Source organism: Streptococcus sp. SCPM-O-B-15304 (M98) (genome assembly GCF_058200215.1).
Genome location: NZ_JBYQGQ010000002.1, coordinates 1 through 115,343, shown reverse-complemented (window position 1 = coordinate 115,343; position 115,343 = coordinate 1). Strand labels below are relative to the sequence as shown.

The 115,343-nt window shown below is 40.6% G+C and carries 95 protein-coding genes and 4 pseudogenes (1 of these 99 running past the window's edge); 15 read left to right on the top strand and 84 right to left on the bottom strand.

What is annotated here, in order from left to right; all coding sequences use genetic code 11:
• The 5 genes from AC3E7H_RS01710 to AC3E7H_RS01690 form a co-directional block, all read right to left on the bottom strand.
• Window positions 1-1,751: the 5' portion of a pilus expression-regulating Snf2 family helicase gene (locus AC3E7H_RS01710; protein ID WP_490675991.1), read on the bottom strand. It extends 1,336 nt beyond the left edge of the window; the window shows 1,751 of its 3,087 coding nt (coding positions 1-1,751); its start codon is at window positions 1,749-1,751; its stop codon lies off the left edge, out of view.
• Between the two features lie 91 nt (window positions 1,752-1,842).
• A complete protein-coding gene (locus AC3E7H_RS01705) occupies window positions 1,843-3,009 on the bottom strand; it encodes a MalY/PatB family protein (RefSeq protein WP_075228236.1) in 1,167 nt (388 codons plus the stop codon).
• A 4-nt stretch (window positions 3,010-3,013) separates the two neighbouring features.
• Window positions 3,014-4,108: a cystathionine gamma-synthase gene (locus tag AC3E7H_RS01700; RefSeq protein ID WP_075228235.1), complete on the bottom strand. Its 1,095-nt coding sequence runs from the start codon at window positions 4,106-4,108 to the stop codon at window positions 3,014-3,016.
• 145 nt (window positions 4,109-4,253) lie between these two features.
• A complete protein-coding gene (locus AC3E7H_RS01695; RefSeq protein ID WP_075228234.1) occupies window positions 4,254-6,212 on the bottom strand; it encodes a peptide ABC transporter substrate-binding protein in 1,959 nt (652 codons plus the stop codon).
• A gap of 200 nt (window positions 6,213-6,412) precedes the next feature.
• The gene (locus AC3E7H_RS01690; RefSeq protein ID WP_075228233.1) at window positions 6,413-8,035 is read right to left on the bottom strand and encodes a putative polysaccharide biosynthesis protein; all 1,623 of its coding nucleotides are present in this window, start codon (window positions 8,033-8,035) and stop codon (window positions 6,413-6,415) included.
• A 105-nt stretch (window positions 8,036-8,140) separates the two neighbouring features.
• On the opposite strand from AC3E7H_RS01690, the gene AC3E7H_RS01685 reads away from it, so the two are divergent.
• Complete coding sequence (locus AC3E7H_RS01685; protein ID WP_070459105.1) at window positions 8,141-9,586, top strand: UDP-N-acetylmuramoyl-L-alanyl-D-glutamate--L-lysine ligase; 1,446 nt, start codon at window positions 8,141-8,143, stop codon at window positions 9,584-9,586.
• Window positions 9,587-9,627: 41 nt separating this feature from the next.
• Here the strand turns inward: AC3E7H_RS01685 and AC3E7H_RS01680 are convergent, their stop codons facing one another.
• The 23 genes and pseudogenes from AC3E7H_RS01680 to AC3E7H_RS01570 all read right to left on the bottom strand — a co-directional run bounded on the left by AC3E7H_RS01680 (window position 9,628) and on the right by AC3E7H_RS01570 (window position 25,860).
• Window positions 9,628-10,275 carry a DUF1803 domain-containing protein gene (locus AC3E7H_RS01680; protein ID WP_490675990.1) on the bottom strand — a complete coding sequence of 216 codons (648 nt, stop codon included), beginning with the start codon at window positions 10,273-10,275 and terminating at the stop codon, window positions 9,628-9,630.
• Complete coding sequence (locus tag AC3E7H_RS01675) at window positions 10,259-10,771, bottom strand: YiiX/YebB-like N1pC/P60 family cysteine hydrolase (RefSeq protein ID WP_070459100.1); 513 nt, start codon at window positions 10,769-10,771, stop codon at window positions 10,259-10,261. The genes AC3E7H_RS01680 and AC3E7H_RS01675 overlap by 17 nt, the downstream gene beginning before the upstream one ends.
• A 122-nt stretch (window positions 10,772-10,893) precedes the next feature.
• Entirely contained in the window at window positions 10,894-11,220 is a 327-nt protein-coding gene (locus AC3E7H_RS01670) for a DUF2568 domain-containing protein (RefSeq protein ID WP_070459097.1), read from the bottom strand.
• 53 nt (window positions 11,221-11,273) lie between these two features.
• On the bottom strand, window positions 11,274-12,209 hold the full coding sequence (locus AC3E7H_RS01665; RefSeq protein WP_490675989.1) for a manganese-dependent inorganic pyrophosphatase: 936 nt from the start codon (window positions 12,207-12,209) through the stop codon (window positions 11,274-11,276).
• A gap of 90 nt (window positions 12,210-12,299) precedes the next feature.
• Window positions 12,300-12,578 (bottom strand): GIY-YIG nuclease family protein, encoded by a 279-nt coding sequence (locus AC3E7H_RS01660; RefSeq protein WP_490675988.1) that lies wholly within the window; start codon window positions 12,576-12,578, stop codon window positions 12,300-12,302.
• The gene (locus tag AC3E7H_RS01655; protein WP_000229054.1) at window positions 12,568-13,314 is read right to left on the bottom strand and encodes a tRNA1(Val) (adenine(37)-N6)-methyltransferase; all 747 of its coding nucleotides are present in this window, start codon (window positions 13,312-13,314) and stop codon (window positions 12,568-12,570) included. The genes AC3E7H_RS01660 and AC3E7H_RS01655 overlap by 11 nt, the downstream gene beginning before the upstream one ends.
• 49 nt (window positions 13,315-13,363) lie before the next feature.
• Window positions 13,364-13,726: a S1 RNA-binding domain-containing protein gene (locus AC3E7H_RS01650; RefSeq protein ID WP_000689622.1), complete on the bottom strand. Its 363-nt coding sequence runs from the start codon at window positions 13,724-13,726 to the stop codon at window positions 13,364-13,366.
• A gap of 1 nt (window position 13,727) precedes the next feature.
• Window positions 13,728-15,128, bottom strand: a complete 1,401-nt coding sequence (locus AC3E7H_RS01645; protein ID WP_075228230.1) for a bifunctional Cof-type HAD-IIB family hydrolase/peptidylprolyl isomerase — start codon at window positions 15,126-15,128, stop codon at window positions 13,728-13,730.
• Window positions 15,129-15,208: 80 nt separating this feature from the next.
• Window positions 15,209-15,712 carry a GNAT family N-acetyltransferase gene (locus AC3E7H_RS01640; protein ID WP_075228261.1) on the bottom strand — a complete coding sequence of 168 codons (504 nt, stop codon included), beginning with the start codon at window positions 15,710-15,712 and terminating at the stop codon, window positions 15,209-15,211.
• A 322-nt stretch (window positions 15,713-16,034) separates the two neighbouring features.
• On the bottom strand, window positions 16,035-16,274 hold the full coding sequence (gene rpsR / locus AC3E7H_RS01635) for a 30S ribosomal protein S18 (RefSeq protein WP_000068664.1): 240 nt from the start codon (window positions 16,272-16,274) through the stop codon (window positions 16,035-16,037).
• A 32-nt stretch (window positions 16,275-16,306) separates the two neighbouring features.
• Complete coding sequence (gene ssbA / locus AC3E7H_RS01630; RefSeq protein ID WP_000609604.1) at window positions 16,307-16,777, bottom strand: single-stranded DNA-binding protein SsbA; 471 nt, start codon at window positions 16,775-16,777, stop codon at window positions 16,307-16,309.
• An 11-nt stretch (window positions 16,778-16,788) separates the two neighbouring features.
• Complete coding sequence (rpsF, locus tag AC3E7H_RS01625) at window positions 16,789-17,079, bottom strand: 30S ribosomal protein S6 (RefSeq protein WP_001151786.1); 291 nt, start codon at window positions 17,077-17,079, stop codon at window positions 16,789-16,791.
• 128 nt (window positions 17,080-17,207) lie between these two features.
• Window positions 17,208-17,864 (bottom strand): CBS domain-containing protein, encoded by a 657-nt coding sequence (locus AC3E7H_RS01620; protein WP_000268637.1) that lies wholly within the window; start codon window positions 17,862-17,864, stop codon window positions 17,208-17,210.
• 459 nt (window positions 17,865-18,323) lie between these two features.
• Complete coding sequence (locus tag AC3E7H_RS01615) at window positions 18,324-19,034, bottom strand: ABC transporter ATP-binding protein (protein ID WP_075228228.1); 711 nt, start codon at window positions 19,032-19,034, stop codon at window positions 18,324-18,326.
• A complete protein-coding gene (locus tag AC3E7H_RS01610; protein ID WP_075228227.1) occupies window positions 19,034-19,798 on the bottom strand; it encodes an ABC transporter ATP-binding protein in 765 nt (254 codons plus the stop codon). The genes AC3E7H_RS01615 and AC3E7H_RS01610 overlap by 1 nt, the downstream gene beginning before the upstream one ends.
• The gene (locus AC3E7H_RS01605) at window positions 19,798-20,754 is read right to left on the bottom strand and encodes a branched-chain amino acid ABC transporter permease (RefSeq protein ID WP_075228226.1); all 957 of its coding nucleotides are present in this window, start codon (window positions 20,752-20,754) and stop codon (window positions 19,798-19,800) included. The genes AC3E7H_RS01610 and AC3E7H_RS01605 overlap by 1 nt, the downstream gene beginning before the upstream one ends.
• A 3-nt stretch (window positions 20,755-20,757) precedes the next feature.
• Window positions 20,758-21,627 carry a branched-chain amino acid ABC transporter permease gene (locus AC3E7H_RS01600; RefSeq protein WP_075228225.1) on the bottom strand — a complete coding sequence of 290 codons (870 nt, stop codon included), beginning with the start codon at window positions 21,625-21,627 and terminating at the stop codon, window positions 20,758-20,760.
• Between the two features lie 113 nt (window positions 21,628-21,740).
• Window positions 21,741-22,901 carry an ABC transporter substrate-binding protein gene (locus tag AC3E7H_RS01595; protein ID WP_000726157.1) on the bottom strand — a complete coding sequence of 387 codons (1,161 nt, stop codon included), beginning with the start codon at window positions 22,899-22,901 and terminating at the stop codon, window positions 21,741-21,743.
• Window positions 22,902-22,989: 88 nt separating this feature from the next.
• The gene (locus AC3E7H_RS01590; RefSeq protein WP_000486587.1) at window positions 22,990-23,259 is read right to left on the bottom strand and encodes a YlbG family protein; all 270 of its coding nucleotides are present in this window, start codon (window positions 23,257-23,259) and stop codon (window positions 22,990-22,992) included.
• 75 nt (window positions 23,260-23,334) lie between these two features.
• Window positions 23,335-23,928, bottom strand: a pseudogene (locus AC3E7H_RS01585) (ATP-dependent Clp protease proteolytic subunit); the annotation flags it as partial.
• 169 nt (window positions 23,929-24,097) lie between these two features.
• The gene (gene upp, locus AC3E7H_RS01580; RefSeq protein WP_006150334.1) at window positions 24,098-24,727 is read right to left on the bottom strand and encodes a uracil phosphoribosyltransferase; all 630 of its coding nucleotides are present in this window, start codon (window positions 24,725-24,727) and stop codon (window positions 24,098-24,100) included.
• A gap of 89 nt (window positions 24,728-24,816) precedes the next feature.
• On the bottom strand, window positions 24,817-25,284 hold the full coding sequence (locus AC3E7H_RS01575; RefSeq protein ID WP_075228224.1) for a deoxycytidylate deaminase: 468 nt from the start codon (window positions 25,282-25,284) through the stop codon (window positions 24,817-24,819).
• Window positions 25,285-25,302: 18 nt separating this feature from the next.
• Window positions 25,303-25,860, bottom strand: coding sequence for a TetR/AcrR family transcriptional regulator (locus tag AC3E7H_RS01570; protein WP_004252362.1), 558 nt, complete (start codon window positions 25,858-25,860; stop codon window positions 25,303-25,305).
• 124 nt (window positions 25,861-25,984) lie between these two features.
• Here AC3E7H_RS01570 and AC3E7H_RS01565 point away from each other — a divergent pair, with 124 nt between their 5' ends.
• From AC3E7H_RS01565 to AC3E7H_RS01550, 4 genes are read left to right on the top strand one after another with little or no spacing between them, the layout of a single operon-like run.
• Window positions 25,985-26,830 carry a DegV family protein gene (locus tag AC3E7H_RS01565; RefSeq protein WP_075228223.1) on the top strand — a complete coding sequence of 282 codons (846 nt, stop codon included), beginning with the start codon at window positions 25,985-25,987 and terminating at the stop codon, window positions 26,828-26,830.
• Between the two features lie 56 nt (window positions 26,831-26,886).
• Window positions 26,887-28,053 carry an aminoacetone oxidase gene (gene aao, locus AC3E7H_RS01560; protein WP_007554923.1) on the top strand — a complete coding sequence of 389 codons (1,167 nt, stop codon included), beginning with the start codon at window positions 26,887-26,889 and terminating at the stop codon, window positions 28,051-28,053.
• 50 nt (window positions 28,054-28,103) lie between these two features.
• Window positions 28,104-28,625, top strand: a complete 522-nt coding sequence (locus AC3E7H_RS01555; RefSeq protein ID WP_000400057.1) for a DUF1697 domain-containing protein — start codon at window positions 28,104-28,106, stop codon at window positions 28,623-28,625.
• A 10-nt stretch (window positions 28,626-28,635) separates the two neighbouring features.
• Window positions 28,636-29,091, top strand: coding sequence for an 8-oxo-dGTP diphosphatase (locus AC3E7H_RS01550; protein WP_001081772.1), 456 nt, complete (start codon window positions 28,636-28,638; stop codon window positions 29,089-29,091).
• A gap of 225 nt (window positions 29,092-29,316) precedes the next feature.
• Here AC3E7H_RS01550 and AC3E7H_RS01545 read toward each other — a convergent pair whose 3' ends face one another.
• Window positions 29,317-30,057, bottom strand: coding sequence for a MerR family transcriptional regulator (locus AC3E7H_RS01545; protein WP_000274759.1), 741 nt, complete (start codon window positions 30,055-30,057; stop codon window positions 29,317-29,319).
• A gap of 228 nt (window positions 30,058-30,285) precedes the next feature.
• Here AC3E7H_RS01545 and AC3E7H_RS01540 point away from each other — a divergent pair, with 228 nt between their 5' ends.
• Entirely contained in the window at window positions 30,286-31,626 is a 1,341-nt protein-coding gene (locus tag AC3E7H_RS01540; protein ID WP_490675987.1) for a sodium-dependent transporter, read from the top strand.
• A gap of 42 nt (window positions 31,627-31,668) precedes the next feature.
• Here AC3E7H_RS01540 and manA read toward each other — a convergent pair whose 3' ends face one another.
• The 7 genes from manA to AC3E7H_RS01505 all read right to left on the bottom strand — a co-directional run bounded on the left by manA (window position 31,669) and on the right by AC3E7H_RS01505 (window position 39,097).
• Window positions 31,669-32,613 carry a mannose-6-phosphate isomerase, class I gene (manA, locus tag AC3E7H_RS01535; RefSeq protein WP_001294271.1) on the bottom strand — a complete coding sequence of 315 codons (945 nt, stop codon included), beginning with the start codon at window positions 32,611-32,613 and terminating at the stop codon, window positions 31,669-31,671.
• A 151-nt stretch (window positions 32,614-32,764) separates the two neighbouring features.
• A complete protein-coding gene (locus AC3E7H_RS01530; RefSeq protein ID WP_231161332.1) occupies window positions 32,765-33,346 on the bottom strand; it encodes a DUF3592 domain-containing protein in 582 nt (193 codons plus the stop codon).
• Between the two features lie 140 nt (window positions 33,347-33,486).
• Window positions 33,487-33,834: a VOC family protein gene (locus AC3E7H_RS01525; protein ID WP_001052659.1), complete on the bottom strand. Its 348-nt coding sequence runs from the start codon at window positions 33,832-33,834 to the stop codon at window positions 33,487-33,489.
• Between the two features lie 154 nt (window positions 33,835-33,988).
• Window positions 33,989-35,764 carry a pyruvate oxidase gene (gene spxB / locus AC3E7H_RS01520; protein WP_490675986.1) on the bottom strand — a complete coding sequence of 592 codons (1,776 nt, stop codon included), beginning with the start codon at window positions 35,762-35,764 and terminating at the stop codon, window positions 33,989-33,991.
• A gap of 323 nt (window positions 35,765-36,087) precedes the next feature.
• Window positions 36,088-38,310 (bottom strand): heavy metal translocating P-type ATPase, encoded by a 2,223-nt coding sequence (locus AC3E7H_RS01515; protein ID WP_490675985.1) that lies wholly within the window; start codon window positions 38,308-38,310, stop codon window positions 36,088-36,090.
• Window positions 38,311-38,319: 9 nt separating this feature from the next.
• Window positions 38,320-38,691, bottom strand: a complete 372-nt coding sequence (locus tag AC3E7H_RS01510; protein WP_049503202.1) for a cupredoxin domain-containing protein — start codon at window positions 38,689-38,691, stop codon at window positions 38,320-38,322.
• Window positions 38,692-38,701: 10 nt separating this feature from the next.
• Window positions 38,702-39,097, bottom strand: a complete 396-nt coding sequence (locus AC3E7H_RS01505; protein ID WP_049503217.1) for a CopY/TcrY family copper transport repressor — start codon at window positions 39,095-39,097, stop codon at window positions 38,702-38,704.
• Between the two features lie 204 nt (window positions 39,098-39,301).
• On the opposite strand from AC3E7H_RS01505, the gene AC3E7H_RS01500 reads away from it, so the two are divergent.
• From AC3E7H_RS01500 to AC3E7H_RS01485, 4 genes are read left to right on the top strand one after another with little or no spacing between them, the layout of a single operon-like run.
• Window positions 39,302-39,982, top strand: a complete 681-nt coding sequence (locus tag AC3E7H_RS01500) for an amino acid ABC transporter permease (RefSeq protein ID WP_301559408.1) — start codon at window positions 39,302-39,304, stop codon at window positions 39,980-39,982.
• A complete protein-coding gene (locus AC3E7H_RS01495; RefSeq protein WP_049509559.1) occupies window positions 39,942-40,619 on the top strand; it encodes an amino acid ABC transporter permease in 678 nt (225 codons plus the stop codon). Before AC3E7H_RS01500 ends, AC3E7H_RS01495 begins: the two co-directional genes overlap by 41 nt.
• A complete protein-coding gene (locus AC3E7H_RS01490) occupies window positions 40,620-41,378 on the top strand; it encodes an amino acid ABC transporter ATP-binding protein (RefSeq protein ID WP_000005002.1) in 759 nt (252 codons plus the stop codon). It begins immediately after the preceding gene.
• Between the two features lie 18 nt (window positions 41,379-41,396).
• Complete coding sequence (locus AC3E7H_RS01485; protein WP_000771284.1) at window positions 41,397-42,263, top strand: cysteine ABC transporter substrate-binding protein; 867 nt, start codon at window positions 41,397-41,399, stop codon at window positions 42,261-42,263.
• A gap of 62 nt (window positions 42,264-42,325) precedes the next feature.
• Here AC3E7H_RS01485 and pyrE read toward each other — a convergent pair whose 3' ends face one another.
• The 23 genes and pseudogenes from pyrE to miaA all read right to left on the bottom strand — a co-directional run bounded on the left by pyrE (window position 42,326) and on the right by miaA (window position 70,893).
• On the bottom strand, window positions 42,326-42,958 hold the full coding sequence (pyrE, locus tag AC3E7H_RS01480) for an orotate phosphoribosyltransferase (protein WP_000170886.1): 633 nt from the start codon (window positions 42,956-42,958) through the stop codon (window positions 42,326-42,328).
• 39 nt (window positions 42,959-42,997) lie between these two features.
• Window positions 42,998-43,693, bottom strand: a complete 696-nt coding sequence (pyrF, locus tag AC3E7H_RS01475; protein WP_001209285.1) for an orotidine-5'-phosphate decarboxylase — start codon at window positions 43,691-43,693, stop codon at window positions 42,998-43,000.
• A gap of 241 nt (window positions 43,694-43,934) precedes the next feature.
• Complete coding sequence (locus AC3E7H_RS01470; protein ID WP_490675984.1) at window positions 43,935-45,245, bottom strand: cell division protein FtsQ/DivIB; 1,311 nt, start codon at window positions 45,243-45,245, stop codon at window positions 43,935-43,937.
• A 9-nt stretch (window positions 45,246-45,254) separates the two neighbouring features.
• Window positions 45,255-46,313, bottom strand: coding sequence for a UDP-N-acetylglucosamine--N-acetylmuramyl-(pentapeptide) pyrophosphoryl-undecaprenol N-acetylglucosamine transferase (locus AC3E7H_RS01465; RefSeq protein ID WP_049503210.1), 1,059 nt, complete (start codon window positions 46,311-46,313; stop codon window positions 45,255-45,257).
• 1 nt (window position 46,314) lies between these two features.
• Window positions 46,315-47,667, bottom strand: a complete 1,353-nt coding sequence (gene murD, locus AC3E7H_RS01460) for a UDP-N-acetylmuramoyl-L-alanine--D-glutamate ligase (RefSeq protein ID WP_000821007.1) — start codon at window positions 47,665-47,667, stop codon at window positions 46,315-46,317.
• Window positions 47,668-47,762: 95 nt separating this feature from the next.
• Window positions 47,763-50,468, bottom strand: a complete 2,706-nt coding sequence (locus tag AC3E7H_RS01455) for an ABC transporter permease (protein ID WP_000824283.1) — start codon at window positions 50,466-50,468, stop codon at window positions 47,763-47,765.
• 1 nt (window position 50,469) lies between these two features.
• Entirely contained in the window at window positions 50,470-51,171 is a 702-nt protein-coding gene (locus tag AC3E7H_RS01450; protein WP_000323392.1) for an ABC transporter ATP-binding protein, read from the bottom strand.
• 349 nt (window positions 51,172-51,520) lie between these two features.
• Window positions 51,521-52,033: pseudogene (locus AC3E7H_RS01445) on the bottom strand (SIALI-17 repeat-containing surface protein); the annotation flags it as partial.
• Window positions 52,034-52,065: 32 nt separating this feature from the next.
• Window positions 52,066-58,180, bottom strand: a pseudogene (gene bgaA / locus AC3E7H_RS01440) (LPXTG-anchored adhesin/beta-galactosidase BgaA); the annotation flags it as partial.
• Between the two features lie 210 nt (window positions 58,181-58,390).
• Window positions 58,391-58,558 (bottom strand): annotated as a pseudogene (locus AC3E7H_RS01435) (YSIRK-type signal peptide-containing protein); the annotation flags it as partial.
• Window positions 58,559-59,072: 514 nt separating this feature from the next.
• Window positions 59,073-59,630: an SMI1/KNR4 family protein gene (locus tag AC3E7H_RS01430; RefSeq protein ID WP_075228212.1), complete on the bottom strand. Its 558-nt coding sequence runs from the start codon at window positions 59,628-59,630 to the stop codon at window positions 59,073-59,075.
• 11 nt (window positions 59,631-59,641) lie between these two features.
• Window positions 59,642-60,364, bottom strand: a complete 723-nt coding sequence (locus AC3E7H_RS01425; protein WP_075228211.1) for a DUF4241 domain-containing protein — start codon at window positions 60,362-60,364, stop codon at window positions 59,642-59,644.
• Between the two features lie 52 nt (window positions 60,365-60,416).
• Window positions 60,417-62,168 (bottom strand): glycoside hydrolase family 13 protein, encoded by a 1,752-nt coding sequence (locus tag AC3E7H_RS01420; protein WP_490675983.1) that lies wholly within the window; start codon window positions 62,166-62,168, stop codon window positions 60,417-60,419.
• Between the two features lie 196 nt (window positions 62,169-62,364).
• The gene (locus tag AC3E7H_RS01415; protein WP_490675982.1) at window positions 62,365-63,321 is read right to left on the bottom strand and encodes a hypothetical protein; all 957 of its coding nucleotides are present in this window, start codon (window positions 63,319-63,321) and stop codon (window positions 62,365-62,367) included.
• A gap of 18 nt (window positions 63,322-63,339) precedes the next feature.
• Window positions 63,340-64,089: a hypothetical protein gene (locus AC3E7H_RS01410; RefSeq protein WP_490675981.1), complete on the bottom strand. Its 750-nt coding sequence runs from the start codon at window positions 64,087-64,089 to the stop codon at window positions 63,340-63,342.
• Entirely contained in the window at window positions 64,086-64,673 is a 588-nt protein-coding gene (locus AC3E7H_RS01405; protein WP_490676030.1) for an SMI1/KNR4 family protein, read from the bottom strand. Before AC3E7H_RS01405 ends, AC3E7H_RS01410 begins: the two co-directional genes overlap by 4 nt.
• 44 nt (window positions 64,674-64,717) lie before the next feature.
• Window positions 64,718-65,782: an ankyrin repeat domain-containing protein gene (locus AC3E7H_RS01400; protein ID WP_490675980.1), complete on the bottom strand. Its 1,065-nt coding sequence runs from the start codon at window positions 65,780-65,782 to the stop codon at window positions 64,718-64,720.
• A 2-nt stretch (window positions 65,783-65,784) separates the two neighbouring features.
• A complete protein-coding gene (locus AC3E7H_RS01395; protein WP_490675979.1) occupies window positions 65,785-66,222 on the bottom strand; it encodes a hypothetical protein in 438 nt (145 codons plus the stop codon).
• A 219-nt stretch (window positions 66,223-66,441) separates the two neighbouring features.
• A complete protein-coding gene (locus AC3E7H_RS01390) occupies window positions 66,442-67,197 on the bottom strand; it encodes an SDR family NAD(P)-dependent oxidoreductase (RefSeq protein WP_490675978.1) in 756 nt (251 codons plus the stop codon).
• A 20-nt stretch (window positions 67,198-67,217) separates the two neighbouring features.
• A complete protein-coding gene (gene rnz, locus AC3E7H_RS01385) occupies window positions 67,218-68,147 on the bottom strand; it encodes a ribonuclease Z (RefSeq protein ID WP_049508584.1) in 930 nt (309 codons plus the stop codon).
• Window positions 68,148-68,161: 14 nt separating this feature from the next.
• Window positions 68,162-68,785 carry a cystathionine beta-lyase gene (locus AC3E7H_RS01380; RefSeq protein WP_049508582.1) on the bottom strand — a complete coding sequence of 208 codons (624 nt, stop codon included), beginning with the start codon at window positions 68,783-68,785 and terminating at the stop codon, window positions 68,162-68,164.
• Window positions 68,778-70,016 (bottom strand): GTPase HflX, encoded by a 1,239-nt coding sequence (gene hflX / locus AC3E7H_RS01375; protein WP_075228199.1) that lies wholly within the window; start codon window positions 70,014-70,016, stop codon window positions 68,778-68,780. Before hflX ends, AC3E7H_RS01380 begins: the two co-directional genes overlap by 8 nt.
• Window positions 70,009-70,893 carry a tRNA (adenosine(37)-N6)-dimethylallyltransferase MiaA gene (miaA, locus tag AC3E7H_RS01370; protein ID WP_075228198.1) on the bottom strand — a complete coding sequence of 295 codons (885 nt, stop codon included), beginning with the start codon at window positions 70,891-70,893 and terminating at the stop codon, window positions 70,009-70,011. The genes hflX and miaA overlap by 8 nt, the downstream gene beginning before the upstream one ends.
• A gap of 120 nt (window positions 70,894-71,013) precedes the next feature.
• On the opposite strand from miaA, the gene AC3E7H_RS01365 reads away from it, so the two are divergent.
• Window positions 71,014-71,184, top strand: coding sequence for a DUF3042 family protein (locus AC3E7H_RS01365; protein WP_001051776.1), 171 nt, complete (start codon window positions 71,014-71,016; stop codon window positions 71,182-71,184).
• Window positions 71,185-71,301: 117 nt separating this feature from the next.
• On the opposite strand, the gene AC3E7H_RS01360 is transcribed toward AC3E7H_RS01365, so the two are convergent.
• The 14 genes from AC3E7H_RS01360 to mecA form a co-directional block, all read right to left on the bottom strand.
• On the bottom strand, window positions 71,302-72,141 hold the full coding sequence (locus AC3E7H_RS01360; protein WP_049502758.1) for a thymidylate synthase: 840 nt from the start codon (window positions 72,139-72,141) through the stop codon (window positions 71,302-71,304).
• Between the two features lie 101 nt (window positions 72,142-72,242).
• Window positions 72,243-73,202, bottom strand: coding sequence for an ROK family glucokinase (locus AC3E7H_RS01355; protein WP_075228197.1), 960 nt, complete (start codon window positions 73,200-73,202; stop codon window positions 72,243-72,245).
• Window positions 73,203-73,306: 104 nt separating this feature from the next.
• Entirely contained in the window at window positions 73,307-74,167 is an 861-nt protein-coding gene (locus AC3E7H_RS01350) for an excalibur calcium-binding domain-containing protein (protein ID WP_490675977.1), read from the bottom strand.
• 43 nt (window positions 74,168-74,210) lie between these two features.
• On the bottom strand, window positions 74,211-74,834 hold the full coding sequence (locus AC3E7H_RS01345) for an alpha/beta fold hydrolase (RefSeq protein ID WP_490675976.1): 624 nt from the start codon (window positions 74,832-74,834) through the stop codon (window positions 74,211-74,213).
• Window positions 74,835-76,556 carry an aminodeoxychorismate synthase component I gene (pabB, locus tag AC3E7H_RS01340; RefSeq protein WP_490675975.1) on the bottom strand — a complete coding sequence of 574 codons (1,722 nt, stop codon included), beginning with the start codon at window positions 76,554-76,556 and terminating at the stop codon, window positions 74,835-74,837.
• 133 nt (window positions 76,557-76,689) lie between these two features.
• On the bottom strand, window positions 76,690-82,005 hold the full coding sequence (locus tag AC3E7H_RS01335; RefSeq protein ID WP_490675974.1) for an SIALI-17 repeat-containing surface protein: 5,316 nt from the start codon (window positions 82,003-82,005) through the stop codon (window positions 76,690-76,692).
• Between the two features lie 150 nt (window positions 82,006-82,155).
• Entirely contained in the window at window positions 82,156-82,359 is a 204-nt protein-coding gene (locus tag AC3E7H_RS01330; protein ID WP_485685107.1) for a helix-turn-helix domain-containing protein, read from the bottom strand.
• Window positions 82,360-82,376: 17 nt separating this feature from the next.
• A complete protein-coding gene (locus AC3E7H_RS01325; protein ID WP_490675973.1) occupies window positions 82,377-82,853 on the bottom strand; it encodes a DUF2975 domain-containing protein in 477 nt (158 codons plus the stop codon).
• A gap of 67 nt (window positions 82,854-82,920) precedes the next feature.
• The gene (locus AC3E7H_RS01320) at window positions 82,921-83,412 is read right to left on the bottom strand and encodes a hypothetical protein (protein ID WP_490675972.1); all 492 of its coding nucleotides are present in this window, start codon (window positions 83,410-83,412) and stop codon (window positions 82,921-82,923) included.
• A gap of 278 nt (window positions 83,413-83,690) precedes the next feature.
• A complete protein-coding gene (gene msrB, locus AC3E7H_RS01315; protein WP_490675971.1) occupies window positions 83,691-84,806 on the bottom strand; it encodes a peptide-methionine (R)-S-oxide reductase MsrB in 1,116 nt (371 codons plus the stop codon).
• 9 nt (window positions 84,807-84,815) lie between these two features.
• Window positions 84,816-85,376 carry a TlpA family protein disulfide reductase gene (locus AC3E7H_RS01310; RefSeq protein ID WP_075228192.1) on the bottom strand — a complete coding sequence of 187 codons (561 nt, stop codon included), beginning with the start codon at window positions 85,374-85,376 and terminating at the stop codon, window positions 84,816-84,818.
• 162 nt (window positions 85,377-85,538) lie between these two features.
• Window positions 85,539-91,652, bottom strand: coding sequence for a ZmpA/ZmpB/ZmpC family metallo-endopeptidase (locus AC3E7H_RS01305; RefSeq protein WP_490676029.1), 6,114 nt, complete (start codon window positions 91,650-91,652; stop codon window positions 85,539-85,541).
• A gap of 16 nt (window positions 91,653-91,668) precedes the next feature.
• The gene (locus tag AC3E7H_RS01300) at window positions 91,669-92,232 is read right to left on the bottom strand and encodes a TIGR01440 family protein (RefSeq protein WP_049526246.1); all 564 of its coding nucleotides are present in this window, start codon (window positions 92,230-92,232) and stop codon (window positions 91,669-91,671) included.
• Between the two features lie 506 nt (window positions 92,233-92,738).
• Complete coding sequence (gene mecA, locus AC3E7H_RS01295) at window positions 92,739-93,476, bottom strand: adaptor protein MecA (RefSeq protein ID WP_000782671.1); 738 nt, start codon at window positions 93,474-93,476, stop codon at window positions 92,739-92,741.
• A 126-nt stretch (window positions 93,477-93,602) separates the two neighbouring features.
• Here mecA and AC3E7H_RS01290 point away from each other — a divergent pair, with 126 nt between their 5' ends.
• Window positions 93,603-95,081, top strand: a complete 1,479-nt coding sequence (locus tag AC3E7H_RS01290; protein WP_000789695.1) for an oligosaccharide flippase family protein — start codon at window positions 93,603-93,605, stop codon at window positions 95,079-95,081.
• Window positions 95,082-95,251: 170 nt separating this feature from the next.
• Here AC3E7H_RS01290 and AC3E7H_RS01285 read toward each other — a convergent pair whose 3' ends face one another.
• The 9 genes from AC3E7H_RS01285 to AC3E7H_RS01245 form a co-directional block, all read right to left on the bottom strand.
• Window positions 95,252-96,511 (bottom strand): TRZ/ATZ family protein, encoded by a 1,260-nt coding sequence (locus AC3E7H_RS01285; RefSeq protein WP_075228191.1) that lies wholly within the window; start codon window positions 96,509-96,511, stop codon window positions 95,252-95,254.
• Window positions 96,512-96,787: 276 nt separating this feature from the next.
• Window positions 96,788-98,536, bottom strand: a complete 1,749-nt coding sequence (locus AC3E7H_RS01280; protein ID WP_075228190.1) for an ABC transporter ATP-binding protein — start codon at window positions 98,534-98,536, stop codon at window positions 96,788-96,790.
• 1 nt (window position 98,537) lies between these two features.
• The gene (locus AC3E7H_RS01275; RefSeq protein ID WP_075228189.1) at window positions 98,538-100,262 is read right to left on the bottom strand and encodes an ABC transporter ATP-binding protein; all 1,725 of its coding nucleotides are present in this window, start codon (window positions 100,260-100,262) and stop codon (window positions 98,538-98,540) included.
• A 50-nt stretch (window positions 100,263-100,312) separates the two neighbouring features.
• Window positions 100,313-101,251: a peptide-methionine (R)-S-oxide reductase MsrB gene (gene msrB, locus AC3E7H_RS01270; protein WP_490675970.1), complete on the bottom strand. Its 939-nt coding sequence runs from the start codon at window positions 101,249-101,251 to the stop codon at window positions 100,313-100,315.
• A gap of 123 nt (window positions 101,252-101,374) precedes the next feature.
• Window positions 101,375-102,244: a homoserine kinase gene (thrB, locus tag AC3E7H_RS01265; RefSeq protein WP_075228187.1), complete on the bottom strand. Its 870-nt coding sequence runs from the start codon at window positions 102,242-102,244 to the stop codon at window positions 101,375-101,377.
• A 1-nt stretch (window position 102,245) separates the two neighbouring features.
• Complete coding sequence (locus AC3E7H_RS01260) at window positions 102,246-103,532, bottom strand: homoserine dehydrogenase (protein WP_490675969.1); 1,287 nt, start codon at window positions 103,530-103,532, stop codon at window positions 102,246-102,248.
• 287 nt (window positions 103,533-103,819) lie between these two features.
• Complete coding sequence (gene yaaA / locus AC3E7H_RS01255) at window positions 103,820-104,542, bottom strand: peroxide stress protein YaaA (RefSeq protein ID WP_490675968.1); 723 nt, start codon at window positions 104,540-104,542, stop codon at window positions 103,820-103,822.
• A 45-nt stretch (window positions 104,543-104,587) separates the two neighbouring features.
• Window positions 104,588-104,998 (bottom strand): peptide deformylase, encoded by a 411-nt coding sequence (locus AC3E7H_RS01250; protein ID WP_490675967.1) that lies wholly within the window; start codon window positions 104,996-104,998, stop codon window positions 104,588-104,590.
• Between the two features lie 214 nt (window positions 104,999-105,212).
• Window positions 105,213-107,897 carry a cation-translocating P-type ATPase gene (locus AC3E7H_RS01245; protein WP_075228184.1) on the bottom strand — a complete coding sequence of 895 codons (2,685 nt, stop codon included), beginning with the start codon at window positions 107,895-107,897 and terminating at the stop codon, window positions 105,213-105,215.
• A gap of 267 nt (window positions 107,898-108,164) precedes the next feature.
• Here AC3E7H_RS01245 and AC3E7H_RS01240 point away from each other — a divergent pair, with 267 nt between their 5' ends.
• A complete protein-coding gene (locus tag AC3E7H_RS01240) occupies window positions 108,165-109,355 on the top strand; it encodes a cation diffusion facilitator family transporter (protein ID WP_075228183.1) in 1,191 nt (396 codons plus the stop codon).
• Between the two features lie 40 nt (window positions 109,356-109,395).
• On the opposite strand, the gene scrK is transcribed toward AC3E7H_RS01240, so the two are convergent.
• Together scrK and AC3E7H_RS01230 are read right to left on the bottom strand one after the other, a co-directional pair.
• Complete coding sequence (gene scrK / locus AC3E7H_RS01235; protein WP_075228182.1) at window positions 109,396-110,283, bottom strand: fructokinase ScrK; 888 nt, start codon at window positions 110,281-110,283, stop codon at window positions 109,396-109,398.
• Between the two features lie 260 nt (window positions 110,284-110,543).
• Window positions 110,544-112,427, bottom strand: coding sequence for a sucrose-specific PTS transporter subunit IIBC (locus AC3E7H_RS01230; RefSeq protein ID WP_075228181.1), 1,884 nt, complete (start codon window positions 112,425-112,427; stop codon window positions 110,544-110,546).
• 364 nt (window positions 112,428-112,791) lie between these two features.
• Here AC3E7H_RS01230 and AC3E7H_RS01225 point away from each other — a divergent pair, with 364 nt between their 5' ends.
• A complete protein-coding gene (locus tag AC3E7H_RS01225; protein ID WP_485736448.1) occupies window positions 112,792-114,246 on the top strand; it encodes a sucrose-6-phosphate hydrolase in 1,455 nt (484 codons plus the stop codon).
• On the top strand, window positions 114,227-115,192 hold the full coding sequence (locus AC3E7H_RS01220; RefSeq protein WP_000225981.1) for a LacI family DNA-binding transcriptional regulator: 966 nt from the start codon (window positions 114,227-114,229) through the stop codon (window positions 115,190-115,192). The genes AC3E7H_RS01225 and AC3E7H_RS01220 overlap by 20 nt, the downstream gene beginning before the upstream one ends.
• The last annotated feature ends 151 nt before the right edge of the window (window positions 115,193-115,343 follow it).

Below are 115,343 nucleotides of genomic sequence, written 5' to 3'. Positions count from 1 at the left end.
CTAAGTTCTGCTTGGATATTCAGCTCTTTCATCGGAAAATCTTCTGGATGCGTCAAATCATGGGCCAGATTGCGAAATTCTTCGGTGAAAGAAATTTGATCCTGATCCTTAAATAGATGAGATAGGGTATAAGCTAGGGATTTACGAGCTCGAAAAGCTCCATCTTGTAGGTCCTCTATCCCTAATTCTTCTAAATCCTGACGGATACGCTTGGTCTGATCATCGAAATAGTAAACCTGATTCGAAGAGCTGATGTAATAATCCTGCTTCTCAACTAGCGCTTTCATCGCTCGATCGATTTCTTCTTGATCTATATTTTGAAAATCAAATTGAATTTCTAATAGGCTTCCCTTGGATGAGATGTGTACTTGAGGCTTCTGAACCTGATAGAGATCTTGCAAGCTCTCAGAAATCTTTAATTCTCCAAGCGCTTCAAAAGCTGGTAAAACCTCCTGAAAGAAGGTATGAACTGCATCAGCTTTCAAACTTTGACGCCATGAACGAAAATCTGCTTCAAATCCAGCAGATAGAGCCAACTGAAAGACTTGCTTCTCCAGTTGAATATCACTAGCAAAAGGAAGACTCTCCAGTTCATTGCGATTTGTTACTAAGCAAGTTTCATACTGAAACTGCATATCCAAACGAATAGAACCATCCTCTTCTCCTTCCATGTAGAAAGAAGGACGGAAAGACTGAATTTGAAGCGCATCAGGGGATTTTACCTCTCCTATGTCTTTAAACTGCGACAAGGTCGAAGCTAAAAGATCTCGATCACTAGTATCAAATTGTAAAATCTTTCTACCACCTTTATCAATAGGGACTTTTTTTAATTTTTCTATAAGTCTAGCTTGTTCTTTAGACAGAAGATAAAATGTACCTTTAGTAAACAAGACTTGTCCCTTATAAAACGAATTAAGTCCTACCTGTTGAAAAATTTCCATCTCAAAATAGTTGGACTTTTCTTCAATTTGAAAGGTAAACAAACCTGCTTGACCATCAAAATCTTGAAATACAAGGTGGTGATAATTCGAAATCTGATGGTCAAATTGAAATGCATCTAAGCCCATCAGCAGACTAACACCCTGCTCAAAAAAAGACAGTGGGAAATAGAGATGACGACCTTGATTCTGGAAAAAGAGAGTATCCCCTGCTTCATCTTCTAGAAGTCCCCGAAGGAAATCCAGAACAAACTGACTACTTTCATCAAAACGACGAATATTCAAGGAAGTTTCATATAACTTCCCAATCATATAGGGTTTGCTAGTTTCTAAAACCTTCAGAAAAAGGGGTATATCTCGGATTACATAGAATTTCTGTGTCTGGATAAGACCGACTCTCAAAGTCCAAATAATGCGATTAGTCCCTGCTTCCACCTGACCTTGAGCAGACAACTGATAGATTTCAGAAAGACTAGGAATTTGGACAGATTCTAAAAACTTTCCTCCAAAAGTAACCTGAGTTTCGACTTTTTCCTTTTTTTCGTGCACATTTTCCAGATTTTCCAAAAGTTCCTTACCAATGTGATCGTTTTTCAGGTAATGCTCTAGTGCTGCCAGATGCACACAAAACCCTCTTTTTTGGAAAAAATCACAAGCACAAAAAACCAAATCATCATCCAGGCTATAGCGAATTTCTTCATCTGCTACACGCGCATAGAGACGATGGTCTTTCTCTTTGATAATTTCAATCTGACTAGTTTCGTAGAGTTGAGCTCCCTCCATTCGAAGCTTCCCTGGAATCAATTTAGCCATATTTTCCCCTTTACTTTATCCCTTAATTATACCACATTTCTTCTTACGAAAATAGCCTTCTCAGAAGAGTTCTCTTCTTGAAGGCTAATGGTTAAAGTTTCGTAAATGTTGAGATGATTCGTTGGCAAACTTCTTCCAAGACAGATGTCGGCATGGCTACATTTAAGCGAGCATGGAGGGCTCCTTCTTCACCAAAGTCCAAGCCCCTATTCAAGATAACCTTGGCTTCATCTCTTAAGAGACTTCTTAGCTCTTCATCGCTAATATCATAGGCTGAAAAATCAAGCCAAATAAGATAGGTTCCTTGAGGTTTCATGACCTTGATTTTCGTTTCTTTACCAAACAAATCCACTACATAATTGATATGCTTCTCAATCAGTTCTTTGAGTTCTGTCAACCAATCCTCCCCATAGCGATAGGCAGTTTCTGTTGCTAAATATCCCAAACCTGAGATTTCATGTTGATTATTGGCTAGCTGACGTTTTTGGAAAGCAAGTCTCAACTTTGGATTCTCGATAATAGCGTAAGAATTTTTCGTTCCAGCAATGTTAAAGGTCTTGGTAGCACTGCTTAAAATCAATGAAAATTCTTTAAAATCTTCATTTACCGTATTGAATGACTGGTGTTGATTTCCAAACAAGGCTAAATCTTGGTGAATCTCATCAGATACTAGCAAAACTCCATGTTTTTGACACAGTTGTCCAATCTTTTCCAAGACTTCTTTCTCCCAAACCCGTCCACCAGGATTATGAGGATTACAGAGAACGTAGAGCTTCACATCCTCTTCGATAAAATCTTTCTCCAATTGATCAAAGTCAATCTCAAAAAGTCCATCTTTTTCTACTAGAGAGTTGGTGATTAATCGACGATTGTTGAGCTTAATGCTCCGAGCAAAAGGAGGATAAACCGGTGTGTTAATCAGAACCGCTTCACCTTCTTTGGTAAAGGCTTGAATGGCTGTTGAAATGGCTGGTACTACTCCTTCGATAAAGACTAGAGCATCCTTATCAAAACGATAACCATGGTGTTTTTCTTCCCAGTCTTGAACGGCTTCAATCAAACCATCACTAGCATAGGTATAGCCATAGACTAATTGCTCCGCATAGTCATGGACAGTCTGACGAATCTCAGGTAAGACTTCAAAGTCCATATCAGCAATCCAGGCCGGCAATACTTGACGGTCAGTCTCTGCTTCTTTCCATTTATAAGTATGATGTCCAAAACGATTGGGCAAAGTCGTAAAATCATATCTTCCCATAGTCTTATCCTTCCAAGGCTTGACGCAAATCTTCAATCAAATCTCTAGCATCCTCAATACCAATAGACAAGCGCAAGAGGTCATCGGTCAGTCCATAAGAATGACGAACCTCTGCAGGAATGTCTGCATGGGTTTGAGTGGTTGGATATGTAATTAGACTTTCTACACCACCCAGACTTTCAGCAAAAGAGAATACTTTCAAAGTATTTAAGATATGAGGGATGCGCTTCTCATCTGCCACTTTAAAGGAAATCATTCCCCCACGACCTGTATACAAAACTTCTTTGACTGCAGGTGATTGTTCCAAAAAGGCTACGATTTCCTGAGCATTAGCTGTTGAGCGCTCCATACGAAGTGACAAGGTCTTGAGACCACGAATCAATTGATAACTATCAAATGGTGACAAGACAGCCCCTGTCGTGTTGAGATTGTAAAAGAGTTTTTCGTACAAATCAGCATTATCTGTCACAACTACACCAGCTAGAACATCATTATGGCCTGCAAGGTATTTTGTCGCCGAATGAAGGACAATATCTGCTCCATCTTCAATTGGACGTTGGTAAATCGGGCTATAGAAGGTATTGTCGACGACAACTTTAGCATCCTTAGCATGAGCTAATTGAGCCAATTTTTCAATATCAAATTCCAACATCAAAGGGTTGGTTGGCGTTTCGATATAGAGTACATCCACATCCTTTTCTAGCTCGGCAATTAGTTCTTCTTCTGTGTTAGCATAGGTAAAGTGGAAACGTCCTTCCTGCTCCACTTGATTGAACCAGCGGAAAGAACCACCGTAAAGGTCACGGACAGCCAAAACCTTGCTTCCTACTGGAAAAACGCTAAAGGCTAACACAATCGCAGACATACCTGAACTAGTCGCCAAAGCATAGTTGGCTGATTCAATAGCTGCCAAAACTTCCTCTGCCTTGCTACGAGTTGGGTTTTTGGTGCGGGTATAGTCAAATCCAGTTGATTGACCAAATTCTGGGTGCTGATAAGTCGTTGAAAAGTGAAGTGGTGTAACCAAAGCACCTGTTGCCTCATCAGACTTGATCCCTGCTTGTGCTAAAATTGTGTTGATGTGAAATGATTTACTCATACAATACCTCCAAATCTATAGTAACTATTGTACCACTTATTTTGTATCCTTCGTTTTCTTGTTTTCAAGAGCTAGTTATAGTTTCAAACTATATAAAAACGATAGCTTCTTAAGAAACTATCGTTTTTCCTGTTGAATAGACTGATTATTTAATGTGTTTAGCTAATTCTTCTTGGGCTTTTTTATTAGATTCTTCTTTTTCTTTCAGCCATTTTTGTCTAGCTTTTTCATACTCATCAGCCGTTACAGTCTTATCTTGCAACTTGAGGTACTTGTATGATTCGACACCCTTATTTCCAGCTTGTGAGAATGGCGATGAGAATGGAACTGTCTTTCTCAAGGTCGGTGTTCCACCCTGAGAAACGTTTGGAATAGCAAGGGCGCTATCAACGAGCCAAGCTTGAACTTCAGCATATTTTTCATAACGTTTTGCTGGTTCTTGCTCCTTGTTCGCTTCTTCTAGCATTTGAGTGTAAGTATCCAGACCAACTGCCTTAGCCTTGTCATTTACCTCACCTGGTTCTAGACCAATGTTTTGCAACATACCACCGTTATTGACATTTAAGATATCAAGATAACTTGATGGATCCAAGTAGTCCGCACTCCAACCGCCATTATAGATATCAAAGTCTTTTTGAGCTGCAGTTTGAGCGAGGTAGCCAGAATTATCGTAATCATCTGTTGATAATTGTTGGATATCGATAACCACATTCTCAGCTCCTAGAACAGATTCGATGGATTGTTTCAAAGAGCTTGCTTCAAGTACGCCTTTTTTAGCTGATTGGTCAACTGTTACATCCAAGTGGATTGGGAATTGCACACCCTTAGCTTCCAATTCTTTCTTGGCTTCCGCAAATTTAGCCTTAGCCTTTTCAGGATTGTAGTATGGGTCTTGCGCATCTGCAAAGTTGATTCCTTGCCATTCTTGGCCATAGTTGACCATCTTTTCTGAAACAACATCACCAAAGTCTTTTCCGTTGATGCTTACAAATGTAGGAGGTACAACTAGGTTACGAATAATCTTCGTTGCTCCGTCTTCCCCTTGAGATTGAGCTCCATAGGCTGTACGGTTATAAGCATAGTTAAAGGCTTGACGGAAGTTTTTATTCAGAACTGCTTCTTGAGTTGATTTCTTTTCGATATCTGAGGACTTAGAAGTGAAGTTATAAGACTTTCTGTCCAAGTTGAAGTTCAAGTAATAAGAAGTTGCATTTTGCATACTATAGATGATGTTATCCTTGTTCTTCTCTTTAATTCCTTCAAAGCTTGAGCTATTTGGATAGAGACGTGCGTAGCTGTAGACTCCTTCTACAAAGTTACGAGCTAGTGCATCTTGGTCACTACCATCATAATAGGCCAATTTCACATCATCTACAAAGACATTTTTTTCATCCCAGTAGTTGGGATTTTTCTTGAACTCGATGACAGATTTTGAAACAAAGGATTTCATCAAGAAAGGTCCATTGTACAAAATACTAGAAGGGTCTACCTTACCAAAGTCGTCCCCTTTTGATTTCAGGAAGTCTGCATTGACAGGGAAGAGAATGGTTGATGTTGTTTTAGAATTCCAATAAGATTCTGGTCGTGTCAAAGTGTACTGAACTGTTTGGTCGTCAATCGCCTTAACACCGACAGTTGAAAAGTCAGTTGTTTTTCCGTTGATATAGTCACCCAAACCAGCAACAGAATCTTGTACGAGGTACAAAGCTTCGGATTTTTTATCAGCTGCATATTTCAAACCAGTTACAAAATCTTGGGCAGTTACTGGAGCATATTCTTCACCTTCAGAGGTATACCACTTAGCATCTTTACGAAGTTTATAAGTGTATGTCAAACCGTCCTGAGAAACACTCCAGTCCTCTGCTAAGGATGGAACGTAGTTACCGTATTGGTCATTTTCCATCAACCCATCTACCAAATTGGTAACGATGTCATTGGTTGTTGCACGATTTTCTGCAAGATAGTTCAAACTAGACGGATCGCTAGAATAGACATAGTTGTATGTCTTTGTAGAACTAGCTGAGTTGCTACAAGCCGCCAAGAGTAGACCGGCACTTAGGGCAAGGCCTGCCAGCGTCAGATATTTTGCCTTAGACTTTTTCATTTCCAGAACCTCCAAATTTAAATATTTGTATCATTATACAGCTATTGTTTTTTTTAGTCAAGTGATTTTATCTATTTTTTACCAAATTATAGATTTTTTTCTACTAATTTTATGTTTTATCCTATTTTTAAATAAAAAAATGAACAATTTGAACTTTTCCGGATAGAAAAGTTCAAACTGTTCGTTTTATTTATAAACTATTATGATAATTTCAAACGTGCTCGCAACTGGTCAGCTTTTGCCTGACCAATAACCTTATCCAAAAGTCGAGTATAGAGAGTCATGAATCCATAGAGCCCGCCACCGATAGTACCGATTATAGCAACATAGATGAAACTCCAGAAACGTCCACTTGGTTGGAATACAAATCCTATCATCCATTGTAAGAAGCCTACCAGGATAAACATGACTAAAGTCAAAATTGTGACTAAAATTGTTCTCTTCAGAATAATCTTTCGACGTGCACCTGTCACCTCACAGATATCTCGGTACATCAAGACATTTGGAATGATGAGACCAATTGTCGTTGAAATGAGGGGACCATAACTATGGAAAATCGCAATTGATGGTAATTGAAGAACAATCTTAGCAATTGAGCCATAAACAAAATACAAGACTGCTTTACGATTACGAAACATAGCTTGAAGCATCGGTGACAAGACCATGTACAAACCAAGAATAGTTGACTGTAAGACTGCAAAAACAAACAAGCCCATCGCCAAACTATCTGGCTTACCATAAAAGACTGTATAGAGAGGTTCACCAACCATGACTACTCCAACAGTTGCTGGAAGTAAGAATAAGAAGAGCATGGTGATACTATCTTGAACGAGACGAGAAGCCGCTGGCAAATCCCCCTTGACATAGTTCTCTGTCAAGAGAGGTAGCCCAACGCTACCAATCGAAACTCCAACCGAAATCAAAATCATGGTGATTTTATTAGGATTGGCGGAGAAATAAGAAAACATGACAACCAAGTCTTCATTACTGTAGTTGGTAAACCACTTCATACTATTGATAAAGGTCATTTGGTCCAAGATTTGGAAAAGCTGAATAGCCGAACCAGTCAAGATAAACGGAATTGCTTCCTTAATCGTATCAACCAAAAGACTCTTACTGTCAATCTTATCTCGTGTTTCAAAAACTTTTTGGAGCAATCCTTCCTTATAAAGGAAATAAAGCAAGACTGCAAAACTAGCTACCATTCCCACAAAAGCTGCAAAGGTAGATTGGGTAACAGCTGATAGATAATCCTTTGAACCGAGCTTCATGATGATAAAGGTTGCTAAGAGCATCCAAATGACACGGATAACCTGCTCAGCAATTTGACTCATGGCATAGGGCTTAAGATTATTCATCCCTTGGAAAAATCCACGGATAACACTCATAGACGGGAATATCAAGACAGCCCACGCTAGACTTTGCATAATGGGGATCAAGTCCTTACCGACTCCAGAAAGGTCCGCCAACCAAGGTGCAAAGAGGTATAAAATCAAGGCAAAGGCAAGTCCTAGCACAGTCATAAAGCCTAAGAAGCTCCGAATCAGGGCAAAACTATGCTCTTCCTCATGCATGGTATTGTATTTAGCGACCTGCTTAGCGACCGCTACCGGGATACCTGCTGTTGAAATCAACAAGAACCAGGCGTAGATATTGTAGCCCATGGTGAAGAGGCCATTAGCCTTAGCTGCATAAGTCCCCATCCAGATATACCAAGGGATGATGTAGATGGCCCCGAGCAGGCGACTGATAAAGTTACTAGCCGTTAGCCAGGCAGTCCCTCGTAACATCTGGGCCTGCTGATGATTATTTTCGTTAGACATAACTTCCTCATTCAATTTTAATAACTAGGAAATGTTCCTTATCTTCCATTATAAACTTTTCCTTGTTACTTGTAAAATTCAGACTTTCGGTTTACAATAGAAAGTATGATAAAGATTGAAAACGTATTAGATATTTTAAAGAAAGATGATCTCTTCCGTGAGATCATCGACCAAGGACATTACCACTACAACTACAGTGATGTCGTTTTTGATAGCATCTGCTACGATAGCCGAAAAGCACAAGAAAATTGCCTCTTTTTTGTCAAAGGAGCAGCCTTCAAAAAAGAATTTCTCCTTTCGGCAATCGCACAAGGGCTTGGTTGGTATGTAGCAGAACAGGACTATGAAGTCGGTATTCCCGTTATTGTCGTTAGCGATATTAAGAAAGCCATGAGTTTGATTGCCATGGAGTTTTATGGCAACCCTCAGGAAAAATTAAAATTACTTGCTTTCACTGGTACTAAAGGAAAAACTACAGCAGCTTACTTCGCCTACAACATCTTAAGTCAACAACATCATCCAGCTATGTTGTCAACCATGAACACGACTTTGGACGGTAAGACTTTCTTTAAATCTGCTCTAACAACTCCTGAAAGCATTGATCTCTTTGATATGATGGCTCAAGCAGTTGATAATGGAAGAACCCACCTTATCATGGAAGTATCCAGCCAAGCTTATTTGGTAAATCGAGTGTATGGTTTAACTTTCGACGTGGGAGTTTTTCTCAACGTCACACCAGACCATATTGGTCCTATTGAACATCCAACCTTTGAAGATTACTTCTACCACAAGCGTCTCTTGATGAAAAATAGCCGAGCAGTTGTCATTAATAGCGATATGGACCACTTCTCTGTTCTAAAAGAACAAGTTGAGAACCAAGAGCATGACTTCTACGGTAGCCAGTCAAATAACCAGATCGAAAACTCCAAAGCCTTTAGCTTCTCAGCTACTGGTAAATTAGCAGGAGACTATGATATCCAGTTGATTGGACATTTCAACCAAGAAAATGCAGTCGCTGCTGGACTTGCCTGCCTTCGTTTAGGTGCTAGTCTGGAAGACATTAAAAAAGGAATCGCGATAACTCGTGTCCCTGGCCGCATGGAAGTCCTCACTCAGAAAAATGGCGCAAAAGTTTTCATTGACTACGCCCACAATGGTGACAGTCTTAAAAAACTAATCTCAGTGGTTGAAACACATCAGACTGGAAAGATTGCTCTAGTACTTGGCTCAACTGGAAACAAGGGAGAAAGCCGTCGTAAGGACTTTGGACTTCTTCTCAATCAGCACCCTGAAATTCAAGTCTTTCTAACGGCTGATGATCCAAACTACGAAGATCCAATGGCTATTGCAGATGAAATCAGTAGCTACATCCATCATCCTGTTGAAAAGATTGCTGACCGTGAACAAGCTATCAAGGCTGCGATGTCTGTTACAGGTCAAGAACTGGATGCTGTCATTATCGCTGGTAAAGGAGCTGACTGCTACCAAATCATCCAAGGTAAGAAAGAAGACTATCCAGGTGATGCAGCCATCGCTGAACGTTATCTATAGTAAATTTAAAGAAGGCTAGGAAATTTCCTAGTCTTCTTCTATTATTTTATAAAGATGAGTCTTTCTTTATCAAATTCTACAGTCAACTCATATTTTCCATCTTCATTTTGAACGATATAACCTAATAAGACTAAACTATCAACAAAGATATCACGTCGTTTCTGCATGAGTTGATCTTTTTTGAGAAATTTAAGCAAAAATGTTGTCATATATTTGAGAGCATACTCAGGATTGACATCCCCCAAAACAGCATAGAGTTTCTGCTGATCTTCTGTCAGCGGATACTGGTGCTTAACCTTATAAAAATAATTAGACAAGGTCATCTTTTCCCTAGTAAAATCCGTATACTCTTCAAGGATAGCTGCATTGGTTTGGTTACGTAATTCAGTCTGAAATTCTTTCTCCAGGATTTCTAGATAGATGGGACTATCATCTCTCACAAAGACTTCTTGGTCCAGTTCAAGAGATTCTGTAGATTCTAGAAAGGGAAGATTGAGATAATAGCGTTTGTTTTCTCTCAAAATCAAACCCGCCTTAATGTATTCCTCCAAGAGCTTGTCAACTGCGACCTCTGGAAACTGAGCCTTGATTTCACGGAGGATAACATCATCATGCTGATCAAGATAGTCTACCAAATCTCTAAAGAATGGTTGTCGCGTCAAACGAGATGGATTAAAAATCTGAATCATGAAGATTCCTTTCTTTACAAACTAAAAGTGGTGATGCTGCTAATTGACTCGGGTTAGTGCCGGACTGATTCAGAGGTACAGGAAGCCCCAAATCTCGATAATATTCTCTCCAGAAATCACCAATCTCCTTCGTCCCATCCCCAAACTTCATGGGAATGGTCTCGAAAATAGGAAGAATTTCTGCTACAAACTGAGAACAGTAAAAACCAGCTCCGTTGGGATAAAAGGAAGCATTGTAGGGAGCCCCTAAAAGGCTCTCTGCCAGCTTCTTGACTCCTTTCCTATCGATTTTCGGATAGCTATAGAGGTCATATACTTTCCCGTCTTCAAAAAAATCTTCAGATAATTGTGCAATGACACCACCTTCAACCGTTGCATGATAAACCTGTCCGTCCAAAAAGATGGCCACATGGCTATAGTGACCAGTAGATTCCTGGATGGCCTGTCCTATATCCGAATCATCTTTCACAAAAATCAAATCGCCATTTTCTAACATACTTCTCTCCTAGCAAAAAAGGAGCCGAAACTCCTTTAGCTATATGGAAAACATCGTTTTCTCGTGTCAATCTCCAGTCAAATAATTACCATTTAAATAATTCATTAACTATATTCCAAGAATCACTCTAGCTGAAAATAATAAAGTAGCACCAAACTTCCAAAAGACAGAGCTAAGTAGAAGATGCCTATTTGCAATCCATACAAATGCCAAAAACTACCACTAACTAAAATAAAAATCGACGTCTCAGCAATGAGGCGATGCCATTTTTTAAAAGCATGTGGAGATTTTGGCGCCATATATCGTGCCCATAATAAGATTAATAGAACTGCTATAAGAAAAAATAGGAATTTTTCCTGCCAAGAAATTTGTATTACAGACACGGAGAAAAGACCAAGGATTGCTACAAACTCAACCAAAAAGCGTAGCCCTTCAATCAATCGCATCATGCTATCACCTTCTATAAATAGTCAAATTAACAGTTCCAAATATTCCTTAAATATTACCCATTAAAGCTTTCTGTCAATTGTGGCACCACTTGTTTCTTACGTGAAACAGCTCCTGGAAGGAAAGCGTGGTTGTTTTCAAGTTTGAAGTTAAAGGCTGCTTCCACCTTGTCCATGTTTGAACCAAGAGCAAGAATTTCAGAGTTTGAGTTGACGATATCTGTAATCATCAAGACAAAGTCAGAGTAGCCATTAGCTGCATTTGCGGCTTGGATAGCTGCTTCGATTTCAGCTTGGCGTTCCAAGACTTCAGCAATATCAACTGTATTCACTTGAGCCACACGGACATTATTTCCGTTGAGTTCAAAAGTTTTGGCATCGATGTCAATCAACTCTTCTGCTGACTTGCTTGCCAAGTTAGTACCAGCTTTGAGCATTGCAAGACCGTATTCTTCCAAGTTCACACCAGCCAATTCAGCCAATTCAGGCGCAATAACCTTATCAGATGGGTGTGTTGTTGGAGATTTCAAAAGAAGGGTATCTGAAATCAAACCTGAAAGCATCAAACCTGCAATTTCTTTTGGAACAGCTACACCGTGTTCTTTGAACATGCGGTAAACGATAGAAGATGCTGATCCAACTGGTTCCAAACGCATGTAAAGTGGGCTTGCGGTTTCAAAGTTAGCCACACGGTGGTGGTCCACAACACCATAAACTTCTACTTCAGCAATATCTGAAACTGATTGTTGGAATTCATTGTGGTCAGTCAAGATAACTTGTTCTGCACCTTCTGCTTTAGCAGATGTGATAACGCGCGGTGCTTCCATACCAAAATAGTTCAATACAAAAGCTGTTTCTTCATTTGGAGTTCCAAGAGCCACCGCTTCTGTATCCAAACCATAAGCTTCTTTTGCAAGATAAGCAAAGGCTACAGATGAACCAATAGCATCTGAATCTGGATTTTGGTGACCAAATACTAGAATCTTAGACATGATAATACCTCGTTTCTTTATTCACTTTATTGTAGCATTTTTTTCAATTTTTGACAAAAGTAAGAGGAGTCAAAGAACTCCCCTCTACTCTTAAAAATGACTGATTAAATTTTTTTCTTGGTTGTCAGATAAAAATCTTTCCTTCTGTGGCCTCTTCTTACGTTTTAGAAGCGCTTCGGCTGACATGGCTTCTTCTTTACTATCGAAACCTTCTACATAGATAAGTTTTACTGGCAACCGAGCTCGTGTGTACTTGGCTCCCTTACCACTATTGTGAACGGCGATTCTTTTTTTGACATCCGTTGTATAGCCAGTATAGTAGGTACCATCACAACACTCTACCACATACATGTAAGCCTTATGATCCATAGTAAATCTCTTGAATTTCTGGAGTATAGGAACCATCATCATTATGAACAATGAGTGGTGGCAGAACCTTAAAACCACTAGTGGAGCCGTCCTTGATGGCTTCAATCAAAAGCATATTGGCTTCTTTCTCCCGTTTAGGGTAAACAAATTGCAGACGCTTTGGAGCTAGATTATGCTGTTGAAGCGTATCTAAGATATCTAACAATCGATCAGGACGATGGACCATGGCCAAACGCCCATTGGATTTGAGAATACTTTGGGCACTACGGCAGATTTCCTTAAGATTGGTCGTAATTTCGTGCCGAGCCAACAAATAGTGCTCACTCTCGTTCAGATTAGAATTTGGGTCCACCTTAAAATAGGGAGGGTTGCATAAAATCAAATCAACCTTACTCCCCTGAATGTAAGCAGGCATATTTTTCAAATCATCACAAATGACCTGCATCTGTTCTTCTAAGCCATTTAATCGGACTGACCGGTCAGCCATATCCGCCAATCGTTCCTGGATTTCAACAGACAGAATTTTCGCCTTAGTACGACTACTGGCAAAAAGTCCAACAGCTCCATTACCCGCACAAAAATCCACTATTAAGCCATTTTTAGGAAAGCGAGGAAAGCGTGACAAAAGTACACTATCCACCGAATAGCTAAAAACCTCTCTATTTTGAATAATCTTGATATCTGTAGAAAAGAGCTGATTGATTCTCTCTCCTGATTTTAATAATTCTTCTACCATACTTCTATTATAACAAACTATATTAACATTTCAAGAGAGAAAAAATCAATTAAGACTTTTTCTTATTTAGATTAGAGATAGCTTCCTTGGTCCAGATAGGCATCATGCGAGCCAAAGGAGCAAATCCGTATTTGACACGGTCACTTGAAAAACGTCTCCGTCTCGGTAACTGATGTTTCTCTTCTTCCAAAGTCCGAATAGAAAGACTTGCTTTACCTGTATATTCGTCCAAATCGACAACCTGAACTTGAACTTCTTCACCGATTTTCAGTACATCATAGATATTCTCAATAAATCCTGTACGAATTTCAGAAATGTGAATCAAACCTGTGATACCAGTTTCTAGCTCCACAAAGGCTCCATAAGACTGAATCCCTGTAATTCGCCCAGTTAGCTTATCACCTATTTTCATACTAGTCCTCGATTTCAATCGTTTCGATGACGACATCTTCAACCGGCTTGTCCATTGCACCTGTTTCTACACCTGCAATTGCATCCAGAACTTCATAAGAGGCTTCATCTGCAAGCTGTCCAAAAACTGTGTGACGACGATCTAGGTGAGGAGTTCCACCTTGTTCCGCATAAATTTCTGCAATTGGTTCTGGCCAACCACCACGAGCAATTTCTTTCTTAGAGTATGGCAAGTGTTGATTTTGCACGATAAAGAACTGGCTACCGTTTGTATTTGGTCCAGCATTAGCCATAGAAAGGGCTCCGCGGATATTGTAAAGTTCCTCTGAAAATTCGTCTTCAAATGACTCACCATAGATTGATTCGCCACCCATACCAGTATCAGTTGGGTCTCCACCTTGAATCATAAAGTCTTTAATAATACGGTGGAAAATGACCCCGTCATAGTAACCATCTTTTGACAGAGCGATAAAGTTGGCTACTGTTTTTGGTGCATGTTCAGGGAAAAGCTTAATACGCATATCTCCATGATTTGTTTTAATAGTCGCAATCGGACCTTCTACTGCTTCAATGTCTACTTGCGGAAACTGTAATTCTTTTTCTACCATACCAAATCCTTCTAAGGCATCAAAGATGCCATCTTCTTCTAGTGTTTTTGTAATATAATCTGCTTTTTCTTTGATTTCATCATGAGAAATCCCCATAGCAACACTAATACCTGCATAATCAAAGAGTTCTAAATCGTTAAGACCGTCTCCAAAGACCATGACGTTCTCAGGTTTAAGACCTAAATGTTCTACAACTTTTGCTACACCAGCTGCTTTTGAACCTGAAATTGGTACAACATCTGACGAATGTTCATGCCAGCGTACCATACGCAAAGTCGATGCTAAACTTTCAGGCAAAGTCAGGTCATCTCCCTGATCCTCAAAAGTCCACATCTGATAGATGTCTTCTTTTTCATAAAAATCAGGATCAACATCCAAGTCAGGATAAATTGGATCAATGGCCTCACTAATCAACTCAGTTCTAGTGGAGAGTTTAGCAGTATGACTACTAACTAAACCATAGTCAATCCCCACTTCCTTAGTCCAAGCAATATAGCTTTCAACCTTATCTTTAGAGATTTTGTTACTATCAATCACATTGCCTTTTTTATCCTCAATATAGGCACCATTCAGAGTAACAAAAAAGTCAGGTTTAAGTTCGCAAATCTCTGGCACGACACCGAAAATCCCACGACCAGTCGCAATCCCAGTTAAAATACCTTTTTCACGTAATTGTTGAAATACTGTTGGAATTGAGGTTGGGATAAAACCAGTCTTTGAGTTTCGCAAAGTATCATCAATATCAAAAAAAACAATCTTTATTTTTTTTGCCTTATATCTTAATTTCGCATCCATCTCATTACCTCCTTCAATTCACTCTTTCCATTATACCATAAAGTAGAGGAATCCCACATCCCCAATAAAGTCCTTGTCTCTTATCCGAATTCCTTTACTAGATACAAAACCAAATCATCATTATTTTGGCTAGTTGCATTCATTTCCAAGGGTTGATTTCGATACCAGACACCTGTCCCATCTGGAATGTAGCCCCGTCTGATATACAATCTCTGGGCAGGGCCATAGCCTAAGTGCAAACCTACGCCAAGAGTGACCTTACTCGAAACAAACTTGACTCGTTTTTCTGCTTCTTCTAGCAGTTGATTCCCAATCCCTTGATTTCGAAAAGGCTCAAACACATTAAAATCTGATAATTCTGGATAGACTTCTGCAAAAGGACCATGTTTAGCAGAGGGCAAAATGGTAACGTAGCCCGCTACAGCACCATCAATCTCTGCAACTAAGACTCCTCTCTCCCCACTTTCCTGTTCCAGAAAATATCTAGCCAAAATTTCCTCTCTACCAGGCCAACCTTGATTCATAAATCCATGAGATAAGGATTCAATATCAGACTTAATCATATTTCTAATCGTAAAATTCATCTTTGACTTACCCACCTTTACTCTTTCTATTACCATTATAGCACGCCAAGGTCAGAAAAAAACTATCTCGTGAAAAAAGACCCAACCGGGTCTGAAAAAGAGGTCCACTGAACCCAAACTCGCTTTCACATTTCTATGCTCGTGAAAAAAGACCCAAACGGGTTTTAATTCGCTTTCTTGTTTTCATGCTCATGAAAAAGAGGTCCACCGGACCTCAACTCGCTTTCACATTTCTATGCTCGTGAAAAAAAGACCCGTCGGGGTCTTAATTCGCTTTCTTGTTTTCATGCTCATGAAAAAGAGGTCCACCCGGACCCCTTTTTTAATCTTCGTTTACGAAAGGCATCAAAGCCATTACGCGAGCGCGTTTGATAGCTGTTGTTACTTTACGTTGGTTTTTAGCTGAAGTTCCTGTTACACGACGAGGAAGGATTTTCCCACGTTCTGAAACGAAACGGCTAAGAAGCTCAGTATCTTTGTAATCAACATATTCAATTTTGTTTGCTGCGATGTAATCAACTTTTTTACGGCGTTTGAATCCGCCACGACGTTGTTGAGCCATGTTTTTTTCTCCTTTATAGTATTAATTGTCCATTAGAATGGTAAATCATCATCTGAAATATCCAAAGGATTCGTTGTTCCGAATGGATTTTCATCACGTGAAAAGTCAGGTACTGATTGAGTAGGTGCTGAATAGTTTGAACTTGGTGCAGAATAAGCTCCACCAGTATGTCCTTCACGCACACTACGGCTTTCCAACATTTGGAAATTCTCAGCCACGACTTCCGTCACGTAGACACGTTGTCCTTGCTGGTTATCGTAACTACGAGTCTGAATACGACCTGTCACCCCGATAAGCGAGCCTTTTTTAGCCCAATTAGCAAGATTCTCAGCCTGTTGGCGCCACATAACGACATTGATAAAATCAGCCTCACGTTCGCCATTTTGACTCTTAAATGTACGGTTTACTGCAAGAGTAAAAGTCGCAACTGCTACATTTGATGGGGTATAACGCAACTCAGCGTCACGAGTCATACGCCCTACAAGTACAACATTGTTAATCATAATCTACCTTCTTACGCGTCAGTTTTGACGATCATGTGACGAAGAATGTCAGCGTTGATTTTTGAAAGACGGTCAAACTCTTTAAGAGCTGCATCATCATTTGCTTCAACGTTAACGATGTGGTAAAGTCCTTCGCGGAAATCTTGGATTTCGTATGCAAGACGACGTTTTTCCCATGTTTTTGATTCAACAACAGTTGCACCGTTGTCAGTCAAGATAGAGTCAAAACGTGCTACCAAAGCGTTTTTCGCTTCTTCTTCAATGTTTGGACGAATGATATAAAGAATTTCGTATTTAGCCATTGATATGTTCCTCCTTTTGGTCTAATGACCCCAAGACTTTGCAAGGGGTAAGTGAGGTTTGCTCACAATAAATTATTATACTAGAAAAAATTTTTTTTAGCAAGTAAAAACTGCTTCTATTTTATTTTTTACAGTTTTTTTGCTAAAGTTTGTGTAATTTCTTCAACTTGAATATTCTCAGATTCAAATTTCTGTTTAAAGGTAGCTAGATCAACCGTTCCCTCAATTTGAACTTCGATAACAATCTTACCATCTTTACGTGGAATATTAACAGTATGAGAAATATTTAGATTTTCCTCAACGATTAAAGAAACAATCTTACCAAGTACCCCAACTTCATTTTCTGTGATAAAACGAACACGGATTCCCTCTTCGCCATAACCAGAAATTTCAAGAAATGCTCTGAACACATCACGGTCAGTAATGACACCATAGACTTGTCCATTATCAATAACTGGTAAGATTCCAATCTTATTTTTCAGCATAAGGTAGGTTGCATCTTCCAAACTTGCATAACCTGAGACAGTTACAACATCACGAATCATGACGTCCTTTACTTTTGTTTTATTGAGCAAGTAATTCATCTCGAAGATTGAAAGACTCGTTGCTTTTGACGGACTGGCTTCAGCAATTGTTCCTTCTGTTACTAGACCAACTAATTTATCATTTTCAATAACAGGAAGACGATGCAAACCTTGTTCGCGCATCAAGTCTGCTGCATGTGCTACAGTCGTATCTGGGCTAATATATACGACCTTTCGTGTCATAAAATCTTTAACTGCCATAGGAACTCTCCTTTATGTTTATAGCTTTATTATACACTTTTTACGAAAATCAATCAAACGCTTTCATCTATTTTTCAAGATTCTGAAAACTCTGAAATACTATAAAAAGAGCCCTATATTAGGACCCTCAATCTTATGATTATGTAATTTATTTGGCAATCTTTCCCGCAGACTAAAACAATCCACTGGATCTGATGATTGTCGAACAATCTCTATCCGCCGGCTAAAAAAGTTCCACGGACTAATGTGGATTGCTTGTTCAATCTTTATCTACCGACTAAAACAATCCACTGGATTTGATGATTGCCAAGCAATCTTTATCTGCCGACTAAAAAGGTCCCACGGACTAATGTGGATTGCTTGCGCAATCCTTATTCGCAACCTAAACTAGTCTCCCAGACTATGCGAAGATTACTACGTAATCCTTATCCGCCGACTAAAAATGTCCCCCGGACCTTTTTAGCCACCTAGATATGCTTTTCTGACTTCGTCTGATGCTGCGAGTTCTTTACCTGTTCCTGAAAGAACGATTTTACCTGTTTCAAGAACATAGCCTCGATCTGCGATGGCTAGTGCTTTATTGGCATTTTGCTCGATCAAAAGAACAGTTGTACCTTGTTTTTGAATATCTTGAATGATATCAAAAATTTCTTGGATGAAAATTGGTGCAAGCCCCATTGATGGTTCATCTAAGAGAAGAAGTTTAGGCGTTGACATAAGCGCACGTCCCATAGCAAGCATCTGTTGCTCACCACCAGAAAGGGTAGCTGCATCTTGGTTTTTACGTTCTTCCAGACGAGGGAAACGTGAAAAGACTTTTTTCAGATTTGCTTGGTTCTCTTCACGATTTTTCTTAAGAAAGGCTCCCATCTCCAAGTTTTCCATAACAGTCAAACCTGAGAAAACATGACGTCCTTCTGGTACTTGAGAAAGTCCTGATGCCACAATCTTCTGTGCAGGCATCTTTTGGATTTCTTGTCCCAAAAATTCAATTTTACCAGAACTTGGGCGCACAAGACCTGATAGGGTACGAAGGATGGTTGTTTTACCAGCACCGTTAGCACCGATAAGTGAAACAACTTCCCCTTCATTAACTTCAAAGCTCACATCACGTACAGCTTGAATCATACCGTAGTGAACTGAGAGGTTTTCAACTTTTAACATAGACATTAGGCTTCACCTCCAAGATAAGCTTCGATAACACGTTTATTGCTCTTGATTTCATCTGGTGTCCCATGAGCAATCAAACGACCGTACTCTAAAACATAGATTCGCTCCGTAACTTCCATAACCAAGTTCATATCATGTTCAATCAGCATGATGGTAATCTTGAATTCATCCTTGATGCGACGGATCAACTCAGTCAATTCTGCAGTTTCTTGTGGGTTCATACCTGCTGCTGGCTCATCCAAGAAGAGAATTTTAGGCTCTGTAGCAAGGGCGCGAACAATTTCCAAACGACGTTGTTGGCCATAGGCTAAGTTTTTAGCTAAGGTTTCAGCATCACCATCCAAATCAAAGATTTTTAGTAATTCTAAGGCTTTAGCCTTTAATTCTTTTTCATTCTTATAAAAAGCAGGTAAGCGCAAGAAGCTTGCAAAAACATGTTGTTTATGATGGTTACTAAATGCAATCAAAACGTTATCCAAAACTGTCAAGTCTTTAAAGAGGCGGATGTTCTGGAAGGTACGCCCTAAACCAAGAGATGCGATTTTATAAGGTTGCTTACCATTTAGTAAGTGGCCATCCAAGGTTACTGTTCCTTCGCTTGGTTCATAAACTCCTGTCAGTAGGTTGAAAAGAGTTGTTTTCCCAGCTCCGTTCGGTCCAATCAAGCCAACAAGTTCACCTTCATTCAATTCAAGAGTTACATCTCCAACAGCTGTCAGACCACCAAAATGCTTGGTTAACTGTTTTACTTCAAGTAATGCCATTAGTTTTGTCCCTCCTTCTTACCTTTTTTAAAGAGTCTTGATAGGCTCAATTCCCATGTTCCAAGTAGACCACCTGGTCTGAAAATCATAACGAGTACCAAGGCCAAAGCATAGATAATCATACGAATGCTAGCTACGTCTTGAAGGAACATATTCAAAATACCAAGAACAATGGCAGCAACAATTGCTCCTGTAATTGATCCCAAGCCACCAAATACAACGATAATTAAAACGTTGATAGAGTTGATAAAGCTATAATCTTTTGGCACAACAGAGCCGATAAATCCTGCTTGAAGCGAACCTGCAATACTTGCAGTCATAGCTCCAAATACAAAAGCAATAATTTTGATCTTAGTTGTATTGACCCCAACTGATTCAGCAGCGATTTCATCTTCACGAACGGATAAAGTTAGACGACCGATTGGACTACGAAGGAAATTTAGTGTTGCAATTGTTGTAATCACAGCAAAGAAATATACCATTTGCCAGGTTGTAAAGTTTGGAATACCAAGGATACCAGCAGCTCCGTTAGTTAGTTCACCGCCATTAATAATAAAGATTCGAATGATCTCAGCAACACCTAATGTCGCAACAGCAAGGTAGTCCCCTTTCAAACGTAGAGTTGGAATACCTACGATTAAGGCAACTAAACCAGCAATAATGGCACCAAGCAACATTGCTCCAAAGAAAGCTCCATAAGTTGGAGATTTAGAACCAATAATAGCTGCAGCATAGGCACCGATAGCCATAAAACCAGCATGTCCTAGTGAAAACTGACCAGAGAAACCAACAATCAGGTTAAGACCCACAGCCAGAATAATGTTAATCCCGATTTGTTCTAGGATTTGAATATGGAAAAGGTTTAGAACTCCTAGTGAAACTAATAAACTAATCAAACCGTATCCAAGCAACAAAAGGAATAACCAGAGAATATTAACTTTTAAATTATCTTTCATTGTTTACACCTTCTCTTTCACATTCTTACCGAGGATACCAGCTGGACGAACAATCAAGATCAAGAGCAAGATTCCATATACGATGGCATCTCGGTAATCTGACATTCCAAAGGCTGTTGCGAAAGTTTCCAATAGTCCAATTACAAAACCTCCAAGAGCAGCACCAGGGATGATTCCGATACCACCAAGAACAGCAGCAACGAAAGACTTAATACCTGGAGTCATACCCATCAATGGTTCAAGAGAGTTATAGTAAAGTGCAATCAAGACACCCGCTGCACCAGCTAGAGCTGAACCCAATGCAAAGGTGAAACTGATTGTACGGTTCACGTTAATCCCCATCAGCTGAGCAGCATCACTATCTACAGAAACGGCACGCATGGCTTTCCCCATCTTGGTTTTTTGTACGATGAGTTGTAGAAGAACCATCAAAACAAGTGAGACAGTCAAAATCAACAATTGAATATTTGTTAGACTGATTGGTCCCAAGTCATAACGAACTGTTTGGATTGCTTGAGGGAAGGCACGTGTGTTGGCGCCTACCAGATAGACCATCCCATACTCCAGTAAGAAGGAAACCCCGATGGCTGTAATCAATACAGAGATACGAGTTGAATGACGTAATGGACGATAAGCTAGGAACTCAATGATAACACCGAGAATTGCCGTTCCAATCATCGATAAGATCAAGGCAACAAAGAAATTTAATTGCAAGGAATTAATCAAGAAATAACCCATGAAAGCACCCATCATATAAATATCACCGTGGGCAAAGTTAATGAGCTTGATAATTCCATAAACCATAGTATAACCTAGGGCTAGCAGCGCATAGACACTCCCCAAGATTAGACCATTGACAAGTTGTTGAAGCATATGGTTCACTCTTTCTAAGTTTTTTTTTAGGATTTTTATAAAAAAATAATCCTTTCATAAACACCGAAACAGGGAGTGAGTAAAAGCTCATTCCCCATTTCCTGTATCTATAATTATGGTTTTACGACTTCTGCCGCTTCTACTTTACCATTATTCATGGTCATCATGAAGGCTGTTTTCACAGTGTTGTGATCTGCATCAAAGCTTGTTTGACCTGTAACACCTTCAAAGTTTTGTGTTTTAGCAAGATTGTTCTTGATATCAACTGAAGTTTTTGCACCTTTTGCTGCATTAGCTACAAGGTAAACTGAGTCATAAGCAAGAGCTGCAAATGTTGAAGGATCTTCGTTGTATTTTGCACGGTAAGCTTCAAGGAAGGCTTTTGCTTTATCTGAAACATCAACAGTAGTTGAAAATCCTGAGATGAAGTAAATGTTTGTTGCTCTTTCAGCAGTTGCTTGTTGAACAAATTCCGCACCGTTGAATCCATCACCACCGATGATTGGTTTATCAATTCCCATTCCACGAGCTTGGTTTACAATCTTACCAGCTTCTGTATAGTAACCTGGCAATACGATTGCATCAAAGTCTTTATCTTTGATTTTTGTCAAAGCTGCTTGGAAGTCAGTGTCACCTGATACAAACGTTTCATCTGCTACGATTTCGCCTGAGAATGAATCACGGAATGATTTTGCAATTCCTTTAGCATAGTCGCTTGAGTTATCAGTATACAAGACAACTTTCTTAGCGTTCAACTTGTTTGTAACATAGTTAGAAATGATTTTCCCTTGGAAGCTATCTTGGAATGTTCCGATGAAAAGGAAATCTTGACCTTTTGTCAAACCATCTTGAGTAGCACTTGGAGAAATCAATGGAACCCCAGCTTGTGTAGCATTTGCTACTGCTGCTGCAGTTGCACCTGAAGTTGCAGGTCCTACGATTGCTGCTACTTTAGATTGAGTAACAAGGTTTGTTGAAACTGAAGCAGCTTCAGCAGTTTCAGATTTGTTATCTTTGTCTACTACTTCGATCTGTTTTCCATCGATACCACCTGCTGCGTTGATTTCATCAACTGCAAGTTGAGCACCCTTTTGCTCAGATGTACCGTAAGATGCTACAGCACCAGTTTCTTCAAAGTTGAAACCAATTTTAACGACTTTCTCATCCACTGGGTTACCAGTTGAATTTGAAGCTCCTGTCTTCACTTCTCCACAAGCTGCTAAAACAGCTACACTTGCAAGAGCTACAAGTGATAAGGCAAATTTTTTCTTCATGTTTATCTCCTTTTAATTTCTTAATTTAAATTACATGTTAAGAATATACCGAATTATCTGAAAATTGTCAACACATTTATCTTAATTTTTACATGATAACGTTTTCGCTATTTCTATAGAGACTACCAACAAAGGGAGTTTCCAATTCTTGGATATGACATCGTCGCACTTTTTTGATAAATCTCTCTTTTCCTAAACGGCTAACCAGTTCTTCCACTTCTTCTGTTGGGACATACAGTTGCAGATAACGGTGTTTTTTAGAGTGGTAACAAATATCACCATAATGATCGAGTTTTTTTGCATCACGATTATAGTATAGGTAGATAATCAGACCAGACCGATTCTCTTTTTGAAACATATTACAACTTCCTTCTAACAATCTTCTTACTATTATATCAAAAAAAGCAAACTCAGTCGAGTTTGCTTCAAAAGATTAATTCAAAGAATTATTAGCCATGATTTCATCAATGAAACCATATTCAAGTGTTTCTTGAGCGCTCATCCAGTAATCACGTTCAGCATCTGCATGGATTTGCTCAACTGATTTACCAGAGTTATCTGCAAGAATTTGCTCCAAAGTCTTACGAGTTTTTAGCAAGTGTTCAGCAGCGATAGCCATATCTGTTTGCTGAGTACCACCACCTGTACCACCCATTGGTTGGTGAATCATGTACTCTGCATTTGGAAGCATGAAACGTTTACCTTTTGCTCCACTTGAAGCAATAATTGTTCCCATTGAAGCTGCCATCCCCATAACGATAGTTTGGACATCTGCCTTGATAAAGTTCATGGTATCAACGATTGCCAAACCAGCTGATACAGAACCACCAGGAGTATTTACATAAAGGTAAATATCTTTTGTACTATCTTGGGCATCCAAGAAAAGCAATTGAGCGATGACTGAGTTCGCCATATTGTCTTCGACTGGTCCAGTCAACATGATGATACGATCTTTTAAAAGACGTGAGTAAATGTCATATGAACGTTCTCCACGACTTGTTTGTTCAATAACTACAGGAATCATTCTTTTCTCCTTCTGATTTCAATATTTCTTAGTCAAACGACTCAATACAGGATTATTATATATTTTTGGTCAAAAAAGGTCAAATTTTTGCTCCATTCTAAAGACAGACACAAAAATTCAACCTCCTTTCGAAACTAAAACCAATGAACAGTTTTAGTCTATGCTTAGAATCTTATTTTGTACCGAACAAGCGGTCTCCTGCGTCTCCAAGACCTGGAACAATATAACCATGTTCGTTCAAACGTTCATCCAAAGCTGCAGTAAAGATTTCTACATCTGGGTGAGCTTCTTGAAGAGCTTTTACTCCTTCAGGAGCAGATACCAAGCAGACAAACTTGATGTTTGAAGCCCCACGTTTTTTAAGGGAATCAACAGCCAAGATTGCTGAACCACCAGTTGCAAGCATAGGGTCAACCACAAAGATTTGACGTTGGTCGATATCTTCAGGTAATTTTACTAAGTATTCTACTGGTTGAAGGGTTTCTTCGTCACGGTACATACCAATATGTCCAACTTTGGCTGCTGGAACCAAGCTCAATAGCCCATCGACCATCCCGATACCTGCACGTAAGATTGGAACAATCGCTAATTTTTTACCAGCCAATTGTTTTTGAACTGTTTTTGTGATAGGTGTTTCGATTTCAACGTCTTCAAGTGGAAGATCACGAAGTACTTCATATCCCATCAACATTGCAATCTCGTTAACTAACTCACGAAAAGCTTTTGTAGAAGTGTCAGTGCGACGCAAGATTGACAATTTGTGTTGAATCAGTGGATGATTAATAACTTCAAGTTTTCCCATTTTCAGAATTCCTTCTTTCAATTTATTCTTCTTATTATATCAAAAAATGGCTTAAAAAGCTTTCTAAACCATTTATTTTTTTATAATTTCTAGATTAGGTGAGCCTCTTGGAGAGCTGCTTGTACTGTTTCAAGTGGTAAATGGGTTAACTCTGTCCCTTTTTCGCGATAAAGATGTTGAGCATAGTCATCCATGCGGTATTGGTTGATATAAACAACACGCTCGCAACCTACTTGAAGGAGTTGCTTGGTACAGTTAAGACATGGGAAATGAGTAACGTAGGCTGTAAAGCCCTTTGGAACGCCACGCTCTGCCCCTTGTAAAATAGCATTTACCTCTGCATGAAGAGTGCGGACACAGTGGCCCTCAATCACCAGACAGTCGTGGTCAATACAATGTTCTGTTCCTGATACAGAGCCATTATAGCCTGTTGAAACAACCTTGTTATCCTTAACTAAAACGGCTCCTACCTTGGCACGTTTACAGGTTGAACGATTGGCAATCAATAGAGCTTGAGCAGCGAAATACTCATCCCAAGCCAGTCTTTTTTCTGTCATAGTTTTTCTCCTCTTAACTTATTTTTTGAAAAATGGCAAACGCAAATCTGCAATTTTCTCAGCAGGAACCTTCATTCCATCCTTGATCCATTTTAGCAAAACGGATACGATGGCAGAACTCCAAAAAGAATGCAGATAACTGCTAACACCCTTTGATTTTCCATAATATTTTTCCAAAAATTCCTGCATAGCTTGCACAAAGATTTTTTCCAAGTGATAGTCCAGGGCAAGCTGAATAACCTTGGCTTCTTTCTTGGCTTCTCGAAAAAGGTGAACCCAAACTAGATAGAGATCCGTCTTGACATCGTAATGACTTAGTTGCTCCATGATGTTATGGACGCTACGTTTAAAGACACTTTCTAAAATCTCTTCTTTGGAATCATAGTTTCGATAAAAAGCTGCACGAGAAACGCCAGCACGCTTGACTAACTCAGAAATGCTAATCTTAGCCAACTCCTTTTTCTCTAAGAGTTGCAAAAGAGCTGTTTCAATCGCTTCTCTGGTTAGCAAATTAGATTCTTGATTGGATTTTCTAAGATTTTCAAGCGATTTTTCAGATATTTTACGTTCAGACATAACAATTTCTTTCTAGTTGTGACAACAGAGAGGTACTACTTTTGTTTCAAGGGCTTTCATGATATAATTGTAAAAAAAGACAGAACCTTTGTCAATGTATAAGTGATAAAGATGGAGAAATTCTATGACTTGGAAGATTGTAGCTGACTCTGGTTGTGATTATCGCCAACTGGCAAACCTTGCTTTTGATACTGAATTTATCAGTGTCCCATTAACGATTCAAGTTGCTGACCAGGTCTTTGTCGATGATGCCAATCTGGATATTGATCAGATGATGGAAACTATGTATGCGACTTCTGAAGCTTCTAAATCAGCTTGCCCTAGTCCTGATGATTATTTACGAGCATTTGAAGGTGCCAAACATATTTTTGTAGTGACCATTACCGGAACTCTTTCTGGTAGTCAAAACAGCGCTCAATTAGCTAAGAATCTCTATCTCGAAGAACATCCTGATACTCAGATTCATGTCATTGATAGTTTGTCTGCTGGTGGGGAAGTTGATCTAATCGTTGAGAAAATCAATGATTTGATTGACCAAGGACTTTCTTTTGAAGAAGTGGTTAATGCTATTACTGCTTACCAAGAAAAAACTAAGTTATTGTTCGTTCTCGCTAAGGTTGATAACCTTGTTAAGAATGGTCGCTTGAGTAAGCTGATCGGTACAGTTGTTGGGCTCCTTAATATTCGTATGGTCGGGGAAGCAAGTGAAACTGGAACCTTGGAACTCCTCCAAAAGGCTCGTGGTGCTAAGAAGTCCCTTCAAGCTGCTTATGAAGAGTTAATCAAGGCTGGCTACGCTGGTGGGCGTATCGTCATGGCTCACCGTAGTAATGATAAATTCTGCCAACAACTCTCAGAACTCTTGCGTGAAAAATTCCCACAAGCTGAAATCAAGATTATCCCAACCTCTGGGCTCTGCAGTTTTTATGCAGAAGAAGGTGGACTCCTCATGGGATATGAAATTGACTAATAAATCAAACAGGAGATGACTTATCATCTCTTGTTTTTTTATGGTACAATACTTTTATGAAACATTTTGACACTATTGTAATCGGGGGAGGACCTGCTGGTATGATGGCTACGATTTCCAGTAGCTTTTATGGACAGAAAACCCTTCTCATCGAAAAAAATCGAAAACTTGGAAAAAAATTAGCTGGTACTGGTGGTGGTCGCTGTAACGTTACCAATAATGGAACTCTAGATGACCTATTAGCTGGCATCCCTGGGAATGGCCGCTTTCTATACAGTGTCTTCTCCCAGTTTGATAACCATGATATTATCAACTTTTTTACTGAAAATGGCGTAAAACTCAAGGTCGAAGACCATGGCCGCGTCTTTCCAGCCAGTGACAAATCTCGAACCATTATCGAAGCTTTGGAAAAGAAAATCATGGAGCTAGGTGGGCAAGTTGCCACTCAAACAGAGATTGTTTCGGTTAAAAAGATTGACGACCAGTTTGTCCTTAAGTCAGCAGACCAAACCTTCACTTGTGATAAACTCATCGTCACAACTGGTGGAAAATCCTATCCTTCTACTGGCTCTACTGGTTTTGGTCATGAAATCGCCCGACATTTCAAACACACCATTACCGAGCTTGAGGCTGCTGAAAGTCCATTGTTGACTGATTTCCCGCATAAGGCCTTGCAGGGAATTTCCCTAGACGATGTGACCCTAAGCTATGGCAAGCATGTCATCACTCATGACCTACTCTTTACCCACTTTGGTTTGTCAGGTCCTGCTGCGCTACGCATGTCTAGCTTTGTCAAGGGTGGGGAAATTCTCTCTCTAGATGTCTTGCCACAACTTTCAGAAGGTGACTTAGTTGACTTTTTAGAAGAGAACCGTGAAAAGTCCTTGAAAAATGCCTTAAAAACTTTACTCCCTGAACGCTTGGCAGAATTTTTTGTCCAAGGATATCCTGAAAAAGTCAAACAACTAACAGAAAAGGAACGCGACCAACTTGTCCAGTCCATCAAGGCTCTTAAAATCCCTGTAACTGGCAAAATGTCATTGGCTAAATCCTTTGTAACTAAAGGTGGCGTTAGTCTCAAGGAAATCAATCCTAAAACGCTGGAAAGTAAGCTAGTACCTGGACTCCACTTTGCTGGCGAAGTACTAGATATCAATGCCCATACGGGGGGATTTAACATCACTTCTGCCCTCTGTACCGGCTGGGTGGCAGGCTCAAACTAGAACTATAAATGATATAGTATCTAAAGATATTGGATAAGAAAGGAGCTATTTTGGAACATATTATTTTACTGAGAGGTGTTACACCGAATGGACAAAATGCTATCCCTAAAATGTCTTATCTGGTAGATATCTTAACAGAGGCTGGTTTTCAACACGTTCGAACTTATATTCAAAGTGGAAATATTATTCTTGAAAGCGACTTAGCCATAGAAGAAATACGAGAACAAGTCCATACTCTAATAAAAGAAAAAATCGGAGCCGACTTGAAAATGGTCATTAAAAATAAGAGTGATTTTACAAAAATTGTCCAAGAAAATCCGTTTGGAGAACACTATCTTTATGACCGTATACATATAATTCTTTTCCAGAATGCTATCCAAAGTCTACCATTAGAAAAATTGAATATTGACTATGGGGAAGAAGAAATTTGTATCGGCAACCATTGTCTTTACCTCTATCTCCCTAGAACTGCAAAACGAAAAAAGCTTAATACCAACTATCTCGAAAAGCTGTTCGGCGTTGATCTGACCATGCGAAAGTTAAACGTGGTAGAAAAATTACTAACAAAATAGGAAAAATAAGATGAACAGAAGAGAATCAGTCGAATTTGTCAACATGTGCTTGATTAAAAATGGGGACAAGGTCCTAGTTCAAGACCGAGTTAGTCCTGACTGGCCTGGCATTACCTTTCCTGGTGGCCATGTTGAACGTGGCGAATCCTTTGTCGATGCTGTCATTCGTGAAGTGAAAGAAGAAACTGGTCTGACCATTTCTAAACCCCAACTCTGTGGGATCAAAGACTGGTATGATGATGCAGATTATCGCTATGTTGTCCTCTTTTACAAAACTGAACACTTTACTGGTGAGCTCCAATCTTCAGACGAAGGAAAAGTCTGGTGGGAGGATTTTGAAAATCTATCTCATCTTAAACTAGCTACTGAGGATATGTCTGATATGCTTCGTGTTTTTTTGGAAGAAGACCTCAGTGAGTTCTTTTACTATAAGGATGGGGAAGATTGGTCTTACCAACTCAAATAACAGTAAATCGGCAGAGGTCTCTCCGCCGATTTTTAGCTTGTCTAATCTTCAAGCTAGGTCTGTGTCCTCCTACTAATACTCAATGAAAATCAAAGAGCAAACTAGAAAGCTAGCCGCAGGCTTTACTTGAGTATGGCAAGGTGAAGCTGACGTAGTTTGAAGAGATTTTCAAAGAGTATAAATTTCTGTTACTGGCTTTGTCAGTCCTAGCTTGGTCTTTGATTTTTATCGAGTTTGTGTGCTTACATAGTGGGCAATAACATCTGATGTGTACTGAGCTGTCCCTGGGCCAAATTTGTCAATATTTTCCTTAAACTCTGGATTATAGACATAGCCTTTTCCGATATGACCGAAGACTTCCATAGAGCAGTCAAATCCATAGGTACGAATGGCTTGCAAGAGCTTGACTGCTTCCTCTTGGTTTTCAGATGCTGTTATCGGCAGACCAGATTTTAGATTTTGAGCCAAGGTTTGAAAGATTTGATTAAAGGTTGTTGTAGCTTCATCCTCTCGTCCTTTTTGACGCTCGAGAGCCTGGTCCATGACTTCTTGGCCATATTTCTCTACTGCCTCTTGGTGGTATTTTTGATTGTCTTGATAGCTAAATCCAGTGAATTTTTCCTCAATGGTCATTTTTCTCTCTCCTTTTTGTTCTTGAATGGTTTTTTGTAAGGTTGAAATTAAGGTATCCAGATGTTGTCTTTCTCGAGTCAGGTAATCCAACTGTCTCGTCAAATGTGGTAACAAGTCCGTCTTTTCTTCCTTCAATAGCTCTGCTATTTTTTCTAAAGAAAAGCCTAGATACTTGTAATAAAGGATAACCTGAAGTCGTTCTAAATCCTCTTGGCTGTAGATTCGATAACCATTTTCTGACTTTAATGGGACCAAAAGTCCTATCTTATCATAATGGTAAAGTGTTTTGATAGAAACGCCTGAAAGCTGCGCAGCTTCTTTGATATGGTACATGATTTCCTCCTCACATAATTAGTATATACCCTCCCCTTTGGGGAGAGTCAAGTATTTTTTAAGAATTATGAAAACGTAAAATTGATTTTCTTGACAGACTTCAAAAATCATGATAGGATAATCAAGTCTATCAATCAAATAAAAAGCTCATAAAGAGTCATTGAGAGAAGGCTATTTGACAACTCAAGTAGCCTTTTCTTATTTTAAAAAATAGATCGGAGTTTTACTATGTCTGAAAAATCGCAATGGGGCTCGAAACTGGGCTTCATCCTTGCGTCTGCTGGTTCTGCTATTGGTCTTGGGGCCGTTTGGAAATTCCCTTATATGACCGCTGCCAATGGTGGAGGAGGATTTTTACTGGTCTTTCTCATCTCAACGATTTTAATTGGTTTCCCGCTTTTGCTGGCGGAGTTTGCCCTTGGTCGGAGCGCTGGCGTGTCAGCAATCAAAACCTTTGGAAAATTGGGCGATAACAAGAACTACAATTTTATCGGTTGGATCGGTGCCTTTGCCCTTTTCATCCTCCTATCCTTTTACAGTGTTATTGGTGGATGGGTTTTAGTCTATCTAGGTATCACTATTGCTAAAGCCTTCCAAGTTGGGATTAGCAGTGATTATGCCCAGCTCTTCACAGATATTATTTCAAATCCATGGATTGCTCTCGGTTCCCAAGCCCTCTTCATCTTCCTCAACATCTTTATCGTATCTAAGGGAGTTCAAAAAGGGATTGAAAGAGCATCGAAAGTTATGATGCCCCTGCTCTTTATCATCTTTGTCATTATCATTGGGCGCTCTCTCAGCTTGCCTAAGGCCATGGAAGGTGTGGTTTACTTCCTCAAACCTGACTTTTCAAAACTGACAAGCGCCGGACTCCTCTATGCTCTGGGACAATCTTTCTTTGCACTATCGCTCGGTGTTACTGCCATGTTGACCTATGCTTCTTACTTGGATAAGACAACCAATCTGGTCCAATCAGGTATGTCCATCGTTGCCATGAACATCTCTGTATCCATCATGGCAGGATTAGCTATTTTCCCAGCTATGTCAGCCTTTAACATCCAGTCTGAAGGTGGTCCAAGTCTCCTCTTTATTGTCTTGCCTCAACTCTTTGACAAGATGCCTTTTGGAAGTATTTTCTACATCCTTTTCCTATTGCTTTTCCTCTTTGCGACAGTCACTTCTTCTGTCGTAATGCTGGAAATCAATGTAGGCAACATCACCAACCAAGACAATCGTAGACGTACTAAGTGGAGTATGATTTTAGGTGTTTTAACTTTTGTATTTGGTATCCCTTCAACCCTATCCTACGGAGTCATGGCAGACGTTCAAATCTTTGGAAAGACCTTCTTTGATGCCATGGACTTCTTGGTTTCTAATCTCCTCATGCCTTTTGGTGCCCTCTGCTTGTCTCTCTTTACAGGATATATTTTCAAAAAAGCATTGGCTATGGAGGAACTCCATCTTGATGAAACACCGTGGAAACAAGGACTTTTCCAAGTCTGGCTCTTCCTTCTTCGTTTTATCATCCCAATCATTATCATCGTGGTCTTTATCGCCCAATTTATGTAACTATAAAAAAGGACTTGAGTAATGAACTCAGGTCCTTTCTTTTTATGGATGACTAACAATCAATTCCAAATCTTGTCCTTCAAGTGTCCAAGCTTCAACATCGCTTGGAAGGATAAAGTGGCTACCTTTTTGAATTGGATATTCCTTACCGTCTACAATTAGTTTCCCTTGACCAGCTAAGACACTCAACAAGCTATAGTCAGCTGTTTTTTCAAAGTCAACTTTTCCAGTGATTTCCCACTTGTAGACTGCGAAGAATTCATTGGATACAAGGAGAGTTGAACGCAAATCGTCTGCTTTAACGGTTACAGGACGGCTGTTAGCAGGCTCACCAATATTTAGAACATCGATGGATTTTTCAAGATGAAGCTCGCGCAAGTTACCATTATCATCCTTGCGGTCAAAGTCATAGACACGGTAGGTTGTATCACTAGACTGTTGCGTTTCAAGGATCAAGATACCTGCTCCAATAGCATGCATGGTTCCACTTGGAACATAGAAGAAATCTCCAGCTTTTACAGGAACTTTTGTTAACAAGGCATCCCAGTTTTTATCTTCGATTTGCTGGCGGAGTTCTTCTTTTGACTTAGCGTTATGGCCGTAAATAATTTCTGAACCCTCATCTGCAGCAATAATGTACCAACATTCTGTTTTTCCGAGTTCGCCCTCATGTTCTAGGCCATAAGCATCATCTGGGTGGACTTGAACACTGAGCCAGTCATTGGCATCAAGGATTTTTGTTAAAAGCGGAAATACTGGCTCTGGACGGTTACCAAATAACTCACGGTGTTCCGCATACAAAGTAGCTAGGTCGATTCCCTCAAAGCGACCATTGGCTACCTTGGAAACACCATTTGGGTGAGCTGAGATTGCCCAATATTCACCAATCTTTTCGCTCGGGATGTCATAGCCAAACTCATCACGAAGTTTAGTACCTCCCCAGATTTTTTCTTGCATAACGGAATTTAAAAATAATGGTTCTGACATGTTTCATCTCCTGTCTGATTTTTCACCCTCATTATAGCAAAAAAAGAGTCCTAATTGAACTCTTTTTTCTATCTTATAAAGAAGGGAGAAGATTTTATAAAAATAGTAACGATATGGATTTCATAATTTTAAGAAAATCTACAAGAAACTATTAGTTCACAAGATTTGGAAGAATAAACACCGTAAAGAATGCCATGACAATCATCATAAAAACAAGGAGATAGACAGCACATTCTGTCAGCCATGCATAACGTCCTGGTTTTAGCGGTCTTTCTACGTAGGCATGTTTTGGCTTATTAGGATCATAGTAAACGGCAACTTTCCCTCCAATTGGAAATCGTTCCATTAATGGTGATTTGGTTAAGGAAATAAAACTGTTCCTATAAATCTGGAATCTTAAAATCTGAGGAATTTCACCATCTTCGAGATTATCCATTTTTACATCAGAGACAACCGAGCCCAAGGGAGTACTGATTGTATTTGATATAGCCATAATAAATTTTGGACCTACAACATTGTACTGGTTCCCGTCAACAGTGTACTCAACCACAGGAAGGCTAATCCCGTTATAAAGAGCATAAGAGTATCTAATAATAACTCCTTCGGTTTTTTCCGTACATCTCTTGGCATTTCTATAATTACTCAAGATAAAAAAATCAAACATAAAATAGGTAAAAGCAGCAAAGCCTAACATCATCAAGCCAAATAATAGAAAGAAAGTAGTTGGCATCATTTTTCTCCTTAAAATATCCTAATGAATTTATTTTAACAGAAATGAAAGAAAAAGACCGGATTGCTCCGATCTTTCAATAGTTCATATGCGCACATTCTTTTTTAAGAATCATTATGGTTAACTTCAAATGACTAAGCGTCCTATTTCATACGATAAAAATCAATCACTAGACCAGCAGGGCCACTTACTAGCAGGGATTCGGTTCCCCAATCAGTTACAACTGGCCCATGTAAAATCTCAATCCCTAATTCTTTCACACGTTTTTGATTCTGTTCCAAATCTTCAACTTCAATGTGTAGAATGATTCCTGACTGAAAATTTTCCAAAGGTATCAAATGGTTTTGGGATAACATGAGACAGTGACTGCCAATCGTGAACTGAGCAAAACCATCATCAACATAGTCTGCCTTCTTATCCAAAATATGCTCTAAGTCAGCACAGACTTGGGGAACATTTGAAACAATAATATCCAATTGATTTAAATTCATTTACTATCCTCCATAAAAAGACCGGATTGCTCCGATCTTTTCAAGTTCTGCTCTAAGAAAATCAAAGAATAAACAAGGCATCGAACCGCAGGCAGTACTGGAGTACGGCAAGGTGAAGATAACGCAGTTTACATTTGATTTTCGACGAGCAGAATTATTTGATTGCGCGTGATTGCAACCCTTCTTCTTCCAAGAAGAGGCGGAATGGTACGAGCACTTCTGCTTCGTATTTTTCCTTGAAGGCTTTGATTGCTTCTTCTGAGTGAAGTTTTGGATCCAATTCAAGTACTTCTACTGGAAGTGGACGATGTGGAGTGATGTGAGCATCGATAACAACAGTTTTACCTTCTTTGTTCAATTTAACAGCTTCAGCAACGACTGCGTCGATGTCTTCGATACGGTCAACTGTAAATCCAATAGCTCCTTGAGCTTCAGCGATTTTCGCATAGTCAGCATTAGGGAAGTCACAACCAAACAAGTGTTTGTTTGTGTCTTCGTATTTGTCCTTGATGAAGGCATATTTACCATTTGAGAAGACAACGTTGATAACTGGAAGGTCGTATTGAACGTTTGTGATGACGTCTGGGTAGCACATGTTGAAGGCTCCGTCACCCATGATGTTCCATACTTGGCGATCTGGATTGTCTTTCTTAGCAGCGATACCACCAGGAAGGGCAATACCCATTGTCGCAAAGAGTGGAGATGTACGCCACATGTTCTTAGGTGTCATGTGAAGGTGACGAGTAGATGTTTGAGTAGTGTCACCTACGTCGATTGAGTAGATAGCGTCTTGGTCAGCGTATTTGTTGATAGCGTTGTAAACTTGATACAATTGCAATTCACCCTCAGTTTTACCTTCGAGTTTGTTCATGTAATCACGCCAGTTTTGGTTGTTCTTCACGTTTGCACGCCACCATGGAGTAGATTCAACGGGATTTACTTTATCAAGGATAGCTTTAGCTGCTTGACCTGCGTCACCAAGGATAGAAGCGTCAAGAGCGTGACGTTTACCAAGTTTGTAAGGGTCGATATCGACTTGGATGAATTTTTCAGTGTTCTTAAATGCTTCGTATACTTCAGCAAATGGGAAGTTTGAACCAAGGAAAAGAACTGTGTCTGCTTCAAAGACCACTTCGTTGGCTGGCTTCCAACCAACACGGTAAGCAGAACCTGTCAAACCTTCGTAGTTCCATTCAAAAGCTTCAAAGTTTTTACCAGTTGTGATGATTGGTGCTTTGATTTTACGTGACAATTCAGTAATCACTTCACCAGCTTTAACACCACCGTAACCAGCGTAGATAACTGGGCGTTCAGCATTGTTCAAAATTTCAACAGCTTTATCGATTTCAACTTCGTTCAAAGCAGGAGCGATGAATGAACGCTCGTAAGAACCTGAACCGTAGTATGAGTTTTCGTCGATTTCTTGGAAACCAAAGTTTACTGGAATTTCAACAACGGCTGGACCTTTTTTAGAAACGGCAGCACGGCAAGCTTCGTCGATCACTTTTGGTAATTGCTCTGCGTAAGCTACACGTTTGTTGTAAACAGCGATACCGTTGTACATTGGGTTTTGGTTCAATTCTTGGAAGGCATCCATGTTGAGTTCATTAACAGGACGTGATCCAAGGATAGCAAGGAATGGAGTGTTATCCATAGCTGCATCGTAAACACCGTTGATCAAGTGAGTCGCACCTGGACCACCTGAACCAACTGCAACACCGATAGAACCGCCAAATTTAGCCTGCATAACCGCTGCAAGAGCACCTGTTTCTTCGTGGCGAACTTGCAAGAAACGGATATCTTTGTCTTCAGCCAAAGCGTCCATAAGTGAGCTGAGTGTTCCTGATGGGATACCGTAGATAGTGTCTACACCCCATGTTTTCAATACGTTAAGCATTGCTGCTGATGCAGTAATTTTCCCTTGAGTCATAATGATAACTCTCCTTAAAAGTTAATTTGATGAATAATAAAAGCGCTTTTATATGTTTTTTGAAAACGATTCAGTAAATTTACACTCCTAATTTATCACATTTACTTATAGTTTCATAAGAATGTGCTCAGAAACTTTCATTCTCTATTACAGTACAGATTGAAAACGTTTTGAAAATCTGTTTTAGAATAGCAAAAAAGCGGTTAAGACCGCCTTTTTATACTCAATGAAAATCAAAGAGCAAACTAGGAAGCTAGCCGTAGGCTGTACTTGAGTACGGCAGGGTGAAGCTGACGTGGTTTGAATTTGATTTTCGAAGAGTATTAATCGACTTTAGTAAAATTAAGCATAAGAGAGCTGATTAGAACAGAGACTGAGCTAAAGGCCATGGCTAATCCTGCAAGTTCTGGATTGAGTACCAAACCAAGACTTGAAAAGACTCCTGCTGCAATCGGAATACCAATGAGGTTATAGATAGAAGCCCAGAAAAGATTGAGTAGAATACGATTAAAGGTCTTCTTACTCATATCAAAAGCACGTGCCAATCCTAGTAAATTGTTGGTTGTAAGGACAAGATCTGCTGATTCGATAGCAATATCTGTTCCAGAGCCCATAGCAATTCCGACATCCGCTACACTGAGGGCCGGCGCATCATTGATGCCATCTCCAACAAAGGCCAATTTGCCATTCTTTTGAAGCTTGTGAATTTCATGTGCCTTTTCCTCTGGCAAGACATTTGCGATCACTTCTTCGATTCCAATTTGCTCTGCAATCGCATGGGCTACTCCAGCATTATCTCCGGTAAGCATGACCGTTCTAAGACCACGTTTTTTCAATTTAGCAATAGCTTCTTTGGCATTTTCCTTAGGGACATCCTGCAAGGCAATTAAGCCTTTTAGTTCACCATCTACTGATAAGAAGACAACTGTTTTCGCTTCTTTCTCAAGCAAATCAAATCGTTCTTGATAATCATGTGGAATAGCAAGATCATCTAAGAGTTTGGCATTTCCAAGCAAGACTTGTTTACTATTAATAATCCCAGTCACACCTTTTCCATGCAAGGCTTGGAAGTTTTCCACTGGGTAAAGGCTAATTCCTAGTTCAGATGCACGATTAACAATAGCTTGAGCTAGCGGGTGTTGAGATACATCTTCCAGTGAAGCAGCCAAACTTAGCACTTCTCTTTCATCACCAATAACATCTGTCACTACTGGCTTCCCTTCGGTCAAGGTTCCTGTCTTATCAAAAACAACCGTTTGGACTTTTTGGATTTCCTGTAAAACTGTACCATTTTTGAGAAGAATCCCCATCTTGGCACTTCGTCCTGTTCCAACCATGAGTGCTGTCGGTGTCGCGAGTCCTAGCGCACAAGGACAGGCAATAATCAAAACAGCAACTCCGTAGAGAAGTGACGTCACAAAGCTTTCTCCTAGGAAAACAAACCAGATCCAAAAAGTAAGAAGTCCTAAAATGACAACTGCTGGTACAAAAATCCCAGAAATCTTGTCTGTCAAATCTTGAATAGGAGCACGACTCGTTTGCGCTTTTTTCACAAAGTCCACAATCTGAGCCAACATAGTCTCAGAACCCACTTTTTCAGCTCTAAAGATGATCGTACCACTATTATTGATGGTTGAACCAATGACAGCATCTCCAACTGATTTATCGACTGGAATACTTTCCCCAGTCACCATTGACTCATCAATACTCGTTTCACCTTCTAAGACAATCCCATCAACGGCAATTTTTTCACCTGGTCGAACGCGAATGAGATCCCCAACTTTGACTTGTTCTAGAGGTATTTGAACATAAACATCATCACGCAAAACCTCTGCTGTTTTTGCTTGTAGGTCTAATAATTTTTCGACTGCCTGCGAAGTATTTTTTCGCATTTTTTCCTCAAAAACTGCTCCCAAAAGAATGAAGAAGAGGATAAATGCAGCACTTTCAAAGTAAACGGGCAGACCAGTGAAGAGGGCAACTAAGCTATAGAAATAGGCCACTAGGGTTCCCAGAGCAACCAAGGTATCCATGTTGGAATTGTGCTTTTTAAAACTAGCCCAGGCGCTTCTGATATATGGAACTCCAGCTACCAGCATAATGGGGGTTGTGGCTAAAAAGGTGCCCCAACGCATAACTTGGTGACTAATTCCTCCTGTAGACATCCCAATCATAAGAATCACAAGAGGCACAGTAAAGATACTAGTAATCCAAAAACGTTGTAAAAGACTGAGAGACTTTTTGGTTTTTTCAACAACGGTGTAGGTTCCCTTTTGCATCTTCATGCCACAAGAAAACTCGTGCTCACCCAAGTCTTGAGGCGTAAAGCGAATAATTTTTTCCTCATCTTGAGCGATTGGTTCTAGAATCCCTTCTTCTTCGAAGAGAACTTCTTTATAACAGTTTGAAGGTGTCACACGGTGAAAAGTAATCTCAGCAGGAATCCCTTTTTGCAGTTGAATGTGGGCTGGATGGTAGCCTTTGTCTGCCGTGATACGGATTTTTTGAACACCATTTTCAAGACTTGCTTTTACAATTTCAGTCATATCATTCTCCTATTCTACAATCATCTTACCGTGCATCATATTCATGCCACAAGAGAAACCATACTCACCTGCTTCTTGAGGAGTGATTTCAACCACATATTGCTCTCCCATAGGGAGATTTGCATGCACTCCAAAGTCTGGAAAAACGATTTGATCCAAGCAAGGTGAAGGATCTTTTCGATCAAAAATAATGCGAGCAGGTTGCGATTTTTTGAGAATAATGGTTCCTGGAGTGTATCCCCCCATGACTTCCACACGGATTTCCTGATAGCCATTCTTTTGTTGGGCTCTCTTAGCATCTTCTTGCGGTTTTTTGAAAAACCAAAAGAGGATAAAAGCAATCATTCCTAAAACAACAATAGATACAAATAGATTTAACATAGCGTCTCCTTTACATACAATTACATCTTACTTCTGTTACAGCACTTGCTTTTTTCTTTGAAATCACTTCTTCCAAGCCTTCCAAGTCAGCTAGGGTAAAGTCACATTCTTCAATCAAATCAGCTAGTAAGAGCTTTATTCTGCGGGAACAAAGCTTGTCTTTAATATCCTGAACAAGTAACTTCCTGCTATCTTCCTGTGTCAACAGGGCTGAATAGACAAAGGACTTGCCCTGCTTTTCCCGAGTCAAACATTCTTTCTCCACCAAACGGGCCAAGAGTGTCTGGATCGTGGATTTGGACCAACTGAACCTTTTCTCTAATACTTTTATGAGATCAGTACTAGTCTGTTCTCCCTGCATCCAGATAATCTTCATGATCTGCCATTCTGCATCCGAAATCTGCATCATCACACCTCCAAAATCTACATTTGTCGATTACAGTTATTAGTATACTTCAAAAATCTACATTTGTCAACTAAAAATCACATTTTTAAAATTTATCGCCGTTATAAATATTTTTTATCACCACAATAAAAAATACATATTATCCAAAGCTTTCTTTTAATGCTACAATAACTGTATCATTTTCCTAGATGGGAGGTTCTACTTTTGGATTGGTCCATTGTTGAACAATATCTACCACTCTATCAAAAGGCATTCTTTCTGACCTTGCATATTGCAGTTTGGGGAATTCTAGGTTCTTTTTTGCTGGGGCTCATCGTCAGCGTCATCCGGCATCACCGCCTTCCTGTTTTCTCCCAGTTGGCAACAGCCTATATCGAACTTTCACGAAATACACCCCTTTTGATACAACTTTTCTTTCTCTACTTCGGTCTACCTCGAATAGGGATTGTTCTTTCTTCAGAAGTCTGTGCAACAGTCGGGCTCATCTTTTTAGGTGGTTCCTACATGGCAGAATCCTTCCGAAGCGGGCTTGAAGCAGTCAGTCAAACCCAGCATGAAATTGGTTTAGCCATTGGGCTTACTCCATTTCAGGTTTTTCGCTACGTGGTTCTGCCACAAGCGACAGCGGTTGCTCTACCATCCTTTAGTGCCAATGTTATTTTCCTCATCAAGGAAACTTCTGTCTTCTCAGCAGTTGCCCTTGCTGACCTTATGTATGTTGCTAAGGATTTGATAGGACTCTACTATGAGACAGATATTGCGTTAGCTATGTTGGTGGTTGCTTACCTTATCATGCTTCTACCTATTTCACTAGTCTTTAGTTGGATAGAAAGGAGGCTCCGTCATGCAGGATTCGGGAATGCAAGTACTCTTTCAGGGAAATAATCTCCTGAGAATTTTACAGGGATTGGGCGTCACGATTGGGATTTCAATCCTGTCTGTCTTCTTATCCATGATTTTCGGAACGGTGATGGGAATTATCATGACTTCTCATTCTAGAGTGATTCGCTTCTTGACACGCTTATATCTAGAATTTATCCGGATTATGCCTCAGCTAGTGCTTCTCTTCATCGTTTACTTTGGTTTGGCTCGAAACTTTAATATCAATATCTCAGGTGAGACTTCTGCTATTATCGTTTTTACCCTGTGGGGTACAGCTGAGATGGGAGACTTGGTTCGTGGAGCTATCACTTCCCTCCCTAAGCATCAGTTTGAGAGCGGACAAGCGCTTGGTTTAACTAAAGTGCAACTCTACTACCATATCATCATCCCGCAAGTCTTGAGAAGATTACTTCCACAAGCCATCAACCTTGTCACTCGGATGATTAAAACGACTTCCTTGGTTGTTTTGATTGGAGTTGTTGAGGTTACCAAGGTTGGACAACAAATTATCGATAGCAATCGTTTGACGATCCCAACAGCTTCCTTTTGGATTTATGGAACCATCCTAGTCTTGTATTTCGCGGTTTGCTTCCCTATTTCCAAACTATCTACTCACTTAGAAAAACATTGGAGGAATTAAATGTCTGAAACTATTTTAGAAATCAAGGAACTAAAAAAATCCTTCGGAGACAATCCTATCCTCCAAGGACTTTCTCTAGATATCAAAAAGGGAGAAGTTGTCGTCATCCTAGGACCATCTGGTTGTGGGAAAAGTACCCTACTTCGCTGTCTCAATGGATTAGAAACTATCCAAGGCGGAGATATCCTGCTGGATGGTCAATCCATCGTTGAAAATAAAAAAGATTTTCACCTAGTTCGTCAAAAGATTGGTATGGTCTTTCAAAGTTACGAACTCTTTCCTCACTTAGATGTCCTTCAAAACCTTATCTTAGGCCCTATCAAGGCTCAAGGACGCGACAAGAAAGAAGTAACACAAGAAGCCTTACAGTTACTAGAACGTGTAGGATTGTTGGATAAACAACATAGCTTTGCTCGCCAATTATCCGGCGGACAAAAACAACGGGTTGCTATCGTTCGTGCCCTTCTCATGCATCCAGAAATCATTCTTTTTGACGAGGTGACGGCTTCACTGGATCCAGAAATGGTGCGTGAGGTTCTGGAACTTATCAATGACTTGGCTCAAGAAGGGCGTACCATGATTCTGGTAACCCATGAAATGCAGTTTGCCCAAGCCATTGCGGACCGCATCATCTTCCTCGACCAAGGGAAGATTGCCGAAGAAGGAACTGCTCAAGAATTCTTCACAAATCCACAAACCAAACGAGCACAAGAATTTTTAAACGTCTTTGACTTTAGCCAGTTTGGCTCATATCTATAATCAATAAAGGAGATTATTATGAAACTACTTAAACCAATTCTAACTGTTTTTGCTCTAGCATTTGCGCTTATCTTTGTCACAGCTTGTAGTTCAGGCGGAAGCTCTGATGCTTCATCTACGAAGGCAACTGCCAAAGCTCGCACCATTGATGAAATTAAGAAAAGTGGGGAACTTCGAATCGCAGTATTTGGAGATAAGAAACCGTTTGGTTATGTTGACAACGACGGTTCTTACCAAGGTTACGATATCGAACTTGGTAACCAATTAGCACAAGACCTTGGTGTCAAACCGAAATATGTATCAGTGGATGCAGCTAACCGTGCTGAATACTTGATTTCAAATAAAGTTGATATCACCCTTGCCAACTTCACAGTTACTGATGAACGTAAGAAACAAGTTGACTTTGCCCTTCCTTACATGAAAGTTTCTCTCGGTGTTGTGTCACCAAAAGATAAAGTCATCAAGGACGTTAAAGAACTTGAAGGTAAAACCTTGATCGTTACAAAAGGAACCACTGCTGAAACTTACTTTGAGAAAAATCACCCAGAAGTAAAACTTCAAAAATACGACCAATATAGCGATGCCTACCAAGCCCTTCTTGACGGACGTGGAGATGCCTTCTCTACTGACAATACTGAAGTCCTAGCTTGGGCACTTGAAAACAAGGGATTTGAAGTAGGAATTACCTCTCTAGGTAACCCAGATACTATTGCACCAGCAGTTCAAAAAGGTAACCAAGAACTACTTGACTACATTAACCAAGAAATCGAAAAATTAGGTAAAGAAAACTTCTTCCATAAGGCTTACGAAAAAACACTTCACCCAACCTACGGTGATGCTGCTAAAGCAGATGACCTGGTTGTTGAAGGTGGAAAAGTTGACTAACATCCAATGAAATCACAAAAAGAAATCAGGTAATCCTAGCGACTACCTGATTTTTATATACCTTAAGCATTTTGCCAATTTTCTTGGTCTTCTTTAAAGCGTTTTAGGAGGTCGAGTCCTTCTGGTGTGATATAGCCTTCTTCTTGAGCTATGTGAATGAGCTCGCTGTAGTTTGAGAGGGTTACTAGTTTGACACCAGCATCCGCAAAGTTCTTATCTGCTTTTGGCAATTGATAGCTGAAGATAGCCACAACTCCAAGAACATCAGCTCCTTCACGTTTAGCAGCTGCTACGGCTTCAAGAACTGAACCGCCAGTTGAAATCAAATCTTCGACAACGACCATCTTTTGTCCTTGAGCTACACGGCCTTCGATTTGATTTCCAGCACCATGGTCTTTTGGTTTGCTACGGATATAGGCAAATGGCAAGTTCATCTTGTCAGCGATGATGGCACCATGAGGAATACCTGCAGTCGCTGTTCCTGCAATCACTTCTACTTCTGGGAATTCTGCCTTAATAGCTTCCACAAAACCATTTTCAATCAAGCTACGAGTATCTGGATAAGCAAGCGTCACACGGTTGTCCGTATAAATCGGTGATTTGATACCAGATGCCCAAGTGAAAGGTTCTTCTGGTTTGAGGTAAACGGCTTGAATTTTCAATAGATGGCTGGCAATGTCTTTAGCAAGTGTCATGGTCTACTCCTTTTGTTTTTATAATCTATTTCTTTAATTTCAGTCTTGGTTCCACTCATCCTTGATAGCATGATAAGCTGCAACTGGATCAGTGGCTTGAGTAATCGGGCGACCGACAACGATGTAGTCACTACCAATTTGATAAGCATCTGCTGGCGTCATGACTCGTTTTTGATCTCCAACTGCAGCCCCTGCCGGTCGAATACCCGGTGTCAGGCAGATAAAGTCTTGGTTGGTAGCTTCTTTGATAAGCTTGACTTCCTGAGCTGAACAAACCACACCATCTAATCCAGCTTCAGCAGTTTTCTTGGCATAATGAATGACCGATTCTTGAAGACTGGTTTGAATATTTTGAAAGTCTCTCATTTGTTCTTCAGAAGTTGAAGTCAACTGGGTAACAGCAATCAATTTTGCTTCTTTTCCAAGACCTTCACGCGCAGCCTTCATCATCTCCACACCACCTGCGGCATGAACATTGGTCATGTCAACACCCAGATGAGACAAAACCTTCATGGCTGACTTAACCGTATTGGGAATATCATGAAGTTTGAGATCCAGAAAGACACTGTGACCTAAGTCTTTCAAATAAGAAACAATCTCCGGACCTGTGGCGTAATAGAGCTCCATACCTACCTTTAGATAGAGGCTCTCTTCAGCTGGAAAAAGAGCTAAAAATTTCTTGACTGCCTCAAAACTTGGAAAATCAAGAGCAATAACTGGACGAGATTCGCGCATACTTTTCTCCTTTTACCTTTGTGAACTAGAGAGCATGAAAAAAGGAACCTGCCAACAGCAAGGTTCCACGAAAAATGGGTAGAATCCACCCTTTCACCGTCTAACCTTAGCTGCCTCTCTGGACTGCTTTAAAGGTTTTTTACTATTCTATTATTTAAAGCGGGACTTGTCAAGTAAAAACTAGTATCCGAAGAACTTTAAAGCCAAGACTCACAATCAAGCCGATAGAATGTTCTCAAGTTTATCGACTCTGTGATTGTTGGGTTGTTTGATTTTGAGTTTGTGTTTGATTCTGAGTTTGATTCCCTTGCTCTTCTTGTTTTTTCTTTTCTTCTTCCTGCTTCTTCTTTTCCTCTTCTTTAGCTTTGATTCTCGCTTCTTCTAAAGCCTTATCCGTCAAGCTATAACTATAGATCCCAACTTCCATATCAATACCGCTTGGCACTGTTAATTGAGGTTTAATCTTGCTATAGTAAGGCAATTTTTTACCTAGTTCTGATAAAGGAACCAAAACCTCATCCGTATCATACATGGTAATTTTGAGCAGATCACTGGTTACACTGCTTGGAGCCAATTCAATCGTTTTGATAGCCTGCTTAATCTCTGGGCTGACTTCAGCCAGTTGTTCAATCAAGGTTTTGACTTGCTGCTCATCGTTAAAGAGTACGGACATATAGGTTTCAGGAAGACTGACTAGACTAACCGGACTGGTTTCCACCGTCCCACTAGAAAGAATCGGATAATGGTCCTCTCCAGAAACATAATAGGCTACAATCCCGTATTCCTTAACCTGGATGGTAAAATTGGTCGGGAATTGATAGTGAATGCTAGCAGATTCAATCCAGTGATTGGACTTAATCATCTCAGCATGTTTGTCTTTATTGAGGAGTAGATCAAAGGTATAGTCACTATCACGAATCCCTGAAGCCTCTTTGATTTGGTCTGCATTGGTCTCTACAGTACCAGTAACCTCTATGTTTTTCAAAGTTGAGTATGGCGTCAAAAGATAGATGGAAAAGAACAAGACAAGCAAACTTGGGATTAGAATCGTAACAGCACGCCAGATATGAACACTTGGAATAGAAGGCTTAGCAATCTTTTTCTTAGACTTAGATCTCTTTTCTTCTACTTTTGTTTCTTCAGATTTTTCTTGAGATTTTTCATCCTCTTCTTCTACTTGTTCTGTCTCAGTAGTTTCCTCCTCATTCTCAGGAGAGGACTGGTCTTCTGCACTCTCCTTCTGCTCTTCAGGATTAGAATCTGAGGTCTCTTCTGCCTCAGTATCTTCAGATAAGTCTGACTCTTGTTCTTCCTTAGTCTCTTCTTCAGCCTTTTTACGCAGATATTCACGGTTCTGCTTCTGCCACTCTGATAAAGTGGTTTCTTCTTCCAGAGCTTTTGCAACTTCTTTTTTATTGGCTTCTGCTTGGGCCTTTTCTTTGGCTAGTTGGGCCTCTTCTTCAGCTTTTTTTTGAAGATATTCTTGATTTCGTTTTTGCCACTCTGACAATTCCTTGCCTTGAGTTGGCTCTTGTTTCTTATCCTTTGACATCGATTTTCCTTATGATAGATCTTTTTTTAGTAGCGCATAAAAATCCGCCACAGATTTTAATTCATGAGAATTCTTCATCGTGCTCTGGTAGTCTTCTTTGTGGGTCAAAAGCTTGCTTACTTTTTCTTCTAAAGTAGACAAGGTCAAGTCGCTTTCTTGCAACTCTTCAGCATAGCCTTTTTTCACGAAATAAGCTGCATTTTCAATCTGGTCTCCACGGCTAGCTTCACGTCCGAGAGGGACAATGACATGCAATTTAGCCATGGCAAGGAGCTCAAAAATAGTATTGGCACCACCACGAGTAATGACCACATCAGCCAGATTCATGAGCGGTTGATAGAGGTCAGTCACATAGTCAACACGATAGAGGTTTGAACTTAGTTCATTTAAACTAGCATCACCTGTCAGGTTGATGATATTGTAGCGACTAGTCAGCTCTTCCTTGTGGTCTGTAACTAATTGGTTAAAGACACGCGCCCCAGCAGAACCGCCGACGAAGAGAAGAGTTGGTAGTTTGCTATCAAAATAAGTTCTGATGTCCACCATTTCTTCGGGTTCTTCCATGATTGGGCCAGAAACCTTAGTCACAGCTCCTACATGCTCTACCTTAGTGAGACCAGACGCTTGTTCAAAAGTAGAGTACATCTTGGTCGCAAACTTATAAGCGATTTTATTGGCCAAGCCCATAGAGAGGTCAGACTCGTGGATAAAGACTGGCACTCTGCATACTCGCGCTGCAATAACAGGAGGAACAGATACAAATCCTCCCTTAGAAAAGAGGGCTTGCGGACGAAGGCGAAGCATGATAAAGAGCGATTGAATAATTCCAAAAGCAACCTTAAAGACGTCAACCATGTTTTGCCATGAGAAATATCGACGTAATTTCCCTGTAGCAATAGAATGGAAGGTGACATCTAAACCTGACTTGAGAATTTCATGATGCTCAATTCCGTTCTTATCACCAATATAGTGGACTTCCCAGCCATCTTCGATGAACTTAGGCATTAACAAAAGGTTGAGGGTAACGTGTCCAACCGTTCCCCCACCAGTAAATACTATTTTTTTCATATTATCCCTTTAACTCCGCTACAGTGTCGATGAAAAGATCTCCACGCACTTCAAAGTTAGCATACATATCCCAGCTAGCATTAGCAGGACTGAGGAGAACCACATCTCCTTCTTCAGCAAGTTCATAAGCCTTGCGAGTTGCGTCAGCAATATCTGTTGCATCCACATAAGCCACACCAGCCTTGTCCGCTGCACGTTTGACACGTTCTGCAGACTGACCGAGAATGACCATTTTCTTAAGTCCAGTGATATCTGGAACCAACTCTTCAAACTCATTACCACGGTCCAACCCACCAGCTATCAAGATAACCTTGCTATTGTCAAATCCAGACAAGGCTTTTTGAGTTGCCAAGATATTGGTTGACTTACTATCGTTGTAGAATTTAACACCCTTGATTTGGTCTACAAATTGGAGACGGTGTTTAACGCCACCAAAGGCTGACAAGGTTTCCTTAATGGTCTCATTATCAACACCACGAAGTTTAGCCACAGCAATGGTTGCAAGAGCATTTTCCACATTGTGGCTACCTGGAACACCGATTTCATCAGCTGCCATGACTTTTTCACCACGGAAGTAAAGAAGACCATCTTCAAGATAAGCTCCGTCAACCTTTTCAAGTGTTGAAAATGGTACTACAGTCGCATTTGTCTTTGTCGCAAGCTCTTTAGCTAATTCCTGGTTGAAGTTCAAAACTAGGTAATCAGCCGCTGTCATATTGCTTTGAATATTCCACTTGGCTTCAACGTAGGCTTCAAAAGAACCGTGGTAGTCGATATGGGTTGGCATAAGATTGGTGATAACAGCAATTTCAGGATGGAATTCCTGGATTCCCATTAATTGGAAAGAGGATAGCTCCATGACAAGGGTGTCCTTATCTGTCGCTGTCTGAGCCACCTGACTAGCAGGATAACCGATGTTCCCTGATAAGAGACCATTTTGCCCCGCAGCAGTCAGAACTTCTCCAATCATGGTTGTAGTTGTAGTCTTACCATTAGAACCAGTAATACCAACAATCGGTGCCTCTGAAACCAAATAAGCCAACTCAACCTCAGTCAAGACTGGAATGCCTTTTTCTAGAGCTTTTTCAATCATCGGATTGCTATAAGGAATTCCTGGATTTTTTACCATAAGTGCAAAATCTTCATCCAATAATTCCAAAGGATGTCCACCAGTGACAACCTTGATGCCCTCTTCCAAGAGACTTTGCGCAGCTGGGTTTTCTTCAAAAGGCTTGCCATCATTCACTGTCACAATGGCACCTAGCTTATCCAAGAGACGAGCTGCAGATTCACCAGATTTAGCCAAACCTAGGACTAATACTTTCTTATTTTCAAATTGATCAATTCGTTTCATATCTAGAACTCCATTTCTACTCTTACTATTTTACCATTTTTATGAAAATAAAAAAGCCACAAAGGGCTTTCTTATTTGTTTTTGTCCTCGATCAACTATTCTACAGACTTGAGGGCTTCAAGCATATCTACCTTTCGGAGATAATGATTGACAAAAACTCCTAGGATGGTCAAAATGACACTGACAGCTAGAACTGGAATGAGATAAACTTCCCAGCCGACCTTTGGTTGAAAACGGAAGGTACCGGGTGCAATCATCTGAATGAGAAATTGATGGAGATAAAAGCCTGATACCAATCCTACAATCATTCCAATTAGTGACAATATGATGGTCTCCCGATAGATATAAAGGGTCACTTCTTTGTTATGAAAACCAAGAACCTTGATGGTTGAAAGTTCCCGAATCCGTTCAGCAACATTGATATTGGTCAAATTATAAAGAATCACAATGGCTAGTAGCACCGATACCAGCACCAAAATCGCCATGGTGTGATTCAGAGAATTGGCAAAACTTTCAAAGAGCTGAATGGTGGAGGCGTTTTGAACGAGGCCACTGACAGCTGCTTGCTCCATAAATTCTCCTGCGACTCTTTCGGTATTGACTTCACTTTTATCCTTGAGTTGGACCAAATATGTATTCATCTTGGGTGCTTGACCGTATATCTCCTCATAGGTTGCCTGATTCATATAGACAAAATGGCCCACATAGTGCTCGGTAATAGCACCTACTTTAAAGGTTTTCCCATCTATTGTAAAATTGTCACCAACAGAAACTCCTGCCAACTGGGCCAATTTTTCTGTCAAGACAACTCCATTAGATAAGCTCAGTTTTTCCCCATTTTTTTCTAGGAGGACAAAGGGAGCTAGGTCATCTTGATCCGTCACCATCATGGTCACGGTCTGAACGCCAGCCTTACCGGCATAGTCTTCCTCAATCTGTTTGGAAGAAATAAAACGATAGTTTTCAACTTCATCACTTTTCAGTTTTTCCTCTAGCTTAGCCTTGTCAGAATCAGAAGCTCGAGAATTGACAGAGAGAACCATCTGGTATTGTTGCAGATCCTTAAACTGCCTGTCTGCCACGCCAACCACAGAGGATTGAATCCCAAGCCCTGCAAAGAGGAGGGCTACTGAACCAGCAACTCCAAAAATGGTCATCAGCATACGCTGTTTATAACGGAAAATGTTGCGGGCTGTCACTTTCTGAGTAAAACTCAAGCGTGACCAGATAAAGGTTATGCGCTCCAAGAGAATTTTAGAACCCTTGACTGGTGGCTTAGGTAGTAATAATTGCGCTGCTTCTTCATGCAATTCTCTGCGAGATACAAGGTAGGCAGGTAGGACACTAGCCACTAAGCTTAGAGTCAGAGCTAAACAACTATAGGTCCAGTAGAAATACTGCTGACTCTCTCCAACAATCATTCGCTCAGTGATAATATGAGAGATTGTAGGTGCCAAGACGTAATGCCCAAGCAAGATTCCTAGAAGGGTTCCAAGAGTTCCAGCAACCAGGCCGTAAATCACAAACTTAGCAATGATATCCTTGCTATGGTATCCTAGAGCTTTGAAAATCCCTGCATTGGTTCTTTCCTCGTCTACAAATCGTGTCATGGTGGTAAAGGTAACCATGGCTGCAACGGCATAGAGAACAACTGGAAAGATATTCCCTACGGCACGAATACTCATAGCCGAGTTACTATACATGAGATAACCTTGACCAGTAGGAGAACTCTTGCGATTGTAGACATGATAGGTTGGCTCTGTTAGAGCCTTGACCTCATCCTGACTGGTCTGCCACTTAGCCTTTTCCTTAGTAAGATCTGTTTCGGCTTGGCTCAGCTTTTCCCTTTCTTGCTTTAGTTGTTCTTTTGTTTCTCCTAACTGACTAGATGCTTGACTTTTTTGTGGTTCTGGTAGTTGGCTCACTTGATTTTCTTGAGCTTGTAGACGCGTTTCGATTTCCTGTAGACGTTTCTTGCCAGCTGTCAAGTTGCTTTCAGCCTCGTCTAGCTGTTTCTTGCCCTCATCAAGGGACTCTTGAGCGTCCTTTTTCATTTTTTCTAGCCGCGCTTGACCATTATCAGCAACTAGGTCTTTGAGAGTTCCCTCTTCTTCCTCTTGCTTCTTTTCGTAATCGCTTGAAAAAGGATTGACATCTGTTAGACTAGCAAAACGCAGGCGGGCAATCGTGTAAACAAAGCTCTTAAAGTTATCTTTTGTTACGACACCATAGGCTGCTAGATTCCCATTACCACTGGCTGAACTCCCCATATCCGTTTTTGAGAAAATATCTGGAGAGTGGACGAAGCCTGTAATGGTATAACTATCCCGCTTCAACTGAGAATTACTGCCCTTCTTTTGGCTCAACTGAATGACTTGACCAATCTGATAACGATCTTTCCAAAAATCCGCCAAGGCCAATTCATCTTCTTTTTCAGGCAAACGACCTTCCGTTACTTGAAATTTTGAAATCTTTTCAGTATTTGAAAAGATTCGTATGGCATCTTCACTATTTGCCAGAGTAAAATCTGTCATATAACCAAATTCAACATCTGCTCCCGATAGAGTTTGCAATTCTTCCTGGTCTGCCTGATCTAGACCATAATCTGCTATGACGGTCATATCTGCCACATTAGTATCTTTCAGATAAGCCCAAGCTGTTCGCTCCATATTAGGACTAGCAACCTTGAGACCAACCACGGCTAAAGAACCTAACATCATTAGAGTTAGGATGGATAAAAATCGTCCCTTTGAACCTGTGAAAGACTGGAGCAGGTCTTTCCAATATGTCTTTCTTTTCATCTTAGTACTCCAAATCATCAATATCCTGTGGTTGAGGATTGAGGACAACACTCTTGACACTGGCATCATGCATCTGAATCACCCGATCAGCTATTGGAGCTAGGGAGGCATTATGGGTCACGATGATAACGGTGGCCCCCTTCTTACGTGACATATCTTGAAGAATCTTTAGAACCTGCTTACCAGTCTGGTAATCCAAAGCTCCCGTTGGTTCATCACAAAGGAGAATTTTAGGATTTTTAGCCACGGCTCGAGCAATGGATACCCGTTGTTGCTCACCGCCTGACAGCTGAGCTGGAAAGTTATTAAGACGGTGCCCTAATCCAACATCCTTGAGAACCTGCTCAGGATCCAAGGCATCGGCAACAATTTCTGAAGCTAGCTCAACATTTTCCTTGGCAGTCAAGTTAGAAACCAAGTTGTAAAATTGAAAGACAAAGCCAACGTCATCTCTACGATAGTTAGTTCTCTGATGAGAAGTGAAATTCGAGATATTGGTCCCATCAATCCAGACTTGCCCTTCATCATTTGTATCCATACCACCAAGAATATTTAAAACGGTTGACTTCCCTGCTCCAGATGACCCAAGGATAATGACTAGTTCTCCCTTTTCAATCTCGAAGTTGACATCCCGATTGGCTACAATTTCTGTATCACCAGTATGATACCTCTTATAGCTGTTTTTCATTTCAATATAAGCCATCCTATCTCCTACTCTTCTATCCCTATTTTCATCTTTATTATAACTCTTTTGAGGAGAGAAAGAAAGCTTATCCCTGTAGACTTTAGAGAGATTTTCAAAGTCCTCAGATGCGCTGAATTCAAGTCAGTATAGCCATGCCTTACTCACCATGTTTCTGAGACAATTCCTCTAGTTTGTTATTTTAGTTTTTTGTCGAATATCATCTCTGGTCTTCTTTTGCAATTGCTTCATGAGAAAAAAAGCGAACAAGACCAGATTCTGTTTATCAGAAAACTAGTTTTGTCCGCTTTTTATGATCGAGATTAGTCTCTTAGTCCAATCTCTATGACTTAGATGCTATAACATCATCTTATTCGTCTTCTTTTTTCTTTCCCATTGCAAAGAGACCAAGTAGTGCTCCTACAACACCTGCTGTTGCAAGGGTTGCATTTTCTTTTGTACCTGTTTCAGGGAGGATATTTTGATGACTTGCAGGCGCTTGGTAGGTCTTGTCTTGTGACATAGCAAGAGCTACTTGTGACTGCTCATCTCTGTATGCTGGTGTTTCACCTGTAGTTGGGGCTGAACCATTCACACGTCCAGTAAATTCTGGAACTTGGTGACTAGTCCCTTCTCCACCAGGAACGCCACCTTCAAAGTGTGGAACTTGATGGGTAGTTCCTTCTGAACCATTTACATGACCAGTATACTTTGGTACTTCATGAACAGCAGCTTCTGCCCCATTGACACCGCCTGTAAATTCTGGTACTTCTACTACTGGTGCTGCTTCATCGCCTGCTGTGCCAATGACTCCTGGGTACTCTGGGACTTCATGAACAGCTGCTTCTGCTCCATTGACACCACCTGTAAATTCTGGAACCTCATGGATAGCTGGATCTGTTTTACCAGATACTTCTTTCTTAGTTCCGACTAAGACAATCTCATCTTGCGGTGCTTCAATAGTTTCGCGAAGTTTTTCAGTACGGCTTCCATCTAGTGCTACTTCAGTCAGGATACGTTCTTTACCTTCACGACCTGCTTGAGTTACACGAGTTTCACCTTCTGCTAGAGTTGGATCTTCTTTCTTCACTGTCTTGAAGCTGAGAGCTTCTTCTACCACTTCTAGGCTAGGAAGCTCTTCCTGAACAGCTGGGGCAACTTTCCCAGTTTCAACCTTTTCTTTGGTCAATTGGATACGGTATTCCTTGACCTGTTTACCACTTTCTGAAACGAGACGTACCAAGACTGGAAGTTTATCGTCACCACTATCAACAACTGTTGCCGCTACGTTTTCACCAGCTTCAACGGTCACTTTAGGACGGTTTCCACTATAGGTTACTTGGTAATCCACACGAGCTTCAGAGAAGTCTGCAAGCTCTCTACCATCTACTAGAAGTTTAGAAGCTGTATTGTCTTTAGGTGCTTCACTTGGTGCGATAAAGGCCATTTCAGTGATAGCCACACCCTTCTTGTCTGCTTTTCTGTCCATGCGCCATCTCATAGCTTTAGCTTTGACCGGTGCAAAGGTTACATGGATGTCAGTTCCTGCTTGAACTTCTTGATCCGCACGATATTCAACTTTCTCCCAGTTAGAAGGAGTGTTGAATGGATGTTCTGGATCGTATGGTTGGTAGTTAGAGTAATATTCTGGTGAATCAAATTCTGGTCCCACATAGCGTTCTAGAACAAGTTTAGAAGGTGCATCTGTTCCACCATCTGCAAAGAAGCGAATGCTTCCTTCAGCTACAGTACGTTCAACAATCTTACCATTTTCTCTGAAGATAACCCCTACTGAGACTTCTGGATTATCAGATGGAGTTGGAGACCAGTTGGTCCAACGACGAGTTTCATCATCTGAACCATCGTTAACATAATCTACACGGTCATGAGAGTTTGGATCAATATCGTTAGTTGCTGAGGCAAATGAACGGTTGCTATCGTCATCGAAGTCTGGGTTGTCTGATAGGTTTTCACCGAGTTTGTCTGTTACACGAACAGCTACTTCAGCAGTTAAATCAGTACCCAAAACACGACCATGAACTGTAAATTCACCTGCTTTTGTTAGATTTTCTGCTGGAACTGCTTCCCAGTCAACAGCCAAGTCTTTCACTTCATAGTCAGATTTTCCTGTGAAGTAGACAGGAACTTTTGTTGGTAACTCAAGGGTTTGTCCTTTAGCAACCAAGCGAGATGATTTGGCAACAGCAACAGGTTTACTTGCGAGCAAATCTTTATCATTTGTGAAGTGTAGGCGGTATTCACCTAGGATATCTCCGTTTTCAGCCTTGACAACAACACGAACTGGATCTCCTTCACCTACGCTTGGTACAACTGTTGCAATACCATTTTCAGTGACATTTGCTGTAACAGCTGGAGCTTTTCCTTGGCTTGCTTCTAGATAGTAGTCAGTCAAGCCTGGGTTAAAGTTTGGCAAATCTTTTCCATCTACTTGGATTTTTGCTTGAGCATTCTTAGCTGCAGCTACTTGTTTAGAGAAGATTTGCATTTCTGTAATAGAAGTACCCCATTTACCATCTGGTCTAACCATGCGGATACGAACAGCATAAGTGTTGACTTTATCAAAGCTAAAGTGGGTCATTTCTCCAGCTCTGACTTGATCTGGAGCTTTAAGATTTGTTACTTCTTTCCAGTTTTTATCGTCATTAAAGACATGGTCTTCGCGTGCTACGAAGCTTGGATTCTTAGGAACTGTTGGAGTTTCTGAACCGACATAGTATTCGATGACATAGGATTTAGGTGCACCAACACCGTGGTCTTCGTGGAAGGCTACATTGAGGTTATCCACTGAACGTTTAGACATGATACCAGAATCACCAAAGAGAATTCCCACGGATGCTTCACTTGTACGGTTCCAGTTTGTCCAGCGGTTTGCTGGTTGGTTGTTATATGAAATTAGTTTGTCATTGACATTGGCTACTGAGTCACTTGGATTTGAGTCTGATGCAAAGGCAAGTGGCAATTCTGAACCAGTCCACTGGTCAGAAATATTAGCACCAGTTTCTGTCTGAGCAGACACACGAACATGAAGTTTAGTTGGTAGTTGAGTACCTTCGACATGTCCTGTCACAGTAAACTTGCCTTCTTGTGCGTATTGGCTTGGTTCAATTGCGTCCCAAGTTACTTTAGCTGAAGAGACTTGGCCATTTGAGTGGTAAGTACGAACGCTCTCTGGTAGTTGAGGAGCTTCTGCAACTGGAGTAGTTACGCTGACTTCTTCGACAGCAATGATACCTTCGACAGATACCTTAGCATGAGCTTCTTTCTCGATTCCTTCAACTTTACCTAAGACATCAAAGCTATGGTATTTAGCAAGGTCTTCCTTAGCAACTGCTTGCCAAGTTACCTTGTGAACCTTTGGAAATCCTTTGTCATACTCTACAGTTACAGTAGCAGGTAGACTTGGTTCTTGGTTCAAACCTGTCACGACACTAACTGGACGGATGGCTTGGACGACTTTATCTTCAGTATTTGCTTGAATGTTCAAGTCAATCTGACCTTCTGCTCCTTCAAATTGAGCTTTCAGAGTTACTTGACCAGGTTTATGCAATTCAAGCATACCTTTACGAACGGCTACATCTCCTTCACCTGTAGTTGAGAAGGTAACCTTATCAGCCTTCAAGACTGCTTGTGTACCGTCTTGATAGTGAGCCAAGACCTTGATACCGACAGTTTGGTTTTCTTTCAAAGTAGCCGCATTTTCAACTTCTAGGCTCAAACGTTCAATTTGTGGAGCTTCTTGTAGGAATTGGATAGCATAGGTTTGTAGTGGGCCACCATCGTTTGGTTGAACATGGATGCTTGCACGCATACCATTTGCTTCATTAGCTTGAATAACTGTCACTTGAGCATTTTCAGCTGTAGCTTTAACTTCTGGCAAAGCTACACCATAAGCAAGTTTATGGTATTTTACTGGTTGCTCAGTTGAAAGACCTTCTACAGCTTGGTCGGTTACGGTTACACTTGGAACTACTGGTGCAGATGCTTGACCTTCTGCGACTACAAAGGTCGCATCGATTTTATCTTCACCTGAAATTCCTTTAGCCTGGATACGAGAGCCTGGGATAGCTAATTTAGCTTGGTCTTCAGCTGCAACTTCCCACTTATCAACGTCATAGCTTCCTACGGTACCATCTGATAATACGTAAGATACAGATTTGTCAACTGAATTTAGGTCTGTATTTGGAGCGATTCTCTTGACTACAGGCAATTCTGCTTCGAGAGCCAAGACTTCAACACGCGCTTCTACATCACGTCCATCTGCTACACCCTTAACAGTCACAATTCCTGGTTCATTGACATCAACTGCTGACCATTCTACTGGAAGTTTTGTACGGCTACCATCACTGTAGATAAATGCTACCTTCTTAGGCATTTTCGGTGCTTGACCGATAACAGTACGAACTTTAGCAACTTCTGTACCCAAAACTGTTTTTTCAGCTTGGTCTTTCTTACCTGTAAAGATTGTAGTTTGATCAGATTTCAAGAGATCAGAGTGAGCAGTCAAGGTAAATTTACCAGCTTGCTCAGTTGATTTGACAATGACAACACCCTTACCATTGAAAGCCTTACGAACCCATGAACCGTCAGCTTGCTCTTTATAACGTTCACGGCTTGCTTGTTCACCGTTATCCACACCGACAATTTGACCTTGTCCATGCAACTGGAAGCGCACAAGGTTATTGGCAGTTGGAACTACATTACCAGCACTGTCAACGATTTCGTAGTAAATATAAGTGAGATCTTTTCCGTCTGCTGCGATAGCATTTTCTTCTTTGACTAGGCGAACACCTGCAGGTTCACCAGCAGTCGTAACCTTATCACGAGCAATTTCATTACCAGCCTCATCGCGAGCTACTGCTTCCAAGGTTCCAGGTTGATAAGCAACCTTCCACTCAAGGTAAAGTTCCTTGGCATTGGCACCTTCTTGGTAAGTACGGCCATCACTAGTTTGTTTCTTGTTAAAGGTTTTCTTACCTAGAGACTCGCCATTCAAGAACAGTTCCACACTGGCAGCATTTGAAAATGCACGAACAGGAATCTTACCATCTGCGTCCGCTACATTTGCTTTCAGAGTAGGATCTTCCCAGTTCCAGTGAGGAAGGAGGTGAACCATTGGTTTCTTCTGAGCAGAAACCCATTGGCTTTGGTACAAGTAATAGTCATTCTTAGGAATTCCGGCTGTATCTACGATACCAAAGTAAGAACTCTTAACTGGTGTGTTGTTTTGGTTGTGCCATGGAGTAGGCTCACCGATATAGTCGGTACCTGTCCAGATAAACTGACCTGCATAACCAGCATTGTCACGGTCAAAAGTCCACGATGCAGTGGCTGTTTTACCCCAACCAACACGGTCATTACCATAGTCTGATTGCTCATAATGACGATATGCTTGGTTGCTATGAACTAGCTCACTTTCTGGACGGAAATAGCTACCACGAGTACGAGTTGCTGAAGAAGTTTCTGAACCGTAAATCAACCAATTTGGATGCTTCGCACGAAGCTTCTTATAGTTGTCTTCTGAATAGTTAAATCCAACCGCATCAAGTTCGTTCGCAATCTTTTCATGATCACCACTACCATCACCAAAGCGGAACTTGTCTGCTCCCATAGTGACATAGCGTGTCTTATCAACTGCTTTAATAACTTGGACCAAGCGTTTTACAGTCGCTAGAGAACGAGCCTTACCGTCTGCTTCACCGATTTCATTACCGATAGACCACATGAAGATAGCAGGGTTGTTTTTGCCTCTTTCGACCATTGTACGTAGGTCAAAGTCAGACCATTTTTCACCTTTTTTAGCATCTGGGTGAGTGGCGTCTTTGTCAAAGAAACGTCCGTAGTCATACTGTTTCTTACCACCGTACCAAGTATCGAAGGCTTCTTCTTGCACCAACAAACCTAGTTCTGCAGCGATCTGCAACGTTTGCTCACTAGCTGGGTTGTGGGTTGTACGGATAGAGTTCACACCCATATCCTTCATCTGTTTCAGACGACGGTATTCTGCCTTATAGTTTTCTTCAGCCCCTAGAGCTCCGTGGTCGTGGTGAAGAGAAACTCCATGGAATTTAATGCGTTCACCATTCAAAGAGAAGCCTTCATTTGGTGTCCAGTTATAGTAACGGTAACCAAACAAGTCCTTCTTAGCATCTACCAATTGGCCGTCACGATAAACACGAGTCACTAATTCATAAAGAGCCGGTTTATCGTTAAGAACTGTCCAGAGTTTTGGTTTCTCAACTTGCAAAATAGCATTCAAACTAGTTGATTGATGAGCTTTCAAGACTTGGCTATCTGTACGAACTGCGTCCGTTACAGCCTGACCATTTCGTTCAATAATTTGGTATTCAGCAACAATTTCATGATCTTTGTCATCTGTATTGACGATCTTACTTGTTACATGAGTATCAACCTTACCATTTTGTTGTTTTTCAAGGTCTGGTGTTAAGATAGTTGTTCCATTTTTCTCAGCATGAACCTTATCTGTGACTTGAAGGGTAACATCGCGGTAAATACCACTTCCTGAGTACCAACGGCTACTTGGTTGTTTGTTGACCGCATGTACAGCCACGACATTCTCACGACCATCTTTATTGAGATAATCAGTGATGTCATAAGAGAATTGGTTGTAACCATTTGGATAGTGACCAACTAGCTGACCGTTTACATAGACTTGCGAATCCATATAAACTCCATCAAAGACCAGGCGAACATTCTTGTTAAGGTCTTTTTCATCAAGTTTAAAGGTCTTGCGATACCAAGCATCACCACCATTGAGTTGTCCACCTTCGTTTTGGGCAGGAGAATCGTGATCGAAGTCATTGTAGATACTCCAGTCATGAGGAAGGTCTAATTTCTTCCAGCTTGATACATCTGCATCTGGTTTGATAGCGTCTTTGGCATTAGCATTAAGTTTAAAATGCCAGTTTTGGTTAAATTCTACTTTACGGTCCTCAACCAATTGATTTACCTCCTCACTGGTAGCCGGTTTTAGATCCGGTTTTTCCGTTTGAGCAGATTGATCTTTAGTAATTGCTTGAGGTTTCTTATCTAAGATGGAATCCTCTTTTTTGTCAGAATCTGACTGTACAGTTTGATCATCCCGTGCCTTTTCAACTGCATGAGCTGGTGTAGCAACTTCACTTGCAGCTGATTCAGTTGATGCTGGCTGTTCTGGACTTCTTGTTTCACCAAGTTCCTCTTTATGAGAATCATCCTCTACTTTTTCTGCAGCAACTGCAATTGGAGTTTCATCAGCTGAAACTGGGTTTGCACCAGCTACACTTGCACCAAATAAGACTGAGCAAGTACCGATGACTACAGAGCAAGTTCCAACGGTAAATTTTCGGATACTATACACTCTTTTTCGATTCCAATGATCTTTTCTCATAAGATCCTCCTTATATTCGTAACCGCTTCCAATTTTATGTAAGCGCTCTACTTTTTCAGTAGTATTTTGCTTCTATTTTATAAAATAATATAAGAAACTTCAATACTGGCAGCATAAAAATCATACTTTTGATTCTTTTTTCTATAATTAGTAGAAAACTTTGAAAATCTGAATGTACATTTAGTGAATGATTTTACTAAAAAAGGCGGTAGGACGGAAATCGATAGACAAAGTCTCGATTTCGTAGTCCCAGCCCCGCGAGGATGATTAGGAGCTTTTTGGAGTCTAATACTCAATGAAAATCAAAGAGCAAACTAGGAAGCTAGCCGCAGGCTGTACTTGAGTACGGCAAGGCGACGCTGACGTGGTTTGAAGAGATTTTCGAAGAGTATAAAAGACGAACAGAAAGTTCAATCAGCTACCGCGTCAAAGTTTGATTGCTAATAAAAAGTGAGGGCGGGATCTTTTGTCCCAACCTCTTTTACGGTCTATCAAACTGATATTTCTTATTAGATTATTGACTAGATTTCCCCTTTTCCAGTAGCTTGACCATCTCATCTTTACGTTCTTCTAACTCTGCAATTTGCTGCAGCAAAAGCTCTGAAAAATCACATTCAAGCTCTTCAGTTTCGCCACTATTAAACCAATCTAGAGCTACTATATGATTGTCCTTATCAAAGCAGAAAATCACATCTCCATCCCCGATGATAGATAGAAATGGAATATAGTCAACAAATCCTAAATCATGTAATTCCTTAGTTTTTATTCGAATGTCTAGGAAGTCTGGGATGCCATTTGCAATTCCCAAGACCTTGATACCTCGGCAGAAGGTCCAAAAAGGGGCTACATCGTAAGCCTTGGCTCTTGGCCATAGCTCTTCCCTGACTTCCATAAAGAGACCTCCCAGAGCTGACATGGTGAATTCCCTGAAATCTTCTGGCAGACGAATACCGTATTGATTTTCAAAATCCTGAACATCTTCTTCCGATGGTTCATTGCCCATGCAGGCGACAACTTGATAAGTTTCCTTATCACAGTGACGAAAATAATCATAAACTTCCTTGAGTGCCATTATCCAACTCCTTATCCTACATAGATATACTCAATAACCACATCACATAGTTGATGATCCTTGTCATAGCCAAAGTAAACAGGATAATTTCCATCTCCAAAACCAGATTGTATCATTGGAATAGTCAGGTCTGTATGTGGTATTTTAAAGTTAATCCAATCACCGCCTTCTCGTTGATATAGGGGATGTTCTATGGCATTTTGAGCAAAAATTTCCTCAAAGAAATCATCATAGATGTTTTTTTCAGGATTTTCTTGATACCATTTTTCTTCAAAATCACAGTAGGCATTTTTTGTCTCAACATCCACAATAGTTGCTAAGCCTGCATCGACTGAAAATCCAAAATAAGAATCTTCTTCAACAGAATCCAGGTTTTCAGTACCAGTTAAAGCTTCATAGTAAACAACTGGAAGTGTATCTGTAAATTGAACTCTTGTTGCAACATACCTATAATGATCTTCTTCGATTTTAACTACCAAGGTTTTGAGAGGAAATGTTCCTTTTGGAACGGTCTCTAAATAGGGTTTTTCATTCCTACGAAGCCAGACCAAGGGATCCCTAACTAAAATTTCTCCACTTGGGAAGGTCACTTCCCCCATATCTAAGACAAAGACTTCCTTGCCGTCTATTTCTTTCATCTCGAAACACGCTGCGTAATTGACAGACGAGGTCAAAATATGTTTGATTTCTTGGTATTTTTGCAACCATTCTTCAGAAACTTGAAGTTTTTCCATCGGTCTTTCCTTTCTAGTTTAAAACAAGCATGTGTTGGAGTTAAAAAACGGTTTAAATCGAATCTAAATAAACTACAAATCCAGCTGGCAAGATGACTTGCTGACCATCTTCAAACTGGCAATGACTCGCTAAATCAACTGAATCTCTGTCTAAAATATATTTCTCAGAAGACTGATTAAAGATTGCTTGAACTTCTTTCCCTTGGTAGTTCCACTTCAAGGATAGGACATCTGGTTTCAATTCTTCCAAGCGATAATTACCATGCTGAATCATACTTGCCACTTCCTTACGGACTTGAATCAACTGTTTCATAAAATTCAGCATGTCATTTTCCTCAGACACACGGTCCCAAGGCATGACACGACGGCAGTCGGGATCTGGTCCACCTATTAATGCAAGCTCTGTTCCATAATAGATACAAGGGGTCCCTTTTTGAAGGTAGAGGAAAGCTAGAGCAGCCTTGACATGTTGCACATTGCCTTTGGCAGTTGTGAGGATACGCTCTGTATCGTGAGAATCCAGAAGGTTAAACATCACTTCTGAGATTTGTTGCTTGTAGTACATAGACTGGCTGTTGATTTCTGAAATGAACTGCTCTGTCTTTTTACGCTGACGCAAGAAATAATCCTTGATACTTTCAGAGAGTGGATAGTTCATGACCGCATGGAATTCGTCCCCTTGTAGCCAAGGCTGAGACGTATGCCAGATTTCACCTAGTATATACAAATCGGGCTTTTTAGCGAGAACTGCCTTTCTGAAATCTCTCCAGAACTGGTGGTCAATTTCATTAGCAACGTCCAAACGCCAAGCATCGATATCAAAATTCTCAATCCAGTAGGTCGCAACACTTAAAAGATAATCCCTAACCTCCGGATTAGCTGTATTCAACTTAGGCATATAGCTAGCAAAGGCAAAGGTATGATAAGGGAGTTCTCTTGGATTCTGAAGTTTATCCTCAGTAACTGGGAATTCTTGGATATGGAACCAATCTTTATATGGTGACTTTTCGCCGTTCTTTAGAACATCCTGCCATTGGGCAGACTGGTAGCCGATATGATTGAAAACAGCATCTAGCATAATCTTGATGCCACGTTTGTGAGCTTCCTCGACTAGATTAGCAAAAAGTTCCTTATCCCCAAAGTGACGGTCAATTTCAAAATAATCCGTCGTATCATACTTGTGATTGGTTGTAGCTTCAAAAATCGGACATAGGTAAAGTCCAGTGATTCCCAAATCTTTTAGATAGTCCAGATGGTCGATAATCCCTTGCAAGTCTCCACCAAAAAAATCATCCCTGTTAGGCGCAATGGCAGCATCCCACTCTCGAGCTCCATCTGGGGTCAAATTAGGATTTCCATTAGCAAATCGTTCTGGGAAAATCTGATACCAAACGGTATTTGAAACCCAGTCAGGAACTTGGCAACCGTCAATTTCGTGAATATAAGGAAGCTTAAAGCCATTGCCTTCAGCATCCAAGTTTTCTTGAGTATGTTCTACGCAACCCTTATCACCGTAAAAAACACCCTGACCTTCCTCATCAAGGAGCTCAAAGAGATACTGAATCCGTGCAAAATCAACCGATACTGTAACCTGCCAATAATCAAATAAAGTGTCGGAGGTTACTTTAGTCATTTCTTTCTTGGCTTCATACTTATCCTCGATAAAGATAAAGGGATCTCCATAGTGTAAGATGACCTGCTGGACATCATCTTTCTTGGTTCTGATTCGGATATGTAGCTGACCTTCTTTGTACAGATAAGCATACTCTGATTCTGGTCTATGATAAATAGCTGTTAATTCCATGTATTGTCTCCTAAATAATCTTCAACAACAAAAACGCAAACGTTTTCATAACTAACAGAACTAGTATACTATTTTAAGATTCGATTTGCAATACTTGGTCAAATTTGACAAGAAAACACCTCAAAATAAATACTGTAGACTAATCAAGAAATATCAGCACCTATCTATAAAAAACTCCCAAACTCAGCCTCACAGCCTAGTCAATCCGACAAAGGGCAAGTTCTTTTAATCCTCTGTCGTACAGGAAGGTTAAACAAAAGTTGTCTGTCATATTTTGAAGCTTGTGTTTACTCATTCCTCTAGGCAAGGCTATATCGCACCATTCTCTCGTTGCCAGAGAAAATAGCTTTTGCTTGCCCTTCCAATCATCATTCTTAAATAGGGGGCTCAGGATCAGATAAGGCGAATCCGTAAAAATTCCATTGACACCAGCTTTTTTACCTAAAGCCTTTAAATGTTCAGATTCTAATAATTTTTCGATAATACGACCATCACTAGAGATTTTAACAAGAGCATAATAGTCCATGCCCCATTTATTGACAGAGGTTTGACTTTCTCCAGAGCTAAAGGCATAGAGCTCTTGCTTCCAACATTTCATACTATCAATTTTAGGACAAGCATCAGAGCTCGTGTCGTGGTGATTTAACTCTTTTTTATCAATATGCGAATAAGTGGTCCACTTCGCCTGCTTTTTCTCCCTATCAAACTCTAAAAGGGCAAAGTTTCTTGCTTGGTTTGTATAAACTTGATCTTCAAAACACACGGGTATCTGGTCGCTATCTGATACGATTTGAAAATATCTCTCTTGAGCCTTTTTAGGAAGTATACCTTGCGGATCCTTTATGGCAATGATTTCTGGATGAGATAAATCACCAGTATAATAGACTATTTCCTTGCCAGCCTTGATGATGCCAATATTTTGTCCATCTGTAAAGAGTAGAGCCTCTTCCTCCCAAACATGGTCACAATCCCAAGCATCTACCTCCTTCACACCCAAAGGTGATACTTCAAGCAGACAGTAGCGATTGAAAGCTTCCTTCTCACTGGTTAAGACAAAGGCTCTACCATCATGTAACATGACAGAATTGAGAACACTATTGTAATCCTTGTCAAGCTCCCATTTATTCAATAGACTTAACTTTAGCTTCCCCATTTTCTTCCTCCTAATCCATCACCACTCGTTGATGGCAAATAGAATGGCTGATCTAATATTTCTTAGCAATTGATCTGAAAGTTCATCGTATACTTGACCCAGTCCCTTATCTTGTGCCAGACAGCCAGGTTCATCATTCCAGGAGCCCATTCCTCCAAAAACATCCGCTGCACTTGCAGCTCTAAATATGCTTAGATGTTGCGGTGGAATTTGAGGTTCTGCCAGTCCTTTACCAGATTCTGGGTCTAGCAAAAAGTTTCTAGCAGAGTGAAAGACTTTGGCAAAGTTGTCACATTCAATTTTAATTGCTAAATCTTCTATACGAGTCAATATGTCCTTAAATTCTTCGATATTATTTTCATAGTGGGGAAGGTCTTGAGAAGACCTTTCCCATTCATACTCGGTGTAGGTAACATCCCAGCCCCTACCTGAGGAAGCAGCTTCCCAATTTGGTAGGAAATAACTTGCCTTCCCATCTTTATAAAAACAGAGAATTGAACTCTGTGTCGTATTGGAGAAACCTAAAATACCTCTGTCATTTACTGAGATAGGGCAAAATAATTTTAAGTCCTTCAAACCTTTTTCCTTAAGATTTTCAAACCAATCAGATATAGATAGTTCTATAACTTCCCCATTTTCTGACGGCAAAATTTGAAAGCTCAACTTATTTGTATATTTTTCAGGCTTATAGCATATTTCTTTACCACTTTTTAAAGCCTTCCTAGCTGCTGCCACGATACAGGCTATCTGATACATTTGTCCATTCATATGATTTCTTCCATTATCCCTTCAATCAAATTTGTAAGGCTTTTAGCCGCATAGATTACCTGATCAGGATCATGGATGTAGCAAATAATCTGCCCTTCCTGACCCTCTCGGTCTGGATCAAAATCCAGCATAAGATAACAAGAGTCACAATACTGAGCAAAAGGAAGCCATTTTTTATTAAAAAGATAGGGCTTAATTCTACTATCATGCATGTTTTCTAGGTCTTGACTAGAAAAATAGTCGGGAAATTCTGTTAACAGAGCATCTCTATTTTGAAAGTACTTTTTACAAGTCTCAATTTCCTGCAGACTCATGAGAGAAAAAGTCAGCTCTCTCTGGTCAATTACACAAGGTAAAATAGAGAGGTATTTACTCCCATTTTTATAGCTATAAAGCTCTTTGAAGTCACTAGGTAGACGAATGCCAAATATTTCCTCAAAGGCTTGAAGATCTTCTTCGGAAGCACCAGAAATATTCTGATAATCATCTAGGTATCCCTCTTCCACAGGATCATCCAAATCCCAGTCTTCAAAATACTCACAAATATAAGTTTCTATTTTTTTAACTTGGTCAATTAGTTGCATCATTTCACCATGATTTCTTTATTTTATCTGTCTTACAATGCTCTTTAACGCTTATAACTTGTTTTTTCTAGGGAAATGGGCTCAGGATTTTGCTTAATCCATATAAGAGCTAGCTGACACAGACGGTCTAGACTGGCTTCATCATCGCTTTCTTTGCTATGGATTTGCGCAATAACTTGCTTGCTTTCTTCTAATTCTTGTTCTGAAAGAGAGTTTCCTAGAGACAAGTATTGTGGGAGAGCCTGAAGCATTTTTCTATAGTCCCTGTCCCAGTTGACCCCACCATTGCGATCCAGTTCATCTCGGACTCGACCTGGTATACGGATAACTTCTCCCTGAACAGTTTTGGCTGCTCCACTTGAAGGAATCAAGAAAGACCATAGTTCCTCATATTGCTCCTCCCAGCTACCTTCTTTTACGAGAATCGGAGAAACTCCATCGTGGGTTATTCGTTTGGCTACCGGCTTGACATCAAACAAACGATAAAGTTTGGCTAAACCTTTATCTGCTGCTTCTAGATAGTCAGGATTGATCCCTTCTCTATGAAACTCAAAATCCTTCCCGATATTTTCGACCTTTTCTTTCAAAGCTGGTGTTTTCTTAGCACCAGCATCCAGAAGCATTGCGGCGATTTCAGCTGTTTGGGCAATATAGATTCCCCGACAGACAGTGAGAACGGAGTCTAGTGGAGTTTGTCCCCTATCATTCTTAGGGTTGACCTTTGCTCCCTTTTCTAAGAGAAGCGCAACGGTCTTAGGATGAAAAAACTGAGCTGCCACATGCAGAGGTGTATTCCCATAGGTATTGTTTTTTTCAATATCTGCCCCCAATTCAAGCAAGAGTTTTACAGTATCTCTCCCCATGGTTGCCTGACGATACAAAGGAGTTGCACCATAATAATCAGGAATATTGATATCCAAGCCCTGTTCCACCAGCCAGATAACCAATTCATCCGGGACTCCTCCCATATGAAGTGGTGTACATAAGCTAAATCTTCCATCATGTGCGGTTAATTCACAACGATCATAGACTGCTTTAAGGGCTTCAATATTTTCTTCATCCATTAAATCTTTAAACTCTTTTGGTAAGGTAACTCTTTTCTTTGCCATTTTTAGTTCCTTTCTTCTGCTACAGCATCTAGGGCAAGCCAATGAAGATTGTCAACAGTTTTCAAAGTCAGGACTTGTCCATCATAATCATTTTTCAACTCAAGACCGTCTTGCTCAATAGATATATTATTGTACCAGTGGTCTAGGCTGGCGTATTTCCCCATATGAATGTTGATGAGTATACTGGTTATCGGATCCCACGTTCCTATCTTAACAGTTTCAGCTAAAAGATAGTAAGCGTCTAAAAATATGAGATTTCTCCCATAGATCCAAAAGGGCAGTTCAAGTTCTAACAAAGGCAACTTGGCAGAAAAAATCTCATCCCCGTGTGGCGGCACGGTTTCATAATGAAATTCTATCTCACTGCCATAATATGCAATCAAGGCTCCCTGACATCCGATATTTTGAGGAATTCCCTCCTCAGCTACTATAAATTCCATGACCTCCTCCTTCTATCTTGACTTCATAACCTTCTACTATAGATATACTTTTAGTTATGTTAGACTCGGAGTTTATTCTGTCTTTAATCTGCTTTCTTATCTCAATTATACTCCAAAACTATCAAATAGAGATAAACTACCAGTATTTTCAGGGATTATTTTTGATAAACAACTTCTCCTAATTAAAGTAAAAAGCCATTCCTCAAGGGAACAGCTTTATCACTTATAATTAAAGGTTTCTCCAGCCAACTTATCTGCTAACTTGGGAAAGAGGGTATAAAACTTATGGGCTAAGTGCAGCAAGATTGGAAGATTGAGTTCCCGCTTGTTTTTTCCTATGGTTTTGACAATCTTTCTAGCTACTGCATCTGGCTCGAGTAGGAAACGGTCAACCGACTTAAGGTAGGTTCCATCCGGATCAGCCTGATCAAAAAATCCTGTACGAATCGGTCCTGGATTGACCGTCGTCACATAAATACCATAGGGCATGAGTTCGAGACGCAAAGCGTTTGAAAAACCAATAGCCGCAAACTTGGTCGCTGAGTAAAGACTGGACTTGCCAGTAGCGATCAAACCTGCCATGCTAACGATATTGATGATATGTCCTTTTCGCATTTCCTTCATACGAGAAGCAACCAAACGTGATAAATTCATCAAAGCAAAGGTATTAACCTCAAACATCTGATGAATATCTTGATTAGAGATCTTGTCAAATTCCTCAAAAATCCCGTAGCCAGCGTTGTTAATCAAGACATCTATCTTACCATAGCGGAGATAGAGGTCAGCTACCAGTCCTTCTAAGGCTTGACTATCGGTAATATCGATTTCGACCAATTCTGCATGTGGATGATTTCCGTAGAGTTTACTGAGTTTTTCCTTGTTTCTACCCAGCAAAATCAATTGATCATTGGGCAAGAGTTTGACCATTTCTTGGGCTAGACCACCACTAGCACCCGTAATGAGAATAGTAGACATATTTATCCTTTCTCGAGATCCTAGATTTCCACTTCTTCTAGGTCTTTAACCACATGGACATTTTCAAAAATCGTTGCCGCATCTTTCTTGAGCTGACTGATATCTTTTGAAAGAAAACGAGCACTGATATGGTTGAGCAAGAGTCGTTTGGCTCCTGCTTCTACTGCAACCTGAGCAGCTTGCATATTAGTTGAGTGACCGTGGTTGCGGGCAATCTTCTCATCACCCTTGCCATAAGTGGACTCATGGACAAGAACATCTGCATTGACTCCAAGACGCACACTAGCATCTGTTTTTCGAGTATCTCCCAAAATGGTGATAATCTTACCAGGGCGTGGTGCTGAGATATAGTCTGCTGCCTTGATCTCGGTGCCGTCTTCTAGGACAACATCCTGACCGTTTTTGATTTTTCCAAAAAGTGGTCCAAATGGCACACCAGCGGCTTTGAGCTTTTCAGCATCCAAGGTTCCTTCTAAATCCTTTTGCATGATACGATAGCCGACACAGAAAATAGTGTGATCCAACTCTTCTGCATACACCATGAATTTATCAGTTTCGAGAATTTTCCCTAGGGAATCCTTGTCAAACTCATGGAAATGAATCTTATAGGGCAGACGAGAACCAGAGACACGCAAACTAGTCAAGACAAATGACTTGATACCTTGAGGTCCATAGATTTCCAAATCAGTCTGCTCTTCATTAGCCTGAAAAGCACGACTAGAGAGAAAACCTGGCAAACCAAAGATATGGTCTCCGTGTAAGTGGGTAATAAAGATTTTGCTGACCTTGCGTGGTCGAATCGTGGTTTCCAGAATGCGATTTTGTGTTCCTTCTCCACAGTCAAAAAGCCAAACTTCGTTAATCTCGTCCAAGAGTTTCAGAGCGAGACTTGAAACATTGCGGGCTTTAGAGGGCTGACCAGCCCCCGTTCCTAAAAATTGAATGTCCATTCGATACTTTCTAATTAATCAATATATAACATAGCGGTGCGGTTTTCTGAGCGATAATAAAACTTACCAGTATAGGCTTTAGCTTCTTGTAGCAAATCCTCTTGACTATAACCTTTGAGACGCTTGCGACCATCTGCCAAGCTTTCCAAATCTGTCAAAGCTGTGAGATTTTCCACGCTAACAACTTCCTCTTCTCCGATTGCCTTCATATAAATTTTTCCAGACTCCTCAAAAACTAGCTGATGAGGAAAAATTTGAGCAATCTCAAAGAGCAAGTCAGCTGTGATTGCTTCCTCAGTTTCTGAGAAAATCCGACCCAGACCTTCTTTCTCATAGCAAAAACCAAAAGATTTGCCTGACAGATTAAGACGGATAAAGGGTTTGCTTTCTTCCGTGAAACTTGGCTCAGCATTGTAGAGGTTCAGTTCTTGGCTGACTTCTGCAAAATAATCTGTCGCAGCTTGAGGACTCTTTTTCTGGTAGAGTTCTGCAAAGTAGGCATTCACTACGCTGGGTGGAGGGGTGATGAGAGCTAGCTGCTCCTCTTCAGACCTACCAGCTAGAAGCTGGTCCAAATATACCTTGTCTAGACTTGTATAGCCACCATATTTGAGAGCTAATGATTTGATATCAGTCATAAAATTCTTCTAATCTCCATTTATTTTTCTCAGAAATGTAGCCTCTGATGACTTCGCCATCATCTTGGTAGTCACGTTCTTCTAGGATAGCAACACTTTCTAAATCATGAATCTTGTAAGACTTAGAAAAAGGCACGCGCAAAGTAAAGGGTTCAAAAATTTCCTTGATCTTATCTAGCAATAAAGCCTGTAACTGTTCTCTACTATCTTTAGACTTGGCAGAAATCAATGCATAAGGCGTTTGAGTAGGCGTGAAATCTTCCACCAAATCCGCTTTATTATAAAGGGTTAGGCGAGGAATATCCTCCATGTCCAAGTCTTTCATGATAGACAGGACCGTTTTTTCATGTTCCTCATGGTAAGGATTGCTGGCATCGATAACATGAACCAGAAGGTCTACATGCTTACTTTCTTCCAAGGTCGACTTGAAACTGGACACCAACTCTGTCGGTAAGTCTTGAATAAACCCAACAGTATCAGTTAAAGTCACCTGTAGATTGCCCCCCAGATGAATGCTTTTAGTTGTCGCATCCAGAGTCGCAAAGAGCTCATCTGCCTCATACTGGGTCTTGCTAGTCAAGGTATTCATGATAGTTGACTTTCCAGCATTGGTGTAGCCAATCAAACCAATCTTAAAGGTACTTGACTCCAATCGTTTTTCTCGAACTGTCGCTCGATTTTTCTCAACGACTTTGAGCTGACGCTCGATATCTGTGATTTGGTTACGAACACTACGACGATTGAGCTCCAACTGACTTTCACCTGGACCACGAGAACCAATGCCCCCAGCCTGACGGCTAAGCATAATCCCTTGACCAACCAAGCGAGGCAAGAGGTATTTGAGCTGAGCAAGATGAACTTGAAGCTTTCCTTCATGGCTTCGAGCTCTCATTGCAAAGATATCCAAAATCAACTGCATTCGGTCAATGACTTTAACACCCAAGACTTCTTCTAAATTGACATTTTGTCGAGGTGTCAGACGGTTGTTGACGATGACAGTCGTGATTTCTTCTGCATCCACCATTTGAGTTATTTCTTCTAACTTACCAGAACCGACGAAGGTCTTGGAGTCGTATTTTTCACGTTTTTGTCTGTAGCTATCGACTACGACTGCACCAGCCGTCTTAGCCAGACTAGCCAGTTCTTCCATGGAGAGGTCAAAATTATCCATGCCCTGAAGTTCAACACCAATCAGCAGGACTCGCTCCTCTTTTTTCTCCGTTTCAATCATTTAAAAACTCCTCAATCTGGCTGAAAATACGCTCTTTCACACCAGATTCTCCAATCTGATAAAAGATTACCTGCATGCGGTTACGGAACCAGGTCAACTGACGCTTGGCAAAACGACGAGTCGCCTGCTTAAGACTATCACTAGCCTCCTCCAAACTTTGCTCCCCTCGAAAATAGGGAAAGAGTTCCTTATAGCCAATCCCTTTAGCAGCCTGCACATCTGGATAATGGTCAAACAACCACTTAGCTTCATCCAATAGTCCAGCTTCAAACATCAAATCCACACGGTGGTTAATCCGTTCATAAAGCTGACTACGCTCATCATCCAAGCAAATAATCAGAGGTTCATACAAGGTCTCTTGATTTTCCAAGTCTTGACCAAAATGGGCAATTTCCAAGGCACGCATGGCACGACGACGATTAAACTGGGGAATTTCAAGGCCTGTTTGCTCTACAAGATGGGCTAACTCCTCATCCGAAAAAGGTTCCAAACTAGCTCGATAGGCTAAAATATCCTCATGTGGAGTCTCTCCACCTAAATGATATCCTTCTAGCAGACTCTGGATATAAAGACCTGTCCCACCAGCTATTATGGCAAGCTTACCACGACTTTGAATATCCTCAATGGCCGCCTTAGCTTCTGAAACAAAATCAAAAGCCGAGTAAGACTCGGTTACTTCTCTCACATCAATCAAATGATGAGGGACAGTTGCCTGCTCCTCCGGACTAGCCTTGGCTGTCCCAATATCTAGTCCTCGATAGACTTGTTGGCTATCTCCACTAACTACTTCACCATTAAAATGCTTAGCAACTTCAATGGCTAGAGCTGTCTTTCCAACTGCAGTCGGTCCAACAATCACAATTATTTTTGTTTTCATCTTTTTTCCTTGAAAAATTCCCATTTTTTCGTTACTATTATTATATCACAAAAAGGTCAGTCAGAAAAATGCGACCTCTTAAGGTAGCTGGCTGATTTATAAGTTAAAGGAGGAATACTCATGGCTAAAGGATTCGCTAAAGGTCTTGTAACAGGTATTGCAGGAACTGTCGCTGCAGTTGCAGGTGCAGTATACGCAGTTAAAAAGAAAGTGATCGAACCAGAAGAACAAAAAGCAGCTTTCATCGAAGAAAATCGTAAGAAAGCAGCGCGTCGTCGCGTATCACACTAAGCAACAAAAGAAGTTGAGATTTTTTCTCAACTTCTTTTTTTCTATTCTTTTATACTCAATAAAAACCAAATAGGAAACTAGGAATCTAGCGTGGTTTGAAGAGATTTTCAGAGAGTATTAAATTGCCAAGTCAAACTTCAACTGTGGCTTGACTGGATCATAATCAACCAGCTCAAAATCCTCTGCTTTAATATCAAAGAAGTTGGTCTTGTCTGGTACATTTAAGACCAAACGTGGTTGGCAATTTGAAGGCTCACGACGAAGCAATTCCTGAGCTTGTTCAAATTGATTGTCATAAATGTGAAGGTTATTGATAAAGTAGAAGAATTTCCCAACTTTCCAACCAAAGTGTTTAGCAATCATCATCTGAAGAGCCACATACTGCATAGCATTGATATGATGAGCCACCAGCATGTCATTAGAGCGCTGGGTCAAGGTCGCATCTAGATAGATGTCCCCATCTACTCGACGGACATCAAACATGGTCTGGAAGGCACATGGAAGAAGACCATCTGTCTCCTCAAAGGCCTGATAATCCCAAAGTGAGATGATATTGCGACGGTTCCAAGGATTGGCTTCTAACTGTTTGAGAATCTTGTTAATGATGTCATGCTTCTTAACAACAGCCCCATAACGTTCGCCGATTGTCCCTGTATCTCCCACTTCCCAATCATTCCAGTAGTGAACATTGTACTTGTCATTGAGTACTTCCAAACTATTGGTCTGGTCTTGGTAGATCCAAAGTACTTCCTTGATGGCTGATTTGATTGCGATGGGGCGCAAGGTCGTGATGGGAAATTCCCCCTTAGACAAATCGTACTCCGCAAAAGCACCTGTGATGTACTTGGAGTTAGCTACTGTTCCATCCTTATACTTGGGACGAGCTTGTTCTGAAAAGACTCCTTCATTGAGAATTCGCTCGATATTTTCTTTAAAAATCGTGTCTGCTTTTGTCATTTACTCTCACCTCAATTATTGTCTTAACTAGTATAGCATAAAAAAAGAAAGGAGGAAAATCACTCGCTTACGGAAAGCAATTTTCTCCTTTTTATGTTTATTTATTGCAATACAAGTGATGCTGCTCCGATAACTCCAGCGTCATTTCCTAGAGTGGCAAGAGCCAGCTTAGTGGTTGTACGAACTTGTGGGAAGGTATTTTCATCATAAACCTTTTGCACGCCTTGGAGAAGGAAGTCTCCTGCAGCTGATACCCCTCCACCGATAACAATTGTTGATGGGTTAAGGATTGAACCGATGTTGGCACATGCAATACCCAAGTAACGTGAGAAGTTACGGTAAACGATCAAAGCAAGGTCGTCCCCTTCTTTTGCCAAATCAAAGACAGTTTTAGCTGTTACTTCTTCTCCGTCATCAATCAAACGTTTCAACTCTGCATCGCCTTCGTATTCATCTGCATAACGACGAGTCAAGTTGACAATCCCTGTTGCTGAAGCTACTGTCTCAAGACAGCCTTTTTTACCACACGTACATGCGATTGGTTGGTCAAAGTCAACTGTGATATGTCCAAGTTCACCTGCAGCACCAGCAACACCGTGGAGTAATTTACCTTCTGCTACGATACCGCCACCAACACCTGTACCAAGTGTCATAAAGACAACGTCTGGTTGGTTTTCACCAGCACCCATCCAACGCTCACCAAGAGCTGCCACGTTGGCGTCGTTGTCAATGAAGAATGGAATACCCAAGGCTTTTTCCATTTTTTCTTTGATTGGTTGAAGAGTTTTCCAGTTGAGGTTATAGGCACCGATAACAGTCCCTTTTTCACGGTCAACCACACCAGGTGATCCCATACCAATTCCACGGAAATCTTCAGCAGACAATCCAAGCAAGCCCAAACGATGTTGAATCGATTCAATCATATCGTCTACGATATGACTTCCTTCATCCAAAATGTTAGTCTTGATAGACCATTTTTCTTGGATTTCTCCTTCTTGCGTTAAAATAGCGAACTTGATAGAAGTTCCACCAAGGTCAATCCCAATAATCTTTTGACTCATCGTCTTCTCCTTATCCTTAATTGAAAATGCTTACAGTACTAGTATAACAAAATCTGACCATCAGTGCAAAGGTTTGCATTAACTTTCCAGAATTTTTTTCTATTCTATGGTTTCCACAAACCAGAGGCATCTACATAGTAGCGCCCACCATCTACTCGCTCATTTTTTGCCATTTTACCATCTGATTTGAGGTAGTAGTTTCCTTGCCATGCATTGCGAGCATAAGATCCATCTGATTTCAAGTAATACCAGGCTTGGTAAGAAGAGTCATAGACCCATTCACTCTGAGCCATTTTACCATTTGACTTGAGGTAGTATGCACCTTGCCAAGTATTATGCGCATAAGATCCATCTGATTTCAAGTAATACCAGGCTTGGTAAGAAGAATCATAAATCCATTCACCCTGAGCCATTTTACCATCTGATTTGAGGTAGTAACTTCCTTGCCAAGTATTGCGTGCATAAGATCCATCTGATTTGAGGTAATACCAGGCTTGGTAATAGTTATCGTATACCCACTCATTCTCAGCCATTCTTCCATCTGATTTGAGGTAGTAAGCCCCCTGCCAAGTATTTGTTACTGGATTTCCATTTTCAGAAAAATAGTACCAAGATCCATTCTGACGAACCCAGCCACTTACAGCTGCTGCACTAGGAGCAGGTACTGCACTATTTGGTGCTGCACTATTTGGTGCTACATTGTTGTTAGCTTGAGATGCACTCGTCTTTTTCTCTTTTAAAACTCCCTGAGGCGCATTCTTCGATTCACAAGCGATCCCATCATGATCCTTATCCAGGGTAGCAGAATAACCTGGTTCTCCCTTATGAATATCCGCATAACCATTCTCCCAAGCTTCCTTACAGCTTGAAAAATGGATACTTTCATCTGCCACAACAGGTTGTAAAAACAAAGCTAGGACAGGTAAAGAAGCTAGGCCTAGTTTTAATAGATGACGTTTGTTCATGATTTTCTCCTAAAATTATAATATCAATCTCAATATTATTTTATCAAACTTGTTTCAGCAATTCAAGAAAACTTCTGGTTAATTCTGCAAACTCTTTTGGTTTTGCCTTATTCAAGACATGAGGGCCGTCAGGGATGATCTCAAACTGAGAATCTGGCATCAGTTCTTGAATAGCTTTCATTGAACTGAGATTAGGCTTATCCTGACTACCACAAATTAACAAGCTTGGATAGGGACAATTCCGTGCAATCTCTCTTAAATCAAGTGTTTTTAATTCCTCAGAAACTCCAACCATAAGAGCCTTATCCGCTCCCTGTTTCTCATATATCCTCTTAGGAAGCAATTTAAATATCAGCAACTGAATGTAAAAAGGAATGCTACCTGCTAATTTCAGTGGACATCCTGACAAAACCAAGGCCTGAAGATTTGGTATCTCAAAACTTGAAAGCTCCAATGCAAGTGCAGCCCCTAAAGATAAGCCAACTAAGACAAAAGGTTCTGTTTCCTTTGATAAGTGCTGATAAATGCGTTCCTTGGCTTCTTGGTAGGTCCCAACTCCTGAAGGAAATAAGTCCAGGGCTTCAGAGGGATAATCTGCCAGCAAATCCTTAACTTCTTTCCAACTATCTGCTGACTGTCCCAAACCGTGTAAAAATACGAGTTTCAATTAGTTCTCCTTTACTGACAATTCATACAAGCCTCTGACTGCATTACAGCCATAGATAGCTTCTGCTTGATTCAAATCTGCTAAAGTCAGAATTTTCTCTTCTACTTGCCCATTTTCAAGCAAATGTTGACGATAAATCCCTGGTAAAAGACCTAGTTGACTTGGCGGTGTATAGAGCTTGCCATTCATTTTCAAAACCAGATTGCCAATAGAGGTTTCAAGCAATTTTCCATCAACAGTGTAATAGATGATTTCCTGCTCTCCCATTGTCAAATGTGGTCGGTGTGTCGTCTTAAAGTAGGTAAAGGCCTGCTGCAAATCAGCTTCTTGCAGACAAAGTTTAGCCTGACAGAAGCTATAACTAAGTGGTGTCAATACTTGTCGATCAATTTCTATTTCTCCAGACTTATTGAGACTGATTCGCAAACGGTAATCTTGATGGAGGTCACAAGCCTGACACTCCTTCTCTATTTCTTGTCTCAAACCAGCTTCATCAAATGGAAAGGCAAAGTAACGACTAGCCCTTTGTAGTCTTTCTAGATGCTCTTTTTCAAAGAGTAATTTCTTCTGGCTGATTTTCCCTGTCGTAATCAGCTGAAAACGAGGCTGTTTTCGATAAAGAACAGCTGCTTTTTGATGGACTTCACGGTATTCTGACTCCCAAGTACTATCCCAAGTGATGCCACCTCCGACACCATAGATGGCTTGCCCTCCATGCAGTTGAATGGTTCGAATAGCCACATTGAAAATCCGTCGTCCATTGGGAAGTAGGAGGCCAACAGTTCCACAGTAAACTCCTCTAGCTTGTAGTTCCAAGTTCTTGATAATTTCCATGGTCGCTATCTTGGGAGCTCCTGTAATAGAACCACATGGAAAGAGCGATCGGAAGATTTCAACTAGGTCAACATCCGGTCGTAACTGACTCTTGATGGTCGAAGTCATCTGCCAAACCGTTGAATACTGTTCCACCTGACATAAACGTTCCACATGCTCACTTCCCACCTCAGACAGACGATTCATGTCATTGCGCAAGAGGTCCACAATCATCATATTCTCTGAGCGATTTTTAGGATCCTGTTCTAACCAAACTGCCTCTTGCAAGTCTTCATAGTCATTCAGACCCCGTTTAGTCGTCCCCTTCATAGGACGAGTTGTCAATTCACGATCATTTTGTTCAAAAAAGAGTTCTGGACTCATGGAAATTACTGCCATGTCGTCATGTTCAACATAGGCATTGTAACCTGCCTCCTGCTCTACCACCATACGATTGTAGATAGCAAAAGGATTGGCAGACAACTCCTGCTTGAGTTGAACAGTATAATTGACCTGATAAGTATCGCCCTGTCGCAAATGATGGTGAATCTGAGCAATCGCCTTTTCATAGTCCTCTGCAGATGTTACTTCCTGCCAGTTTGATGGCAAAGCCACCTCCTCATAAGTCAGAGGAATGCTAGATTTTTCAACGCTGTCATGAATAGTGAAATAGAGGAGATACTCTCCTAACAAGGAACCCTCGTGAACCACCAACTTCTCCTCAAAAGCTGGCGCAGCCTCATAGCTGACATAACCCACCACATAATAGCCCTGTTCTTGGTAGCTTTCCACTTGAGCTAACAAGTCTGTTACTTCTGCTAAATCTCTGGTTTTTAACTCTTTGATAGGCTGGGTAAAGGTGTATCTCTCCCCCAAAGCCCTAAAATCAATCACTGTTTTTCTATGCATATCCTAAGTATACCATAAAAGCCAGACCCCAACAGGAGATCTGGCAATTTTATTCTTTGAGAATGATAAAGTAGATGTCACTTTCTAAGAAAATCTGAACATAGCATCCTCTTTTATCACACCGACTTTTTATCTATCCTTTAGGAAAGAGTTCAGATGAAAATGCATCTGTCACCTGCAATAGTTTTTGGAAGACTTTTTTCTTCAGCGCTACTGTATAATTGGCAACTGAGCCTCCATACTTGAAGTTTCGGTAATCCGTTTCTACTGCTTGGTCAAACAAATCTTGCAATTTCTCATAAGAATCAATTTGCTGACCATCAATTTCAAAACTATGGATTCCTCGTTTTGCCTTGGCAATAATAGCGTCAAACCAGGCCTTCTTCCATTCTTCCAAGTTCTGGAACTTGCCTTTCGAAACCTTCTGGATAATGAAATCATCCCCAAGGGTGTCATGCCCTTCGCTAAGTGCCTCATCCTTGTATTTATTAGAAGCATAGCCTAGGAAACCATTTTCGTAACCATAATAACCCCACATACGGAAGGCATTATGCTTGAAGGAGATGGCTCCAGGAGCTCCCTGACTTGTATTTCCACCGTAGATAGCATCCACCATCTTGACATTGACATAAGCTGTCTTGAGGTCTTCTGGTCGGTAAGTTCCCTGATAATGCCTATTGGTGATGATGTTATGTTTGATTAGGTCATCTACAGAATTTAGCTGAGTCTTGGCTTCCTCATCCGTCAATGGACGGACATAGTCCCACTGGTTAGGAGCAAGGAGTTTATTATCCTGGTCCTGATAGCGCATCTGCTTGGTCATCTTGCTGAACCAAGCCTTCTTCAAAGCCAGATCATTCTTAGCGAGAACTCGTTCTCCTTCCAGATAATCTAGAAGCATCAAGGCCTCATTATAGCCTTTCATGTAGTGGTCAATCTGCTGGCGTGTTTGCAACTTGGTTGGATCAGGATTGTACCATTGGTCCCCATCATTTGGTCGCATATAAGCCATGTTGAGACCAAGAGCGCCGTACTCACCCTGATGACCTTCCTCAGCTGGCGACTGGAGCATGCCCTGAGCATAGGCTTCCACATAGGTTCCTTCACGGTGTTTGTAGCCACCCAGATAGACAATGCGATCGTTGACGTGAGTTGTCTCATGGGTGTAGACAGACAAACCATACTCACTCATCATATCTATTTCTACAAAATGAACAGCATCTCTGGCATTGATATTAGGATAGATAGAGGCATAAGCTCCTAGCTTATTGTCCTTATAGTAGCGACCTGCTGGCCCAAATACTTCACGAATTGGCGCGTAGTCTGCCATACCACTTGTATGTCCATAACGCTCTACCCAGCCACGTCCATCAACGCGATAGCCTTCCCAAACTGGTGTAGCTACATTAAAGTCACTCTTAACCATACGGTCTTTGACATCATCAGCGGCAAGTCGATACCAAAAGTCCAAGTAAGTCAACTGACGGTCCGCGACTAGGTCAATGTCAGCTTTCATCTGGTCTATGTTTTTGCCAGATTTATCAGCTGATCCGAAGGTAATGGTATTGTAGTTGGAAATCAGGAACATCTGTGCCTTCTTCACATTCAACAAAGGGAGAATCATATTGCGATGTAACCAGTTATTAAGATTGTCATAAGCTCGATGCTTCCGATTGGCAATTTCTTGATTCTTCGAAGCTCGCTCTGCTATGTACACATGGCCCTTAGTGGCATTCACAAACCAGTCATTCATATCCTTGTCAGTCGTCAACAACTGTCTGTTGTAGTTTAAGAAGGCATGTAAATCTTCAGATTTTGTATCTTTGGCTAGGACTCTTGCAAAGGTTTCATGAGTCTGGTCGCCTTTTAGGTTATTTTCTCTTGAACCGAGTTCAATCAACCGATCTAAGATATCCACATTTTGGCCATAAAAATCTGGTTTAAAGAGCATGAGTTCTTTCAGATTGTAATCGGCAAATCGGATACCGTAATAGCGATTGAGATAAGCAAAACCCAGCATGATAGCTGACTGATGATCCTGAACTTTCTGCTTCAAGGAAGCCATGCTAGCAGGTGAATCGTTCCACTGATAGTCTAGATTGGTGAGTAACTTATCAACCAGAGTTCCCAGCTGCGCTTTGACCTCTGCAAAGCTTTCTTCTAGATACCAATTCTTCACGGCCTCAACCTTCTTATCAAGGCTGGTGGTTTGATCATCTAGGATTCGATAAACCCCATCAGACTGTAAGTCCACTGTTTTCAGGATTGAGGTCAGGTCCTTGGCTAGGGCTGAACGGTCCTTAACCAGCATATCTGGAGTATACAGCACATCCAAGTCAGCAATCTTGTATTCCTTAATAGCAGTCAAGCCAGAATTTTGCGAGGTAATTGCAAATACATCCTTGGTCTGGTCTGCATAATGAACCATGATATGGTCTGCCACTGAAAGGTCTGTCACAAAGTCTTTCCCTTTCATGGCAATAACAGAGACTACCTCTTTCTTGGCTAGATTGTGATCAAGATCCAGCTTGTTTCCTTGATTTACAATCCATTCTTTATTGTAGAAAGGTTGCAATTTTTCAAGGTTTCGATAGGCTTGATCATGGCGACTATCATAATCTTGGATATCCTGATAAGCGTATTCTTTTACACCAGAAATCGTAGGAGAATCAGCACTTGACTTAGCCAAGTAGTAACTGTAGCCTTCTTCAAAGGTTTTCTGAGCATTACGTTGAATCAAGTCAGTTGCCTCAGCAGTCACCTTGTAATAGTCTTTTCCATTAATTCTCTCAGTTTGAATAGACTTGATGGCTAAACGGCTAGTCTTATGAACTTTAGAACTAACCTTGAGATAGTAGTTTTCCAAATTCCTTGGTGCTTCCGCCAATTGTTGAATCTCAGTCTCTCTGCCATTGTCAACCTTGATAAGACTTGTTTCCTTGACGTCTTTTATTTCTAGCTTTTTAAGCTCTAAACGGAGATTTTGTTCCTCAAGCAGAGCGCTCTCCTCACCCTTACCACGATTAAAGACCATCTTTGTAGATATGGTGTAATCCGTGTAGAGTTTTAGATTGTCAACTGTTGCTTCCAGCTGTTCACTCGTTAAATCAAGAGTCTGATCCTCTAACCCCTTGGCTTTGATAGTGGCACTAATTTTTGAGACGGTAACGCCATCTGCCTTCTCCAAGTTATAACTTAAGCGAGCTGAACGGCCCATCGAATTTCCAGTAATAGTTGAAAGAGTTAGGACAGGTTCAGGTTTAATTTCTTCTTTTTCCTTACTGCCACGGATGATAACCTGATCTTTAGCTTCTCTTAAAATCCGTGTTGTTTCTTTCGGCTCTGAAATACGTTTCCCATCTTTTTCCTCATAGCTGGTAACAATCTCTTTCTCACCATCTTGACCGACTTGCTCAATTCTTGTTTCACCGACAAGCATGTCTGGATCAATCTTTTCCCTAGTTTGTTTAGGAATCAACTCTTTTCGGACTTCAATATGTAAAGTCGGGTTTGTATCCTGAATCAGCGCTTCAGTAGCATTCACACCACCACTATAGCTAGGGATTTCCTGTTTCAAAGTATCAACGGGAACTGCACCTCCTTCATAGTCTTGTAAGGTTTCAGCTACTGCTCCTTGGCCATTAACACCACCCTCAAATGTTGGTTTTGTTGGCTCGACTAAGGAGTCACCTGATCCGCCGCCTGTAAACTCTGGGATTTCCTGTTTCAGAGTATCAACTGGAACTGCGCCTCCTTCATACTCTGGTAAGCTTTCAGATACTGTACCTGGGCCATTGACTCCACCTTCAAATGTTGGTTTTGACGGCTCGACTAAGGATTCGCCTGATACGCCACCTGTAAACTCTGGTTTGTCATGGACTTCTGGGACGCCACTTTGACTACTCAATTCTGGGGTATACTCTGGCAAAGCTTCAGCTACTGTACCTGGGCCATTGACTCCACCTTCAAATGTTGGTTTAGACGGCTCGACTAAAGATTCGCCTGATACACCGCCTGTGAACTCAGTATGTTCCTGTTTCAGAGTATCAACTGGGACTGCACCACCTTCATAATCTGGTAAGGCTTCGACCACTGTACCTGAGCCATTGACTCCACCCTCAAATGTTGGTTTTGTTGGCTCAACTATGGATTCGCCTGATACACCGCCTGTGAACTCAGTATGTTCCTGTTTCAGAGTATCAACTGGAAATGCACCACCTTCATACTCTGGTAAGGCTTCAGCTACTGTACCTGGGCCATTGACTCCACCTTCAAAGGTTGGTTTTGACGGCTCGACTAAGGATTCGCCGGATACGCCACCTGTAAAGTCTGGTTTGTCATGGACTTCTGGCACGCCACTTTGACTGCTAAATTCTGGTTTATACTCTGGTAAAGCTTCAGCTACTGTACCTAGGCCATTGACTCCACCTTCAAATGTTGGTTTTGACGGCTCAACCAAGGATTCGCCGGATACGCCTCCTGTAAAGTCTGGTTTGTCGTGGACTTCTGGGATGCCACTTTGACTACTCAATTCTGGGGTATACTCTGGCAAGGCTTCAGCTACTGTACCTGGGCCATTGACTCCTCCTTCAAATGTTGGTTTTGTTGGCTCAACCAAGGAGTCGCCGGATACACCGCCTGTGAAGTCTGGTTTGTCGTGGACTTCTGGTACGCCACTTTGACTACTCAATTCTGGGGTATACTCTGGTAAGGCTTCGGCTACTGTACCTGGGCCATTGACTCCTCCTTCAAATGTTGGTTTTGTTGGCTCAACCAAGGATTCGCCCGATACGCCACCTATGAATTCAGGAATTTCATGAATAGCTGCTTGATTTACTGGTTTTGCAGGAATTTCTGAATTTTCACTAGATGTTAGATCTTGCCCTGTTCCTCTTAAATCTGACTCTAATAAATAGCCAATATAGTCATAGCCTTTAATGTCAATAATCCCTTGAGAGAAACCATCTGCAGACACAATAGTTTGAGCTTGATCATAAGCTAGCAAGTCCTTGTGTTCAAAAGCAAATACTTGATAAGGTAGTAATAAACTCTTACCTACAGAAGCAATCAATAACACTCCAACTATCTTAGAAGGTTTTTTCTTTGAAAATAGGAAAACCACCAAACTAGCAGTCAAAAGACCAACACCAGCCAAGGGGAAGCTGATAGATCCAGTTTGAGGTAAGATGGCTTGTCCCTGCTTGCGATAAACTAGATAATAGTTATCTTGGCTCAAATCTTGTGGTAATTCATGGTGAATGAGTTCACGTTCAGCAGCTGTCAACTCCGATTCTGCTAAGTAATGAAAGGAAACTTGCTTGGTTTCATCAGCCTGAACCAGTTTCGGTTCAAGTGTTCCTCCAATGAAGGCAAGTCCAATCAATACCGAGCCCACTCCCATGCTCAGTTTACGAATGGCAAATTTTTGTAGCTTTTTTCTATCTTCCATGTCAGCTTTGTTCTTGTCCTTAAAGACATCTCCTTTATTCCGTTTTCATAATCTTATTATAATATTTTGTTGATTTTTTTACAAAATATTTTTGAGATAAATCGAACATTTTTTGAATAAAAAAGGTTCAGCTTATGCTGAACCACTTTTTTAATCTGGCACATATTCCAATATATCACCTGGCTGGCACCCCAGTTCTTTACAAATGGCTTCTAGCGTTGAAAAACGTATAGCTTTAGCCTTACCTGTTTTCAGTATGGAAAGATTTGCAGGAGTAATACCAATTCGTTCTGCTAAATCTCCTGAACGCATTTTTTTCTTTGCTAATTCGACATCTAGATTAATGACAATCACGGTATAATCTCCTTTCTCTATATTGTAAACTCATTTTCTTCTGCAATTTCGTTTGCTTTTTCAAGGACTTTACCAATTGTCCAAACAACGAGAGCAGTAACCATGAAAGTTATATTCAGAAATGAATAACCATTGAGTGTCAAAATACCATCTCCAAGAAATGAAGCAATAAAAAGTGATAGAGAAATACGATTAGCAAGTTTGACATTATGAACTGTAAAAATCTGTTCATGAATAATATTTTGGAAGAACTGTCTAACACAGAATAGTACAAACAGAATGATAAAGCTATTGATAAAGGACAAAGCACTCACTAGTATTGAAGTATTTACCATATCAGGTTTTAAGGAAATAGTCCCAAGGTTAAAGAGGTTAATCTCAGTTACATTGAAAACAGTTAGAAGAATAGATATAACCAAAGATATTCCAAAAATGAAAAGTAGGATATTAATAAAACCTAAAGCATATGGTAAGTAGGAATTTTTCTTAGACATTAATTTCAAAACCTCGTTTCTAATCTCTACTATATTATACAATATTAGTAAGTTTTACGTGCATGTCTTATGCTACTTTATTTGAAAATTGATTCTTGATAGAAGCAAGAACTAAGCTAGCAATGAATAAGAAGGCTGCAATTGAGAAGTTAAAAATGATGTGGGCAGGATTCAAAATTAGTTCTGTAATACCTTGGATTGCTCCTACTACAGTCATTAAAACTGCACCCTTTTTCAAGAATGAAATGGTTGTATTTTTAAAAAGATCACTTTCTTTAAAGTTCTTAGCAAACTGTTTTAATTTGATAAGGCCATAAGTCAGAAGTGTATTACCAGCAACAAAGGTTAGAACAAAGGCATTAACCCCTCCCCACGCTTCGTAGCCTGACCTTGTTACCTCCCCACCTTCGGGCATTAGTTGGCTGATATCAAATTGACCAAGGAGAAGAACTAAAGATGAGATGCTAAGGAAACTGAGGGTAAAGATTCCGAAATTAGAGCCTAGTGTAACAAGTGATTTAGTAAAGTTTACGATTTTAGTTGATGTAGTTTTTTTCATGATGATTTCCTCTTTTATAAAATATTTTTAGTTTTAGCAACAAATGAGCTCTTTTTGTTACTACTCGAAAACTTATTATTGTTTATCGATATATCTAGTATAGCATAATTTTTTTGAAATGCAACACTTTTTTATCGTTTTTTGATAATTTTTTTCTTTTATTTAAAAATATCTTTATTTAAGAGCAATTAGACTTCAAATATTAAAGTAAACACTTCTAAAAAAATCAAATATGAATCTAAAACATTTTTAGTAAACTCTTTTTAAGAATATCACGTTCACTCAACATATTCCAACAAATAGCCATAACCTTTTTCTTCCATTTGTTCCTTAGGAATAAAGCGGATGGATAGACTATTGATACAATAGCGTAGACCTCCCTTGTCCTTAGGCCCATCTGTAAAGACATGTCCTAGGTGAGAATTCCCTGTTCGACTTCTGACTTCTGTTCTGACCATATTATAAGACTTGTCTTCCTTATAGGTCGCAACATCTGGACTGATAGGCTGGGTAAAGCTAGGCCAACCACAACCCGATTCAAATTTATCTTTCGAAGAAAAGAGGGGTTCGCCAGTCGCTACATCCACATATATACCTGCTTCGAATTTATCCCAATAACGATTAGAAAAGGCACGTTCTGTTTGACCGTTTTGAGTCACTGCATACTCCTCAGGAGAGAGAATTTTTTTCAATTCATCGTCGCTCGGTTTTGGATATTGACTCGCATCAATGACAGGATAGGCTGCTTGATTGACATTGATATGACAATATCCATTAGGGTTTTTCTGGAGATAGTCTTGGTGGTAATCTTCAGCCACGATAAAATTTCTTAAGGCTTCCTTTTCAACCGCTAGAGGTTGGTCGTACTTCTTAGAAACTTGGTCAAAAACTTGATTGATGACTTCTAAATCTTTCTCATCTGTATAGTAGACTCCTGTTCTGTACTGAGTCCCCACATCATTTCCCTGCTTATTTTTACTGATTGGATTGATAATGCGGAAATAATGGAGCAAAATTTCTTTTAAAGAGATTTGATTGGCATCATAGGTCACATGAACAGTCTCAGCATGTCCAGTTTGGCCGATCAATTCATACTGGGTTGTTTCTCCTCTGCCATTCGCATAGCCAGAGACCGCATCTGTCACACCCACTACTCGTGAAAAATACTCTTCGACTCCCCAGAAACAACCTCCTGCTAGATAGATTTCATGTAAGTCAGCATCTTTACTTGGCTCAGTTTTTTTCTTGGCCTTTTGTCCTTGACTAACTGCTGCCTTCTCGATTTGAGTGGTATCTGTGTAGCTTGCGCTCCTTTTTTCCAAAAGAAATAAAATTCCAATAATAATGCAAATGATGATTCCTATGAATACAATTATTTTTAATTTATCATTCATGATGAGCCTCTAATATATGCTTTTTAGCGTTTGTAAAATAGTTTCCTTGTCCATAAAGCCTGGCTGGGTCTTAACGAGTCTACCTTCCTTATCAATAAAGGCCTGAGTCGGATAAGAACGAACTCCGTAACTCGCCAAAAGTTGTCCCGAAGGGTCTAGCAATACTGGTAAATCTTTATAGTCCAAGCCCTGATACCATTTCTTGAAGCCTTCTTCTGCTTGCTCGCCTTTTTGACCAGGAGAAACGACTGTCAAAACAACATAGTCATCGCTTTCTTCTTTAGCCAGCTCATCGGTATCAGGGAGGCTGGCTAGACAAATAGAGCACCAAGATGCCCAAAATTTGAGATAGACCTTTTTACCCTTATAATCAGATAGATGATAGGTTTTCCCATCAACTCCCATAAGCTCAAAGTCTGGAACTGCTTCTCCGTTTTTTGCTACCTGAGAGCTAACTTGCGCTTGTTTGTCTCCATTTTGTTTATCAGCCTCGCTTGTTGTCTGATTTTTACAAGCTGATAGACAAAACAAACTAGTGCAGACCAATACAGTTGCTTGCCATGTTTTCATCTTCATCACCTTCCTCGTTTATCATATGAATATAGATATCGGCTTTATAGTTCTATTATATACCTACCTTGCTAAAAATACTTGGAATCTGTTTGGAAAATTCTTAAAACTCTTGGAAATCCAAAAACTCCCACCTGCTAATAAGCAGATGAGAGCTTTGGATTATTTAAAGATTGAAGTTTTAAAGCTATCTGTTTGTTGAAGAAGTTTCTTGAAGACTTTTTCTTTAAGTGATACGGTATTGTCAAATTTAACAGATCCGTTACTTAGAGTAGCCTTATCTTTATCAACTGCTTCAGCAAATGCGCGTTTCAAGTCTTCATAGCTATTGTATGTTTTACCATCAATTTCAATAGATTGAATTCCATTTTTGGCACTTGTCACAACTTCTTTGAAATAAGCTTTCTTCCAATCTTCAAGATTGTTGAATTTTCCTTCAGAAATCTTGTTAATGATGAAGTCATCACCTAGAGTCTCTTTACCAGCTTTCTTAGATTCAGCTTTTAGCATATTAGATGCATAGTTTAAGAATCCTTTTTCGTAGCCATAGTAACCCCAGATTCTGAAGGTATTGTGTTTAAATGACATCGCTCCAGGAGCACCTTCACTTGTGTTACCACCATAGATACCAGACATCATTGGAACGTTCACATAAGCAGAATCAAAGTCAGTAGGATTATAAACTCTGTTACCTGGACCACGGTTAGTCATAAAGTTATTGGTTACTAAGTCATCTACTGTGCGTAAAGGAATAGCTTTTTCCTCATCACTTAAAGGTCTAACCTTATCGAATTGGTTCTTGGTGTTATTTCCTCTGTATTGCTTATCAACCTTCTTGAACCAAGCATTGTTCAAATCTTGATTTGCCTTATCGAGGACAGCCTCTCCTTCCAGGTAATCCAGAAGCATGAGGGTGTCATTGTAGCCCTTCATGTAACGATCAATTTCGTCACGTGATTTCAGATCATTTGGATTGGTGTTATACCATTGATTTCCATCATTTGGACGTTCATAAGCCATATTGAGACCTAGGGCTTTATATTCACCGTTTGGATTTGATACGGATGGAGTTTGCAACATTCCTTGTGCAAATGCTTCAAGATCTGTTCCTTCACGGTGTCTTGAGCCACCTAGATAAACCATACGGTCATTTACGTGAGTTGTTTCGTGGGTAAAGGCTGAAATACCAAAGTCACTAATCATATCGGTAACCATGAAGAAGACAGAGTCATCTTTATATGGATTGGCATAAACACGAGCTACCGCTCCCATACGCCAGTCTGTTGCATGGTAACGTCCTGTAGGTCCGTATAATTCACGAATAGGAGCAACATCTTTACCACTATTAGTGTGACCGTATTTATCAGTACTAATATCTTTATAGTTTTGGTTATCTAAAACAGGGGTTGGAACCATGTTATTGCTCTTCAAGAGTTGATTACGAACTTTATCGATTGATAGACGTGACCAGAAGTCTAGATAATTTTGTTGCCCTTTTGCAACTTTATCGATTTCAGCTTTGAAGGCATTACGTTCCGCTTCAGTATACTTACCATATTTCTCAAATGAACTATAAGCCATTGTATTGTAAGTTGAAATCAAGAACATATGAGCATCTTTCAAGTTCAAGAGTGGCAAGATCATCTTACCGTGCATATCATTGTTTAAGCCTTCATAAGCTCTGTGTTTCTTATCAGCAAACTCAGGAGTTGTTGTTGCTGGTTCAACGATATAAACATTGTCTTTGGTAGCTTTGATAAACCAATCGTTCAAGTTTGTATCATTTGTGAATAGACGCATATTATAGTCTAAGAAACTGTTTAACTCGCCTATACCGATAACTCCACCGATAGTTTCGCGATAAGCTTCTAAAGTTCTATCACCTTTAATGATATTTTCTTTGGAACCAATCTTGATTAAGAAGTCTAACACATTTACATTTTTACCATAGAAGTCTGGTTTGAACAACATGAGTTGCTTGATATTGAAGTTATCAAACTTAACTCCGTAGTAACGATTGAGGTAAGACAAACCAAGAAGAACAGCAGCCTTGTTGTCATCAATCTTCTTGATCAAGGCACGTTTAGCAGCTTCATCTGTGTTTAATTGATGGTCTTCATTTTCAAGCAACTGTTTCACAAATTTAGCCAGATTATCCTTGACTTCTTTGAAGCTTTCTTCTAGGTAAAGATCTTTTATAGCGTTAACTTTATTTGGTCCTGTTCTACCTAGGTGTGTGTAGATAGGATCTGATTGCAATTCTACTGGGCTTAATTTTTCAACGATAGCATTGATAAGATCGCTACGGTCTTTGTCAACCATGTTTGGAGTGTAAACAACTTCTCCAAGTTCAGCAATGCTGTACTCTTTGACTTGTTTGACCTTAGAGTCTTTCGGTGAAACAGTAAAGATGTCTTTAGTCTTATCACCATAATGAACCATAATATGGTCAGCGTCAGCCAATTCTGTCACAAAGGCATTGCCCTTCATGGCAGTAACAGACAAGACTTCCTTGGTCAAGAGAGGACTATCAGCCGCCAATTTGTTTCCTTGGTTAACAATCCACTCTTTGTTGTAGAATGGTTGCAATTTTTCGATATTACGGTAGGCAAGTTCACGAGAAGCGTCGTAACCATCGATTGTTTTGTATTGATCAGCTTTGTTGACAATGTTATTGAGTTTGTCTTCAACAGGTTTGGTGCTTTCAAATTTATCAGCAGTGATTCCCATCGCTTCAATCTTCTTGTCAGCTTCTTCTTGTGAGATGCTAGGAATCTTGCGAGAATTCTTATAAGATTTATTACCCTCACTTACACCCTCAACACTGAAGTTACGTTTTGTTCTTGAATAGGTGAAGTAATCATCAGCGTCAATATCCGAGTGACCGAAGACCATTTCACCAGTTTTGACTTTCATCATGGTGATGTTGTCTTCAATAGCACCCAAGGCCCAGTTAGTACCCAGCAAGCCACCTGATTGAACGGCTTCTTTCAGCTCGATCGAACCTTTAGCAACTGAATTTCTAAGGACACCTTCTCTTCCTAGTGTATTGTTATCTCCACCATTTTGAGAAGAATAAACTAATCCTGCAGCTTTTGCCTTGTTACCAGTAATTTCAGCATCAACGTAAGCTTTTTCTACGATACCTTTCCAGTTTTCACCTAGAACACCCGCTAAGTACCAACCTTTGTTTCCAGCAGCATGAATCTTACCGATAAAGGCAACATTACTTACCTTACCACTACCATCAATTTTATTGATAATACCAGCTACATCGTTGCCCCCGACAACATTACCTGTTACTTTAACATTTTCAACAGTTGCATTATTTTTGATGACACCTGCGATTGGTGCTACTCGATCAAATCCAGGCATGTCAATGTTGACATTTTCAAGCAAGAGATTCTTGACAGTACCACCTTCAATGTTACCAAACAATGGTCTCGTAATGTTATGGATGGCAAATTTATTACCTTCTGTACTTTCCAATGTTCCCTTGAAGGCATTGGTTACATAAGACTTGCCAGCTGGTTGAACGTTACTTGCATTCATACTGCTACCAAGCTTAAAGGTACCAGTAGGATTGTCCTGCATAGCTTTTACAAGGTCATTGAAATCGTAATAAACATCACCTTCATGGGCTTTTGGCTTAGCAAAGTAATGGACATATTCCTCTGTAAACTGATTATCTGCGTTACGTTGGACTAGGTCTGGTGCTTTAGCAGTGATTTTGAACAATGCTTTACCATCAACTGTGACTTCTTCAATCTTATCAACTGCAAGTTTTGTCACCTTGTTCTCATGAGTAGTCACTTTCAAGTAATAAGGTTTAACATCTGATGGTTTAGCTGACAATAGACTATTATCAGTCTCTACACCTTGGTCATCAACACTGATAAGGCTGGTTTCCTTGATGTTTTTGACTTCGACTTTTTTGAGATCAAGTCGCAGTGGTTCTTCCGTGAGAACTACTTCTTCGTTCCCATTTCCACGATCGTAAACCATCTTGGTCGCAATCTTGTAGTCCTTGTAGTATTTCAAGTCTGTAAGATTAGCAGTCAAATCTCCCTCAGACATGTTGACTGTTTGAAGGCTAGTGTCACTACCTTTCAAAACAACTTCAAGAGATTTAATGGTTACACCTGTTGGTTTTACCAATTGGTAACGAACCTTAGCACTGCGCTCTAATTCTTCTTTATCTATATGAATGAGGGTCAACGTTGGCTCAGTCAGGATTTGATCACCTTTTTTGATGATACGATCTTGAACTGCTTCAACAACTTCCTCTGAAATCGTTGGAACATCTGCAGTTTTCACGCCCTTAAGAGTCTTATAGACTTTGGTAATCTTTTTCTTGCCGTTTTGACCAGCTTGAGCAACAACTTCTGTTCCCTTCGGAAGAGTGCTGTCTACTTCTGTTCTTGTCTCGAAAGGAATTTCTTCAAATGAAACTTCTTCAACTTGACCTTCAATAGCCTTTGTACCGCGACTAATTTTTTCGTTTACTGGCGCCGTAACAGTTTCTGTACTCGTGCTGATTGGATCCCCAACTTTTTGGCCATTGACTGTCTTATAAACACGATGAATCAGCTGACTTCCTGCTTGACCGTTTTGAATCACTGTTTCTTCATCAGTGTAACGAGTATCATCAGCCACATACTCCTTTGTATATGGAACTGCTACTGTTTCAGTTTCTGTAATAGTTGCTTCAGCTACTTTATACTCTGGCAATTCTGGCTGAACTAGGGATTCACCTTCGTGACCTGCTTCTTGGGTTCCTTTGGCACTAATCTCGCCTGTATAAGCTGGGGATTCTGGTTGAACCAAAGATTCGCCTTCATGACCTGCTTCTTGCGTGCCTTTGGCTGTAATCTCACCTGTATAAGCTGGAGCTTCTGGTTGAACTAAGGATTCGCCTTCATGACCTTCTTCTTGCGTGCCTTTAGCTGTGATCTCACCGGTGTAGGCTGGCAACTCTGGTTGAACCAAAGATTCACCTTCATGACCTTCTTCTTGCGTGCCTTTAGCTGTGATCTCACCGGTGTAGGCTGGCAATTCTGGCTGAACCAGGGATTCACCTTGGTGCCCCTCTTCTTGGGTGCCTTTGGCACTAATCTCGCCTGTATAAGCTGGGACTTCTGGTTGAACCAGGGATTCACCTTCGTGGCCTTCTTCTTGAGTTCCTTTAGCTGTAATCTCACCGGTGTAGGCTGGCAACTCTGGCTGAACCAAAGACTCACCTTGGTGACCTTCTTCTTGGGTGCCTTTGGCACTAATCTCGCCAGTGTAGGCTGGCAATTCTGGTTGAACCAAAGATTCGCCTTCATGACCCTCTTCTTGAGTTCCTTTAGCACTAATCTCGCCGGTGTAGGCTGGCAATTCTGGTTGAACCAAAGATTCGCCTTCATGACCCTCTTCTTGAGTTCCTTTAGCACTAATCTCGCCGGTGTAGGCTGGCAACTCTGGTTGAACCAAAGATTCACCTTCGTGGCCTGCTTCTTGAGTACCTTTGGCACTAATCTCGCCGGTGTAGGCTGGCAACTCTGGTTGAACCAAAGATTCACCTTCATGGCCTGCTTCTTGGGTGCCTTTGGCTGTAATCTCGCCGGTGTAGGCTGGCAACTCTGGTTGAACCAAAGATTCATCTTCATGGCCTGCTTCTTGAGTTCCCTTAGCAGTCGTCATTTGCTCCGGTTGGTCTTGGAAGTCAGATGCTTTAAAGTAACCAACGTATTCGTATCCTTCGATTTGAATGACACCTTTTGCCAAGTCCTCTTGACTACTTGCTGCAATCGTTTGATTGTAGGACACTAAGATTTTATTCTCAAAGGCTTGAGCTGACTGAGGGATAAAGTAACTACCACCTAGAGCTCCAATTAAGAGAAGGCCAAGCATTTTATTGCGATGTTTTTTAGACATCACCACAACAACCATAGACGCTGTTGCAAATCCAAGAGTTGCCAGTGCTAACTCCTTGCTTCCAGTGTTTGGTAATTGTTGAGAATTCACTTCCTTCTTTCTGTAAACAAGATAGACAACATCATCTTGTTTTAAATCCGAAGGGAGTTCGTGATGAATCAAAGCTTTTTCTGCTTCTGTCAATTCTTGTTCAGCCAAATAACGGTAATGAACTTGGTTGGGTGTTGCCACTTCGTTAGCTGAAACAGTTTCAACTAAAAAGTTATTTGCCCCCAAAAGAAATGTCCCGATAACCGCAGAACCGACACCAACCGAGAACTTCCGAATAGAGTATTTAATGACTCTCTCAAACTGCATTTTTCTAGTATTCAATTTATATCTTCCTAATATGATCTATTGGATATTGAGCACGCGCCCCTCCAATGAGTTTTGGTCGACTCGCAAGTGCTGTCACATGAGCCTGACCAATCTCTCTCAAGACTGGTCGAATGGGTACCTGAACATGTTTGATATGCATACCGATAGCTGTATCACCAATGTCTAGACCAGCATCTGCCCTGATAAATTCGACTTCCACGGGATCCTTCATATAGCGGAAGGCGGCCAATTGACCAGAACCTCCTGCATGTAAGGTCGGGAGTACACTCACAATCTCCAACTGATGTTTTATAGCTACTTCTCGTTCAACAACTAAAGCCCGATTGACATGTTCACAACCTTGAACAGCCAGGTGAATTCCCTTAGCCGTCAACAGTTCCAACATAGTCTTGACAATAAGTTCACCGATTTCCTGACTCGAATCTTTTCCGATGTGTCCTCCCAGCACTTCACTCGAAGACAAACCCAAGACAAATAGTGCTCCCTCCTGTAAAGAAGCCTTGTCTAATACATCTTCAAGTATCTGCTGTGTTTCTGTTTGAATCCGTCTTTGGTCCATTTTTCACCTCGCTTTTTTTCATTCTATCATATCGTTTTTCATCAATTTTAGCAAGATTAGAAGGCATAGGAATACCATTTGCTAGGATTCAAAAACTATATGAGGGCTCTTTTTAAAAACTGATTCAAATTCATCTAGTTTCAAATATAAGATAAAATTATACTTTGAAAACAAAAAAAATATAATAGTTTAGTAAAATCGTTGATGTAATAACATTTACACCTAAAAGATTTGTCAGTCAATTCGATTATAAACGACCGAAAAGCAACTTCTACCATTCTACCCCATTTCTTCTATTAAATCTACTACTTTGCTTATTTTTTAGGCACTTTTTCTTCCTTGTAGCTTTAGATAATGATTCAGAAAATTTTCATGAAATGATGCTAAAACTTTAATTTTATCCTCAAATTATAATGTGACAGTTTTTTGGATACAAACTGAATCCAAAATTTTAAAAACTAGATTTTACAAAAACAGAGAAGGGTAGCTTCTCTGTTTTTTATAGATTAAACTTTTTGGAGTCCTTGGACAGCATCATGATTGATGAGTAGTTGCCCATATTCTTGTAGGACAGAACGACTGATATCACTATCATCCGCAAATTCGCGCATACGTGCCAACAACCAAGCTGGATAAAGGCTAGGTTGATCTTCTACATCAACTAAAACTGTCAGATAGTACTGGTCATTCATCTTGTAGAGTTCTGAAGTTTCCATTTGGTAGTCAACCGTTTTGGCAAAAGAAACCAAACTAGATAAATCGTCAAAACGTAAGATGTAGTAGATATAAGGCTCTCTTTTTCCTTCTTCTACTTCGAGGGCTTCATCAAGCGCTGCTTCTTCTTCCTTTTCAACCTGCTCTAAAGATTGAATGGCTTCAATATCATCTTTAGTTTTTTCTGCCATGGTTTTCTCCAAGGTTTTTAAAAACTCATCTGGAGACATTTTAGCCAACTCATCCATATCAGGAAGATCTGCCAAATCGTCAAAGTCCAAATTCTGGTCGATCTTAGATTTGGTCACAAAAACATCAACCTTGTCTGGCTTAGGTGTTACTCGGAAGCTAAGCATGCCTGTATCCAAGAAACTATCTGGCATCTCTAGCTCATCCAAGATTGCGTAGAAAAATTCTTCTGTTTTCTCTTGTGGAACGAGAAAGTCTGCGATTTCCATTCCACGATCCATCAAATCTTCTAAAGACATGGTGATTTTTAAAGTCGTATCACTGATTTGTTTCATTTTCATAGTTCGTAACCTCATACTTTCAGTTCTATCTATTATACAAGATTTCAAAAATTTTATCAAAAAAAATGGCGTTGGAATATGATATAATACTAGTATCTATTTTAGAATATAAGAAAGAAAGTTTTCATGAAAAATATAAAAGTTAACGCTTTGGCCAGCTTGCTGGTCAATATCTTGAATATCGTTTTTCCTTTGATTACTAATCCCTATCTAACACGGATTCTTAGCAAATCGAATTACGGTTACTTCAACACTGCCAACACCTGGGCAAGCTTTGTCATTCCACTCGCTGCCTTTGGGATTTACAATTATGGGATTCGAGCTATCAGTAAGGTTAAGGATGATAAGAATAAGATCAATTATGTCTTTTCTAAGTTATTCTATATTTCCCTGATTACTTCAATTCTGACAACAGCTATCTATTTCCTCTTTATTCACTTTGATACCAGTATTGTCAATCTAAAAATCCTTTACTATATCCTTGGTATCCAAGCCCTCTTCCAATTTCTGAATATCGAGTGGATGAACGAAGCCTATGAGAACTATTCTTTTATCCTTTATAAAACACTCGTGATTCGTATTGGAATGTTGGTCGCTATCTTCGCTTTCGTTAAGACACCTGATGATATTGTTCCTTATGCCACAATCATGAGTGCGACAACCATTATCAACTATCTACTTAGCTTCCTATGGATTAAACGAGAGGTCTCCTTTGTCAAAATTGAGTTCATCGAACTTCTCAAGTCATCTAAACCTCTCTTAACCATGCTTCTTCTAGCAAATGCTAATATGCTCTATACCTTGCTAGACCGTATGTTCATCACTAAAGGACCTGATGAGAATTTTATCTCCTACTACACCATTGCCTCCAGTATCGTTATGCTGATTGCTAGTGTCCTCAGTGGAGCTATCAACGTCAGCATCCCACGACTTGGTTATTATCTAGGAAAAAAAGATTTTACTTCTTATAAAAATTTGGTCAATCAGGGCGCATCCCTCTTTTACTTCCTCATGGTCCCTACCAGTATTGGTATTATGGTTTTAGGAACCTATGCTACAGTTATCTACTCTTCTGAGAAATATCTAGAAGCAGGAATCGTAACGAGTATCTTTGCCTTTCGTACCATTATCTGGGCTATCGAATTAATCCTTGGAAAACAGATTATCTTTATTAATGACCATGAAAATCGTTTGACTGCCTTTTACTTTATCGGTGGCGGTGTCAATGTAGTCCTAAATTCACTACTCCTTTTCAATAATATCTTTAGTCCTGAATACTACATTGGGACAACCATTATAGCTGAATCAATCGTAGTTCTGCTAGAAATTCGCTTTATTCAGAAGCACAAACTATTGGATTTGAAAGAGATTTTTACAACTCTGGCTCGCTACACAATCGTATCACTTGGTTTCATCCCAATTTATTATGTTTTTAAAACCCTCTTCCAAGTTCATAGCTATGAAGTTACGATGAAGATGATTAGTATGGTTCTTTCTACAATCGCAGCTTGTGGCATCTATTACGCCATTACCCTCTTTATTATCAAAGATAAAACACTTCATTATGCGCTTGACTTAGTTCGTTCTAAGATTAAAAGAGGATAGAGGTCCCTCTCAAAAATGTTCAAATTAAACAAAAAGAAGACTCACAAGGTCTTCTTTTTCTATGCATCCAACGGCATTACGGACAATAAATACTCACTCAATGAACATGTTAGAGCTAACGAGGTCAAGACAACACTGATCTAGCTTAAAAAAATTAGAAAGAGCATCACTTACAAATCTACTGTTAATACCTTCCCAGCTCTCACAACTTGCTCACCTGCAATATAGACGTCATCAACATCACTGGATTTAACAGCATATACTAGGTGAGACAGCATGTTTTCTTGAGGTTGGAGATGGATTTTTCCTTGGGGTTGAATAACTAGAAAATCAGCTTGCTTGCCGACTTCCAGGCTACCAATCTCATCTTCCATTCCTAACACCTTAGCTCCTTCAATCGTAAGAGTCTTGAGGGCCGTTTCAATAGGAAATTGACTCGCATCACCGCTCTTCATTTTCTGTAAAAGGGCTGCCGTACGACCTTCCTCAAACATATCGAGATTATTGTTAGAAGCAACTGAGTCCGTCGCGATACCAACTGGAACACCTGCCTTTTGAAGTTGGATAATTGGTGCAATCCCTGAAGCTAGTTTGAGGTTGCTAATAGGATTGTGGGCGATAGCAACTTGCGAATCTGCCAAGCGAGCAATTTCTGCTTCATTTAACTCCACACCGTGGGCAAATACAGCCTGATGATCTAAATAGCCAAGTTCATCTAGAAAGGCTAGTGGACGTTTACCATAACGTTTCAGGATAATCCCTGACTCTTCCTGTGTTTCTGCCACATGGATATGAAGCGGAATATCTTCTTTTTTTGCTAGATTCAAGCTTGCTTCCAGCAATTCTCGACTACAACTATAGGGCGAATGAGGGGCCACCATAACCTTGAAATTGGGATCCTGATAGCTTTTGATTGTCCCGATGACAGCACGCGTTCTGGCTATAGTCTCATCTGTGGTCTCCATGTCTGAAGAAAAGAGAGTTGGAGAAAAATAGCAACGCATCTTGGATGCCTTGACTGCATCATAAATCTTCTCTATCTCTATTCCGTTAGGATTGTACATATCATTGAATGTTGTCGTTCCTGACTGGAGCATCTCTGTCAACGCCTCTTTGACGGCCTTTGTAGTCATCTCTGGTGTGAACTCTGCCTCAGCTGGCCAGATATAGTCCTCCAGCCATTCGTGGAGATTACTATCGTCACGAATGTCTCTCAAGCCTGTCATGGCAGAGTGGGTATGACAGTTAACCAAACCAGGCATAATCCAAGCACCCTGATAGTCTATGATTTGATCTGCTTGCTTGAGAATTTCTTGATTTTCCTGACCGACATAGACGATTTGAGAATTTTCAAGAGCTAAGATACCATCCAGGTAGACATGGAAATCTTGGTCACAAGTCACGATATTTACATGCTGAAAGACTTTCATCAATAGGCTCCTTTTCTAAATTATACTCTTCGAAAATCAAATTCAAACCACGTCAGCGTCGCCTTACCGTATATATGTTACTGACTTCGTCAGTTCTATCTACAACCTCAAAGCAGTGCTTTGAGCAACCTGCGGCTAGCTTCCTAGTTTGCTCTTTGATTTTCATTGAGTATTAGCTTTCATACTAGATAATTTTTCTAGCTATTGTAACAAAAAAGTCACCCGAAGGCAACTTTTATTCTGTATTTGCTTATTGCTTTATAAACGATTAAAAGTCTATTCTGGACTAAAAGCAGCTGCTTCTTGCATTTGATAGTATTTGCCTTTTCTAGCCATGAGTTCCTGATGATTGCCATACTCGACAATATCTCCATCCACCAAGACAAGAATCAAATCAGCATCTTGAATGGTAGACAAACGATGGGCGATGATGAAGCTTGTCCGCCCCTTCATGAGTTTGGCAAAGGCATCCTGAACCAAGACCTCTGTCCGGGTATCGATGGATGAAGTCGCCTCATCTAAGATAAGAATCTTAGGAATGGCTAGAAAGACACGGGCAATAGTTAAAAGCTGAGCCTGACCAACAGACAAGGATTCACCTGCATTTTCAAGCTTAGTATCATAACCCTGTGGCAACTGCTGGATAAAGAAGTCCGCATTAGCCGCTTTGGCTGCCGCAATGATCTGCTCTCGACTTGCTCCAGGATTTCCAAAAGCAATATTGTCATGAATGCTTCCTTGCTTGAGCCAAGTTTCTTGAAGCACCATACCAAACTGCTGTCGAAGAGAAGCTCGGGTATAGTCATAAATCGAATGACCATCCAATAAAATATCTCCAGAGTTAATCGGGTAAAAACGCATGAGGAGATTGATAAGGGTGGACTTCCCTGCACCCGTTGGCCCAACGATGGCAACCTTGCTACCAGCCGGAATATCAATAGACAAGTCCTTAATCAAGATTTTTTCTGGAGTATAGCCAAAGGAGACATGTTTAAAGGAAATAGCTCCCTTGACTTGGTCGCTGTTCAATTCTTTAAGACCAGTTTCTGTAATCTCAGGGCTTTCTAAAACTGCATAAACACGTTCTGCACAAGCCAATGCACTTTGCAACTCAGCTAAGACCGATGAAATATCGTTAAAGGGCTTGGTATACTGCTGTACATAGTTCAAAAAAGTCACTAAACGTCCAACTGTCAAAGTGGAACCTGCCATGATGCGGAAGGCCCCTACTCCAGCTAGCAGGGCATAAATGAGGGCATTGACAAAACGGGTCGAAGGATTGACTGTCGAAGAATAAAAGATAGCTGACTGAGAATAACCTGCGTAGTTATCATTTGCCTCATGAAGTCTCTCGATAAATTCTTCCTGGGCATTAAAAGACTGGATAATCGTTTGTTGAGTGAGTGATTCCTCGATTAGCTGGGTTTGAGCACCCCTAGACTCTGTCTGCTTCTGAAAGAGATGGTAGGATCTCTTGGCGATAAAGCGTGAAATGACCATAGACAGAGGTGTTAAGAGCAGAACTAATAAAGTCATCAAAAGATGAATTTGAAGCATAGCAAGGATGCTGACCAGAATCATCAGAACTCCGATGAAAAATTGGTTAAAAATCATATTCAATCCCGCTGCCAACTGTTCAATATCTGTCGTTACACGGCTGACCATTTCTCCACTCCCCTGTCTATCTACAAGGGCAATCGGGAGACGATGGAGTTTTTGAATGATTTTTTCACGTAAATCTCTGGTATAGGAGAAAATAAGACGGTTATAGAGGAGAGGATTGGCCCATTGTACCAGTGTATTTCCTATCACCACCAATATCATCTGGAGGAAAATCTGCCAAAACACCTGAGATGAGCCCGTCACTAAGACTTGGTCAATTACTTGTCCAATCAAGATTGGCAGATAGATTGATAGGGCCACTTGAGCAATGGTTCCTAAGAAAGCTAGGAAAAGAAGGACGGGATGACTTGCTAAATCTTTTGCCAAACGTTTGAGGGTTTGACTTGCATGTTTACCTTTCATTCTAGTCCTCCTTTCCATGTTGGGATGCATTGATTTCACGATAGACTTGACTAGATTTCATCAATTCCTCATGATTTCCAAGCGCTAATTGCTGACCTTTCTCCAAAAGGAGAATCTGGTCTGCAATCTTCAAGGTCGAAATCCGTTGGGAAATCAAGATTAAGCTAGTATCTGGCAAGTTCTCCTGAATGGCCTTTAGAAGATTGGACTCGGTGATGGTATCAAGGGCTGACGTCGCATCATCGAGGATGAGAAAAGGAGCTCGACGCAAGACTGCACGAGCAATCGACAAGCGTTGTTTTTGCCCACCTGAGAAATTACGACCGCCTGCTTGAACCTCTGCGTCCAGCTGACCTTCCTTATCGCTGACAAAGTCCTTGGCCTGAGCAATTTCTAAAGCCTGCCAGAGTTCTTGGTCCGAGACAGGTTTTTCCATACCTAAAGTCAAGTTGGAACGGATGGTTCCCTTAAAGAGTTCAACTTTTTGAGGGACATAGGCCATCCAAGAACGCCATTCAGAAAGATCGCGAGGACTACGTCCATCTCGATAAAGGGATATGCTTCCCTTATCTGCCGGATAGAGGCCAAGTAGGACCTGCACTAAGGTTGACTTACCAGAACCAGTTCCCCCTATAATCCCAAGAATCTGCCCTTGTTGCATATCAAAAGAAAGATTTCTCAAGGATGGTTGGGCAGCATCTGGGTAAGTAAAGCTCAAGTGATGAACATGTAAAACTTGATTCCGAGACACTTTCCCCACCTGAATCTCAGAATGAATATCTTCAGGTTCTTCAGCGAAGACTTCCTCAATCCGCTTAGCTGATATATAGGACTGGTTGAGTGAATTAATCAGCATGGCTAGTTTAATCAACTCTACCAAGATCTGTAAGAGATAGTTGATTAGGGCAATCAAGGCACCCTGACTGAGCCAGCCTCCTTGGATAGAAAGATAACCATTCCAGATAATCACCAGCAAAGTTCCGTTGACGATCAAATAGGTCAAGGGGGTCAAGAGACTAGACCAGTATCCTGTTTTCATTTGGATAGCCATATAGACTTGGTTTAGTACTTGGAAATTTTCAATTTCTCGTTTTTCTTGGCCAAAAGCACGAATCACACGCATACCTTGTATCTGTTGGCGTGTTTCCTGAACCAGCTGGTCTGTTTTCTTTCTCAAAATGCTATAAAGAGGATTGACCAAGCGCGATAACACGACAATGACAAAGGTCAAAATGACAACCATGACCAAAAACCAGAAGGTCAATTCAGGCGAGAGACGATATGCCATAAAAATGGCACCGAAAACAATAATAGGAGCCCTTAAAAATAGGCGTAAAAATTGATTGATTCCCGTTTGAATCTGGTAGGTATCTGAAGTCAAACGCGTCACCAAACTCGAAGTCGTCAAACGGTCTCGACTATCCTTTGGCAAGGAGAGAATATGACGATAGAGGTCATTGGTCAACTCCTTGGTGAAGCCGACTGCTGCCTTAGCTGAGTAAAATTGGGCAACCAAAGCCACCAAAACACCGATAACTGCAAACAAAAAGAGGAGGCCCATTTGCATCCACAGATGACCCTGATCTTTTTGAGGGATGGATTGGTCAACAATCCCAGCTATAATCATAGGAACTAATAGTTCAAAAACAGCTTCTAGCAATTTAAACAGAGGTGATAGGAAAGATTCCTTAATGTAAGGTTTAAAGTAAGAAAGTAAGTGTTTCATAAGTCCCTTCTATTTTCAAAATGAAGAAGGTGGAAAAACCACCGTCTTTTTTACTTGTTCAAATATGGAAGTAAGTAGCCATAGCCAGCCTCTTCCATTTCATCCTTAGCGATGAATCGTAGAGAGGCAGAATTGATACAATAGCGTAAACCACCTAGCTCCTGAGGTCCATCAGTAAAGACATGTCCCAAGTGAGCATTGCCAGAACGTGAACGGACTTCGATTCGCTCCATACCATGACTTAAGTCTTGGTAGTAATGGATGAGCTCTTTAGAAATTGGTCTACTAAAACTTGGCCAACCGCAGCCTGATGCAAACTTATCCCTGGCAAAGAATAGGGGCTCTCCTGTCGTGATATCGACATAAATTCCTTCCTCAAAGGTTTGATCATAGGCATTGCTAAAGGGAGCTTCCGTCGCAGCTTCTTGCGTAACTCGGTAAGACTCTTCTGACAAATTTTCTCGTAACGTTGCCTGACTAGGCTTTTCATAGTTGGCGGCATCTATCAGTGGTTTTTCAGCATCCCTCACATCAATGTGGCAATAACCACCAGGATTTTTCTTGAGGTAGTCTTGGTGATAGTCCTCAGCCAGGATATAGTGACGGAGTTTCTCCACTTCTACCGCTATCTTGCGACCGAGCATGCGCTCCTGCTCTTGGACAAGGGCATAGATAGTCGGTAAATCCTCTTCATCTTGATAATAAATCCCTGTACGATATTGACGGCCACGGTCATTTCCTTGTTGATTGACAGACAATGGATCAATGACTCGGAAATAATAAAGCAAAATCTCACGGAGCGAGACTGCCTTTTCATCATAAATAACTTGAACAGTCTCTGCATGATCTGTTTCTTTGATTAATTGATAATTGGTGGTTTCAACTTGACCATTAGCGTAACCAACACTTGTTTGCAGCACTCCAGAAATTCTGGAAAAATATTCTTCCAAGCCCCAAAAACAACCACCTGCTAAATATATTTCTGCCATCTCATACCTCCTTGACCATCTATTGGTCAGCAAATACGGGAAAAATCCCAGATTTCTCGTTTCATTTTCAAAAAAAGGATAGGAAGCCCTCTAATAGAGAGTTTCCCCATCCTATCGCTATATTTATTTTTCTTCGACGCGCACGCCTTCTGTGTCTACTTGCAAATCATGAAGCTTGCCTTTGAACGGTTGTTTTTCAAGCTCTGCCTTAATCTTCGGCATCTTATCAGGATCAGCTAGAACCATGACAGTAGGCCCAGCGCCAGACAAGTAGGTCGCATAAGCACCGTTTCTCTTGGCAACTTTTTTAATTGTCGCAAATTCTCGCACCAAATCTTGACGATAACGCTCGTGGAAAAGGTCACTCTCGATAGCTTGACCAGCTTTGACCATATCTCCTGTCAATAGAGCTGCGATAGCCACATTGGCAATTGAACTTGCTGCAACAGCTTCCTTGTATGATAATTTCTTAGGTAAGACACCACGACTATCGCGAGTTCGCAATTCATAGTTTGGAATATAAGCTAGAAAAGCACACTCTGGGAAGGGTGCTACCACTGCTGAAACCTGACCTTCAACAGAGCTGGCAATGACCAGATTTCCATAGATAGCAGGTGCAACATTATCAGGATGTCCTTCAATCTTAGTCGCCAATTGCAATTTGTCGTGATCGCTTAATTTAAGATTTCCTAATTGATTTGCCAGTTCAATCCCTGCAACGATGACAGAGCTCGATGAACCAAGTCCACGCGCAAGTGGAATATCACTAATCATTTTCAAACGTCGTGGTTGTAGGTCTGGAACAATTTGTAGAGCAATTTTCAGCAAAAGATTACGTTCATCACGCGGAATCCATTTGCCTAATTGGTGCTCAATCATCCATTCTTCGCGTTCCTCACAAACCTGAATTTCTAGATATTTAGTTACAGCTACACCAACCGAGTCAAAACCAGGACCCACATTGGCACTTGTAGCAGGTACAATAATCTTCATCTTAGTCTCCTAAAACCTTGAAGGTGTTGAGAAGTTCAAATTCAGCTACACCCTTCAAAGCTGCTGTAATATTTCCAAGTTGCGCCTTGTTGATCTTATGGCTGATGATAACAACACGAGCCTTGCCTTCTTGCTTGCCATCTTGTAGGATTTGCTTGAAGGAAATATCTTCTGCATTAAAGAGCTCAGCCAATTTCAAGACTTGACCTTTTGAATCTGGTGCCAAGATTGAGAAATAGTAGTTGGCTTTGACATCTTCTGGCTGAGCCAAAACAAGGTCACGATGGTATTCATTAAAGGCTTTTCCAATGGTACCGTCATTCAAACGACGAACGATACGAACGATATCAGCTACGACACTCGTCGCAGTTGGTTTTTGTCCGGCACCCGGTCCGTAGTACATAGATTCACCGATACCAATAGACTCCACAAAGACTGCATTCATGACACCATTGACACTTGCAAGTGGGTGAGCCTTAGGAAGGAAGGTTGGTGTAACCTCGGCAGCGATTCCAGATGGTGTTTCTTCGATAGAACCTACTAATTTAACCACATACCCAAGATCTTGGGCAACTGCCACATCCTCTGGAGTGATGTTGCGGATTCCTTGATGGGCCACATCTTCAAATTTTACATTCATCCCAAATGCAAACTGGCTAAGGATGACCATCTTGTAGGCCGCATCAATCCCGTCAACATCATTGGTTGGGTCGCTTTCAGCAAAGCCAAGTCGTTGGGCTTCTGCCAAAGCATCCTCGTAAGACCAACCTTCGGTTACCATTTTAGTCATCATGAAGTTAGATGTTCCGTTGACAACACCAAGAACACGAGTAATTTTATCTGATGCTAGTGAGTTAACCAAGGTACGAAGGATTGGAATCCCTCCTGCTACAGCTGCTTCGTAGTAGAGAGCAACATTGTGAGCTTTGGCAATTTCAAGCAATTCTGCACCATGGACTGCCAAAAGGTCCTTGTTGGCTGTTACGACGTGTTTCCCTGCTTCTAAAGCACGAGTGATAAAGGTTTTAGCAGGTTCGATACGTCCCATCAACTCAACAACGATCGTGATGTCTTTGTCTGACAAGATTTCATCGATATTTGTTACAAAATTAAAATCATTTCCCGCTTCAAACAAGCGTGCTTTTTCTTGATCGTCTTTGACCAAAACTTTAGCTACTTCAATTTCTGACTGAGCTGCTTGAACGATTTTTTCTCTATTTTCCTTTAGCAAGAATGGCACACCACTGGCTACTGTACCAAATCCAAGTAAAGCAATCTTAACTGACATGTTTGTCTCCTCGAAATTTTCTAATAGTCTTATTATACCAAAATTGTGTGAAAATTCCTACCATTCTAAACTAAAAATAGGAGCACCAAATCACAAAAAAGGGCTGGGACAAAAGTCCTAGCCTCTCATTTGTCTATGGATTGTCGAGCAAGACGCAGTGGTTGAGTGGGCTCTAACTACGCTGATTTCATCATCTTTTACAGCCCTACTCAACTGTGCGGAGGTGGGACGACGAAATCGAATTCTAACGAATTACCGATTTCTGTCCCACTCTCTCTATTTTCAATCTATTTCACAAAAGCCAATTCCTTGTCACTAGACAAGTCTTCTCGATAATTGAAACCCGCAAAGCTGAGCTTTTTAATCTCTTCAACCGAAGCTACCTGACCTTCCATCAAGGCTGTTAAGAAAGCCCCTCGGGCTTTTTTAGAAATGGTTGAGTGGATTTTTAGTTTTCCATCTCTATCTTCCATGAACTTGAAGGTCACCATTTTCTCACGGATTTCTTTTGGAAAGACATTTTCAAACTCTGAAGACAAGAGTGAAAAGATGCAATCTTCCTCCTTCACCGACTCTTCATAGGCCACCTGCCAATGATTTTTTAGGCTTTTCCCAGCAACTTTGAGCTTCATCAAAAAGTCCAGTCTGTGGGGAGCAATGGGGGCAAAGGCCGGGATCACACCATAGAGAGCTGATGTTATCATGAGGTGTTTCTCCAGATAGGCTTGTTCAGCCTTGCTTAGATTGTCCCTTTTGATGTTGCGATACATAAGTCCATCAAAGAGTTGCAAAGCAGGATAAGAGTTTACAGTTCCATTTTTTAAAGCTTGGATGCGTTCATACTCTTCTTGTGCTTTTTCAGCAGAAATTTTATAAAAATTTTCCAGTTCTTGAGCAGAATATCTAGCTAATTCATCTAGAACAGCCTGACTCTCAGGAGACAAAGGTTCTGCCTCTAAACTAGGGATTTCAGTGTTCATTTCTTTTGCAGTTGGGATTAGAATTTTCATAGTCTTAGTGTAGCATATTTTTCTAGGAGCACCAAGGATTTGAGCCTAAATAATACGTCCTTCCAAATGATCGAGTTCATGCTGACAAATCTGAGCCGGAAAACCTGTCAGAGTAATGGTCTGTTCTTTCCAATGAACATCTCTATAGGATACGGTAATTTTTTCATACCTGGTTGTCGGTCTCACACCCGTCAGAGACAAACATCCTTCCTCGGTCTCGTAAGGCCCTTCAAAAGACTTGAGAACGGGATTAAACATGACCATTGGAATCATGCCAATATTAAAAATAATCACGCGCTTTTGCACCCCAATCATATTGGCGGCCAGTCCAACACAGGTTTCTCTGTTAGCCTGTAAGGTATCCTGCAAGTCCTTTGCTAGGGGTAAATCTTCCTGACTAGCAGGCTGGGATACCTGCGACAAAAACAAGATATCTGTTACAATTTTCTTTTCCAAGACTCTTTCCTCCATACGATATCGTTCTCCTTGATTATAGCACAAAATTATACTCTTCGATAATCAAATTTAAACCACGTCAGATTCACCTTGCCGTACTCAAGTACAGCCTGCGGCTCTCTTCCTAGTTTACTCTTTGATTTTCATTGAGTATTATTTCAGTTTATCTTTATATATAAACAAAAAGCCATCCGAAGATGACTTTTCATAGTGCTTAAATAGCGTTTTTATCTTTTCCAAGCGCTCGTTGAACTGCTTTGACAATCTCAACAAGAACCACAATCATGAGTGCTCCTACAGCGACCACCATCCATTGAGTCAAGCTCAAATGAGAAACGTGGAAGAGACTGTTAAATCCAGGAACCAAAATTGTCACCACAAAGAGGACAAAGGCAACTGGGATAGACCAGTTAAAGGTCTTGTTCGTAAAGAGTCCCACTTTAAAGATAGATTGGTAAACTGACTTAACGTTAAAGGCATGGAGCAATTGGATCAAACCGAGAGTTGCAAAGGCCATTGTAAGGGCATCTGCGTGGATTTCACTTTGAACTTGATGCTCTGGGAAGAGAATTGCCCAACCATAAACACCAAGAACCAGCATGGTTTGGAAGATACCTTGATACATGATAGCTCCGAAGACACCACCATCAAAGAAGTTAGACTTACGTCCACGAGGTTTGTGGGTCATCACACCTGGCTCAGCTGGTTCAACACCAAGAGCGATGGCTGGTAGCGTATCTGTTACCAAGTTAATCCAGAGAAGATGTACTGGTTGCAATACATCCCAACCAAAGAGAGTTGCAAAGAAAATGGTGAATACTTCAGCCATATTGGCAGACAAGAGGTATTGGATTGATTTTTGGATATTTGAGAAGACCTTACGTCCTTCTTCTACCGCTACGATAATGGTTGCGAAGTTGTCATCCGCAAGGACCATATCAGAAGCTCCCTTAGAAACCTCCGTACCTGTAATCCCCATACCGATACCGATATCAGCTGTCTTAAGTGATGGTGCGTCGTTGACTCCATCACCTGTCATGGCAACAACTTTACCTTCTTTTTGCCATGCTTTCACGATACGAACCTTGTGCTCAGGTGATACACGTGCATATACAGAGTATTGCTTAAAGACTTTTTGGAATTCTTCATCAGAAAGCTCATTCAACTCAGCACCCGTGAAGACATGGTCTTCTGTATCATTTGGATCGATAATTCCAAGACGTTTAGCAATAGCTTCTGCTGTATCTTGGTGGTCACCCGTGATCATGATTGGACGGATACCAGCTTCCTTAGCGACACGAACAGCTTCTGCAGCTTCTGGACGCTCAGGATCAATCATGCCGACTAAACCAGAGAAAATGAGATCAGATTCAACAATTTCAGATTCCAAGGTTGGGATTTCATTGCTTGTCTTATAAGCCATCATCAAGACACGAAGAGCTTGTTTGGCCAATTCTTTGTTAGTTGCAAGGATAGCATTTTTATCTTCTTCTGTGATTGGACGAACTTCCCCATTGACTTCAATACGAGTCACACGCTTGAGCAATTGGTCAGGGGCGCCCTTAACAGCGATAAAGTAAGAACCGTCTGCTTCCTTATGGATGGTAGACATGAGCTTACGTTCAGAGTCAAATGGCAATTCAGCCACACGTGGCTCATTCTTCAAAACTTCACGAACGTCAAAGTTGTGGTCCAAACCAAACTGTACAAGAGCTGTCTCCGTTGGGTCACCAATCAATTTACCAGATGGGTCCACCTTTGTATCATTGGCAAAGTTCATGATACGAAGGGTATTGTTACTAGCAGCAATCTCAGCTGCTGAGCTTTGCAATTGACCGTTAGTATAGACTTTTTCAACCGTCATTTGGTTCATAGTCAAGGTACCTGTTTTATCAGATGCGATGATTTCTGTTGAACCAAGTGTTTCAACGGCTGGTAATTTACGAACAATCGAATTACGTTTAGCAAGAGTTGTAGTTCCCAAAGAGAGAACGATGGTTACAATGGCAGGGAGTCCTTCTGGAATCGCAGCAACCGCAAGGGCTACTGCAACCATCAAGCCTTCCAACGGATGTTCACCACGAACGAAGACACCAACCAAGAAAGTGATAATCGCAATCACAACGATTAAGTAAGTCAAGGCTTTAGATAATTGTTCCAAGCTTTGCTTCAATGGTGTTTCTGTCTCATCGGCATTGGCCAACATATCCGCAATCTTACCAACTTCTGTATACATACCAGTGTTGGTCACGACACCAATACCACGACCGTAAGTTACGTTTGAGTTTTGGTAACCCATATTGACACGATCACCGATACCAGCATCTGCTTCTACCACTTGAGTAATATCTTTTTCAACTGGTACAGATTCACCAGTAAGAGCAGCTTCTTCGATTTTAAGAGACGCCGCTTCAAGCAAACGCATATCCGCAGGAACTACATCTCCAGCTTCTAGCAAGACGATGTCCCCAGGCACCAATTCTTTTGAGTCAATCTCAATGACATGACCGTCACGACGAACACGAGCCATCGGGCTAGACATATTTTTTAACGCTTCAATCGCTGCTTCAGCTTGACCTTCTTGGTAAACACCAAAGGCCGCATTAAGAACAACTACGGCCAAGATAATAATGGCATCTGTTAAACCGTCCATTCCTTCTGTAATGACAGAAAGTGCCGCTGCCGCTAGCAAGATGATGATCATCAAATCCTTAAATTGATCAAGGAATTTAGCTAGTAGGCTACGTTTTTCGCCCTCTTCTAACTCATTTCGACCATAAGTCGCTAAGCGTTCTTGAGTTTGAGCAGTTGACAAACCTTCGACAGATGAGTCCAGATTCTTTAGGACTTCCTCAGAAGATTGTGTGTAAAACAAATCTTTATTTTGTTCTTTTGACAAAACAGTCTCCTCCTTTTTGGTCTCTTTTTACAAAAAAAGAGACCTGTTTTTTAAAAAAACAAGTCTCGCTGTTTAATATAGTGCCGGAAATAATTCGTAATGACGACACTATCGCGGTTAACCGCCAGCTACTCCCTTGAGTAGTTCTATTATAACAGATTTTCAAAAGTTTACAAGTGCTGGGGTGGGATTATTCGCGCTCCATTTGAATTTTCCTTACAAAACCAGTATAATGATAGAATATAAAAATTCTAGGAAGAGAGTCAGATGAATCAATCAGTTTCAAACTTGAAATTAGCTGAGCGAGGTGCTATTATTAGCATCTTGACCTACCTTTTCTTGTCAGCAGCTAAGTTAGCAGCAGGTCACCTCCTTCACTCATCCAGTTTGGTGGCGGATGGTTTCAACAACGTTTCAGATATCATCGGAAACGTTGCCCTCCTCATAGGGATTCGATTGGCCCGACAGCCAGCAGATAGAGACCATCGTTTCGGTCACTGGAAAATTGAGGACTTGGCAAGTCTTATCACCTCTATCATCATGTTATATGTTGGTTTTGATGTTCTTCGCGATACGATTCAAAAGATTATCAGTCGCGAAGAAACTGTAATTGACCCACTTGGAGCGATTTTGGGAGTGATTTCTGCAGTGATTATGTTTGGAGTCTATCTCTACAACACTCACCTCAGCAAGCAATCCAAGTCTAAGGCACTGAAAGCAGCTGCCAAGGACAACCTATCAGATGCTGTCACTTCACTCGGAACCACTATCGCCATCCTAGCCAGCAGTTTTAACTTCCCTCTCGTGGATAAATTGGTTGCCATCGTTATCACCTTCTTTATCCTCAAGACTGCCTATGATATCTTTATCGAGTCATCCTTCAGCCTTTCAGATGGTTTTGATGAGCACTTGCTCGAAGATTACCAAAAGGCTATCATGGAAATCCCTAAGATTAGCAAAGTCAAATCACAACGGGGTCGTACTTATGGAAGTAATATTTATCTAGACATTACTCTCGAGATGAATCCAGACCTCTCCGTTTTCGAAAGTCATGAAATTGCAGATCAGGTTGAATCCATGTTATCAGAACGCTTTGGTGTCTTTGACACCGATATTCATATCGAACCAGCACCGATTCCTGAGGATGAAATTCTTGATAATGTCTATAAAAAATTACTCATGAGAGAGCAACTAATTGACCAAGGAAATCAACTGGAAGAACTACTAGCTGAAGATTTCATTTATATTCGCCAAGACGGACTAGAACTAGACAAGGAAGCCTATAAGGCAGAAAAAGAATTAACCACTGCTATCAAGGAGCTTCACTTAACGTCCATTAGTCAGAAGACAAAACTCATCCGCTATCAGATAGGTGATACTATTCATACAAGTATCTGGCGCAGACATGAAACTTGGCAAAATATATTCCATCAGGAAACGAAAATTGAAAAAGACTAAAGAAAGAGGCCGGGACAAATCCCGACCTCATTTTTTATGCTTATTTTGCTACGCTCTTAGCAAGAACGAAGTTTCCAAGTGTAGCTGAACCATTACCTGCAACAGCTGGTGTTACGATATAGTCACGCACATCGGGAACTGGTAGGTAACCATTGAGCAAAGATGTGAATTTCTCACGCACACGGTCAAGCATGTGTTGTTGGGCCATAACCCCACCACCAAATACGATAACGTCTGGACGGAAGGTTACAGTTGCATTTACAGCTGCTTGAGCGATATAGTAGGCTTGAACATCCCATACAGAACTGTTGAGTTCGATGTTTTCACCACGAATCCCTGTACGAGCTTCCAAGCTTGGACCAGCCGCAAAACCTTCTAAACATCCCTTATGGAAAGGACAAACACCGTTAAATTCTTTCTCCTCATCCATTGGGTGTTTTGCTACATAGTAGTGTCCCATCTCAGGGTGTCCAACACCACCAATAAATTCACCACGTTGGATAACTCCTGCACCGATACCTGTACCGATTGTGTAGTAAACCAAGTTTTCAATACGTCCGCCAGCGTTATTACGTGCTACTACTTCGCCGTAGGCAGAGCTGTTTACGTCTGTTGTGAAGTACATTGGCACATTTAGAGCGCGACGGAGAGCACCAAGTAAGTCAACATTCGCCCAGTGAGGTTTTGGTGTAGTTGTGATAAAACCGTAAGTTTTTGAATTTTTGTCGATATCAATTGGACCAAATGAACCAATTGCAAGACCTGCAAGATTATCAAATTTTGAAAAGAACTCGATAGTTTTATCGATTGTCTCGATAGGAGTTGTTGTTGGGAATTGTGTTTTTTCTACAATGTTAAAGTTTTCATCACCGACAGCACAGACAAATTTTGTACCGCCCGCTTCCAAGCTTCCATATAATTTTGTCATGATAAACCTCTAGTTTTTATTTTCTCTATTATAGCATATTTCCAGGAGGAAAAGTTGCTCAATTTTTTAGTTTTTCCTCTGTAAATTTTACCATTCAATCAAAAACGAACAAACATAACATTTGTTCGTTTTTTGATCTATTAAATCGAAAGTAGTGTACTCAATGAAAATCAAAGAACAAACTAGGAATCGAGCTGCAGGCAGTACTTGAGTACGGCAAAGCGAGTATGACGCAGTTTGAATTTGATTTTCGAAGAGTATTAAGCTTTAACTTCGATGACTGCATCACCCTTAGCAACTGATCCAGAAGCAACTGGATTTACTGAAGCAAAGTCTGCAGTGTTTGTCACGATAACCATAGTTGTGTTATCAAGTCCTGCAGCGGCAATCTTAGCTGAGTCAAATGTCCCAAGAACATCTCCAGCTTTAACCTTTTCACCTTGGGAAACTTTTTTGTCAAATCCTTCACCGTTCATTGAAACAGTGTCGATACCAACGTGAATCAAGATTTCAGCTCCGTTTGCTGTTTTCAAACCATAAGCATGCCCTGTTGGGAAGACGATTGTCACTTCAGCATCAGCTGGTGCATAGACAACATCTTGACTAGGTTTCACAGCGATTCCTTGTCCCATAGCTCCACTTGAGAAAACTGGGTCGTTCACATCAGCAAGAGCTACAACGTCACCAACGATTGGAGTTTGGATGACACCTTCGCTAGGAGCAACAACAGTACCAGTTACCGCTTCGTCAACCAAACGTTCAGTTGTAGTTTCTGAAGCTACTTCTGCTTCATCTTCATAACCAAACATGTAAGTAAGAGCAAAACCAAGAGCAAATGATACAGCTACCATAAGAAGGTATTGTGGAAGTTGTCCGTTACCAATGTAGAGCATTGTACCTGGGATGATAGTGATACCATTACCAGTACCAGCAAGACCAAGGATAGATGCCAATCCACCACCGATAGCACCAGCGATCAATGAAAGGAAGAATGGTTTACGGAAACGCAAGTTAACCCCGAAGATAGCAGGCTCTGTAATACCAAGGAAGGCAGAAAGAGCAGCAGGGAAAGCAAGTGTTTTAAGTTTAGGATTTTTAGTTTTCACACCAACGGCTACTGTCGCAGCACCTTGAGCAGTCATGGCAGCTGTGATGATAGCGTTGAATGGGTTAGCATGGTCAGCAGCAAGCAATTGAACTTCAAGCAAGTTGAAGATGTGGTGAACACCTGATACGACGATTAATTGGTGAACTCCACCAATCAAGAAACCACCTAGTCCGAATGGCAAGTTAAGAATTGCTTTAGTTCCAATGAGAATGTAGTTTTCAACAACGTGGAAGACTGGTCCGATAATAAACAAACCAAGAATTGACATAACCAAAAGTGTTACGAATGGTGTCACCAAGAGGTCAAGAACGTCTGGAACAACTTTACGAACAGCTTTTTCAAATTTAGCTCCGACAACCCCGATGATGAAGGCTGGAAGAACTGAACCTTGCAAACCTACAACTGGGATAAATCCGAAGAACTGCATTGCAGTTACTTCACCACCAGAAGCAACAGCCCAGGCATTTGGAAGTGAGCCAGATACGAGCATCATACCAAGGACGATACCAACGGCTGGGTTACCACCGAATACACGGAAGGTTGACCAAACAACCAATCCTGGCAAGATGATAAAGGCTGTGTCAGTCAAGATTTGAGTGTAAGTTGTCACATCTTGTGGAAGTGTCATTCCGAGAGCAGTCAAGAGACCACGAACACCCATGAAGAGACCAGTCGCTACGATAACTGGAATGATTGGTACGAAGACGTCACCGAAAGTACGGATGGCACGTTGAAACCAATTTCCTTGTTTAGCAGCTTCTGCTTTCATTTCAGCTTTTGTTGAAGTTGGCAAACCAAGAGCTACGACTTCATCGTACATCTTGTTTACTGTACCAGTACCAAAGATGATTTGGTATTGACCTGAGTTAAAGAAAGCACCTTGAACTTTTTCCAAGCTCTCGATAGCATCTTTGTTAATTTTCGCTTCATCTTTAACCATAACGCGAAGACGAGTCGCACAGTGAGCTACACTATTAACGTTCTCACGTCCACCTAAGGCCTCGATGACTTTTTTTGCAATTTCTGTATTCGTCATTTGCAAAAATCTCCTTATAAAAAATTTGTAAAATGTTTGAAAGCGATTTTATCCGCCCTACGAATATTATTCTATCACGTTTAAAAAATATGTCAAGCGTTTTGCAGAAAAAATTTTGCTAATTTTTATTTTTTGATTGTTTTTGCTATTTTTTTCATCAATACAGCAATAAACACCCTATAAACTCAAGGTTTTTACTTTTAAATTTTCAAATTCTTTCATAATTTCATTATTTTTCATAAAATCCCACCTCAGTATTCTGTCAATCGTTTGACATTTTTTTCTTAATTTTATAATAAAAGACTTGCTTTTTTATAAGGAAACGTTTACTATTAAGATAGTAGAATTTATGGAGGAAATAGAAATGGAATGGACTACTGAACGTCGTTACAGACGTTATGAAGATTGGACACAAGAAGAAAGAAAAGAAATCCAAGAAAAGATGGCACAATCCCCATGGCATGTCAGCTATCACATTGAGCCAAAGGAAGGTCTCCTCAACGACCCAAACGGCTTTTCTTATTTTGATGGTAAGTGGATTGTCTTTTACCAAAACTTCCCCTTTGGTGCAGCTCATGGTTTAAAATCTTGGGTTCAACTTGAAAGCGACGATTTGGTCCACTTTACTGAAACCGGTGTAAAAATCTTACCTGATACTCCACTTGATAGCCACGGTGCTTACTCTGGTTCTGCTATGCAGTTTGGTGATCAATTATTCCTCTTTTATACTGGAAATGTCCGTGATGACAATTGGGTACGCCACCCTTATCAGATCGGTGCCTTGATGGATAAGGATGGAAATATTAAAAAGATTGATAAAATCTTAATTGATCAGCCTGCTGATGCTACTGACCACTTCCGCGATCCACAGATTTTTAACTTTAAAGGGCAATACTACGCTATCGTTGGTGGTCAAGATTTGGAGAAAAAAGGTTTTGTTCGTCTCTATAAGGCTATCGATAATGATTATACAAACTGGCAAGAAGTCGGAGACCTTGACTTCAACAATGACCGCACTGCTTATATGATGGAGTGCCCAAACCTAGTCTTTGTCGGAGAACAGCCTGTCCTTCTTTACTGCCCACAAGGTTTGGATAAAAAGGTCCTTGACTATGACAATATCTATCCAAACATGTATAAAATCGGCGCTTCCTTTGACCCAGAAAATGCTCGTATGGTAGATGTGTCTGAACTACACAATCTAGACTATGGTTTTGAAGCCTATGCCACTCAAGCCTTCAATGCCCCTGATGGACGTGCCCTTGCTGTTAGTTGGCTTGGGTTACCAGATGTGTCTTATCCATCTGATCGTTTTGATCACCAAGGAACTTTCTCATTGGTAAAAGAACTTACCATTAAAGACGGCAAGCTCTATCAATACCCTGTAGCAGCTATCAAGGATCTTCGTGCTTCAGAAGAGGAATTTTCAAATCGTTCTGAAACCAAAAATACCTACGAGATCGAGCTTAACTTAGAAGCTGATAGTCAAAATGAAATCGTTCTTCTTGCTGATAAAGATGGCAAAGGACTCTCCATCAACTTTGACCTTGTCAATGGTCAAGTAACTGTTGACCGCAGTCAAGCAGGTGAGCAATATGCTCAAGAATTTGGAACTACTCGCTCTTGCTCAGTTACTAATCAAGCAACTACTGTCAATATCTTCATCGACAACTCAGTCTTTGAAATCTTTATCAATAAAGGAGAAAAAGTATTTTCTGGTCGTGTCTTCCCTCATGAAGATCAAAATGGAATCCTCATTAAATCTGGAAACCCAACTGGAACATACTACGAATTAGAATATGGTCGCAAAACTAACTGATGTCGCAAAATTGGCTGGCGTCAGCCCTACTACCGTTTCACGTGTCATCAATAAAAAAGGTTATCTGTCTGAAAAAACCATTCAAAAAGTCAATGAGGCCATGCGAGAGTTAGGCTATAAACCTAACAACCTTGCTCGTAGCCTCCAAGGGAAGTCAGCCAAGTTAATCGGTTTGATTTTCCCAAAAATCAGCCATGTTTTCTATGCTGAATTGATTGACAAATTGGAACACGAACTCTTCAAAAAAGGCTACAAGACAATCATCTGTAACAGTGAGCACGATTCAGAAAAAGAACGTGAATATCTTGAAATGCTAGAAGCCAACCAAGTGGACGGCATTATCTCTGGTAGCCATAACTTAGGGATTGAAGACTACAATCGCGTCACAGCACCAATCATCTCTTTTGACCGAAACCTATCGCCAGACATTCCTGTCGTTTCTTCTGATAACTATGCTGGTGGAGTCCTAGCAGCTCAAACCTTGGCTAAAACTGGAGCCAAGTCTGTCATTATGATTACAGGTAATGACAACTCTAATTCACCAACTGGACTTCGTCATGCAGGATTTGCTTCTATCTTCCCCAAAGCTCCCATTATCAATATTTCCAGTGACTTTTCACCCCTCCGCAAGGAAATGGAAATCAAAAGTATCCTGACCAAACAAAAACCAGATGCTATTTTCGCATCGGATGATTTGACTGCCATCTTGGTAATGAAGATTGCTCAGGAACTTGGTATCTCTGTTCCAGAACAACTTAAGGTTATTGGTTATGATGGAACTTATTTTATTGAGAATTTCTACCCTCACCTCACTACCATTAAACAACCCTTGGAAGAAATTGCTCGCCTGACAGTTGATTTACTACTCCAAAAAATCGAGGGGAAAGAAGTTGCCACGACTGGTTATTTCTTACCAGTTAGTCTCTTACCAGGTAAAAGTATTTAATACTCTTCGAAAATCTCTTCAAACCACGTCAGCTTCCATCTGCAACCTCAAAACAGTGTTTTGAGCAGCCTGCGGCTAGCTTCCTAGTTTGTTCTTTGATTTTCATTGAGTATAAACAAAAAAACTCAGACTAGATTCGTCTGAGTTTTTC

What these genes read in the sequence shown, in the direction of transcription:
- yaaA (WP_490675968.1), bottom strand. Translation starts at nt 104,542, where the DNA reads ATGAAAATTCTAATCCCAACTGCAAAAGAAATGAACACTGAAATCCCT.
- AC3E7H_RS01260 (WP_490675969.1), bottom strand. Translation starts at nt 103,532, where the DNA reads ATGTCAGTTAAGATTGCTTTACTTGGATTTGGTACAGTAGCCAGTGGT.
- AC3E7H_RS01220 (WP_000225981.1), top strand. Translation starts at nt 114,227, where the DNA reads ATGGTCGCAAAACTAACTGATGTCGCAAAATTGGCTGGCGTCAGCCCT.
- AC3E7H_RS01355 (WP_075228197.1), bottom strand. Translation starts at nt 73,202, where the DNA reads ATGAGTCAAAAGATTATTGGGATTGACCTTGGTGGAACTTCTATCAAG.
- AC3E7H_RS01510 (WP_049503202.1), bottom strand. Translation starts at nt 38,691, where the DNA reads ATGTTAAATCTATTTGTATCTATTGTTGTTTTAGGAATGATTGCTTTT.
- pyrF (WP_001209285.1), bottom strand. Translation starts at nt 43,693, where the DNA reads ATGCGCGAATCTCGTCCAGTTATTGCTCTTGATTTTCCAAGTTTTGAG.
- AC3E7H_RS01400 (WP_490675980.1), bottom strand. Translation starts at nt 65,782, where the DNA reads ATGGCAAAGAAAAGAGTTACCTTACCAAAAGAGTTTAAAGATTTAATG.
- AC3E7H_RS01595 (WP_000726157.1), bottom strand. Translation starts at nt 22,901, where the DNA reads ATGAAGAAAAAATTTGCCTTATCACTTGTAGCTCTTGCAAGTGTAGCT.
- AC3E7H_RS01350 (WP_490675977.1), bottom strand. Translation starts at nt 74,167, where the DNA reads ATGAACAAACGTCATCTATTAAAACTAGGCCTAGCTTCTTTACCTGTC.
- mecA (WP_000782671.1), bottom strand. Translation starts at nt 93,476, where the DNA reads ATGAAAATGAAACAAATCAGTGATACGACTTTAAAAATCACCATGTCT.
- AC3E7H_RS01545 (WP_000274759.1), bottom strand. Translation starts at nt 30,057, where the DNA reads ATGTACCATATCAAAGAAGCTGCGCAGCTTTCAGGCGTTTCTATCAAA.
- AC3E7H_RS01685 (WP_070459105.1), top strand. Translation starts at nt 8,141, where the DNA reads ATGATAAAGATTGAAAACGTATTAGATATTTTAAAGAAAGATGATCTC.
- AC3E7H_RS01550 (WP_001081772.1), top strand. Translation starts at nt 28,636, where the DNA reads ATGAACAGAAGAGAATCAGTCGAATTTGTCAACATGTGCTTGATTAAA.
- AC3E7H_RS01430 (WP_075228212.1), bottom strand. Translation starts at nt 59,630, where the DNA reads ATGGCACTCAAGGAAGTTTATGATTATTTTCGTCACTGTGATAAGGAA.
- AC3E7H_RS01640 (WP_075228261.1), bottom strand. Translation starts at nt 15,712, where the DNA reads ATGAATTTTACGATTAGAAATATGATTAAGTCTGATATTGAATCCTTA.
- AC3E7H_RS01320 (WP_490675972.1), bottom strand. Translation starts at nt 83,412, where the DNA reads ATGAAAAAAACTACATCAACTAAAATCGTAAACTTTACTAAATCACTT.
- AC3E7H_RS01420 (WP_490675983.1), bottom strand. Translation starts at nt 62,168, where the DNA reads ATGGAATTAACAGCTATTTATCATAGACCAGAATCAGAGTATGCTTAT.
- AC3E7H_RS01325 (WP_490675973.1), bottom strand. Translation starts at nt 82,853, where the DNA reads ATGTCTAAGAAAAATTCCTACTTACCATATGCTTTAGGTTTTATTAAT.
- AC3E7H_RS01305 (WP_490676029.1), bottom strand. Translation starts at nt 91,652, where the DNA reads ATGCAGTTTGAGAGAGTCATTAAATACTCTATTCGGAAGTTCTCGGTT.
- AC3E7H_RS01405 (WP_490676030.1), bottom strand. Translation starts at nt 64,673, where the DNA reads ATGCAACTAATTGACCAAGTTAAAAAAATAGAAACTTATATTTGTGAG.
- murD (WP_000821007.1), bottom strand. Translation starts at nt 47,667, where the DNA reads ATGAAACGAATTGATCAATTTGAAAATAAGAAAGTATTAGTCCTAGGT.
- AC3E7H_RS01290 (WP_000789695.1), top strand. Translation starts at nt 93,603, where the DNA reads ATGAAAAATATAAAAGTTAACGCTTTGGCCAGCTTGCTGGTCAATATC.
- AC3E7H_RS01240 (WP_075228183.1), top strand. Translation starts at nt 108,165, where the DNA reads ATGAATCAATCAGTTTCAAACTTGAAATTAGCTGAGCGAGGTGCTATT.
- msrB (WP_490675971.1), bottom strand. Translation starts at nt 84,806, where the DNA reads ATGAATGATAAATTAAAAATAATTGTATTCATAGGAATCATCATTTGC.
- AC3E7H_RS01285 (WP_075228191.1), bottom strand. Translation starts at nt 96,511, where the DNA reads ATGAAAGTCTTTCAGCATGTAAATATCGTGACTTGTGACCAAGATTTC.
- aao (WP_007554923.1), top strand. Translation starts at nt 26,887, where the DNA reads ATGAAACATTTTGACACTATTGTAATCGGGGGAGGACCTGCTGGTATG.
- AC3E7H_RS01605 (WP_075228226.1), bottom strand. Translation starts at nt 20,754, where the DNA reads ATGAAAGATAATTTAAAAGTTAATATTCTCTGGTTATTCCTTTTGTTG.
- AC3E7H_RS01645 (WP_075228230.1), bottom strand. Translation starts at nt 15,128, where the DNA reads ATGGATGCGAAATTAAGATATAAGGCAAAAAAAATAAAGATTGTTTTT.
- AC3E7H_RS01230 (WP_075228181.1), bottom strand. Translation starts at nt 112,427, where the DNA reads ATGACGAATACAGAAATTGCAAAAAAAGTCATCGAGGCCTTAGGTGGA.
- AC3E7H_RS01485 (WP_000771284.1), top strand. Translation starts at nt 41,397, where the DNA reads ATGAAACTACTTAAACCAATTCTAACTGTTTTTGCTCTAGCATTTGCG.
- rpsR (WP_000068664.1), bottom strand. Translation starts at nt 16,274, where the DNA reads ATGGCTCAACAACGTCGTGGCGGATTCAAACGCCGTAAAAAAGTTGAT.
- AC3E7H_RS01280 (WP_075228190.1), bottom strand. Translation starts at nt 98,536, where the DNA reads ATGAAAGGTAAACATGCAAGTCAAACCCTCAAACGTTTGGCAAAAGAT.
- AC3E7H_RS01610 (WP_075228227.1), bottom strand. Translation starts at nt 19,798, where the DNA reads ATGGCATTACTTGAAGTAAAACAGTTAACCAAGCATTTTGGTGGTCTG.
- ssbA (WP_000609604.1), bottom strand. Translation starts at nt 16,777, where the DNA reads ATGATTAACAATGTTGTACTTGTAGGGCGTATGACTCGTGACGCTGAG.
- AC3E7H_RS01575 (WP_075228224.1), bottom strand. Translation starts at nt 25,284, where the DNA reads ATGACAGAAAAAAGACTGGCTTGGGATGAGTATTTCGCTGCTCAAGCT.
- AC3E7H_RS01425 (WP_075228211.1), bottom strand. Translation starts at nt 60,364, where the DNA reads ATGGAAAAACTTCAAGTTTCTGAAGAATGGTTGCAAAAATACCAAGAA.
- AC3E7H_RS01310 (WP_075228192.1), bottom strand. Translation starts at nt 85,376, where the DNA reads ATGAAAACATGGCAAGCAACTGTATTGGTCTGCACTAGTTTGTTTTGT.
- AC3E7H_RS01675 (WP_070459100.1), bottom strand. Translation starts at nt 10,771, where the DNA reads ATGTTAGAAAATGGCGATTTGATTTTTGTGAAAGATGATTCGGATATA.
- AC3E7H_RS01455 (WP_000824283.1), bottom strand. Translation starts at nt 50,468, where the DNA reads ATGAAAAGAAAGACATATTGGAAAGACCTGCTCCAGTCTTTCACAGGT.
- rnz (WP_049508584.1), bottom strand. Translation starts at nt 68,147, where the DNA reads ATGGACATTCAATTTTTAGGAACGGGGGCTGGTCAGCCCTCTAAAGCC.
- AC3E7H_RS01415 (WP_490675982.1), bottom strand. Translation starts at nt 63,321, where the DNA reads ATGGGGAAGCTAAAGTTAAGTCTATTGAATAAATGGGAGCTTGACAAG.
- AC3E7H_RS01690 (WP_075228233.1), bottom strand. Translation starts at nt 8,035, where the DNA reads ATGTCTAACGAAAATAATCATCAGCAGGCCCAGATGTTACGAGGGACT.
- AC3E7H_RS01470 (WP_490675984.1), bottom strand. Translation starts at nt 45,245, where the DNA reads ATGTCAAAGGATAAGAAACAAGAGCCAACTCAAGGCAAGGAATTGTCA.
- AC3E7H_RS01410 (WP_490675981.1), bottom strand. Translation starts at nt 64,089, where the DNA reads ATGAATGGACAAATGTATCAGATAGCCTGTATCGTGGCAGCAGCTAGG.
- spxB (WP_490675986.1), bottom strand. Translation starts at nt 35,764, where the DNA reads ATGACTCAAGGGAAAATTACTGCATCAGCAGCAATGCTTAACGTATTG.
- AC3E7H_RS01465 (WP_049503210.1), bottom strand. Translation starts at nt 46,313, where the DNA reads ATGAAAAAAATAGTATTTACTGGTGGGGGAACGGTTGGACACGTTACC.
- AC3E7H_RS01390 (WP_490675978.1), bottom strand. Translation starts at nt 67,197, where the DNA reads ATGTCTACTATTCTCATTACGGGTGCTAGTGGTGGTCTAGCCCAAGAA.
- msrB (WP_490675970.1), bottom strand. Translation starts at nt 101,251, where the DNA reads ATGGCAGAAATATATTTAGCAGGTGGTTGTTTTTGGGGCTTGGAAGAA.
- AC3E7H_RS01670 (WP_070459097.1), bottom strand. Translation starts at nt 11,220, where the DNA reads ATGATGCGATTGATTGAAGGGCTACGCTTTTTGGTTGAGTTTGTAGCA.
- AC3E7H_RS01360 (WP_049502758.1), bottom strand. Translation starts at nt 72,141, where the DNA reads ATGACAAAAGCAGACACGATTTTTAAAGAAAATATCGAGCGAATTCTC.
- manA (WP_001294271.1), bottom strand. Translation starts at nt 32,613, where the DNA reads ATGTCAGAACCATTATTTTTAAATTCCGTTATGCAAGAAAAAATCTGG.
- AC3E7H_RS01495 (WP_049509559.1), top strand. Translation starts at nt 39,942, where the DNA reads ATGCAGGATTCGGGAATGCAAGTACTCTTTCAGGGAAATAATCTCCTG.
- AC3E7H_RS01590 (WP_000486587.1), bottom strand. Translation starts at nt 23,259, where the DNA reads ATGTTTCAAAAAGAGAATCGGTCTGGTCTGATTATCTACCTATACTAT.
- AC3E7H_RS01450 (WP_000323392.1), bottom strand. Translation starts at nt 51,171, where the DNA reads ATGGCTTATATTGAAATGAAAAACAGCTATAAGAGGTATCATACTGGT.
- miaA (WP_075228198.1), bottom strand. Translation starts at nt 70,893, where the DNA reads ATGAAAACAAAAATAATTGTGATTGTTGGACCGACTGCAGTTGGAAAG.
- upp (WP_006150334.1), bottom strand. Translation starts at nt 24,727, where the DNA reads ATGGGAAAACTTGAAGTTATTAATCATCCACTGATTCAACACAAATTG.
- AC3E7H_RS01515 (WP_490675985.1), bottom strand. Translation starts at nt 38,310, where the DNA reads ATGACTGAAATTGTAAAAGCAAGTCTTGAAAATGGTGTTCAAAAAATC.
- scrK (WP_075228182.1), bottom strand. Translation starts at nt 110,283, where the DNA reads ATGACAAAATTATATGGAAGCTTGGAAGCGGGCGGTACAAAATTTGTC.
- AC3E7H_RS01650 (WP_000689622.1), bottom strand. Translation starts at nt 13,726, where the DNA reads ATGAAAATAGGTGATAAGCTAACTGGGCGAATTACAGGGATTCAGTCT.
- AC3E7H_RS01540 (WP_490675987.1), top strand. Translation starts at nt 30,286, where the DNA reads ATGTCTGAAAAATCGCAATGGGGCTCGAAACTGGGCTTCATCCTTGCG.
- AC3E7H_RS01680 (WP_490675990.1), bottom strand. Translation starts at nt 10,275, where the DNA reads ATGATTCAGATTTTTAATCCATCTCGTTTGACGCGACAACCATTCTTT.
- AC3E7H_RS01335 (WP_490675974.1), bottom strand. Translation starts at nt 82,005, where the DNA reads ATGGAAGATAGAAAAAAGCTACAAAAATTTGCCATTCGTAAACTGAGC.
- AC3E7H_RS01660 (WP_490675988.1), bottom strand. Translation starts at nt 12,578, where the DNA reads ATGGATCATAAGGCTTACATGTATGTGGTAGAGTGTTGTGATGGTACC.
- AC3E7H_RS01565 (WP_075228223.1), top strand. Translation starts at nt 25,985, where the DNA reads ATGACTTGGAAGATTGTAGCTGACTCTGGTTGTGATTATCGCCAACTG.
- AC3E7H_RS01530 (WP_231161332.1), bottom strand. Translation starts at nt 33,346, where the DNA reads ATGATGCCAACTACTTTCTTTCTATTATTTGGCTTGATGATGTTAGGC.
- AC3E7H_RS01655 (WP_000229054.1), bottom strand. Translation starts at nt 13,314, where the DNA reads ATGGTAGAAGAATTATTAAAATCAGGAGAGAGAATCAATCAGCTCTTT.
- AC3E7H_RS01525 (WP_001052659.1), bottom strand. Translation starts at nt 33,834, where the DNA reads ATGAATTTAAATCAATTGGATATTATTGTTTCAAATGTTCCCCAAGTC.
- pyrE (WP_000170886.1), bottom strand. Translation starts at nt 42,958, where the DNA reads ATGACACTTGCTAAAGACATTGCCAGCCATCTATTGAAAATTCAAGCC.
- AC3E7H_RS01615 (WP_075228228.1), bottom strand. Translation starts at nt 19,034, where the DNA reads ATGTCTATGTTAAAAGTTGAAAACCTCTCAGTTCACTACGGTATGATT.
- AC3E7H_RS01620 (WP_000268637.1), bottom strand. Translation starts at nt 17,864, where the DNA reads ATGGCAGTTAAAGATTTTATGACACGAAAGGTCGTATATATTAGCCCA.
- AC3E7H_RS01665 (WP_490675989.1), bottom strand. Translation starts at nt 12,209, where the DNA reads ATGTCTAAGATTCTAGTATTTGGTCACCAAAATCCAGATTCAGATGCT.
- pabB (WP_490675975.1), bottom strand. Translation starts at nt 76,556, where the DNA reads ATGCATAGAAAAACAGTGATTGATTTTAGGGCTTTGGGGGAGAGATAC.
- AC3E7H_RS01365 (WP_001051776.1), top strand. Translation starts at nt 71,014, where the DNA reads ATGGCTAAAGGATTCGCTAAAGGTCTTGTAACAGGTATTGCAGGAACT.
- rpsF (WP_001151786.1), bottom strand. Translation starts at nt 17,079, where the DNA reads ATGGCTAAATACGAAATTCTTTATATCATTCGTCCAAACATTGAAGAA.
- AC3E7H_RS01490 (WP_000005002.1), top strand. Translation starts at nt 40,620, where the DNA reads ATGTCTGAAACTATTTTAGAAATCAAGGAACTAAAAAAATCCTTCGGA.
- AC3E7H_RS01225 (WP_485736448.1), top strand. Translation starts at nt 112,792, where the DNA reads ATGGAATGGACTACTGAACGTCGTTACAGACGTTATGAAGATTGGACA.
- thrB (WP_075228187.1), bottom strand. Translation starts at nt 102,244, where the DNA reads ATGAAGATTATTGTACCTGCTACAAGTGCCAATGTGGGTCCTGGTTTT.
- AC3E7H_RS01700 (WP_075228235.1), bottom strand. Translation starts at nt 4,108, where the DNA reads ATGAGTAAATCATTTCACATCAACACAATTTTAGCACAAGCAGGGATC.
- AC3E7H_RS01505 (WP_049503217.1), bottom strand. Translation starts at nt 39,097, where the DNA reads ATGCAGATTTCGGATGCAGAATGGCAGATCATGAAGATTATCTGGATG.
- AC3E7H_RS01380 (WP_049508582.1), bottom strand. Translation starts at nt 68,785, where the DNA reads ATGACTGATATCAAATCATTAGCTCTCAAATATGGTGGCTATACAAGT.
- AC3E7H_RS01395 (WP_490675979.1), bottom strand. Translation starts at nt 66,222, where the DNA reads ATGGAATTTATAGTAGCTGAGGAGGGAATTCCTCAAAATATCGGATGT.
- hflX (WP_075228199.1), bottom strand. Translation starts at nt 70,016, where the DNA reads ATGATTGAAACGGAGAAAAAAGAGGAGCGAGTCCTGCTGATTGGTGTT.
- AC3E7H_RS01300 (WP_049526246.1), bottom strand. Translation starts at nt 92,232, where the DNA reads ATGGACCAAAGACGGATTCAAACAGAAACACAGCAGATACTTGAAGAT.
- AC3E7H_RS01695 (WP_075228234.1), bottom strand. Translation starts at nt 6,212, where the DNA reads ATGAAAAAGTCTAAGGCAAAATATCTGACGCTGGCAGGCCTTGCCCTA.
- AC3E7H_RS01570 (WP_004252362.1), bottom strand. Translation starts at nt 25,860, where the DNA reads ATGTCTGAACGTAAAATATCTGAAAAATCGCTTGAAAATCTTAGAAAA.
- AC3E7H_RS01705 (WP_075228236.1), bottom strand. Translation starts at nt 3,009, where the DNA reads ATGGGAAGATATGATTTTACGACTTTGCCCAATCGTTTTGGACATCAT.
- AC3E7H_RS01600 (WP_075228225.1), bottom strand. Translation starts at nt 21,627, where the DNA reads ATGCTTCAACAACTTGTCAATGGTCTAATCTTGGGGAGTGTCTATGCG.
- AC3E7H_RS01275 (WP_075228189.1), bottom strand. Translation starts at nt 100,262, where the DNA reads ATGAAACACTTACTTTCTTACTTTAAACCTTACATTAAGGAATCTTTC.